Raw genomic sequence first — 115,343 nt, 5'->3', positions numbered from 1 at the left:
AGGCAAGCACCCGTCTCCAGCCGTTTACCTTGAGATCCGCGACACCGGAAATTTGTGCATTGACCTCGACGATAAAAATTTTCGGTTTGGGGGCCGGCTCCAGCACACGCATACCTCTTTTGGAGGGGATAAAACCTGCGGCCAAGATCATGGCCTCATCCCCCGCTGCCTGACGTTCTACATAAAGTGACATACGGTATACCTCCGCTTTCAATGTGGCATAAGCCTGATTTTTGATGACAACCATCCGCTTATCGCGGTATGCGGCATCGGCCTGCGTCCGTTTGAATTCCGAGAGTAGCTGTTCCAAAACATCCCGTTCTGGTTCTACATCCGGGAATAAAGCTATGTTTTCTGTTAATTTAACCACGATATTTTCAACAAACTTTACATATGCTGCTTCGCTGTTGCCCGTCGCGCCGGTTTTTAATGTTGTTTTTGCCATGATGCCTAGTTTTTAAAGATTAAAAAAATAATGTCTATGTTGACCAACAGACGCAAATATAGGAGGGCACGGTACGAAACAGGGGGTCAAATCGTGCCAAAATTTTTCACTTTTTCGGAAAATTTTGTCGCAATTTGACCCCCTAGCTGCTAAAAACCCCTAATTTTATGCCCTCACAGCTCAGAAACAACGTTTTTAAAAGTTTGGCAAATTTACTTTTTCCCCTAAAAAACTTCTTTTTTGCCTACAAAAAGATCCTTTTTGCTTAACAAATAAACATCATGGTTTACAAACAGGTTTATATGCCGGAAATGGAATCCTTATTGTCAAACAAAATATGCTTATTGCCAACAAAATGATTCTTTTGGTTTAACAAATACATCTAATGACATACAAACAACATGTTATTCCAGAAACAGAAACGTAATTGTATAACAAAACTTCTATGCCATACACAAACATATTCTTTTGGTTTAACAGATAATGGTAACGATACAAATTGATTGTCTTTGTATAATTTTATTACTTTTGCTGTAGCATTACGGAATAGACCTGCGTTCTATCCTTTAGAAAAGACAAAAAGAAAATAACAGATGAAAACTCTATTTAAACCACTATTAGTATTAGCATTTGCGGCAGTTGCGTTCAGTTCTTGTATGAAAGACAACAGTGCTGAAAATGAAGCGGAACAACGCCAACAAGAAGAAGCTATTGCAGCTTCTTTAGCTACGGATAAAACCAAGATTGAAACCTATTTAGCTGCAAATCCATCGGAAGCACCGGAAGGCTGGCAGGAAGATAAGACAGAAGTTACCTTGACACTGATAGGGAAAAAACCTTTAAGAGGATTTTGGTTTGAAGTATTAGAAACACCCACGGAAGAAGATGATGAGGCTTATAAATATGAATTTTCCGGACAAGGTTATAAGGCGCCAAAAGTAAAATTAACGTATACGGCTTCCTTACTAAACGGCACCGAAGTACAGTCGGAAGTAAATGGTGATTTTGATTTTGCCACACTTTCCAACAACAATAAGATATATAATGAAACTTGGTTCTATTCTTTTTTTCCAAAATCAATCCGCCTAGATGGTCGAGACATCGAGGTAGGTGGTTTAACGGCTAAAGGTTTGAAAAAAGGCAGTAAAATTCGCGTGGTAGCTCCTTCGATTTGGGCATTTCGGAGTCAAGCGGTAGAAGACATCCCTGCTAACTCACCATTAGTCTACGAGTTTGAAGTATTAAGCATCGAATAATAAAACAATCACAAATACACGTATACAGTGGGCGTGTTCAAAAAAGCTTTTGGACACGCTCTTTTTTAATCAAAACAATGAATAACCTATCAAAATTTCTTTTTTTCTTTACGCTGGTAATGGTCGGCGTCACATCTTGTAGCAAATCCGACGATAATGGACCCGATTGGGCAGAAGAACAACGAATTAGAGATTCCATTAACAATGCCCGTATAGAAGCCTTACTAAAAGAACAAGCGCCGAGGCTGAAAGATTTTGCAGAAGAACATATCCCGGGAGCAGTATTAGATGATTCTACCGGCATTTGGTTCAAAATCCATGAACCGGGAGAAGAGGGATCATATATCTATCGAGTAGTTCCTAGTTCCATGGGAGGCTTAACACTTGCTAGACCGACAGTAGAAGTAAAATATGTTGGTAGATTATTGAACGGAGATATATTTGACGAAACGTCTGCCGACGATCCCGAAGATAAAACCCGTTCTTTCCAACTTGGCGGGCTTATCCGGGCATGGAACCTTGCTTTCTATCCAACAAAAATACGCCAAGATTCTCGAGATTTTGAGATCGGCGGTCTTACCGAAAAGGGGCTACAGAAAGGTGCAATCATCGAATTCGTTGCGCCATCACCTTACTGTTACGACAATGCGACCTCGGATGATATTCCGGCAAATTCGCCGTTGCATTTCCGTATAGAGGTCGTGGATATAAAATAATTTATTCGCTATACGAAACCGAAGCCCGCTGATTCAAATCGCGGGCTTTTTGCTTGCCGTTCAAAAACCTCAATAGATTTTACGCTATAGCCCATTCAGAAAATCTTCCGCATCACGGGCTTGTTTTTTACCCGCCCGGATAAGTTTCATCTCCTCGACAGCTTCCCGAATCTCACTCATAAGCTGCGCCTTTGAATCAGTAAGCTGCTTGGTTTTCACATAAGGCAACTCTTTAAGCACTTCTAATAAGTGCAATGCTTTGCTATCTTTTATGTCCAATAGTACTTTCATAATCATTCCAAATCTTGTTGCAAGAGCTTAAATATTTAGCATATATCACTAAAATTTAGTCTTACGCAAATATAACGAAAAGAGTTCTGCAAAAAAAGCTTCTTCCCATTCTACAGCCTTCCACCTTTTCGCTAAGAGATTTCGTGTATCCGGTCGGTTTTCTTATTTTTACTTCCAACAAATCCATGCACAATGAAGATAGCGCTTGCTCAACTAAACTATCATATCGGGAATTTTGCCGCCAATAACGAAAAAATTATCCGTCATATTACGCGCGCCAAAGCAGATGGTGCTGATTTAATTGTTTTCGCTGAACTCGCCGTAGGTGGTTACCCTGCAAAGGATCTGTTGCGAAACACCCAATTTATTCAACAGTGCACCGATAGCTTGCAGGAAATTGCACAAGCATGCCAAGGCATTCATTGCGTCATTGGCTCGCCTGTGGCAAATATGGATCCAGAGGGCAAACCACTTTACAATGCCGCCATCGTACTGGCGGATGGCCAAATTCAACACATCTGTAAGAAAAGCTTATTACCGGATTACGATGTGTTTGATGAATACCGATACTTCGAACCTAACCGTTCTGCCTCTTGTATTGAAATCGCAGGAGAAAAGGTGGCACTAACGGTCTGCGAAGACTTGTGGGACGACGAGGTATCAAACTCCTATGTGGGCGACTTAATGGCGGAATTACGGAAGGAAAATCCCTCGCTTATTATCAATATTGCCGCCTCCCCTTTTTCGTATACCCATTTCGACAATCGGATCAATGTATTAAAACGCAATGTCATTAAAGCAGGATGTCCATTGGTGTATGTCAACCAAATCGGTGCACATACCGATATTATTTTTGATGGACGTTCGTTGGCGCTGGATAGAAATGGTAACATACTGTCCGCGTTAGAAGGCTTTTCGGAAGATTACACCATAGTGGACATGTATGCCCAATCGCAAGCTACTTCTAAAGGCTTACCGGTAGAAAAACACGATAAACCGTCGGAAATAGCGTTAATCCACCAGGCGCTCCTTTTAGGAATTCGAGATTACTTTCAGAAGTCTGGTTTCAAAAAGGCTGTCCTGGGCCTATCAGGAGGGTTAGACTCGGCAGTTGTGGCTGCTTTGGCCTGCGAAGCACTAGGTGCAGAAAATGTCCTTGCCGTCCTGATGCCATCTGTCTATTCCAGTGACCATTCCCTAAAAGACGCTTTGGATTTGGTCGAAAACACCGGTTGTTCCTACCAAATTATCCCTATAAAAGACGTTGCAGAGGCTTTTGAACAAACGCTCTCCGAGCCGTTCAGGGATCGCGCTCCTGATCTTACGGAAGAAAATATACAAGCCCGTATTCGAGGAACGATCCTTATGGCTCTTTCTAATAAATTTGGTCATATCCTATTAAACACGTCCAATAAGAGCGAAGCAGCCGTTGGATATGGAACATTATACGGCGATATGGCGGGTTCTTTGAGTGTCATTGGTGATGTTTACAAAACCCAAGCCTACACATTGGCCGGTTATATTAACCGTGAACGGGAAATCATTCCGGTGAATACTATTGTTAAACCACCTTCGGCCGAGTTACGTCCAGATCAGAAGGATTCCGATTCCTTGCCTCCTTACGATATATTGGACAGTATATTGTATCAACTTATTGAACTGGAAAAATCAGTGAAGGCAGTCGTTCAATCGGGATTCGAGGAGACCTTGGTAAAACGTATTGCCGCGTTACTAAACAATGCCGAATTTAAGCGATTTCAGGCGCCGCCTATACTTCGGGTAAGTCCCAAAGCTTTCGGTAGCGGACGGGTCATGCCATTGGTAGCGAAGTATTTTTAATCTTTTTTGAGGGAAAAAAGAACATAAAACTCTTTAAACCTTTTATCAATTCACCTGTCTAATAAAATAAAATGGGGTTATTATGAATACGATAAAATATATTTTCCTATTGGGTATTGTGGCCATTCTTGCTTCCTGTGCTTCTGTGAAGTATAATACCACGCGGGTTCAGCACCAAGATTTTGGCCAATACAAAACGTATAGTTGGCTTCCACCGGTGGATTCGCTATCTAAAAATTATTTCAACAATGATATTGCCAAAAGCAATATCCTGAATGCTGCCAATAAGGAATTGGAAGCATTGGGTATGCAATATTCCAAAGACAACCCGGATATTCTTTTTCGCTATGTCACGATTGTGAATAACAAAAGCCGTATGGTATATAGCCCATCTTACGGATGGGGCGGCTGGGGTCCTTGGGGTATGGGTTGGGGCTGGGGAATGGGCTGGGGTGGTTACAGCTATCCTGTAGGTCATGAAAAATACCGTTATGCCCATCTCATTATCGAGGCAGTGGATAGACGAACCAACAGTGTTGTATGGCAAGCTAGGGGTTCATCTGAGGTTAAATCTCCCGAAAAGACCATTAATAAACTTCCACAGATTGTCAACGGAATATTCAAACAGTATCCGATACAGAAATAAAAAAGAGGCGATGCGCAGTAGAGTGCATCGCCTCTTTTGTTATAATCCAAACACCAACACCTGATCCAACACAACACCCTCATCTAACGCGGAGATTCTAATTCTTGCTTTATCTTTTCCTTGCAAAGGGAACCTTATCTTTCGAATAGCTTGATTACGCAGCACATTCATTTTCCACTCTTCGCTACGCCCCACAGTCTTATAGGATATTTCCTGTGTAGCGGTATCACCCAGCGAAATGGCGAAACGGATATCCCCTCCCTCTACGGGATGGCTCGGTAACAATCGTACTTCCACGAGAACAGAATCGCCTTGTATTTCCTTCAAATCATAATATAATTCTTCGCCTTTGGCCACGGAAACTGCTTTCCCCTCATAACCAAGTCCTTCTAGAGAGGTAGACTTGCCGTGTAGATCTGCTCCATTCAACGTCAGGTTTGGTTTAATATGGCTTATCATAGGTTCAGTGGCCTGCTCCTCCTTCACACGCTGAAATACCGGCAAATTTCGAGGTTTATAATCCATCATACGATTCCACTTTCCACCATGCAGGTTATTATATTTATCCGTTAGCGCTATGATACGATCAAAGGCATCATGGCTTTCTTTCCAGTCGACTTTCCCATGACGCGCTAATTGTGCATGTAGCATCTTATGGTTCATTTCCGCTGCCCCTTGAATAGGATACGCTATTAATTGAAAAAAAGCTTCTCTTTTGTTCTGTGGAATAAAATTTTCTATCGCGGATACCGCTGTCGAAAGATCTCTGTAGGATTGTAACCGGTCACGCACTTCTTCTTCACTCCAAGGCAAATCACGCACCGTTCTGTAATACGCACGGTCTGCTTCCTCCTCACGCGTATTGCCCATAAATTCCGGTTTACGGATATGTGCTAATCGGTAGTGTTCTTGCATCATGGGCAGCAGTTTTTCACCAGTCTCACGTCCAAACTCACGTGTCAACCAATCTCGAAGATGTTGGTTAACCCCCTTATTGTTGATTTCCTCTATATTCCACGCCATATCCAGAAACAGCTCTGTTTGATATTCCCCCGGTTTGATATCACCGACATTTACAATCCATATTTTACGAACATCATGTTCATAAGCTGTTTTCATCTGTTGATGGATCAATGCGGGACTCGCGGTGGATAACCATAAATAGTCGTGGGGACGTCCCCAATAGGAAATATGATAATATACACCGTTTCCGCCACTTCGCTGTTTCTCCTCCGCATCAGGGAAATGCGTAATGTATCCATAGTTGTCATCACACCACATCAAGGTGGCGTAGTCAGGCACCTTCATACCTGCTCGGTACACGTCAAGTATTTCCTTATAGGGGATCACAACCTGCGGAATCTGGGACGGATCAGGGTTAATATACGTCTTCAACAATGCCGTTTGATCGACGATAACTTTATCTATAGCATCTCTATATTCTGCAACACCTTTTACCCCTTCCATAGCGCCATCATGCTTACCGCGCATGCCAAGTGTAAATATATTATTTGAGCCACCCAGCTCTTTTAGACGGTCTGTCCAATACGACACGACATTTTCTTTATTGCTGATATAGTTATACCGTCCTTCTCCCACGATATCCCATTCTGTGGCACTGTTTCTGGCTAAGGGTTCGCAATGCGAAGAACCGATATAGATGCCATATTTTTCAGCAGCTTCCCGATTGCCCTGCACAAAATAAAACGGAACCGTTACTTCATGCATGGCCGGCCAGATAGTATTCGCCCGTAACCGCAATAAGAGTTCAAAGATTTTGCTATAGGTCTTCGGACCTATGGTCTGCATTTTTTTTGTTTTGGCAGGATCAATACCCTCTTTTATTTTCGCTTCGGGTTCAAATGTATGGGCGCTCCAAGGCGTTAAACCCCAATCTTCGTCGTTTAGAAAAATCCCTCTGTATTGTACATTAGGATATTGCGTATCTTTAAAATCAGCTGGCAAAATAACATCCGATTTGCGTTCAGGTGCTGCGTCGGCCCACCAGACCCAGGGCGATACACCAATTAATCGGGACAACTCCAACACGCCATAAGCCGCTCCATGTGGATCACTTCCAACCACAAAAAGGGATTGTGTGTTTCCAACTCTTATCGCTTGTATATGGAAAGCTTCCCATTGCCCTTTAATCTCAGATATATCAATTTGATTTGCAGCCAGGAGCTGATCAAATGACTTGCTTTCTCCCGGAATACCAATGATCACTGATCCGCTCGCTGGCTTATCAGTTAATCGGAACGGCTGCTCGGAGACACTTTTCGAATCTTCCACAATCAAGTCAATTGCCGTTTCCACCAAAGATGCTGTACCACTATAATGCAGGGAGGCACCTTGTCCGTCGGCTATTAGTTTAAATCCATCCTGTGCATAATTGCTAAAAGCAATAAACAAAAGGAAGAACGTTCCTATTACTCTTTTCATCATCATTAAAATTATATTTTATAATGGCGGGATGCAACCTGTGCCGCTATGACTGCTAATTTAGCACAAACCCTTCTACATTTTTTGTCTGAATTTCTTCTTCGGAAGCATGACGGAGGGTCACATTTTTTAAGTGGATATGACGTACCGGCAAATCCGCATTTCCGTTTATCTTGCTTACAAACTTGGCCTCCGTTGCTTGTACGTTTTCTAAGTAAATATCCTGAATTGGGGTCAATTTTCGAACTACCGTGGGTACCAAAGTACGCCACTGATATAAAACATCCGTATCAATTCCCAAAATACCTTCCCGGATCGCATTAGCTTCAATATTTTTGAAATATACCTGCTTAACATGACCGCCCATCCGCTCATTTGTTTTGATAAACAACAGGTGCATCAGTTTCTCGTTATCATCTGCCACTTTACAATTTTCGACATAGACATTTTCGATACCTCCCGATAACTCACTGCCTATCGCGACTAATTGATGGCCGTCTTTCACGAGACAATCTCGGATAACGATATTCTTAGATGGCGTTTTCAGTCGCCAGCCTTCCGGATTCCTCCCCGATTTAATGGCAATGGCATCATCTCCCTGATCGAATACGCAGTTCTCAATCAGTACATTTTGACTCATTTCCGGATCAATACCATCGTTGTTATGACCATGTGCGTAAACATCAATACCACGCACGATAATATTCTTAGATAAATAAAGATGTACGGTCCAAAATGGGCTGTTACGGATCTTGATATCTTCTACCAATACATTCTCACAACGGTTAAACTGTATAAACTGCGGACGCATATTCGAGGTGTCGTTGACCATGTTTCTATCTTCTACCGGCACGCGATCTTGTGCCCAGTTATATAAGCGTTTGATACTTTCCATGTGTGCCGATGGACGCGGGAACCATTTACGCCATTGACTAATATCTGCCCTAACCTCGCCTTTTCCCGTAATCGCAACGTTCTTTGCCTCGAAAGCATAGATCAACGGCGAATAGTTGTAGCATTCCAACCCTTCCCAGGTGGTAAATACAGCCGGCAAGTAATCTTGTGGATCGGGAGAGAACAACAATACAGCACCTTCGGAAAGGTGGAGATTCACATTGCTCTTCAAATGGATTTTCTTGGTTTTCCATTCGCCCGCCGGGATAATCACATTACCTCCGGCAACGGTAGCGGCAGCTATAGCTTTTTCGAGGGCTACAGCATTTTTTTCTTTGTCTCCCGGTTCTGCACCGTAATCTGTAATGACAAAATCCGCAACCCGTGTAAAGCTCGGTGTTTTGATCTTCGGCATCTTAAAAGGAGCCTCCACGCTGACTTGTTGTAAGGTTACTTGGCTTTTCTGTGCAGAAAGGTGTTCTGCAGTCAGGAATAGAAACAACAGCACCGTCATCGTATATGTATTCCACATTGTACTCATCATCATTTAAATTTATTATTCGACTACTATTTTGTTCAAAGCAACACTATAGCCTGTACTACCGTAGTTGTTTCTTCTTTTATCCGCCCAGTTTCCACGTTCGCCCATTACGGTAACGATTATAGTATACGTATCTTTCGGTAATGCCGGGCTCACAAATTTGAGCGTTTCGGCAGGATATAAACAATACATATCGACAATAGATTCTACGACCGTGTTACCTTTTGGATCCCGTATGCAAACTTTTGCATACCCACCGTCCGGCCGCGCCAGACCGTATAATTTTAGACCCGTTCCGGTAAACGTGTACGAAAAATGATCGTCTTTATTATCTGACCGATAAACCGCCATGCTGTCTGCTTTCCAATTGCCTTGGAAACTCACCGCATCCATATCTTTCAGTTCGATCTCCGTTCCTTGGGTTTGCACGGACTTATGCTGCCCTGTAAACAAATCGATGGTCCAAGCGTCTCGATAAGCCGGAATAGATAAGTGCTCGCCATTTATCTCCAAGGGTTGCCATACATAAGTAGCCGCCGAATTCTGCTTCGGAAATGACCAACGATCGCCCATATACATAAAAGTAGTATCCTGTGTACCGATAATCGGTAATACAAACGAACACTGGGAATTCCAGGTCAGGCTACCTTCCGGCGCAAACAAACCTTGTTCTGTCCAAGGGCCAGCGATGTTCCGTGCGGTATGATACTGATTATCGTTACGCTCCCAACTGGTTAGGTTTGAACTCAGCAAGAAGTACACCCCATTTTTCTTTAACATCGCGGGGGATTCACCCATACCCGGAACACGGCTAGCGACTTGCTTGTCAATCCCACGGTAATCCGCGGTCAATTGATAAATATCGCCATGGTGAACCAATAGATAACCCGTTCCATCTTCATCCTGAAACACGCCCATATCCCATCTCCGGATCGGCTTTCCTTCGTACAGGATGGGACCTTGGAACGTATAAGGCCCGGTGATATGTTGTGCTGTTGCGTACCCGACGTATTGATCTTTGTAGTTCAAGGAATCGACGTGCATAAACATAACATACTCGCCCGTAGCCGGCGATTTCATTACCTTGGGTCGTTCCCCAACACGGTTCTTGCCTAATTTCCCTTCTTCCTGCAACGGAAGTGCCATGCGCTCAAACGTCCAGTTATAGAGATCCGCCGAGGAATAGCAGGCGAAACCGTTAAACACATTCGCCGAATCAGTCTTAAACTCGCCGAACAAATAATATCGACCATTATCTTTGATGACACCTGCGCCATGTGCACTCACGGTATTCCCATGTTGTTCAAACCAAGGCACGCCCGAATAAATCGCTTCGTAAGCGGGTTGCTCAAAACGAGTTTGCCCGTAGCTACAAACGGCTATACAGGCAAACAAGAAGATTATCGTTAGTATTTTCATGTAATCTATAAATGTATGTAATAATACCACGGGTCGCAACCCGTGGTAACCTGTGACCTCACAGACAATATTTAATACCCGTCATTCTGTGGATATTCTCCCGTATCCCTATCGATTACTGATTGCGGAATTGGTCTCAAATAATATTTGTTATCCACTATTCCTGAAGGATTCGCCATTTTTGTCAATATGTTGTGTTCAAAAGCCCTCTCTAACTTTCGGGTACGTTTTAAATCCAGCCATCTTTTATACTCTCCTGCCATCTCTCTTGCCCGTTCATCTAATATAAAATCCAAATCAACATCTGCAGCAGTGATAGCAAGACTTTGTCCTGCTTTCGCCGCTCTCTCTCTAAGAACATTCAGTTTTTCTACAGCTTTGCCCGTTTCCCCAGCATTATAGTAAGCTTCTGCGGTAATTAAGTATGTTTCTCCCAGTCGAAATAAGAATACATCTTTTGTACTGGCATAAGTAAATTCATTGTTATAGGGAAGACCTGCATCTGGTGCATAAAACTTATTGATCATCGGGAACTTTTCTGCACCTCCCACATTGCTGAATGCCTGCTTCCACCGCTCAAAACGGATTACCTCCACACGAGGATTATTAGCCTTCAAATTTGCTTCATCTGTTGACGTGAATGGTTGGTCAGGAAAAGGAAAATAATATCTTAAATCCCCTTTTCTTATGTTTCCTTCATCTTTTGTTGCATAAAGTTCACTAAGAAACGTCGCTTCATACCGGGCGTCCTTCGCTGTGTTGAACAAGGTGTACAAAAATTGCGTAGGCATGAAATCTGACCTCCTCCTATTATAATCTGTCACGGCACTAACTTCATCAAATCCCTGTTCTCGCCAATAACGCCATCCAAACATAATATTCTGCGCGTTGCCATTATAGCCCGGTTGCGGTCCATACTGCACCGAAAAAATAATTTCCCGATTTTTTTCATTCCCTGGTTCAAAGACTTCCGCAAAAGAAGGCTGTAAACTATAAGCAGAACCATTAATGAGCTCCTCTCCTATCTGTGCTGCCCGAACAAAATCTGCGTCGCTACCGAACGATTTATATCCTTTTGTTAAATAAAGTAAGGCATGCAACTGCTTTGCTGCTCCTTGTGTAACTCTTCCAGCTTCCACTTTGGTCGGATCAGCTTCCAATGATGGTATAATGGCCGATAGCTCATTCGCTAAAAACTCGTATACCGTTTGTTCAGATACGGGTTCAAAATGGGTTACAGGCTCTGTAAATTCTTCTTCGACAATAGGCACCGCACCAAAATTCTCCACCAACAGATAGTAATAATAAGCTCTCAAAAAACGAACTTCAGCTGTTCTTCTCGCTTTCAGCTCCTCTCCTAAATCGGGAATTGCATCTGCTCTGTGAATCGCCGTATTACAGCTCTGAATTCCACTGAAAGCAGCGGAGAAAAAAGTATTAATAGGACCATTATCGGGTGTCAACGTACGGTATTCATTGAGCTGTTCTGCTGGCACATCGTTCGCCGAACCACTTACCAGTTCAATTTCTCCACGTGTACCAATATCTGTTCCCCACTCAAACAAACTGGGGTTGATTCCATAGATATCTCGCAAGGAAGCATAACAAGAGTTAACCAAGGATTCATAACCGGCAACGTCCACGTAGTAGTTCTCTGCCGTTATTCCGCTTATATTCTTTTCTTCCAAGAATTTCGCACAAGAAGAAAAGGCAGCAGACAATATAAAAATGAATATGAAAAGATTCTTTTTCATCGTCGTTTTAAAATTAAAATGAAACATTTACCCCAAAAAGATAACTACTCGTGCTTATAGCCGTCCCATAGGTATTTTGGGCAGCCCATTCGGGATCATATCCTTCATAGTCGGTAAACAAAAACGGATTAGTCGCGGTCGCATAAAACCGCAAACTATTAATCTTATATTTACTAATTAAACTGGTAGGAACCGTATAACCCAATGTTATATTACTGATACGCACAAAATCTGCTTTCCGAAAATAAGCGACGTTTACAAATGTACCGGGTGTGCCGGGTTGAAAATGCGTCTGCGACGGATTATCTGGCGTCCAATAATCAACATTCACCTGATTATAAATCTGATTGTAATTCATAAAACTACTGTTGAACGATGAATTAAATTGTTCTCCCCGACGAGTATAGGCCATTGCATAAAGATCGATATTACCATATCGAAATGTTGTCGCAAAAGAACCTGTCCAAGTGGGCACACGCTTGCCAATAATTTGCCGGTCCTCCGCATTGATGACCCCATTATTATCAAGGTCTTTTACACGCACTTGCCCGGGTAGCTGGTTATATCCCGCCGCGATATCACGTTCCGATTCTTGCCAAACTCCATCAAACACATAATTATAATTTACTTGTACCGGATGCCCAATAAAAAAAGCGTTTCCAATATCATCAGCTTTCCCATTGGCGGTTTCGAGGATTTCATTCTTATTCGCATCGAATACAAAATCCGTCTTCCAAGAAAATTTATCTGTCTGTACGTTCACCGTAGTCAATCCCACTTCTAGACCACGATTTCTGAGTTTTCCCATATTTGCACTTACCGATTCCCAGCCTGATGGTGCTGGTAGATTGCGATTCAGTAATATATCGTGAATTTTGCGATCGTAAAGATCAATCGTTCCGTATATCCGATTCCCTAAAAATCCGAAATCTAAACCTAGGTTAATTTCCTTGGTCGTTTCCCAAGTCAGCAATTTATTTGCAAGCCTATTAGGAGAATATCCCTGAACCAGTGCATTTCCAAAAAAATAAGTCGATGCTCCCAAAGTTGCCTGCGTAATATAGGGGTCTACTCTGTCGTTTCCGGACGCTCCGTAGCTTAATCGAAGTTTCAGATCATTAATCGCACCTATTTGTTGTATAAATTCTGTTTGCGAAATACGCCATGCGGCCGATGCGGAGGGGAAAAAACCCCATTTATTCCCTTCCGCCAGTCTAGAAGAACCGTCCCATGTACCCGATAACGTTAATAGGTACATATCATTGAAACTATAATTCACCCGTCCACGGACAGAAGCCAAGGTGTACTGCACAAAATCTGAGCGAACCGTTGGACCGCGAAAAGTGCCGTTAAAGTCTGTATTTGTTGCAGACCCAAAATTATACCACAGCGAATTATAAGGTAAGTTATAAACATCTATTCCGCTAGATTCGGTCCGGTCTTTTTGCATACTTTGTATAACCGTTGCCGTTAATTTATGACCTCCTTCCAACGTTCGCTCATAAATTGCCTGGTTATCCCAAAGCCAGTTAACCTGTTCACTTGTGCTATTATTTCTTGATGAATTATAACCGCCATTTCCTGCCCCTTCTTTTGATTCCGAACCAAAATACCAAGCAAACCTATCGGTATTAAGACTGGGTGAAAAAGTTGTTTTCAGCGTTAAGTAGGGTAACGGCTTTACCTGTAAGTATATCTGCCCGAATGCCCTGATGCCTCGGCTATCCCGTATATCATTGTCAGCATCAAATAAAGGGTTGGTCACACCGTCGCCTCCAAGAACACGAAAAACAGAGTTGCCATCGCTATCATAAGGTGATACCGTGGGCGGTAGTCGATAGGCTGAACGCAACGTTTCGGAACTTCCTAGATTTTGTAAATTTTGCGCCGCATAAAAACTCATTCCAGCCATCCATTTCTCTCCGATATTCTTGTCTATATTTCCACGAAAGGAATACCGTTTAAAATCCTCTGGACTAACGTTACCGCCCTCTTGTAAAAATCCAAGTCCTAACGAAAAGCGGGTTTGTTCATCTCCGCCACTAGCGGAAACATTATGGTTCATCTGCCTGCCATCTTTAAGAAACATTCCCGGCCAATCGGTAAAACGACCTGCGTCGATATTTGCCCATTGCGCTGGTGTAAAGAAAGCATTGTTACTACGGGAAGTATCCCGTCCTGTTGCCAAAAACTGATCGGTACGATATTTTACATATTGTTCTCCGTTCATCATATCCGGCAAATTTGTAGGTTTTCTCGCTCCGGCATAGCCATCGTATGCAATCGTCGTTTGCCCTTGTTTTCCCCTTTTAGTGGTCACAATCACTACCCCTTTGGCTCCACGGGAGCCATAAATCGCCGTTGCAGAAGCATCTTTCAAAACGTCTATTTTTTCGATATCTGCCGGATTAATATCATTCAGTCCGGACGTGGTCGGTATTCCATCGATTACGAACAAAGGAGAGTTAGAACCTCCGAAAGAACTTATACCACGGATATTAATATTATAACCCGAACCGGGTTTGCCCACATTTTTGACAACGACTGCACCTGGTGTTTGTCCTTGCAATGCTCCTGTTGCGTCGGCTGTTGCAGCTCGGGCAATAGTCGTCGATTCCACGGAACTAATCGCCCCTGTAACATCCGATCTCCGTTGGGTTCCGTAACCTACGACAACGACTTCCTCCAAATCAGCGTTGACGGAACGCAGTTTAACCTGTAATTCCGTTCGCCCATTCAACGGAATCTCCTGCGTTTCATAACCCACCATCGTAAAAATCAACGTGACGTTATTATCGGGTACTTGAACGGTAAAATACCCCTGCTGATTTGTTGTCGTACCATTTGCAGAGCCACCCTTCACCACAACAGACACTCCCTGTATGGGGCCGATGGAATCTGATACCACGCCAATAACCGGTTGCTGTTGTTTACTTTCTTCCGCTATAATTTTAACGGGAACAGGTTTAACGCGTGGTTTCTCCTTCACTACAATTGTTTTCTTACTGACGGTATATACCAGTGGTTGATCTGCAAATACACGTTTCAAAGCATCATCCAATGATGCATTTTTTAGATTTAACGATACACGCTTCGACTTGTCAATCGTCAATGGGTTATAGAGAACGTGATATCCGCTCTGCTTCCCGATAGTTTTTAAGGCTTGCTCCAAAGAAGAATTTTTTAGGTCGAGCGTAACCCGTTGTGCGTAACCTGACGCATGTAAACACATCGTTCCGAGCACCATAAAGAATGCTATCAGTTTCATTATTTTCCAGATTTTTGCACCTCGCCTACGGACATATAGACTTGGAGGCACCTCATAATTTTTGTACATTTGGGTGTTTAGTTTTTAAATGTGATTAAGAACTCGGTTTATTTTTTTAATTGCATTAGCTGAACCACCGGGGGCGCGGCATCGCTCTCGGTATTTGCTTTTTGTTTTTTATCTTGTGTACATGTCTAGCCCATAACCAAAATCCTCCTTCCTTCTATTTTAAATGTTACGGTTCCAGTCAGTTCAAGCATATCCAAAACCTCATCCACTTGCCCAAACCGGGAGACCGTTCCTGAAAAAAGCTTGCCTTTCATATTTCCTTTATATTCCACTTCCACATCATACCATCTAGCAATTTTCCGCATGACGTGTTCGATGCTTTCCTCGTTGAACATAAAATAGCCTTCTTGCCAAGCTAGAATCTCTTCCGGGTCAAAAGTTTCCTTTGTTACCTGTCTCTTCGTCTTATCATACACACTCCGTTCACCCGGTCTAAGCGTATAGCTAGATCCGGCGATATCTACCGCTACCTTCCCTTCGATAAGGGAGGTTTTTACACCCTCTTCATCCGGGTAAGCCATGACGTTAAACTGCGTACCCAAAACGGTTATCTCTTGGTTATCCGATTTCACGACAAAGGGCTTTTCTGTATCCTTTTGTACGTCAAAAAAAACTTCACCCTCTATTTCAACAAGCCGCTCAGTTCCGATAAATGCGGTCGGAAAACGTATAGATGACGACGCATTCAACCATACTTTTGTTCCATCAGCTAATATCACTTGGTATTGTCCGCCGCGTGGTGTGCGGATCGTATGATATCTGATCTCACCTTCCGCCATTTCTCCATAACGTAATTCACCTTCTCCCGCCTTATTTGCCCATACTTTTCCATTAATGGTGACATTACCTAAATGAAGTTCGTTCAGCGAGACTTCTGTTCCATCATCCAATACAAGTATCGCGTTATCACCTCCCGGTGCTATCACAATTGTTTCTGTTTTGTCAACAAATGAAGTATCCTTATCCGCAACGAGCCAATATAATCCTCCGATGACAAGTAAGATAGCCGCCGCAGCGTAGCCCCACCATTTTCGCATAGACTTCCAATAGGTGGCTTGATTGTCATTATCCGTTTGCATTTCTCTGTGCAAACGTGCATAAAGACGAGCCTTGACATCCGCTTTATCACCCATAGCTTCCTCGTCCCATATCGTCTCTTCCAATTGAAATTTATCCTGGTAATCTTGCAATTGGCTCAACTCTTCCGCTGAACAGTGACCGGCTATGTATTTCTCGTATAATTTGATGTACTCCTCTTTGGTTAACATGTTTTTGTGTCCCTTTATATACTAGAGTCTTTTTTTAAGGAACACACACATACATTTTTTAATTTTTCCCATCCTGCTCCGTCCTGTATTAAATAATGAGGTATATTTTATTTTTTATAGTTTTTTTAATCTATATTCGATATTGCTAACAGGAAGCCACAGGCACATAAACGAAGACAAAAAACGTTTTGCTAATCGATGGGAGACAATAAGCTTATAGATTCATCTCGCCTCAAAGACCACGCGTATTGGGAGAAGGTACAACAGAAAAGTTGTTCCCAGTCTTTTTCGTTTCTTTTTGACCGGTATTGGGAGACGCTATACAGCACCGCATTTTCATATTTAAAAGACCGAGAAAAAAGCGAAGAGATTACGCATGACATCTTCCTCAATCTTTGGCAAAAACGGGAAACATTGACTATTCAGTCGTTCTCCGCCTATCTTCGGGCGGCGGCCCGCTATCATGTATACAAAGAACTTAAAAAAAGGAAAGCATCCAACATTGTGTATACGGACGAGCTTACCGAAACGGAGGAAGTCATGACTAACCAGGGTGAAGACCGCCTTATTTATCAAGACGCCGAAAGATACGTTGACAGTAGCTTGCAATCACTACCTGCTCGATGTCAGGAAATATACTTTATGAGTAGAAAAGAAAATTTGACAAACGATGAAATCGCAAACAAATTGGGGATATCGAAACGTACCGTTGAAAATCAACTGACCGCAGCGTTACGTCATATCAGGATACAACTGAAGGTAATAAGTATGCTCTTATTATGGTGGTTAATTCTCTAAATAATAAGGGCGATGATCAATCATCGCCCTTATTATTTTCTTATTTTACAAAAAACCGATATTCTGTTTTTGATGTGTATTGTTCGCCCGGCTTCAAGACCGTAGACGAAAAAGATGGCTGATTAGGTGCATCTGGAAAATGTTGCGTTTCCAAACAAAATGCAGAACGGAACGGATAACCTTTCCCTCCCTTACCTTTCGGATCGCTATCCGTCATAAAATTACCGCTATAAAACTGCAATCCTGGCTCGGTGGTTAATATCTGCATTTCTATCCCTGTTTTAGGGGCATAAACGGTAGCTACTTTACGGAATCCTTCCCCTTTCACCAACTCAAAGTTATGATCATATCCTTTCCCTACCTTTAACTGTTCGTTATCTGTATCGATACGTGATCCGATCGTCTGCGGTTTACGAAAGTCAAACGCCGTACCGGCTACCGTGAGGCTCTTACCTGTCGGAATCAACGCCGCATCGACTTCGGTTATAGCGTCAGCATCTATCTGCAACTCATGATCCAATATCGTCGAATCTCCTTCTCCATTGAGATTAAAATAAGCGTGATTGGTTAAGTTCAGTACCGTTTCTTTGTCCGTAGACCCTTCGTAATCGATAACCAACCCTCCTTCATCCGTTAAGGAATACGTTACTTTCATGGTTACGGTGCCTGGATATCCAGCCTCTCCATCGGGAGACGTATACGCCAAGGTAATGGCCGTATCCGAAGTTTGCTCTACGGTCCATACTTTGTTATACACACCATTTGTACCACCATGTAACGAGTTTTCGCCGTTGTTTTTCTCCAGCTCATAGGTAGTGCCATTCAACGTAAAAGTAGCGTTGCCGATACGATTGCCGTATCGCCCCACAATGGCGCCGTAATAATTGCTGGCGTTTTGCTTAAACTCATCTGCTGTATCGTAACCTAGGATGACATCCGTTTCTTTGCCTTCTTTACCTTTTACATGTAAGCTAACCAACCTCGCCCCGTAATTTGTCAGGGTTACGTGCAGCCTGTCATTCTGTAGCGCGTACAGTTTAACGTCTGTTCCGTCGATAACCGCATCAAAAGATGTCTGTTCGATACTGTCGCTTGTTGTTTCTCCTGCTTCGCCTTTATTGGCTCCCTGTTGACAAGCATACGTCAATGAAGCCGTAGCCAATAATGCCATGAAAACGTTTCTTTTCATATTCTTTATGTTTATAGTTATTGTGTTTATTTATTTATCTACCAAAACCGCACGTAAATAGCTGTTACAAGCAGTAAAGTTATCACAATCATCACAAGAATGGAAGGCTCTACCTTAAACATTTTCCGATCGAGTTCAAATGCTTTCGGATTAACCTTCGGACCAAATAGGCTTATTCCCACCATCACCAACATCGTAAATGCAAAAGCTAATCCCATACAAATTTGAAAAGGAATCTCGTATACGCCAAATTTATTGAGGTAGGCTGTATAGATCCACGTTTCAGGCCCAAAGACGTTCACGGCAAACTCGTTAAAGAAAACAGAAAGCACAAAACCGGTGATAAGCCCCGCAATAGCTGCTGGCCCGGTTGTCCGCTTCCAGAACATCCCTAATAAGAACATAGCAAAAACACCCGGACTGATAAAGCCGGTATATTTCTGGATAAAGGTAAATCCACCCGCACCTCCAATACCTAAGGTATCGTTCCACGTAAAGAGAACAGCAACCACGATAGATGCAATAATCGTTAATTTACCAACCCATACCATTTTGCCTTCGCTGGCATCCTTATTCATATATTTCTTATAGATATCCAGCGTAAAGATAGTCGCTATACTATTCGCTTTACCAGCGAGACCCGCAACGATAGCAGCTGTTAATGCCGCTAATGCTAATCCTTTCATACCATTCGGTAAGTAACCTAAGATCGCTGAATAAGCATTATCCGCATGGAATACCCCTCCCGGTGCCATTTCTTCCTGCAAAGCGCCATTCTTATACAATACATAAGCTGCAATACCCGGTAACATCACGATGATCGGCATGAAAAGCTTAAGGAAACCCGCAAAAAGAATACCCTTACGTGCCGTATTAAGATCTGCTCCCAATGCACGCTGCGTGATATACTGATTACAACCCCAATAGTTTAGGTTCACGATCCATATCCCGGCAAGGTACATTCCTATACCCGGCAACATCAAATATTTGTTGATCTCCTCCTGCGTTGCTCCTGGACCCGGTTTCTCAACGATCATATTGAAATGCTCCGGCGCATCGGTCATCAACGCATTGAAACCGGCAAGCACATCCTTACCTAATCCGAAGTGTTCGCTAACCAATGTCAGCGCCACATAGGTTGTAGCGATACCCCCAATGATAAGTACAACCACTTGGATAACGTCGGTAAAACCAATAACACGCATACCACCAAGCGTAATGATAACGGCAAATACCGCCAACGCAACCATAATTAAGTGGAAGGTATCCCCTCCGCCCGCAAGGCTGGAGATGGCTATTGCGCCCAGATAAAGGATAGACGTCAGGTTCACGAATACATATAAGAACAACCAGAACACGGCCATAATCAAGCTCGTCGTTTCATTATAACGGTTGTTCAAGAACTGCGGCATCGTGAAGATCTTGTTTTTCAGATAAACCGGAATAAACCAGACCGCAACGATGATCAGTGCCAAGGCGGCAATAATTTCGTAGGCCGCCACAGCGATACCTACTTCGAAACCGTTCCCACTCATTCCGATGAATTGCTCTGCCGAAATATTCGACGCAATTAAGGACGCACCGATAGCCCACCAGGTTAGTGAACCTTCCGCAAGAAAATAATCTTTACTGGTGTTTTGTGCCGCCGTCTTCTTACGGTAGATCCAATAGCCATATCCGGCTACCACAAAAAAGTAGATTACAAAGATAATGTAGTCTACTGTTGCAAATTTTTCCATTTATTATACAGCTTTATTGATACAAAAAGGCTTCCCGTTACATCATCATGTGGTGGGAAGCCTTGGTTAGGTTATTTTTTTAACAGGTAATATAGTTCATTCCATTTGAGTTGATTTTCCAGGCCTGTCAATGTCGTATTTTCATCAATAGCGACATATTCCAGTCCGGCAATTCTGGCAAAGTCTTCCAAATATTCTGGCGTCAAACTTAGACTATAAGCCGTGTGGTGTGCACCTCCGGCGTATATCCAGGCACTACAGCCTGTTTTCATATCCGGTAGCGGTCTCCATAACACCCGTGCAACAGGCAGCTTTGGGAGTTTCTCGACTACGGGTACACCTTCTACTTTATTCACAATTAAACGGAACCGTGTTCCCATATCGACGATAGAGGCATTTAGCGCCGGACCGCTGATACCGTTAAATACCAGACGCGCCGGATCAGCCTTTCCGCCGATACCCAAGGGATGTACTTCTATCCTCGGCTTATGTGCCGCCAGTGCCGCATCTACCTCCAACATATGCGATCCCAACACCATCGCATTTTCGGGGTCAAAATGATAGGTATAATCCTCCATAAAGGCCGTAGTTCCCGGTAATCCTGCACCCATAACTTTACAAGCACGAACCAATGCCGGTGTTTTCCAATCACCTTCACCCGCGAATCCATATCCATCGGCCATTAAACGCTGAACAGGCAAGCCCGGTAATTGCACCATACCGTGCAAGTCTTCGAAAGTATCTGTAAACCCTTTAAAGTTTCCCGCTTCCAAGAATTTACGAAGACCGATTTCAATTTTAGCTGCTTCGACCAAACTTTTGCGGTCTGCACCACCTTCAACTACATTCTCCGCCAGCTCATACGTTTCTTCATATTCCTGTAGTAAAGCCTGCAGCTCTTCGTCGGTTGTTTCGTTGATTACGGCCACTAGGTCACCGATAGCATAGGTATTCACGGAGAAGCCGAATTTGGTTTCCGCTTCTACCTTATCCCCGTCGGTAACCGCCACAAAACGCATATTATCGCCGAAACGTGCAAATTTAGCACCTTGCCAATCCTGCCATGCAGCAGCAGCCCGTGTCCACACGTTAATACGGTCGATTACCTCCTCATCTTGCCAGTGACCAGTCACGACCTTACGTCCAATATTTAAACGCGTTACAATGTGCCCGAACTCCCGATCACCATGCGCACTCTGATTTAGGTTCATGAAATCCATATCCATCGTTTCCCATGGAATGTCTCTATTGTATTGCGTATGCAAATGCAATAAGGGCTTTTGCAATGCTTTCAACCCTCTTATCCACATTTTTGCCGGAGAGAAGGTATGCATCCACGTCACCAATCCAATACATTCGCGGCTAGCGTTAGCTGCCACAATAGTGTCATATATCTCGTCGCTGTTCTTTACAATTGGCTTATAAATAACCTCAACCGGTATTTTTTCGTGCGCGGAAAGATAGCCTGCAATTTCTGCAGCATGCACAGCTACTTCCCGTAGTGTTTCCTCTCCATATAAATCCTGGCTTCCCGTCAGGAACCAGACTTGTAATTTGTTTAATGCGATATTCATTAGTCGTTATTTAATTTTTTATAGCTCGTCAGGCTCTCTTTACTCATCACTCCTTTACTTCTGTCCATAATATGCATCCGCACCATGTTTGCGGTCATAATGCTTATTGATCAACGCATCTTTAAGCCGTGGAGCTTTTGGGTTGATTTGTTCCGTTAAATAAGCCATTTGCGCTACCGTTTCCAATACCGCACTGTTATAGACCGATTTGATACCTGTCTTTCCCCACGCAAATGGTGCATGATTTCCAACCAATACCATTTCCACTTCTTTATAATCCAGCTGTTGTGCTTCAAAGTGATTCATGATCTGGAAACCTGTTTCGTATTCATAGTTTCCCACGATCATCTTATCGCTCATTGGTGGTGCGCAGGGGATATCTACCGTTAGATGGTCTGCATGGGTTGTCCCGAAAATAGGGATATCCCGTTGGCTTTGCGCCCATGCGGTGCCATAGGTAGAATGCGTATGGGTAATCCCACCGATACCGTCCCAGTGCTTATAAAGCACGGCATGCGTCCTTGTATCCGACGACGGACGTAAATCGCCTTCTACGGTATTTCCATCGAAATCCACGATAACCATATGATCCGGTGTTAATTCTTCATAGGGCACACCGCTCGGTTTAATAGCAAAAACGCCTTTTTCCCGGTCTGCCACGCTGACATTACCAAAAGTAAACAAAACCAGCCCCAATTTGGGTAACTGCATGTTGCAATGGTATGCCTCTTCTTTTATTGCTGTATACATTGTTGTAATATTATTATTCCTTTATATTTTCCACGAAAATGCCTAATTTTCTATACTGCAGATATCGTTCTGCATAAATGGCCACCATTTCCGGACGAGGTTCGTAGGTATGCTCAAAACCTTGCCCCATAGCTTGCATGGCATCTTCCACTTTATCGTAAATACCTGCTGCTGTCGCCGCAAACATGGCTGCCCCCAGTGCACAAGTTTGTTCCGACTTGTGTACACGTATCGGCATATTAATCACATCGGCCATGGTCTGCATAATATACGGTGATTTTTTTGCGACTCCGCCCAGCCCAATAATTCCTTTAACAGGAATGCCTTCGTTTTTAAAACGATCGACAATACTTTTGGCACCAAAACAAGTTGCTTCTACGATGGCACGGAAAATACGGGGCGCATCCGTTCCCAGATTCAAGCCCTGCAAAGCTGCTTTCAAGGTTTGGTCGGCATCCGGTGTACGACGTCCATTGAACCAATCCAATGCCAATTCCGACGTTGCCGTTACGGGCAAAGCTTCGGCCTGTCTGCCAAGCTGAGGAATGACCTGATCATCCACAAAATCAAGTACTTTCTTTAAATCCCCATCGGGCAATATCCCACTATCTGCCAATAAATTCTTCACAGGCCATAGCAATATTTGTTTGAACCAGGCATAAGCATCCCCAAAAGCCGACTGACCGGCTTCCATACCGATCATACCCGGGATAACCGAACCATCTACTTGTCCACAAATACCCTTTACCAGTGTATTGGCGATTTCTTCTTTCGGTGCGACTAAAATATCACAGGTGGAGGTACCGATTACTTTACTTACATAATAAGGTTCAATCTCTCCACCTACAGCCCCCATGTGGCAATCAAAAGCCCCGACACCCACCACCACTTCCGTGGTTAGCCCCAGTCTTTCCGCCCATTCGGTTGATAATGTACCGGCAGACTGATCGGAAGTATACGTATCTGTAAACAGTCGATCTGTCACGCCATCCAGTAGCGGATCCAATGCACTAAAAAATGTATTAGGAGGTAGACCGCCAAATTCCGCAGCCCACAAAGATTTATGTCCTGCTGCACAAACACTGCGCTTGATATCCACAGCGCGCGTTCCGCCTGTCAGCAAAAAAGGGATATAATCACAATGCTCCACCCAGGTATACATGGCTTTACGAACGCTTTCATCTACCCGCAATGTACGTAGTAATTTTGCCCAAAACCATTCAGAAGAATAAACACCGCCTACATATTGTAGATAATTGATATCGAATTTCTCCGCATGATCATTAATTTGCTGCGCTTCTTCTACAGCCGTATGGTCTTTCCACAAAACAAACATAGCGTTGGGATTATTCGCAAATTCATCCAGCAACGCCAACGGCACACCACGTTCATCTACGGCTACGGGTGTAGAGCCGGTCGTATCTACCGAAATAGCTTTTACCTGCTGTGGGGTAAGCACACCTTCCGTTTTTTTCAAGCAATCTTTTACAGTCGCTTCCAATCCTTCTATATAATCCATTGGATGCTGGCGGAACTGACTAGCCGATGCATTACAAAATTCGCCTTTTTTCCATCTAGGATAATAGAACACGGACGAAGTCATCTCGTTTCCATTACTTGCATCAACCAATACGGCCCGAACTGAGTCGCTACCGTAATCCAATCCAATTACATACGATTTTTCCATTTATTGAACACCTTTTCTGGTTTATAACACCTTTTTTCTGTCCTTTCAACATATCACCTACGGTATAGATTCAAGAACTTCCCTTTCAAAATTAATGTCAAATTAACACTTAATTTTAGAAAAGTGAAAATTTTATTTTATTTTCATGAGAATAAATATAATTGTCCATATATTGACCGGACAAATCAATAATTTGTTAACGTGGGAAGACCTTTCAAGCAACATATGGATTTTTACAAAAATGAACCCCAGACATTACTAGCCGTGGATTGTGTTATTCTAGGTTTTAACGGCGAATCACTGGAAATATTATTAGTTAAAAGAGGAATTGCGCCAGAACGTAATAAATGGAGTTTGATGGGTGGTTTTGTATATGAAGATGAAAGTCCCGAAAAAGCGGCATCACGTGTACTCAAAAAGCTCACCAATCTAGAGGATCTCTATATGGAGAATTGTGGCATATTTGGCGAACCAGGTCGCGAGGAGCGCCGTGTAGTGAGTATTGTTTATTTTGCACTCATCGACGCTACACAGTACAGGCATATTCTGAGCGAAGAGTACGAAGCAAAATGGTTTCCGCTGGATAAGCATCCCAAACTTATCTTCGACCACGAAGATATGATTTCTACCGCCAAGCATACCCTACGCACAAAGGCAGCACTGTATCCTATTCTGTTCGAGTTATTGCCGGAAAAGTTTACGATTCCACAAATCGCTTCGCTATATGAATGTGTATACAATATCGATTTGGATAAGCGGAATTTCAGCCGTAAGCTTCTTTCTTCTGGCCTTCTCATCAAGCTAAATGAAAAAGACAAAGAGAATTCGAGAAAGGGTGCGTTTTTTTACCGCTTAAATATGGATATTTATAAGGAGAAAATCATGTCGTTCCTGCGTTATCTACCCAGCTGGTCTGTGGATGAGTGATGAAGACTAACCACTGACTTACAACGATGGTCGGATATTAACATAGAATGGATTTTCCTTCTGTTCCTTTTTTTGTTGCTTGATGATTTGTGCAGCATATTTCCCCATCAGCTCAAAATCTGTGGAGATCGTTGCTATCCCGTTGAGGATAAATTTTTTAAGGGGTGTTTCATTATAAGAAATTACGCCTATATCTTTGCCAATTTGATAGTCTTTTGCAATCGATTTTTCGAGCATATGAACCAAATCATCTTCGGCCAGCATAATGTAGCATTCTCCTCTTTTTAATGGCTCTGTAGAAAGATTGCCTACGAGCAGATGATCAAATGCATATTGTTGACAAAACCTGTAAAAACCTTTGATAATTGCTTTCGGATAGTCACTATGGTCAGGAAAAACAAGTTTCAACGTACGGTACCGCGAAAGAGCAGACAGCATCTTTTCCAACGCTTCATAAATATCCTTTTCATAATTTTCATAGACCGCATCAAAATTTCCGCTCAATCCGTCGATCAGCTTCCCTAACAACATCAACTTGTCGATCGGTATAAGTCCGAGTACCTCCGGAGCTTGATCACTCCCCTCTTTGAAATGTGGAAACACCACATAATGGTCATATTGCTTTGTCAGATTCAACAAGAGGCTTCGCAGGTGTGAGATATCACTGTTATACACAAATAGATCCAAAGAAGCTTCGTCACCCAGCTCGCGGGCAAAGGCGTCGTAAATGATTTTTTTATGTGCGCTCAGTTTATTCAGAAATAGGGCTATCTTCTGCTTGCTAACCACATCGGATTTAGCAACAAAATACCCTTTCCCCGGTGTAGAGGAAATAATATCCAAGCTTTTAAGATGGCGGTAACCCTTTTCTACCGTATCTCTGGAAATATCAAAATACACGCTTACTTCGTTAATGGAGGGTAGGATATCGCCTTGCTTCAATTGATTTTTCCGTACACCTTCGATGACCGCATCTGCTAATTGCAGATACTTCGGCGTAGACGAAAATTCACTGATCTGAATGCTTTTGATAAAATCAATGTCGCTCATGTTGTTCGTGATAGCTATAGAGGGTTAAAGAAACGCTTTTTTTTGAAAAAACGCAAGTTTTTGCTACTGTAGCATTACAAAGAAGAGATCACCTAAAAGAGGTACACCAATTTTGCCATACACCGAATCTTTGATCCATATATCCAGATCCCCGATAAATCTTTGAAAGCCGTGTAAATTTGTAGCATAACCTCCTATAGTGCAATTTCAGCTTCACTGAGCGCCGGGGAGATATGTTCTTTTTTTCCACGCATGATATAATCTAAGACTAGTATAACCAGATTCTACTTATAAAGATACGAGTTTTAATCTGAAACAAAGGAAGCAGAGAACACAAAGCTGATTTCATTAGATATGATGTTGTAAAGATTTGGATTGTGTAGCCATTTTCAAGCATATGATTCTTCGTATGTATCGCGCATGCATCCCTTCGAATTGCTTCTTCATAATTGAGCATGGTTTAGGGCTATCCAATGGAACAGATCGCCCGGTGGTTAATACCCGTCATTTATTCCGTAACTGGCTTACAACACAATCATCCCGCTATCCCGAAGGATAAACCGGTTCATAATTTTAATTTAACGTCATTATTTAATATCATGTAATTGCTTATTCAGTTTATACAAGTTATTTGGTCAGCTCCCACAGGGGAGAAGCTATCAGTTTATTGACTAAATATAGGAATAATTTAAAAAAAGGTAAAACAAAATTATTTTATAATATTAACTATGTGTAACGTTATGACATAATCATACGTTTCTTCAATATCAATTATCAAAACAGAAATTCCAACTAACATGAAAAAAAACACCTTTTTATTGCTCACTACATTACTACTCTTACTGTCTTGCAAAAGTGACAAAGAATATCCTTATGAATATTGGTCGCGATTGGTCGATGAAAAGCATAAAGAAATAGTAGCTCTAACCGAATCGGTAACCTGTACAGATATAGAAGAATTCGAAATTATTCCTTTTGGTGCATACATGGCTCCGCAATATTATTTACGACATTTCTCGATTCAACTAGCGTTTGATAAGCTGTTAGCCGAGTTAGATCACTTACAAAATGAGAGGATACGGGCCGCAGCTAGAGAGGGAATTTATTCTGGTATATGGATGCCTAACCCACCCTTACACAAAGCATGTAAGGACGGCAAGGCAAAACTCATTTTCGCCCAGGATTTGTCTCTGGAGAAGATAAACGAAGAGCTGCCTATTCGTTATGAGGAAATCAAAAATTTCTATAACGATGTATCCTGCACCGATTCTGAAGAATGGAGTGTTGGTTTGTTACTACGTTCAGAATGTTGCTATGAACCCATCGCTAAACATAAAACAATCGATTCAATCGAGATAAATGAAAAAATAGATATCTACAATCGATTAATGGAACGGAAGCATCAGCTTGAAAATACATCGTGTATTCAAATTAACTGTGAAGCCACAACAAACACCCTCTCCTGTATGAATGGCAAGCCGACCATAAAAATAGCACATCAATAGATATAAGCCATATAAAACGAGAAATCCCAGGCATATGCCTGGGATTTCTTTTATAAATCAGATAGTGAATCTACTAATAAGTAATTTTAATTAGCGGGTTCCGCCTGCCCACCATACATTTTCAGTATAAACATACGCACCGTTTCCGTATGCTGCTTGGACATTCGGGTTAGTTGTTGTTTCTGAAGAACCATAAGGTAACCGTAACGGGAACTGACTCGCATTATTTGGATTCTTCAATTCGATCAAATCATCTTCTCCCAACGCTTTCCATCTGCGGATATCGTTATACATCTCTGTAGATTCACCGGATGCGCCGAAAAATGCTAGGTATTTCTGCACCGCAATTTCCTTTAACGAGTTTTCTTGGAACAATGGCTTTACTTCATCTTCGAAATAGGTATCGATATCGGCATCAGTAATATCCGGAGAAGTCTCCGAAATACCACCGTATTGAGCAGGCGCCGGTGCAATAAAAGCAGTTTCGATTGATTTTTCAGAATTAATGATTGCCGCTGTTACAGCTGCTTTTAAAACAGGCTCTATGACTGCAGTAGACCTACCTAAACGTTGCATAGCTTCTGCTTTTAAAAACAACAACTCATGATAGCTTAACAATTGTGTTGACGCAGTTTGTGAATAAACGAAAGTAGAGGTTAGCGGGGGAGCTTGTATTTGAGCATTCCCTCCGTTGGTCGCTAATAATTCATACGAATCACTACCTGTTTCCATGTTGTCCACTTGCACCCAATCCCCACCTGTAAAATTCCGGTTGCGACGAGGGTCGTTGCGTTCGATCATTTTATCGGCAATACTTTTACTTGCTGCTAAAGCATCTCTTGACCATTGAAAATCAAACAATGGATTCAGATTCTGAGCATCGTAGACATTAAATGCAGCTTCCTCGGATGCACTAGCAAAAGAATTATCTACAAACTCGATTACATCCTCTAATGCCTGCGTTTTATTGGATGTGATGTTCAACAGACGCATCGTGTACCGTGCTTTAAGACCGTAAGCCAATTTTATCCATCGATCGTTACGGACATCAAAAGTACCACTAAACAACAAGTCATGACTCGTATAATTACCTGTAACATGCGTATCTCCTTTAGGAATATTGTCGATAGCAGCATCCAACAATGCCAAAATTTGTGAATACAGTTCTTCTTGCTTGTCGATTTTAGGGGTCTTGTTGCCTAATGGATCAAAAGCCTCTGAAAAAGGAACATCACCATACATATCGGTCAAAATAGCCATGTTATACGCTAACATAATTTGTCCAACTCCTAATGTAGAGAAGTTTCCTTCCTGAGAACCACCTTCCGAACATTTCTCTACAATAATACGTGCATTTTTTATCGTCTCGTAAATGCTGTTCCAACTGTTATTGAAAGTAGACGCTCTCTGCGGTTCACCTTCACGATGTTCAGCGTTCCACAATTGATTATGCGATCCTGCTTCGTGCTCAACATACGCAGAAAGATAGGTATTCAAGTCACCTCCAACACTTCTTACCGCCGTCGACACAATAACATCTGCTAAAATAAATTTAGCTTCGACATCTAGCGGATTGTTAGGATTGAAGTTAATCTCATCCATCCTGTCCTCTGAACAAGAGTTAAACGCGATAGGCGCTATAAGTAGTCCTAAAGCTAAAAGTCTATATATATTATTTCTGAATTTCATTGTCTTAAAATTTAATATTCACCCCTAAACCATAGCTCGATGCTCCCGGTAAAGAGAATCGCTCAAAAGCTCCCGACATATTCGTGTTACCCTGAGAAGCTTCCGGATCAAAACCTTTCAATTCTGACCACAAAATTAGGTTACGTGCAAATGCATTTACGTCCACTGTAAACCGTGTATTGGAATACACAGGATATCCTACTGTTATCTCTCTTAACTTTACAAAAGAAGTTCCTCTAATCGAACTTTCAGAAATGTTGTTCAATCTATTAAAATAGTCAAATGCCCTACTTGGATCAATTGATATATCATTTTCAACATATTCGCCAGAACCAGGTGATGTTTCTTTCACCGCTGCTTTTTCAAATAAAAACGAATCACCTCCTCTAAAATCAGCCGATTTTTGCGATGTGCCATAGAAATCCAAGAGAGATGAAGTTGCATTCAGCATCTGTCCACCTTGTTTCCAATCCAAAACAGCACCAAGTCTTACTTTTTTATACTCCAATCTAGTATTGAACCCTAAGATAAAATCGGGTGCTACAGATCCAATGACTCTCTCTTCACCAATTTGAGGTAATCCACGAGCATCTACCACAATTTGTCCGGCATCGTTTCTCAAGTAAGAATTACCATAAATCACTGGAAATTTCTCGCCAATACCAGCACGCACTTGCGGTTCCACAAAACCTCCCAGAAATATGCTTTCTACGCCTTCCGCCAACTCATCTACATAGTTGTCTATTTTTGTGAAATTAAAAGCAAAATCCCAACGGAAATCTCCCTCACGGAAAGGTGCAATGCTCAATGTCGTTTCATGCGCATTAGTGTGGATTTTTCCGCCATTCGTTACCACACTTTGGAAACCACTTGACCCCCCTAACGGTACTTCAAAAATCTGGTTTTTCACGTCTTGACGGGAGAAAGTATAGCTTAGATCAAAAAGACCGTTTAAGAAGGTTAAATCTGTACCAATCTCATACGACCTAGTATTTTGAGGTACTAATTCCGGATCATACAAAATAGGGTAGGGTGTAAATGCCACCGTTGAGCCTAATGGATAAATGATCGGGAAACCAGTAGAAAAACCTCCGCTATAAGTTGGTGTAGAATAATAAGACTCATAGTAGTTACCAGCCTGTCCTACTTCCGCATATGATGCTCTCAACTTACCGAAATTCAACACCTCACTCTGAAGACCTTCCAATTCGGTGAAAACAAAGGATGCCGATACAGATGGATAAAAGAATGAACGGCTATCACGAGGCATATTGGATACTACGTCGTTACGTCCTGTAACGTTCAAATACAACATGTTTTTATATGCCAAATTTAAGTTTCCGAACAGACCAAAGGTACGTGTATGCCGTAAATTTTGCTCAGCAGTGTAGGTAGTTGCATTGTTCATATGGTTCCAACCTGCAAAGTTAAATCCGCCGCCATAACCATAGTCATATCTCCTGTTTCTATCCACAATCTCATTACCAATCATGGCATCGAAAACTAAATCCTCGTTTATCTCCCAGTTATAGACAGCTGTAGCTAATGAGTTTAACTCAGTAACCGAATAGTGATAATTTTCCACTTGTCCTCTAGTCAATCCTGCTTTACCATACCCCCAAAGATCAGTATAATTAGCCGTATAAGAATCTACTCCCAGTTGATATTTTAATGTTAATTTTTGGTTATCTGCTAATTGCGTAGCAAACTGAGCAAAACCGTTTCCGAAGAAGCGTTGTGTCTTTTCTGTAAAACTATTGTGCTGTGTCGCCCAGTAAGGGTTATCGAAAGCACCGCCTCTATAATTAACTTGCGAATACGGATTGTCAGCTACGTGGTTCGGAATACCTTTCAGATCGTAGGACGCAGGTGCGCCGAAAATCGTCGCGATAATACCATCGTTCGCGCTCGTCTGCTTAGAAACGCTAGAGTTCACATAGTTTCCTGAAAAACCAGTTGTCCACTGATCCGACAAGCTAAGCTGTGTCGCTAGTTTAGCATTGTAACGATCTAAGCCTGTTGATGGCACGATACCTTGTGAATTAGTCGATCCTAAACTCATGGAATAATGCCCTTTATCAAAACCTTGCATTATATTTAATGAGTTGTTATACGTATTACCTACATCAAAAAATTCTTTCGCATTATCATAAGCCTGTGGCGTCGCCCAAGGATCTAATCCTGCTGTTGCACGCTGTGGAACGTAGTATTTTCCTGGTTGTCTGCCATCCCGTTGTGTATATTGATTGTCCGTTTCACCTCCGTACGAAGGATTAAGGTGCAACTGATCAATACGAGGCCCCCAAACCGTAGAAGTTGTCGGATTAAAAGTGGGTACATAATTTGTATTTACATCCTGTGAACCCTGTGCATACGTTGTCTGAAAATCGGGCAATACCGAGATCCTGTCAAAAGACACATTGGAGTTAAACGAAATCTGCGCTCTCCCTTTCGGAGCATTCTTCCCGCTTTTCGTGGTAATGATGATCGCACCATTGGATGCGCGCATACCGTACAAAGCAGATGCTGCTTGTCCTTTCAGAATGTTAATACTCTCAATATCATTTGGATCAATATCCAATCCTCTAGCCGAATAATCTGACCCGGTAACAGAGTTCCCGGTAGAGACATCCGAAACAGACGTAATAGGCATACCATCGACCACATATAAAGGTGTATTGTCACCCGTAAACGATCTGGCACCGCGAATAGTAATTTTCGCAGACGCACCCGGCATACCTGATGAAGGTGTCACTTCCACACCGGAAACTTTACCTTGAATGGCAGTTGCTAAATTGCTATTTGCAGCTTGAGTCAAGGCTTCTCCTTTTACCTCTTGCGTTGCAGTAGCCAACGCACGTTTTTCTCTCGTGATCCCCATTGCGGTTACCACCACCTCTTCTAGTGCCTCACCGCCGCCTGCTAGTTGTACATTCACTACAGCACGACTACCTACCGCCACGCGTTGGCTATCATAGCCGATGTAGGAAAATGCTAAAGTGGCATCGTTCCCGGGAACTTGAATGGAATAATTTCCGGAGCCGTCTGTTTGAGTAGCGTTTGACGTTCCGACAACAGCTACAGATACCCCTGCAATCGGAGTTCCATCGCCGGCCGAAGTCACGCGACCACTCACTTGTCGATTTTGTGCGACCGACACCCCTACTAGGCAGGTCAGCACAAAAATTAAACTGAGTAATTTTTGTTTCATGTTTGTGTTGTTTAGTTATTAATTTGTTGATTGTTTGTGTTGTTACGGACATTAACTAACATCTGCACACTTTTGTTTGGACACCGCACACTATCACAAAACTATTACATTAATGAACGATCAAATTAATACAAACCGAAGTTCAAGCAACTTGAAAGTCGAAATCCTGAACAGCCGTATGAAAACGGTGCTGTATCTAACAAAGAAAATGCGATGGAGTAGTTAATAAATTCCGTTTCATTTGTGTTGTTGTTTGTTTAGTTAATCATTTTTTCTATCTCTCCCGCTATCGGAAAAAGCGTCAACAGCGCTCTCTATACTGTTAAAAATTGTTAAACTATGCAAACATAAAAAAATAACTTTGTTCTTGCAACTTTTCAAAAAAACTTACACAATCACTGACACCGTATCAACAAACTAACGGAAAGAATGTAAAATCACAAACAAAACATCACAAAATAATAGAACACCACAAACAAATTAAAACAAAATTATATTCTAACAAAACAATCAAAACAAGAATATAAAAACAGCATACCGAAGACCAAAACTGGATATAATCTCTCCAAACCGTATATAGAAATGTTTGCTTTGTAGAAAAAAAGCGACATGACATGTTTTTTTAAAGCTATCTTTGCATTATGCGTTTTGATATCATTACCGTATTACCCGGCTTATTGGAGAGTCCTTTTGCACATTCTATCCTGCAACGTGCCCAGCACAAAGGTCTGGTGGAAATCCACGTACACAATCTGCGGGATTATGCAACAAACAAACACAAGTCTGTTGACGACTATCCTTATGGAGGCGGCTCGGGCATGGTCATGCAAATAGAACCTTTTGCGGCCTGCATCGAAAAATTACAGGCAGAACGATCCTATGACGAGGTAATTTATATGACACCGGATGGTGAAACCCTCAACCAAGAAATCGCCAATACACTGTCTTCCGTAGAGAACGTCATTATACTATGTGGACATTACAAGGGGATTGACCAACGTATCCGCGATATATTTGTGACTAAAGAAATTTCCATTGGGGATTATGTACTGTCTGGTGGTGAACTACCCGCCGCGATATTGGTAGATGCCGTGGCTCGTGTGATACCCGGTGTATTGTCCGACGAGACTTCTGCCTTATCAGATTCTTTTCAAGACGGATTGCTGGATGCACCTATATATACACGGCCGGCAGAATGGCGAGGGCATCGTGTTCCAGAGGTACTACTTAGCGGTCACGAAGCAAAAATTACCACCTGGCGCTACGAGCAACAGCTTAAACGTACCGAAGAACGTCGCCCAGATTTGCTAAATGACTAAGATTAATCGATATTTTTTATTTTTTTATCAAAAAAAGTTTGCCAAATAAAAAATATTCATAAATTTGCGCTACACAAATGATCATGAAAAAATTACATACAAACTGGTGGTGGCTCGAAGCAAGTAGCGTCGGGAATGCGTTTGGTATGTAACTAAATATTCATAATCAACCAAAACCATTTTGAAAGTAAGCCCGGCGATTAAACGTCGGGCTTTTTTAGTTAAATTACGACGCTTGAAAAGAAGTAAAAAGATAAAATCAGGGAAATAATGAAATATAAACTGAAAACGAATTACAGAAAGATACTGGCCGACACAACGACGCCAGTAAGCATCTATCTCCGCCTGCGGGATACATTCCCAAACAGTTTGCTGTTGGAGAGTTCGGAATACCACAGTCGCGATAACAATATCAGCTATATTTGCTGTGAACCGATTGCGGGCATTACCCTCGACAAGGAACATCTTCGCATTATAGAACCTAGCGCAAAACCCGTTTATAAGAGCGCCAATGAAATTAATCTCCGAGAAGAGGTATCAGCATTCCGTAAACAGTTCTCTCAATCGGACATAGAAGGCGTGAACGTTATTTCCTCCGGGTTATTCGGGTATTTCACCTTCGATGCCGTCGAGCACTTTGAAGATATTGCGCTAACAGCAGGCACACATTCTGCGCGCGAAATCCCTTATATGCAATACCATGTATATCGCTATGTCATCGCGATCGACCATTTCAGAAACCAACTCTATATTTTCGAAAATCTATTAACCGACGAATCTTCTGATCTAGATAGACTGGAATATTTAATACAGAATAAAAATTTCCCCGAATATAATTTTAAACGTCAGGGTGAAGAGGCTTCTAATATGGCAGACGAGGACTTCAGAAGCTTGGTCGAAAAGATGAAACAACATATACAGCGCGGAGATGTTTTCCAAATTGTCCCATCGCGCGCATTTTCCACGCCGTTTGCGGGAGATGAATTTAACGTATACCGCGCATTGCGGTCGGTTAACCCCTCACCTTATCTTTTCTATTTTGATTATGGCGACTTCAAGTTATTTGGTTCCTCGCCAGAGGCGCAGCTGACCATCAAAAAAGGAGAAGCCACGATATATCCCATTGCCGGAACGTTCAAACGTACGGGCGACATGGAAAAGGATGAAATGATCGCAGAAGAGTTGAAAAATGATCCGAAGGAATCTGCAGAGCATGTGATGCTCGTTGATTTGGCACGAAATGATTTGAGCCGCCACTGTACCCACGTAAAGGTGAAATCATATAAAGAGGCACAATATTATTCGCATATTATCCATCTGGTATCCAAGGTTTCAGGAAAACTAAACCCCACCTCTAACCCTTTTGATGTCGTAGGCGACACCTTCCCCGCGGGAACATTATCGGGTGCTCCCAAACATAAAGCACTCACGCTGATAGACCGTTACGAAGGTTTGCAACGATCTTTCTATTCTGGTGCTATTGGCTATATGGGGTTTAATGGTGATTTCAATCATGCTATCATGATCCGCTCCTTTCTGAGCAAACAGAATGTACTGCACTACCAAGCAGGGGCAGGGATCGTGCTGGACTCTGACCCTGAAAAAGAGCTACAGGAAGTTAACAACAAAATTGCGGCTTTACGTCGCGCTTTAGAAATTGCAGAAACGCTATAATAAGAAATGAGTAACAATAAAATATTAGTAATCGACAATTACGATTCATTTACCTACAACCTTGTCCACTTATTACAGGAATTAGGACAAGATTATACGGTATGGAGAAATGACAAGTTCGAACTTGACGATGTAGAACCATTCAACAGCATATTACTGTCACCCGGACCAGGAATACCGGAAGAAGCAGGGCTTTTAATGGATGTTATCCGTCGATATGCTCCTACTAAACGTATCTTAGGCATCTGCTTGGGGCAGCAGGCTATTGCCGAGGTATTCGGAGGCTCACTATACAACATGCCGAAGCCCTTACATGGTGTAGCTACTGATATCGTCATTACCGACGAAACGGAGAAACTCTTTCAAGGTTTTCCTAAGGATTCTAAAATCGGACGATATCATTCATGGGCGGTATCCAAAGAAAATATGCCGGATTGCCTACAGGTAACGGCGCTGGATCCAGACGGCATTATCATGGCGTTACGCCATAGGGAATACGACGTGCGCAGTGTGCAGTTTCATCCAGAATCCGTATTGACAACAAATGGAAAAAAGTTAATAGCGAATTGGTTATTTTAGTGTTAATTGGGGGGACATCATCAATAAATATATGGCTCCGAATAAATAGAATATTATGACGATACTAGATAAAATAATAGCGCGGAAAAGAATCGAAGTAGCGGAAGCTAAAGAACAGGCTTCCTTAAGCGAGCTGGAGGGATACCCACTTTTTAATAGAACTTGCTATTCGCTGAAAGACTCGATATTGCACCCGCAGCGGACAGGCATTATTGCGGAGTTTAAACGGGCCTCTCCATCGAAAGGACTCATTAACGGTACATCGGGTGTAGCGGACGTTGTTCGAGGTTACCAAGATGCTGGAGCGTCTGCGGTATCGGTACTGACAGACTCGGATTTTTTCCAAGGTTCTCTTGCGGATATCCGTGCGGCACGGGAGGTATTGACCATTCCCTTGCTACGCAAAGAGTTTATTGTCGACAAGTACCAAATAGCCGAGGCCAAAGCCTATGGTGCTGATATTATCCTATTGATTGCGGCTTGCCTCAATAGCAAGGAAATTGAAACACTTGCGGATTATGCAAAATCGCTAGGGTTAAATGTGCTTTTGGAGGTACATAACCAAGAAGAACTTCAACGTAGCCTTTTTGATAGCATCGATGCTATCGGCGTGAACAATCGTAACCTAAAGGATTTTGTAGTAGATTTAAATCATTCTTATGATTTGGTCGATAAAATTCCCGACAGATTCATCAAGGTATCGGAAAGTGGTATATCTGACCCCAATACCATCAATACATTGCGAAAAACAGGTTTCCAGGGATTTCTGATCGGCGAAAATTTTATGAAGACCGAAGCCCCAAGCAAAGCGATAAAGGATTTTGTAAAAGAAATGAAAAGAGGGGCATATTAAACGCCCCTCTTTTCATTTCTTTTCTCGTTTCCGTATGCCACGATTGGCACGTTTCTGTGCAACCTTTATTTTGTATGACAGCCATTTATCCTTAAATATCTTCCGCATTGTATCATCAAAATGACGTGTGACAAATAGGTTTCTGGCTCCTTTTATTTTTTCGCTAAGAGAATTCGCCAATGCACGCACAGAAATGGAATATCCTTCTGTTTCATATTGTATATAGTGCCACCATCCCGCTGGCATATATAGCGTATCACCGGCGTGGATAACCGCTTCATAACCATCCAACAATTTTAAAGCGGGATACTCCGCATGGCTGCTTGTTTTTAAATTAGCAATGCTATGAAAGTTATACGGCAGCTTGTACATCAAATCGGATTGATTATTTGGGAAGAGCCAAATCCGCTTGGCGCCTTGAAACTGCGAAATAAAGACATGGGACATATCGATATCGAAATGGTTACGGGTTGCCGAACCTTCTCCACCGAAAAACATATACGGCAACCATTGCAGAACTTTGCCCCCCGTAACATCATTATAAATGACGTCTTTTTTCAACTCCGGTTGAATCTTCATTAAATTGAAAAGAAACAAACGAAGCTCTGTTGGTTCGGCACTTATTTTATCCAAATATTCACCGAAACTCATCCTTCCTACCGGCGGGCTGGCAGCATGGTTCTGCGACTCTTCTTCACGTCCGTATATATCTACTTGTTCATTACCCGCTATTTCCTTGAAATAGTCGTAACTCCATTTTTGCCAGCAAGGACTATCTTTGCTGATAAAATCTTTGATGATTACCGGCTGTCCTTTGTTGAGATAATCCCGAACAAAATCCTTTGGAGCAATCCCTGATATACTATTTACTGGTTTTAGTTTCACAAGTTCTTACGCTTAACAACTACTATTTACAAACTTAAAAAAATATTCCTCTTAAATGATGATACGTTAATTTTAATTTCACCTCATCTTTACGTAAGCACAAATTAAATAGAAATATTCTAAATAAGAAATGATAAGCGTCATTATTCTCGCTATTTATTCGCTTGCTTGATGTATTGTTCAACCGCCATGGTCATGCTTGGTGCTTCTGGTGTAGGAGCTGGTATATCCAAAATTAAATTATGGTTGAGTAACTCTTGCTGCGTCGTCGCGCCAAATGCCGCAATTCGAGTATCTTTTTGCTTAAAATCCGGGAAATTCTCGAACAATGACTGCACGCTAGACGGACTAAAGAAAACGATGACATCATAAAATACATTTTCCAGATCCTTAATATCGCTAATCACTGTACGGAACAGTACAGCTGGCGTAAAGTCGTATCCGTTATCCTGCAACCATTTTTGTGTTTCTTCATTAGCAACATCCGAGCACGGGAATAGGAACTTTTCTTTACTATGTTTTGTAAGCACTTCTTCTAGATCTTTTGCTGTTTGCTTACCGAAGAAAATTTTACGTTTACGATATTGGATATACTTTTGCAAGTAAAGCGCAATAGCCTCCGAGATACAGAAATATTTCATGTCTGCCGGTACATCATACCGCATTTCCTCACATACACGGAAGAAGTGGTCCACTGCATTTTTACTGGTAAAGATAACCGCCGTAAAATCTGCAAAATTAATCTTATCCTTACGCACATCCTTCGCCGGAACGCCCTCTACATGAATGAACCCTCTAAAGTCCAATTTTAAGTTATATTTTTCTGCTAACGCAAAATACGGAGACTTATCATTTTCAGGTTTAGGCAAGGTAACTAAAATACTTTTTACCTTCTTGGCTCTTGCTTCATCTACTTGCATATTCAATTTTTTTAATTGCTCAATGTTCTAACCAATATCAGAATCGGCGCTACTTCAAGTGCGCAAAGATACAGAATTAAATAAAAAATTGAAAACTTTAGATTTCCGAACAAACGGAATGCCGTCCTTAAAAACCTATATATAAACAAGATAGATACAGATACACTGAACAAAATTAACAGAATCTTAAAATACGTAGTGGGAACAAGTGTAGCCGTCAACAGAAAAGGCATCAAAAAAAGCATGCTGTTAAAGTAAACCAAGTAGAGTACCGTTACGTACTCTCTTACTAGACGGTCGATTTCAAATACAAACGAAATAAACCTGATTAAGAGTATTTTGAAAATAAACAATAGCGCAACAAGGAAGGACGTTCGTACGTAATTTTCCCAACTTAATACATCCAAACGCTCAAAAGAAGATTCCATGAGCACAATAAAAAGCCCCAGCGCCAGACTAAAAACAAGATACAGAAATACATACGGCCAGGATGTTAACATATTGTCTTCTTTGCTTACTTGTTGTAGGGTCCGCTCGTCGTAATAGGCTTGTACGATCATACTAAAATCACCCGGAAAGGCTAAGCGTACAAGTGCTACAGCGAGGAACAATAGAAAAACAACCAGCAGCACCCATACAGGGCGTTCTGCTTTTGTTTCCCCTTGCTTATGCTGCAGTTCATGGACGGATTCCTTTCTGGATCCCATATACTCCAAAGAGGCCATCGGATTTATACTGCGCTGCGCAATATCAAACAAAAATTGCTCTAGGAGTTTGTTTGGACGATCTTCTGACGGGAACACATAGTTAAATGTATCAACATGCGACACTTCCACGCTGTCGATTGCTACAGGCAAACGGGTCGTTTCCTCTTGCCCCCACACTATGCTGGTCATTAGACACAGTATGCTACTCAAAAAGATACGCTTCATTAGATGCATCCGAAAAATTCTTACTTTGGGAGGTAAAGTTAACATAATATTGCCTCTTTTACATCAAGAAAATGGGGTAGAAGAATTTTTCCGTAACTTTGCAAAAAATTAACAAGATGGCTGTTAAGATCGGCGAGCATATTGATTTAGGTAAATTTCCGTTACTACTGGCTCCAATGGAGGATGTCAGCGATCCACCATTTCGTTATGTGTGCAAACAAAACGGGGTGGATATGATGTATACCGAATTCATCTCTTCGGAAGGACTGATTCGTGATGCAGCGAAGTCTAAACAAAAGCTTGACATCTTTGAATACGAGCGACCTATCGGCATACAGATATTTGGCTCTGACATTGAAAGCATGCGTCAATCGGCGGAGATATGTACCTTAGCTCATCCAGATTTAATCGATATCAATTATGGCTGCCCAGTGAAGAACGTCGCCTGTCGTGGCGCAGGCGCCAGTCTGCTACAAGATATCGACAAAATGGTTGCTATGACCAAAGCTGTTGTGGATGCCACCACTCTTCCTGTGACCGTAAAAACACGTCTAGGTTGGGATGATAACACCAAAAATGTATATGAAGTCGCGGAACGTCTGCAAGACGTAGGTATCAAAGCACTATCTATTCACGGTCGCACAAGGGCCCAGATGTATAAAGGGCAGGCCGACTGGCGTATGATACGGGATGTAAAACGTAATCCCCGCATCCAGATTCCTATTTTTGGAAACGGCGATGTCGACTCGGTGGAAAAAGCTGCCGCATGGCGTATGGAATATGAAGTTGATGGCATAATGATTGGACGTGCATCCATCGGATATCCTTGGATATTTCGGGAAATCAAACATTTTTTTGAAACGGGCGAACACCTAGAAGGTCCGACAATAGACGAGCGCGTGGAGGTATGCAAAACTCATTTGATCAAATCCATTGAGTGGAAAGGGGATAAAACCGGCATTTTCGAAATGCGCCGCCATTACGCTAATTATTTTAAAGGTATACCGAATTTTAAGGAATACCGCACAAAATTAGTGGGATTGGGAGACCATAATGAAATTCTGGAAGTATTAGAAGAAATAAAGGAGAGGTTTAAAATGCATACCCGAACCCGATCATCCATTTACCGGTAATAGATTCTGTGTTGTCGGTCGTATTGATAAACTTACGAGCAATACCACCACCGACTTCCAACATTAGGTTTCTTTTAAAAAGCCACTTACCTCCTAAACCTACTCCCAGTCCTGCTGATGTCCGTCGTTCCGTAACCTCTGTATAGTTGGCGTGGGCATCACTATATTTCTGAAACGTTTCCTCCATATTGGTAATCGGCACAAAAGCTTCCATAAAAAAACCTGCCCCATGCGAGCCGCCAACATACAGTCGTCCGAAAGGGGAGAATTGTATCATTTCATCCATTGCCCCTAATCCTAAAAGACTATGTAGTCCCAGCCCTACGTCCTCATTGATAGCACGCTCATAGGAGAAATTAAGCACCGGCCCTGCAATTAAAGAAATTGGGTCTAGCATAATGTGGTTAGGACGTGCAACCGCTCGCTCCCTTCTCGATTCCTGGGCATGGCCAACGAATACAAAGGCCAGTAAGCTAAATAAAAGTAAAGTTGATTTCATAAAAGAATATTAATGTTAATAACTAAAATTAGGTAAACGATACACGCGTGTTGAATGCTACATTATTTCAAACTGTTTTTACCTTTTGACAGCAATTGTGCTATATTCTTCCGTTCCAAAAAGATAATTGTTATACAAAACAATAATAGTAAGCCATTGCCTATCCAAAAGTTACTACCAAAGATAAAGAAGCTCATAAGCGAAAGTGCCAAACCACTCACAAGGTAAAGCACTATTTTTAGGAAGTGATAGGGTATTGGATAGTATTTCTGCCCCCAATAAAGCGACAGTCCAATCATCACGAAATAGGCTATAGTAGTCGTTGCCACAGCTCCGGAATAGGAATAAACGGGAATCAACAGAAAATTCAAGGCAATTGTCACCAACGCACCGATCAACGATATATATAAGGCAAACCGTGTCTGGTCGGTCAGTTTGTACCACACGGATAGGTTCATATAGATACCTAATAATACAAAGTTTAAAAGTATGAACGGCACGACTTTTAGTCCGGTCCAGTAGATGTCTGGCTGGAGTTCATTTCCCCTTATAAAATCTTTAAGCCAATCCAGGTTTACGGTGATACCCACCATGACCAATACCATGACCATCACGAAGTACTCCATAATCTTGGCATACGTACGGGAGGCATTTTCATGTTTAGCGTATGAAAAAAAGAAAGGCTCTGCGCCTAGGCGAAAAGCGGTGATAAATAAGTTTAGAAAAATAGCAATTTTGCTCACAGCGCCGTATATACCAAGTTCTGTTCTTCCGTATTCCCCAGGTAGTAATTTTGGAAAAAACATTTTGTCCAGATTCTCATTGATAATAAACGATATATTGGCGATCAAAATCGGGAAGCTGTAAGCTAACATATTTTTCATGAGCGGCCTATCGATACGCAGCCTTAATGTCAACATCTCCGGCACCAACAAAAGTAATGTTATGATACTGGCTAGCAAATTGGAAATAAAAACATAACCAATCCATCCCTCCTGAAACCATTCCGCTGCAAAATTCGCCCAAAAGGCAGACGATTTCGTCCAGTTAGATAAGTAAACTATAAAAAATAAGTTTGAAAGAACAGTGATGAAAATATTGATAAACTTCAGATAGCTATATCGGATGGGACGTCCCTGTGCGCGAAGTTTGGCAAAGGGTACAACTGCCAACGCATCAGCTACCAAAATAAATGCAAAATATTGGATATATTTTGCATATTCGTCGACATTCTCATCTCCCGCAAACCAAGTTGCTATTGGATCAATAAAAGTAAAAATAGAGACTAGCAACAGCAGGGAGGTAATCAAGGTGACAACAAAGCTGTTGTTAAAAACCCTATCCTTATCTTTGGAATCAACTTTTTGCAAGAATCGGAAATACGTAGTTTCCATTCCGAATGCCAAAATAGCATTCAACATGGAAACCCAAGAGTAGAGATAGTTATATAGTCCATATACCGCGGCATTCTCAAATTTACGGAGATATATGGGCGTCATCAAAAAACCGATCATACGGGGAACAATGGTCGTAAAACCATATATCACCGTATCACTCACAAATTTTTTGACGGAAGACACAACGGCTATTTTTTCTTTTTTACGACTTCAAAATTCTTAAAGCCCTGCAGCGGACTTTCGCTAGAACTTACTTCTGCAACTTCTGCGTGGTCAGGTCCCTCTTGGCAAAATTCCAACAATGTATCCAATGCAAAAACATCTCCTTCGGCCTCTATATAGACCGAACCGTCGGGTTGATTCATCACAAATCCCTTTACCCCGAGTTGGTCGGCAACAGCCTTACATGTTGCTCGATAATATACGCCCTGTACTTTGCCTGTAACCGTAATATTCAGATGTTTCATTGTTATAGGCAAATGTAAGAAGAAAAAGGAAAGAAACTAAGCTATTCTTTTCAACGTAACCCGTTCCGTCAGACGCAGATTATTCATTCCCTCCAACAAGACTAGCCCCGGGGTTTTACCTACTTCGATAGATCCCAGCTGATCGGCCAGCCCCAGTACCTCCGCGCCATTAATTGTCGCCCACGGTAAGATTTGTAAAAAATCTAATTGGCTAAAATGCGCGGAAATCACCTTCAGTTCCTCTAGTATATCCAGCGTATCATTAGACGCCAAACTATCTGTACCCACCACCATTCTGCTGTGGTTCGGAACAAAATTGAGTATCTTAGGCAATTTACCTTCAATGTATAGATTTGCTTTTGGACATACACAGAAATACACATCCCTGCCTAAGCGTTCGATAAAATCAATATCCTTTAACGACATATAAGTGTTATGAACCAAGATAAGCGGGTTATTCTTTGGCAAATGCGCCAGGTAGGACTGAATAGAATTTCTTGCCTGTGCTTTAAACGAATCCGCATTCAGCCCCATTTCTTTATAAAAATCGAGAAATTCTCCTTGTTTATAGCGATAAAGCTTATTCTCTTCATCGCTTTCTTGGTTATGAACACTTAAGATATTATCTTCATTCACCAACTTGCGAAATGCCTTAAACAGCTCTTTTGAGCATGAATATGGTGCGTGCGGGGTAATGGAAGCGTGATTGGCATCAAAATAAAATTCAATATCACGTGCCTTATCCACACGGACTTGTATATCTTCCTTGGTCATTGCCATCACTTCGACAAAGGTATGGTACTTTATTCGGCTATCAGTTTTCGTCTTTGCAGATAATTCGGTATTGACATGATCTCCTACCGCTTGGATACCGTTATTATACATCATTTCGTCAGCCGATTCTATTTTCGCTAAAATATCTTTTTCTTTTGCGTCCCGATTTTTCATAACATCGGCCAGAAAACGTGGCAGTCCGGTTCCTTTTTTTGTTTTACCAAACATGTGAGACAATTCGATGTGACAATGCGCATTCACAAAACCGGGTATTAAAACACCGTCATAAAATTCTATTTTCACATCCGATACGGCCGGATCAGTTTCCTCATAGACACCTTTAATCGTGCCGGTTTCATCAATAGCAACGACACCTTTTCTCATGAAACTCCCCTTTACAGGAATCACAATGCTTGCTGAAATATACCTCATTTAACTAATTGAAATAATTTGTTATTCTTATATATACGCAAAAATGACGCCATAATTTGAAAATACCGAATTAATCTTTACTTTTGCCTCTATCGAAAGGGGTGCCTTGTTTGTTTGAACACAAAGACGGGCTGAGATTATACCCAAGTTTCGCATAAAAGCGAGACGCACCTGATCCAGATAATGCTGGCGTAGGGAAGGTTAGTTAAATAATAAGCTGTTGCTAACCCCTGGTAATAGTATGTTTAACGAAGTTTAATTATTTTTTATGTTAAAACATGGATTGATGACCATGGTCATGCTTCTAGGAGCATTCATCGCTTATGCACAAAAGCCGGACACCGCTCGTGTGCTCGACGAAGTACAGGTTATGGCTACCCGAGCGGGAGATAATGCCGCTACGACGTATAAAAACCTATCGAAAGAAGATATTAAACAGGGTAACCTGGCACAGGATGTTCCCTATCTCCTCGATCAAACACCGTCCGTCGTTATCGGTTCGGATGCCGGCGCGGGAATCGGCTACACCAATATGACGATCCGCGGATCGGATAATCAGCGCATCAATGTTACCTTGAATGGTATTCCATTGAACGATGCCGAGAGTATGGGATCTTTTTTTGTCAACCTACCAGATTTCGCATCAAGTACGGAAAGCATCCAGATTCAACGCGGTATAGGCACTTCGACCAACGGTTCCGGAGCTTTTGGCGCCTCTCTTAATATCCAATCGGATGCATTGCAACCAAACCCATACGCCGAACTCAATAACAGTGTAGGTTCTTATAATACGTGGAAAAACACCGTTAAAGTCGGTTCAGGGTTAATCAAGGATAAATTTGCCTTTAATGCACGATTGTCCAAGATTAGCTCCGATGGCTATATCGAACGCGCTTCCTCTGATTTAAAATCTTTCTATGTCGACGCAGGATATTATGGTAAAAAACATCATTTAAAAGCTACTGTGTTCTCTGGCAAGGAGAAAACCTACCAAGCCTGGGATGGTGTTCCAGAAGAAATGTTGGCCAAAAATCGTCGCTATAATGGATTTACGTATGAAAATCAAACGGATAACTATACGCAGACACACCACCATCTTCACTATAATTATTTTGCGTCTGAACGGACAACACTCAATATGGCTTTGCATTATACACGAGGTGCGGGATATTATGAAGAATATAAAGAAGACCAGTCTTTTAGTGGATATAATTTTGTACCCATTGAAATTGGTGGCACAACCATCGATAGCACGGATCTCGTCCGCCGACGTTGGTTAGACAACTATTTTTACGGAACCGTATTTTCCATACATCATACAGTGAATGAAAACCACAATTTGATTTTTGGTGGAGGTGCTAATCAATACCGTGGCGATCATTATGGTGAAGTAATTTGGGCGCAGTATGCTTCGAGCAGTCAATTAGGCGACAAATATTATTTCAACGACGCAGAGAAAAATGATGTCAATGTGTACGGTAAATGGAATGCTACTTTTGGTGCCATGCGTCTGTATACAGATTTACAGTATCGAATGGTGGATTACACGTTCGAGGGTTACAACCACAATCTGGAATTGGCAGATGTGAATGTAAAACATCATTTCTTCAACCCCAAAATAGGTGCAACCTATATTCTTTCACCAACCACAAGCATCTATACTTCGTATGCCTTTGGCAATAAGGAACCTGTACGAGATGACTTTGTCGAGTCGTCTCCAAATGCACGTCCGAAGCCAGAAAAAATGCACAATATCGAAGCAGGATATCGATTAAGGAAGGAGTCTTTAAACATCGGAGCCAACATATATGGTATGTTCTATAAAGATCAGCTCATACGGACAGGGGAGATCAACAATGTGGGCGGATCAATACGAGAAAATGTGCCCGACAGTTACCGCATTGGATTGGAGTTGGACGGTGCTTGGCAAATATCGGAACAGTTTAGATGGAAAGCTACTGCCGGCCTTAGCGAAAACAAAATCAAGAACTACACGGAATATCTTACGGTTATGGACGAGGACTGGAATGAACTGAGCGAACCGCAGGTAGCACAACATTACCGCTCAACAACCATCTCGTTCTCACCATCGGTTATCCTGTCCAACGAACTTTCTTATTCACCCATACAGCCACTGGAATTCAGTATAGCCAGCAAATACGTATCGAGACAGTACTTAGACAACACTCAGTCTGCAGACCGTAGCGTGGATCCTTTCTTTGTAAATAATCTGCGCCTACGCTATAATTTCTCCTTGTTGGGCATAGACAATATAGATGCAAATTTAGCCATCAACAATATTTTCAATGAAAAATATGAGTCGCACGGCTATACCTACGGTGGTATTACGCCTAATGGAACGCGCCTCTACGGTAACGCGTATTATCCGCAAGCAGAGACAAACTTCTTGTTCGGTTTAAATATCCGGTTTTAAGAAGATATATTTTCTTTTATTTTGTTGATGAGAGCTGGAGTAAAGCTTTTTATTTCTAATTTGCAGGATGCGAGCAGTTATACAACGGGTTACACACGCCGCGTGTACGGTAGATAGCGTCTGTACTGGTGCCATCAAAGAGGGATTATTGGTATTATTGGGTGTAGAAGAAAATGATACTGAGAAAGAGCTGGAATGGTTGGCGCAAAAACTAGCTAGTCTTCGTATTTTTTCAGACGATGCTGGTTTGATGAACAGGTCTGTTCGAGATATCGACGGCAATATCCTTCTTATATCGCAATTCACGTTGATTGCCCAGACGAAGAAAGGTAATCGTCCTTCTTTTATCCGTGCAGCAAAGCCGGACAAAGCAAAACCTTTGTATCTCCACATGGGGAAACGCCTATCAGCATTATTAAATAAACAGGTACAAATGGGTATTTTTGGAGCGGACATGAAAATCGACTTACGCAACGATGGTCCAGTGACGATCGTTATGGATAGTAATGAGTAAAAAGAAAAATATGACAATAAAAGAAGCGCAAGAAATCGTTGACAAATGGATAAACAGTACGGGTGTACGTTATTTCAACGAATTAACGAATACAGCCATGTTGATGGAAGAGGTAGGTGAAGTGGCGCGAATTATGGCCCGGCAATATGGGGAGCAATCGTTTAAAAAATCGGATAAAGAGGTCAATTTAGGAGATGAAATGGCAGACGTGTTATTTGTCCTTATTTGTCTCGCCAATCAAACGGGCATAGACCTTACCGATGCCTTGCAAAAAAACTTGGAAAAGAAATCCATCCGGGACGCTGACCGACATCAGCAAAACGAGAAATTACGGTAGGGTTAGTTCTATCTCTGCAAATAATACGGGCAAATGATCGGATGCATACCATCTAATATAGAAAATTTAGGACGAAAAATATTTCGGATCAATCTGTTTATTTGCTTTTGCGCCGAGTTGCTTCAGGTTTTCTACTTTCTTAATCACATTTCCGGTACCGGAAGAAAGCTTTCGCATAGCCTCCTGATGTTTTTCAGATGCGCGCAATAAATGGTTTTCTAACTGCTGCATATCGTTCAAAAAGCCGACGAACTTATCATAAAGCATCCCAGCCTCTTTGGCGATTTCCAGCACGTTACGGTTTTGGCGTTCCTGCACCCACACACTGGCAATCGTGCGTAATGTTGCCAGTAGCGTAGAAGGCGCTACAATAACTACTCTCCTATCCCACGCGTCGGAAAACAAATCTGGTTTTTCTTTAATCGCTATGCTCAAAGCGGATTCTATCGGCATAAACAGCAAAACAAAATCGGGAGAATCGATACCATAGAGGTCGTGGTAATTTTTCGCGGATAGTTGACGGACATGCGATTCAATGGATTGGACATGTTGCCTTAGGTGCTGCGCTTGCTCTGTTTCATTTTCCTCGTTCACCCAACGTTCGTAGGCGGTCAATGACACTTTGGCATCAATGACCAAATGTTTATTTTCAGGGAGCAAGACAATGGCATCGGGAATCTTCCGGCTATTGTCATCGCCAAATACCACCTGCAACCGGTATTCTTGATCCTTCACCAAACCCGAACGCTCTAACACCCGCTCCAAAATAATCTCGCCCCAAGACCCTTGCTTTTTGCTATCGCCTTTCAATGCTTTGGTGAGGTTATTCGCCTCATTTTTTATCAGCATACTTTGCTGCATGAGCTGCTCTACCACGCCTTTCAATACGTTACGTTCCGCAGCTTCCTGTTGGTAGGTTCGCTCGACCTTCTCCTCGAACGTTGTAATTTTTTCCTTTAATGGGGTAAGTATCTGATCGAGGTGCTGTTGGTTAACTGCTGTAAATTTCTGGGTCTTTTCTTCGAGAATAGCATTCGCCATCTGTTGAAATTCTAAATGAAATTGCTTTCGCAATTGCTGCATTTCTTCTTGTTGGGTTTGATATTTCTCTTGTTGTGCCTGCAGATATGCATGGGTACTTTCGAGTGTTCGCTCCACGGCCGACCGTTCACGACGTTCGTTTTCAAGTGCCTGTTCAACACGTTCTTTTCCTTGCTGTAGCAGCCGCTCTCTTTCTTGCACTTTAGCCAGCTCTATAGCGGCCGCGTTCTTCTCCTCTTCGACTTGCCGTAAGACACTTTTTGGCACCTTATGGACCTGCAGCCAGAGTACACCGATAAGAATACCGAACAAGACGATGATGAGGAAAAGTGACAATGTATCCATAAGACCTACTCTATTGTAGTTTTTGATGGGTTTTCCACCAAAGGTCAGGCATATCCCCCCCGACCGCTTGTTGGTAGTCTTCATAACGACAAGGCACCCAATAATACCGTTCGTTTACCGACCTTGATCCAAAATACGGCACTTGCATCCACCATCGATCGGATTTTTTACTTTTAACAAAAATCAATTCGTAATCATCATTTTCTAAAGTCGTACGATAAATAATATAAGCTGATTTTGGAATTACCGGCGTATCGTTTTTGCGGTTATAAAATCCGTCAATAAAACACCATATCATCTGTGCGACCAAGCTACCTGTATGCCCCATGGGGTCAAAGATTGGATTATATTCGTAAAAGCCAATCGACGAACACTTATCGGACATTCCCGCGTAGCGCGCTAACTGGCAAGCTTCGTCTCCATATAATCCGTTCGGATTGGCGTTCGCATTGCCCGGCGCTTCGGAAGCTCGTATAGCACCTACATCAAAGCTGACCATATCCGCAGCACGAATCAGCGGCTCGGCCTGATCGAGCTTGCCTGCCATCATGCCAATTCGCATGGTACTAAAAAACAGCTTATCATACATATTAATGGATTCCTTGCTTACTAAATAGGTTTGATAAGCAAGATTGCTCAGATTAAAGAGATAGTCGGGTTGATGCAGTATAATGTGGTTGAGATACGTATTGGAGTTTAGTGGTGTGTTCTCCACATGATCTTGATCCAAATCAAATCGGGCATCGATGATGGCTACTTCAACACGTTGCTCCAATCCTTCATAGCCTGTATATTGGGCATAGGTAAGATCTTGCCCCCCACCTATAATAATGGGCAATATATCTTGCTTAACCAATTCTTCTACCACTGTTTTTAACGCGATGTATGTATCTTGTATGGTTGCTCCGGCTTGAATATTACCTAAATCTGCAATACGCACATCATAATCGCCTTGATAGAGGTTATAGAAATGTTTCCGCACCGCATTTGGCGATTTTTTCACTCCCCCATTATTACTAGATGCTCGCTCCTCTTCGACCCCCACTAAGGCTATATGTGGTTTTTTTTCGACATCTTCCAGATCTGGGAAAGAAACTTCATATGCCTGTATAATTTTTCCGAATTGTGAGTTATAAAAATCGGTACCCGAACAAAAGTCCTGTGTTAGGATAGGTGTAAAGAAATCAGCTAAAGACATGTTAACAAAGTAAAAGCTAATATTTAAAAACTCAAAAGCGAAAGTTTCCACAAATTGTGAAAAGAAAAAAAATATAGGCTATCTTTGGTCGGTGATATTAGTAACAGGAGGAACAGGCTTTTTAGGATCTACATTGATTAAGCTGTTAATCGATGAGGGAAACGCTGTTCTGGCCATCAAGCGTGAACAGTCAGAAATCCCGGAGCTATTACGTTCCTCTTCCCTAGTCGAATGGTTTTCGGCTGATATCACGGATTATTTTGCCTTAGCTGATGTTTTTGACGGTGTAACACAGGTATATCATTGTGCTGCCAAAATATCTTATCAAAAAGAAGACTGGGCAAGTATGTTGCACACCAATATCGAAGGTACTAAACACATTGTCAATCTCTGTCTGGAACACGGTGCTCGCTTGGTACACGTTAGCTCCATCGCGGCTTTGGGCACACCAAAGATCGGCGAGTTGATTTCTGAACAAAGTAAATGGGATGATGGTGAAGACCATTCCAAATACGGACGCTCTAAATATGAGAGCGAAATGGAGGTGTGGAGAGGCGTTATGGAGGGTTTGGACGCTGTTATCGTCAACCCATCGGTCATTATGGGTATAGGTTCCGGCAAAAAGGGTTCGGGCGCAATTTTCAACTTAATTCAAAAGGGAATCAAAGTATATCCGCCGGGAACAGTAGGCATTGTAGATGTGGAAGATGTGGCTAAAATCATGATACTGCTGATGAATAATCGTACTATCCAGGGTGAACGCTTTGTACTTAATAGTGAGAACCTAAGCAATAAGAATTTACTGGAGCGTATCGCCAAACTGCTTGGCAAACCGGCTCCAACGATTAAAGCACACCCTTTTATGCTGAGTATAGCCTGGAGAATAGCGAAAATGGTAGCTTATGTCAAAGGAAGCCGTCCGGCGTTAACGCGTGAAACCGCAAAAGCTTCGGCTGCTTACCTGGCTTATTCGAACAAGAAATTGATCGACGCAACGGGATACTGTTTTAAGCCGGTTGATGTAACGTTGGAAGAAATGAGTATTGAATTTAAAACTTATAAATGAAGAATTATTACATCATCGATTTCGATAGCACGTTTACGCAAGTCGAAGCTTTGGATGAATTAGCAAGAATATCCTTACAAGATCATCCTGACAAGGATAAAATCTATCAACAAATAGAGGATTATACCAACCTCGCCATGGAGGGAAAGATTTCCTTCCGGGAGAGTCTAACAGGTCGTGTCCAGCTCTTAAATGCTAACAGAAGCCATTTGGATAAACTCGTAACCCATTTGAAAAAAAAGGTATCCCGGTCGTTTGGTCGAAATAAAGAATTTTTCAAAAAACATAAAGATACGGCCCTGATTGTATCCGGCGGTTTCAAGGAGTTCATAACACCAGTTGTAACACCGTACCATATTCAGAAAGAAAATATATATGCCAATACATTCAAATTTGACAGCGATGGCAATATTACCGGATATGACGAGAACAACCCGCTTTCCGATGAAGGAGGTAAAGTCAAACTGCTTAACGAGCTTAAATTGGACGGAAGAATATTCGGTATTGGCGACGGTTATTCAGACTTCCAGCTAAAGGAATCGGGTCTAATTGAAAAGTTCTTCGCTTTTACAGAAAATATTTCCCGTAAAAGTGTAACGGACAAAGCGGATCACATTACGCCTAGCTTTGATGAGTTTTTATATGTGAACGATCTCCCGCGTGCGATTTCGTATCCTAAAAACCGTATTCTATGCCTTATTGTGGGTGAAGTACCGGAAATTGCTGTCCATATTCTAAAACGGGACGGTTTTTCTGTCCGGGTAAAAGAGACCTTCGAAGAAAAGTATACGAAAGATGTAGGTCTACTTTTATTGGCTGATAGTATACGTGTTGACGACGAACAGCTCGCACAAGCGGACAAATTAAAGACCATTGGTTATCTGGGTGATGCAAAGGGACATGTAAATAAAAATATCTGTACGGAAAAAGGCATTGTCGTTTTTGACGATAAAAAATACAGAAAGCGGAATGCCGAGTTTATTCCGAAACGTATGGCAGACTTCATCAATAACGGAGATACCTATATGAGCCGCAATTTCCCTAACCTGACCTTGCCCCGACTTACGCAAGCACACCGGCTATTGCATATCCATAAGAATGTACCGGGCGTCATGGCACAGATAAATAAGGTGTACGCAGAAAACGACATCAATATTATCTCCCAATTTCTAATGACTAGAGGGGAATTGGGTTATGCGGTTACCGATATTCATACGGCATATGACAAAAATGTTCTAAAGCAATTAAAACAGATTGACAACACGATAAAATTCAGGATATTGTATAAATAAGATTGGGCGTTATCAGGGTGTCCAACGGCACATCCAAGGGATCTACGTCATCGATTTTTTCAACGGGTTCAAAGAGTGATATACCGATTTTTCGACAATCGGGTCTACACTTGGCTAAAAAACGATCGTAGAATCCCTTCCCGTATCCTACTCTATTACCCGCTTTGTCCGCAATCAATAACGGAACCAATACGACGTCTAAAGCGGTCTCGGCTACCACTTCACCCGCAATAGGTTCTACTATTCCCCAAACATTTTCGGCTAGCAAGATATTTTCTTCTAGGAGAAAATGTTTCATAGAATGGTCTTTCGGTTCAGAACGGCTAACAACAAGATGTATATCCGGATAATGCACGCGGACATCCGTTATAAACGACCACATATCCGGTTCATTTTGTTTCGCAATCGGTAAAAACGTATGGAGGTAACGAATGCCTCCCCAATCAAATTGTGAAAGCTGTTGCCATATCCCACTATTCAAAGCGCTGAACTGTGCCGCCGTTAACTGCGAACGCCTTTGTTTATATTTTATCCGTAATTCCGCTTTCGTCATGCGCGATTATAAAAAACGGCCTTGCGCCAGAGAGGCTAACAAGACCGCATAATCAACCTAAACCTTATATTTTTATTTTATGCGCTCGATATAATCTCCTGTACGCGTATCTACTTTCACCTTATCTCCCTGATTGATAAACAACGGCACACGAATCTCGACCCCTGTTTCCACTGTCGCATTTTTCAAGGCGTTCGTAGATGTGTCCCCTTTTACAGCAGGCTCTGTATACGTTATCTCTAACTCGACAGAAGCCGGTAAGCTCGCCATTATAGGCTCCTCGCTTTCAAACGCTACCAACACATTCATACCTTCTTTCAAGAATCGAGCCGCATCACCGAACAGCGCCTTTGGAATATTGAATTGCTCGTATGTATTATTATCCATAACGACGAAGAAGTCAGCATCGTCGTATAAATATTGATAGTCGTTTGTTTCTACACGGGCAATCTCTACCTCTTCGTCTGTTCTAAAACGGTATTCCACTAACTTACCGGTACGCACATTCCGCATCCTAGCTTGATAAAATGCACGCAAATTTCCGGGGGTACGGTGAATATATTCCTCTACTGTAACGAGTTCTCCATTAAAACGAAGTATATTTCCTGACTTTACTTCAGATGCTTTTGACATAACAACCTATTTGAGTTTAGTATAACAAAAATACGAAATATCTGCTTCTTATAAAAGTGATAATTTTCGTTACTTATAAGACATTATATTTATTTGTTCATCACAAAAGCCATATTCTTTTTGCTGATTGGAGCCTATAATCAACACGCGGTTGGCTTGCATCGTGTGTCCTATTAAAGAAAGATACCAATCCTCTCCTGCAACATCTAAATTACTCATAGGTTCATCAAGCAAAACGATGCTACTGGATGAGCAACAAGCCAACGCGAGCTTCACCCGCTGTTTCATGCCCGACGAAAAAAACCGGATTTCTTTGTCTACGGCTTTTTCCAGTTGCAATGTCCGAACGACTTCGTTTAAATCAAAGCCGGGCAGATAGGATTTAAATTTAAAATGAAATGCAATCAACTCCCGCAAAGTAAACTCTTCAATCAGCTCCATATAAGGCGCTGCTATCGTCAATTGTTGAAAAACATCTTCGGGGAGAATGGGTTGAATATCTTTATCCTCGTAGGCAATTTTTCCTTCACTCGGCGCAAGACTCCCGGACAGCACCTTCAACAGCGTAGATTTGCCTGAACCGTTCGACCCTAGTACAGCGTATTTTTTACCGAGTGAAAAAGTGTAATCTAGCCGACGAAAAATCCACTCTCTATTATACCGTCTGCCTAAATTTTGTAAAGTTATACTCAATAATTGCGCTTTTTAAAGTGTAGAGGACCTTCCCTGATTAAAACCTTTAATGACGCCTCGATTGGAATTACGCACAAAGGAAAGGATTTCGTCACGTAATTCTGTCGGCGTAAATTCTGCTTCTACCAAGTCCAATGCTTTGGTCAAGTTACGGTGTTGTACAAATAATACACGGTAGATATCTTGGATTTCTGTAATTTCTTCCGTACTAAATCCTCTGCGGCGCAACCCAACAGAATTAATTCCTGCATAAGCAATAGGTTCTCTAGCGGCCTTGATAAATGGTGGTACATCCTTTCGAACCAATGTTCCTCCCGTTACGAAGGCATGCGAACCGATTTTACAGAATTGATGTACAGCGACCATGCCTGCAAGGACGACATAGTCTCCAACCGTAATATGTCCCGCCAGTGTACTGGAATTGGAGAAGATACAGTTGTCGCCCACGAAACAATCATGTGCAATATGACTATATGCTTGAATAAGGCAATTTTTCCCAATTACGGTCTTGTATCGATCTTTTGTACCCCGATTGATGGTGACACACTCTCGAATTGTTGTGTTGTCTCCGATCTCGGCCGTTGTAATCTCTCCTTCAAACTTTAGATCTTGTGGTTCGCCCGAAATAACGGCTCCCGGAAAGATACGACAGTTCTTCCCGATACGGGCACCATTCATAATAGTAACGTTGGATCCAATCCAAGTACCTTCTCCAATTTCTACATCCCGATGAATAGTGGAGAATGGCTCTACCACCACATTCTGGGCTATTTTAGCTTCCGGATGTATATATGATAACGGTTGTATCATGCTAATTACCTTTTACTTTTACAATTTGAGCCATAAGCTCCGCTTCACTTACTACCTTATCGCCTACCATGCCGACCCCCTTCATTCTGGCAATTCCGCGACGAATCGGTTCGAGCAACTCACAACTGAAAATAATTGTATCTCCAGGAGTCACTTGATTCTTAAAACGTGCATTTTCTATTTTTAGGAACAATGTAAGCCAATTTTCTGGATCAGGAACCGTATTTAAAACTAAAATACCCCCTGTTTGTGCCATAGCTTCGATCTGCAATACACCAGGAAACACGGGTGCTTCGGGGAAATGCCCCATGAAAATATCCTCATTCATGGTGACGTTTTTTAATCCCACCACATGTGTTTCCGACAGTTCCAAAATTTTATCGACCATCAACATGGGTTGACGGTGCGGTAATATTTTCATGATTTGCACCGTATCGTAGACTGGCGTCATATTAGGATCGTAAACTTTTAAATTTTTACGATTTTTATCCTTCTTCATTTGCGCTTTTATTTTCTTCGCAAAAGCAGCATTGGCTGCATGCCCTGGACGGGCAGCCATAATATGTCCCTTTAACGGACGTCCCACTAGCGCCAAGTCACCGATCATATCCAACAATTTGTGGCGTGCAGGCTCATTTTGATAACGCAATTGGATATTATCCAAAATCCCCTCACTAGCTACCTCCACCGTTTTGTTAAATAGCCCAGATAATTTATCCAACTCTTCTTTGCTTACCTCTTTATCGACAATAACAATGGCATTGGATAAATCGCCTCCTTTGATTAAGTTGTGATTGACCAAACTTTCTAGTTCGTGTAAGAAACAGAATGTCCTCGAACTGGAAATTTCCCCTTTAAACTCCGTTATATTACTGATAGAGGCATGTTGACTCCCAAGCACTGGCGAATTAAAATCAATCATACAAGTCAGACGATAGCCATCCAACGGCATGGCTATAATCTCTACTTTACGATCTTTCTCTACATAAACAATGTTGTCTTGAATTTCGTAATAGTCGCGATCAGCTTCCTGATCTATGAAGCCAGCTTCTACTAATTTTTCGACAAAAATACGGGAACTTCCATCTAAAATAGGAACTTCCGGACCATCTATTTCGATGAGAACGTTATCAATCTGAAGTCCAACCAACGCGGCCATCAGATGCTCGATGGTGCTGATTGATGCACCATTTTGAGAAATGGTCGTCCCACGCGATGTATCGGAGACATTATCTGCATCTACAGCCACGACAGGTCCCCCATCTAAATCCACCCTTTTAAATTTATACCAATGAAATTCCGGTGCAGGTTTAATCGTCATGTTCACAGCTTTGCCCGTGTGCAATCCGATGCCTGAAATCGATATTTCAGATTGTATCGTCCTCTGTTTTACATTCATATCTAGCATTCTATTTAGGAAATTTATCGATTTTCGTTATAAAGTTCTTTAAGACGAGCTTCGAGTTCAGCGACACGTCGCTCTAGCGCAGGCAGTTTACTATAAATTACTTGCGAACGCAAATTACTATTATAGGGCATGGCGGGAGTACCACCCCATTTCTTATTTTTCTGGTCTATCGATCTATTAACACCCGATTGTGCTTGAATTTGTGATCCCGTCGCTACTTGAATATGACCGACTACACCTACTTGTCCACCTAAGATGACATTCTCACCGATCTTCGTGCTTCCGGATATGCCTGTTTGCGCCGCAGCAACCGTATTCGCACCGATTTCTACATTATGCGCTATCTGTATCAAATTATCCAGTTTTACGCCTTTGCGAATAGTGGTAGAACCTAGTGTAGCCCGATCGATCACCGTATTTGCCCCTACTTCGACATCGTCTTCGATGATTACATTTCCGATCTGCGGCACTTTATTATAGGTACCATCTTTCTGTGGTGCAAAACCGAATCCATCACTTCCGACGATCACCCCACTATGAAGGATGACATTATCGCCGATTTTACTATCACGATAGATCCGAACACCTGGATAAATCACGGTTTTATTCCCAATGGTAACACCGTCCCCAATATAAACTTGCGGATAGATCTTCACCTGATTACCAATGACAACATCCCGTCCGATATAAGAAAACGCACCTACATATAGATCTTGTCCAACACTTGCCGACTCGTGAATGAAAGAAGGTTCTTCGATTCCGCTCCGCTCGTTACGTAATTGATCGTAAATACGCAAAAGCTCTGAAAAAGCGGAGTACGCATCTTTTACGCGAATTAAACTAACGTTAACAGGCTTCGTTAACTGCAAGTCCTGATTAACGATAACAGCAGACGCTTTCGTTTCATAAAGGAAATGCTCGTATTTTGGATTTGATAGGAAAGCCAATGCCCCCTGTTCGCCTTCTTCAATCTTAGCCAATTGATTTACAAGAACATCGGGGTCGCCTTCAACGTATCCGTTTAATAATGTTGCTATTTGATTTGCAGTAAATTGCATCTTACAAATGTATACTTTTTCTTAATTATTTTTTGAGAAATTATTACCTCCGTCCAATGGATGCCCAATTTCCTTAGGATAGGAAATGGCAAACTTAACCACCCGCTTTGCTAAAGCTTCTAAATTAGAAACATCAGAGGCTTCTGTAATATCCTGAACATAACCTCTGTTATTGATAATTTTAATATTATTGTGTTGTATATCATAGGCACTGTTCTGGATGACTTGTGTATACACGAAGTAATCAATTTCGTGGTCTTCCAAATCAAAATGAGTTTTTACTTTTTCCCGTACCAAAGCTACTTCCGTTTCCAAAAAAGGCGTATTTCTAAGTTCTGTACGCAGCAGATCTCTATTCATCAATTTCCGACAAAGCGTACTTAGAATTTTATCTTCTTCATGTACCCATTCTTTCAAGGCAGACAGGATATCGGTATCATCTAGTCGCGTAAACCATTCTAAATGCCCGGGATCTTCCAAGAAATTATGATGGTTAATTTTATTTTTCAAAAAATGGTTCAACGCCCGTGTAGCAAATAAATTTTTTCCTTGTACCGCCAACTCTTTAGCGCGATACAGAATCTTAATGAGTATTTGTTCGGCACTGATAACAGTCTTATGTAAATAAACCTGCCAATACATCAGGCGGCGAGCAATCAAGAATTTTTCGACAGAATAGATACCTTTGGCCTCTACAACCAGCTCCCCCTGCTCCACATTGAGCATCGTAATGATGCGATCAAAGGAAATAACCCCCTCGGATACGCCTGTAAAAAAACTATCGCGGTTGAGATAATCCATACGATCCATATCCAGTTGACTGGAAACTAATTGATGAAAAAACTTTCGGGGATACTGATCGTTAAAAATAGTAATCGCTAAGGACAGCCTGCCAGCGAACTCGTGATTCAGTTTGTCCATCAACAATGAGGAAAGCATTTCATGCGATACCCCTTCAATAAGCGTATGTTCTAACGAATGCGAAAAAGGCCCGTGACCAATATCGTGCAACAATATCGCAATCAGCACGGCCTCTTCTTCTTTGGAGCTGATGGGTACATTTTTATGACGAAGCGTATCCATGGCTAACGACATGAGATGCATGGCGCCGACAACGTGTTGGAAACGCGTGTGAAGCGCGCCTGGATACACCAAATGTGTCATGCTTACTTGCTTGATGAAACGCAAGCGCTGGAGATAGGGATGTTGAATAAGGTCAAAAATGAAAGCTGACGGAATAGTGACAAATCCGTAGACAGGGTCGTTAATTATCTTTTTCTTATTCAACTTTACGCTATGATGTTAATTATTATCTTTACTTTCGAGATACGGACGAGTGTTTATCAAACAATGAACCCCATCGTAGCCTCAACGAGTTCAAAGGCTCACCCCTCTTTCTTTTTCCGTTGTGCTTAAGCGCTTTCGGATGTCTAAATTAAGGGCAAAGATAAGGAGAATGAAGTTAATTAATGTTAAAAATAAATGATACAAAAGATATACATCCTGTGGGCTGATGACGAAATTGAATTTTTGAGGCCACATATTTTATTATTGGAAGAAAGAGGATATCGGGTCAAAACCGTTAATAATGGTAACGACGCGGTCGAGGCTTTTCAGAATGAACCTTTTGACTTGGTCTTTCTCGATGAGAACATGCCAGGCAAAACGGGATTGGAAACACTGGCGATATTGAAAACGATTAATCCAACCATTCCTACGGTATTGGTAACAAAAAATGAAGAGGAACACTTGATGGAAGATGCAATTGGTTCCAAGATTGATGATTATCTGATAAAGCCCGTCAACCCCAAACAAATCCTCCTCACCATAAAAAAGTTTACCGAAAATAAACGTCTCGTCAGTGAAAAAACCTCCATGGCTTATCAACAGGAGTTCCGAAATCTGGGGATGACCATTAACGACGATCTCAATTATAAAGAGTGGGTAGCGGCCTATCGCAAGCTGATTTACTGGGAACTTTCTTTGCAAAAACTAGAAGATGCAGGCATGCACGAGATTCTTACGATGCAAAAAGCAGATGCCAACACTCTCTTCTCTAAATTTATAGAAAAGAATTATCTAAATTGGATACAAAACAAGGAAGAGGGACCAATCCAATCGCATCAACTTTTTAAGAATAAAGTGTTTCCCCAGCTCGATAAAGAGCGTCCCACGTTCTTCTTCTTGATTGATAATTTGCGGTATGACCAATGGAAAGTCATCAACGAAATCATTACAGACTATTATAGACTGGAAGAGGAAGATGCCTATTATAGCATTTTGCCTACAGCCACTCAATATGCCAGAAATGCAATTTTCAGTGGCTTAACGCCTTTGGAAATGGAAAAAAGATTCCCCAACCTTTGGCAAAATGATGATGAGGAGGGCGGTAAAAACTTACATGAAGATAAATTTTTAGCGGATCAGATCAATCGTATCTATCGTCGTGATTTAAAACACTCCTATCATAAAATATTGACATTAAGTCAAGGTAGAGATATTGTTGAATCGTTAAATAACCTTATGCAAAATGATTTAAACGTTTTGGTCTACAACTTTGTCGATATGCTTTCGCACGCACGAACGGATGTAGCCATGATTAGGGAACTGGCAAACGACGAGCGGGCTTATCGCTCGCTAACATTATCCTGGTTTGAGCACTCTCCACTACTCGATGCCCTCAAGTGGCTCTCCCAACGGAATGTACGTATTATCATTACAACCGATCATGGTACTATACGCGTAAAGAAACCTAGTAAGATTATTGGAGATCGAAACACAAATACGAACTTGCGTTACAAACAAGGACGAAATTTGAATTACAAAAACAAAGAAGTGTTTGTGATTAAAAACCCACATGATGCACAACTTCCCAAGCTTCATGTAAGCTCTGCATTTGTGTTTGCGAAAGATGACTACTTTTTTGTATACCCCAACAACTACAATCATTTTGTCAATTATTACATCGAGACTTTTCAACACGGGGGGATCTCTTTAGAAGAAATGATTATTCCATATGCGGTTTATACACCTAAATAATAGCTTTGAATGACGACCATGAACATCACCGTAAACAATCTTCAAGAACTTGATACTGCCGCCAGGCAAATACTATCCAATTTCCCAAACGATAGGATTTTTTTGCTATATGGCGACATGGGTGCGGGCAAAACAACTTTAGTCAACTCATTTTGCAGGGTGTTAGAGGTCCCCGATAGCACCAGCAGCCCAACATTCTCCATCGTTAATGAATACAGTTCACCGCATGGTCCGATATATCATTTTGATTTCTATCGCTTAAAGCATGAAGAAGAAGCGTTAGATATGGGATATGAAGACTATTTTTATACCGATGCATATTGTTTTGTGGAGTGGCCAGAAAAAATCTCCAATCTTCTTCCAGAAAAATCCCGACGGATAACCCTAACGGTGGTGTCTCCCAGCAGCAGAACCATCCTCGTAAAATAATTTTCTTCTTCGTGCAACCTTTCTGCCATTACCATCGTCTTTTTAACAAAGACTAAACTAGAAATTGGATAACATGAATTTAGATACCTTATGGAATGCCTGTCTAGCGGGAAACCGCAAAGCACAGTTTCAATTGTATCAAACATTATCCGGAAGAATGTTTAGTGTGTGTTTACGTTATGCTCAACATGAATCGGAAGCGGAGGAAATCCTCCAAGCAGGATTCATTAAGGTATTTACAAAAGGACAGTTGTTTGACAATAAGGGCTCGTTAGAAGGGTGGATTCGTAAAATTATGGTCAACACGGCGATCGAATTACACCGAGACAGGAGAAGGCATTTTTTTGAACCCCTTACGCACGATTATCCTATGGCAGATAGTCGTGCGGAAAGCGACGAAAACCTGCGATATAAAGACCTGTTAGCTATAGTGACGGAGCTTCCAATCGGTTACCGGACAGTCTTTAACTTATACGTCGTCGAGGGGTACTCACACAAAGAGATTGCACAAATGCTATCTATCAGCGAAGGCAGCTCCAAATCACAGTTGTCCAGAGCAAGGCAATGGTTAAAAGAAAAATTGTTGAAAATTGAACATATCGGGTAATGAACAATAAAGAACTAGACAAACTATTTAAGGAGCAATTGGAACAGCATACGATTCCACCGAGAAACGACATTTGGCATCAAATTGAAAACCAATTAGATCGCGAAAAAGTAGTACCAGTCAGAAGGCTTGATTGGGTAAAGTATGCGGCAATAGTTGTTGGGTGTTTGGGCTTGATCGCGTTGTTATATCGTATCATGCAACCTACACCTACACTTGACATACCGATTGCCACACAAGAAACATCCAAATCATCTCCCCCGGCAATCCCTATGGAGACAACGCATACGAACGAGCCAAAACAAAAGAAGCCAAAACAACAGGTATTGGCAAAACCCGAAACATTGGCACATCGGATTTCCACCCCCAAACAAAAAAAACCAATTAGCGAAGATTCATCGCGTCAAGAGCGCCATCTAAAACTGGTGAAACTCAAACCTGTTGGTGTCTCACTGGCTTTGACAGACGGCCTTCAAGTAGCGGGTACAATACCGCAGCAATACGTTATCAACGTTCCACCGATAGCTCCACTAATTGATGACCCTGAAACGGAAGAGAGCATGTTAGCTTCCACGCAAAAGCCGGTGGAAGGCATAGTACCCGGTATCTTAAACAAAATTTCCGACGCATTGAACCCGACCGATCATACAACCGTTCAATTCAGCAAAGACGAAGAAGGGTTTCTCCGTCTCGATATCGTTAATAGTTTAGTAAAAAACCGTCATAAAAAAAGAAGATAATTAAAAAAACAATTAGATGAAAACAAACTTATTATACACCGGACTAATGAGCATAGCGATGCTTTTCTCAGCACAGCATGCTTTTACGCAAGAAGATGATAGCAACGATACGATCGCCCGAAAAATTAACATCGAACCAACCATAGGGAAAAAAGACTATGACGACCGTGGAAAGGAAATTAAATATCCGCGTGTATTTGGTGGTCTTACTTTTACTCGGATAGATTGGGGGTTTTCGCGTCTGATAGACGATGGAAGTTTTACGTTAGGCGAGGAAAATCAATTTCTGAAATACAAAAAAGCATCCAATTTTGGATTTGATGTCGCCCAATTTGGTGTACGTTTCAATGAAACTTTCAAAATGTACGTATCTGCAGGTTTCGAGTGGAATTACCTCCGGTTGAAAAATGATATTATTCTAGACACCGAAGCGACTCCACTAACGTATAGCCCGTCTGACATCACGTATAAAAAGAACATTTTTACGTCTACCTATCTTCGCACGCCATTGAGTTTCGAATGGCGTGGCCGCAGAAATCATCAAGGCCACCGTCCGAAAATTGCTTTTGGTGCCATGACGGGGGTGTTACTAAAAGGGACACAACGATTTAAAAGTGAAGAACATGGTAAACAAAAGTTCAAGGACAACTACAATTTGGCAAGTTTTCAATATGGTGCATTCGCACGGGTAGGGTTTGGATCATTGGGTCTTTTTGCGAAATATTACATGAATGACATATTCGAAAATAGCCCGAATCAAGAGAACTTAAATAATTTCACATTTGGATTGACTTTAGGGTTTTAATACTTTTGTGCCTCACAAGGTTCAATATTCTCTATGGCGCAGCAAACCTCTTCCTGTCAATATATCCCAACCGACCAAGAAAAGATAGGCATACCACTTATATATGGTGAAGATCTTTCCCATATCTTTCATGCGAAACAGGATGTTGTAGCAGTTCGTAAAGTTGATTTTGGTATAAAGGAGGGAAAGATTACAGCAATCATTGGAGAATCGGGAAGCGGCAAAACTACATTATTAAAACTTATTTATGGTTTATTAGCGCCCTCTTCGGGAGAGGTGCGCTATCGCGGCTGGTTGATTCCCACTCGAAAAGATAAATTGATTCCCGGACATGATGCGATGAAGTTGGTATCACAGGGATTTGATGATCTCAACTTATATGCTAAAGTGTGGGATAATATAGCCTCCCAATTGCCGAACACCAACCTTGCTCGGAAAGAATCTAAGACTCGTGAAACGTTAGACAGGCTAAAGATTCTTCACCTCGCTCAACAACGGGTTGCCGATTTAAGCGGCGGAGAAAAACAACGCGTGGCTATTGCACGTGCACTGGTAAACGAACCGGAGGCACTGTTGATGGACGAGCCATTCAATCAGGTCGATGCGGCATTTCGAGACGCGCTACAGCAAGATATGCGGCAAATTGTTGAAGACACCGGACTCACGATAGTTTTAGTGTCCCATGATCCGACGGAAGTTTTAGCCATGGCAGATGAATTAATCGTGATGAAAAACGCCCAGATAGTGGAGCAAGGATCTCCGACAAAACTTTACTACGAACCGACTCACAGCTACACGGCCCAACTTCTAGCAAAGAGCAATATACTGTCTCCGGATCAAGCCGCACGTCTAGACATCTTAACCCCGCATACCATTGGTATCCATCAAGAAGATGTGACTTTTGTGGAAAACCCTCAAGGTGTATTTTATGTAAAAGATATACGTTTCCGTGGTTTTTATAAAGAATGGGTACTGCACAACGGAGAATTTTCGTTACATGCTATCATGCACCCATTACCCGCTATTTCCATCGGTAGCAAGGTAACGGTCAGTATAGCAAAATACATCACGTTCCGCTAATACCCTTACGACGCGTTTCTGTTCTTCAATTCAGATTTTCCAGCCACGTAAACATATAGTCCGACCATTTTCTCGCATCGGTCTTGTTATTTAATCCGAAACCATGCCCTCCCGTTGGATAAATGAATATATCATTAACTACACCTACTTTATCCAAAGCTTCTTTGTAACGTAATGCATTCGCAATAAGAACCCCTTTATCATCCTCGGCGTGCACCAAAAACGTAGGTGGGGTTTTCGCAGACACCTGTTTCTCCAATGAAAAATACACCAAATCATCTGTATTAGGTTCTTCTCCTATCAAGTTTTTCTTAGACCCCTTGTGTGTAACCTCATCATCCATTGAAATAACAGGATAGATCAATACCGAAAAATCAGGCGCTAAGTTAATAGCGTTTTTATTGTCAATTTTCACATCATCAAAGTGGTTTGATAAGGATGCTGCCAAATGGCCTCCCGCGGAAAACCCGATTACGCCGACCCGATCGAAATCGTAATGTTCTCTAATATATTGTATACCACGTTGTGCATCTTGTAAAGGGCCTATTTTTCGCACTTTCATATGCTCATCTTTAGGTAGACGATAATATAATACAAACGCACTATAACCTTGTTCATTAAATGCTTCCGCTATTTCATGTCCTTCATGATTAATAGCTACATGGGAGTACCCTCCACCGGGAATCACCAGTATCGCCTGCTTCGCACTTGGCAATTCATATTTATACAGAACAGGAACATTTTCTTCTCCTAGGTCTTCTGCAGATTTTGTTGCATTGGGAATTTCGCTATATAATGCCACTTTTTCTTGTGCCAGCGAATAATAATTTAATAACACCACAAATAGTATAGAATAAATAAATTTCATTTTTTATTGATTAGCTACGATAATTAAATCCAGATCTTTTGATGGTAAGTTAAACTTTTCTGCAATGTCCTTATTCGTCAGCATCCCTTGATAGAGATAAATTGCGCTGCGGATACATTTATCAGACCATATCATGTTATTCATACCTCCGCATTCTCCTATTTGGAGAAGTAAAGGCGTCATTATATTGGTGAGGGCGTAAGTCGCCGTACGCGCAACACGTGATGCGATATTAGGAACACAATAGTGTATCACATCGTATTTTCGGAATACTGGTTTGTCATGTGTGGTTACTTCGGATGTTTCGAAACATCCACCTTGGTCGATACTCACATCGATAAGCACGGCGTTCGGTTTCATATTGGATACCGTATCTTCGGAAATAATGCAGGGAGAACGACCATTCTTCGCTCTTAAGGCGCCTATAACGACATCACAAGATTTAACGGCTTTATTTAATACAATAGGTTGTATCACGGAAGTAAAAACACGGCTACCTACATTGTTTTGCAATCTACGTAATCGGTATACAGAACTATCAAATACTTTGACCTGCGCACCGAGAGCAATAGCGGCACGAGCGGCATATTCTCCCACCGTCCCCGCTCCAATAATGACCATTTCCGTCGGAGGAACACCTGTTATGCCGCCTAGCATCAGACCTTTTCCATCAAATATATTACTAAGATATTCTGCCGCGATAAGCACAGAGGTTGCACCTACAATTTCACTCATGGCGCGCACGACAGTTAAATGCCCACCCTCATCTTGCAAATATTCATAAGAAACGGCTGTGATTTGCTTTCGCATTAATGCTTGTAATACGGGCAGTTTCATCAGCGATGGTTGGTGGGATGATAGTAATACCTGCTTATTTTTCATCATACTCACCTCTTCTATAATGGGACTTGCAATCTTAATAACAATATCACATTGAAACACCTCCTCTTTATCATGACTGATTCTTGCACCTTGTTCACTATAATGGGAATCTAAAAAGTTGGAAGCTTCGCCTGCTCCAGATTCTAGAACGATCTCATGACCATATTCAACGAGTAACGCAACAGATAACGGGGTCAAGGCTATCCGTTTCTCCTGAAAAGATATTTCTTTCGGCACGCCAATTTTTAATGTGTGCCGACTTTTACCCACACTTGCCAATGCTTCTTTCGGCTGAAATATCGCCTTGTGGGCAATTTTTGACATATCGCTCATGCTACAATCTATCTGTTTTATCAACTAGTGAATTTAGATATTATTCTTGATATTTTGGGAATAAGATTCATAAATCCACTTTTTTTCCTATTTTTACATCCTATGTAAAAATATTTCAATGCAAAAGTTTCCCGTTTTTAACCAAATTGGCATTGTTCCTCGATGGACCATTTTTATTTTTGACTTAGCTATTGCAGCGATCGCTTTCGTGTTCGCGTATGGTCTGTTTCATTCCTTCAATATACAGGAGTACGCAAAGCCATATTTTGCTATAGAGTTAATATATTGTTTGGGAATAACTTCTATTTCTTTTCTAATTTTCAAACTCTATTCTGGCATTGTTCGCTATACCAGTGCTGTGGATTCTATCCGGATTCTATCGACATTGCTTTTTAACGTTATCATTCTGTTCGCCATTAAATTGATTATGATTGCGAGCAATATGCCTTCGCTCATCCCGACGAACATCATCATCGTATATAGCCTGTTTGCCTTTACCGGCTTAACAACTTATCGGACGTTAATCAAGATATTTTTCCAGTACAACAAAACTAAAACGTCTGACAAGAAAAACGTCATTGTATATGGTGCCGGTGATCTGGGCATAGCGGTAAAGCGTACCTTCGACCACGACCTTAAATCGAATAAATATATCGTTGCTTATTTGGATGATGATGAAACCAAAATCGGCAAATATATCGATGGTATCAAAATTTTCAGCTCTGGTGATCTGGGACGTTTAATCCATAAACTGGCGATCGATGAATTGATTTTTGCCTCCCATAGAATCAGCTCGGAAAAAAAAAACCAAGTTATTGATATATGTTTGGAGCAAAAGATAAACGTACTTACACTCCCTCCGGTGAGTGAAATCATCAATGGTACCGTCTCCCCCACCCAGATCAAAAAAGTTAAAATTGAAGATTTACTAGAACGAGCTCCTATTAAGCTAAAAAATGATTCGCTTTTAGAACAACTAAGAGGTAAACGTATTTTGGTAACTGGTGCTGCAGGCTCCATTGGAAGTGAGATAGCCAAACAACTCGGTCATTTCGAACCACAATTGATTATCTTATGCGATCAAGCGGAATCTCCGCTACATAACCTTCATCTAGACTTACAAGATCGGTTTAAGAACCAAGCTTACCAATCTTTTATCGCCGATGTAAAAAATGAGGATCGAATGCGTATCTTATTTGAGACATTCAAACCGCAATACGTTTATCATGCCGCAGCATACAAGCATGTGCCTATGATGGAAAACCATCCGATTGAAGGTGTTCGGACAAATGTATTTGGTACTTTTATTTTAACTAATTTAGCGGTTGAATTCGAGGTATCAAAGTTTGTGTTTGTATCGACAGACAAAGCCGTCAATCCTACCAACGTGATGGGAGCGACCAAACGCATCGCTGAAATGTATGTGCAATCCATGAACAATAATTTGGAAGAAAATCATCCAAATGCAAAAACCAGGTTCATAACGACACGTTTCGGAAATGTCCTTGGATCCAACGGATCAGTTATTCCACGCTTTCGGGAGCAAATAGAAAAAGGCGGCCCACTTACGGTGACCCATCCTGAAATCACGCGTTATTTTATGACTATCCCGGAAGCCTGCCAATTGGTTATCGAAGCGGGATGTATGGGCAATGGTGGAGAGATATTCGTGTTCGACATGGGGAAATCCGTCAAAATTGTTGATCTTGCCGAAAAGATGATTAAACTGTCCGGATTTATCCCTTACCAAGATATCGATATCAAGTTTACCGGACTGCGACCCGGCGAAAAACTATATGAGGAATTGCTCAACGATCTGGAAAACACACTCCCTACGCATCACCAAAAAATTATGATTGCGAAGGTGCGAGAAAATAATTTTGCAGAAATCTGTAAACAGATCAATCTCCTTTTGGAGCGTGTTAAAACAAACAATAATATAGAAATCGTTCGTCAAATGAAAGTTATTGTACCGGAATTTAGGAGTCAAAACTCAATTTATGAACAGCTGGATGGTGAGGTTTCTTCTACAACCAGTGGATAATAAACGTAGGCTTTGGAGGGTTCACCACGGCATTCTTGATAAAAGACGCGTAAAATACAGCAGAAAACTTGCATTAAAATTTTAAAAGTGTAATTTTGCGTTCCATATTTATTATACGATAATAACAAATGTCAAATAAAAACGTAAATCAAACCGAACCTAAAAAATCATCGGGTTCATTTTTTCAGGATAATCAAAAAAGCATCACCTTCATCGTGGGTGGTATTATTCTCTTGATTTTACTGTATTTAGGTTATCAACGACTATACCTAGCCCCGCGTGCAGAAAAGGCGGCCAATCAATTATATAAAGCAGAAGAATATGCTGCAATTGACTCTCTACAAGCTAAAGCTATCGAAGGCGACGGATCATTCCTAGGTTTTAAAGAGATTGCGGAAGAATACTCCAATACTAAATCTGCGAATATCGCCAATGCTTACTTAGGGGGCTTATACCTTCGTCAGGGCAATTTTCAAGAAGCTATAAAATACCTTCAAAAATATTCCGATACGGGTAGTGATATTTTAGATCCTTTGGTTACAGGTTTAATTGGAGATGCTTATTCCGAATCTAAAGATTATAAGAGTGCTGCCAATCACTATAAAAAAGCAGCACAAAAAAGTAAAAATACGTATACGACACCTTTATTCCTGAAAAAATTAGGTTTAGTTTACGAAGCATTAGAGGATTTCAAAAATGCAGAACAAACTTATCAAACGATCAAGTCGGACTATCCAAATAGTCCCGAAGCAAATATGATCGATGGTTTTATCGCCCGTACAAAAGCAAAACAATAAATAAGAAATAGCTTATTAAGAGATACAGGCTGCTTATTTTTTATAAGCAGCCTTTTTTATATATCTTTGCACCCATGTCTAGTAGCATGAAGAATTTGTCAGACTTCTCACATATTGAAGTTGGCAACGCGAAGGGTCTAAAATTCGCAATCGTTGTTTCACAGTGGAATGCCCAAGTTACAGGAGCTTTGTTAGATGGTTCTCTGCAAGGTTTACAACAACACGGTGCTGCTGAAAATGATATCGATATTATCCAGGTGCCCGGAAGCTATGAATTAATTTCTGGGGCGGATATAGCGCTTCGCAATGAATCCTTTGACGCAGTGATATGTCTTGGCTGCGTCATTCAAGGTGAAACGCGACATTTTGATTTTATATGTGACGCCGTAGGAAACGGTATCGCCAATGTCGCCATCAAATACAATAAACCCGTTATTTTCGGCGTATTAACCACTGATAATCTGGAACAGGCATTAGATCGAGCAGGTGGAAAACACGGAAACAAGGGAGAAGAAGCGGCCATTACAGCTATCCAAATGGCACTTGTCAGTAAAAGATACAAGTAATTGTTGCTTCATTTTAAAATTAGGGGTCAACTATGAGAACATTCCTAACAGCAATTATCATCGGCATTCTTTCCATTTCATATGTGTCTATATGCGCACAGGAAGGACAGGAGGCAGGTAAAATATTATTAAAGGGAATCGGAGGAAAAGACAAGTGGGACAGCACAAACTATATTCTCTTTACGGCAAGTGGAAACGACATCAAATATTTTCAGAATAGTCGAAAGTTCCTTATCAATATGAAGTCGGGACAAGCACGTTTCGAAGGTAGATCTAACGACGGCAACAATATTGTTTCACTATTTAACTTTAAAACGGGTAAGTTATCCAAATTTTTTGTCAACGGCAATGAAGTAAAACAGATTGATCCTGAAACGCACGAACTTTTCACCAAAATCAACGACCAATTCAAAAAGGACGCTACTTTTCTTTTTCTGCCTGCACTAATTGAGCAACCCGAAACAAAAACAGGAAAAATATCGTCCAAGATTTTCAATGCTGAAAAATTACAATCGCTCCCTTTTCAACTGAAGGAGGGATTGTCGGGTGAAGTATTATTTAATGGGGAAACGGGTTTGATTAAGCAATTTGTAGATAAAGAAGGCCAAACTTATCTTGTAAACGGATATAAGGATATTGGTGGCGGACTATTCCTGCCCACTAATTTTAGGAATTTGGAGAATAACAGCAAAAGTCTTTTATTTTCTACGGTAGCTGCATTTACGGAAATGGAGGAGACAAAGTTTTCGATATTGTAGCTTCTTGAAAAAGAAATTGCTTTTTTTGAATTTTATTTTGCATAGTTAATAATCATTTCTATATTTGCACACCGAAACACAAAAACGGCCCGTTCGTCTAGGGGTTAGGACGCAAGATTTTCATTCTTGAAACAGGGGTTCGATTCCCCTACGGGCTACTTAAGGAGACACCATATACAGGTTGTCTCTTTTTTTATGCCAATAAAAATCTGTGACTCAAACACCAATTGCATCCCACCCCTTTACCTTTCATCGCATTACGTATGCCATTTGTCTTGTCAGATATGCCTTCCGGAGCATCACGTCTATCTTTTGACACAACACGTATGCCCGTTACCGCATCCCTTATATCTTTTCCGTCACCTCATATACCTTTTGTCTCTGCACGTATGTCCGTTAGCGCATCTCTTATATTCTTTGCTTCACCACGTATACCCTTTGGCTTGTCAAGTATGTCTGTTACCACATCCCTTATATCATTTGCTTCACCACGTATACCCTTTGGCTTGTCAAGTATGTCTGTTACCACATCCCTTATATCATTTGCTTCACCACGTATACCTTTTGGGTCATCAGTCATACGTAACGGTAAGTGCTAACTCACCCCAAAAACCTCCTTCAAGCGTATTAAATGAATATTTTATAGTGATTTTCGTCTGAGGTGACTAATACGGCAACAAAAAAACACCCTTGTGCGGAAAAGTTTGCACACACAGACCCTATTTTTTAAAATGGTTCTCATATATTTGGCGGCTTTTTCCTTGTTCGTTCTCTCCCACTCGCGTGAAACGGCATTCTGCCTGGCTGAAAGGAAGTAAAATCATCGCGATGCCCACTATAATACTAAAAAATATGATTTGCAACATATTGCTATTAGCGGATGCCGACTCAAAAATATTCTCCGGAACAATATCGACGAGAGGTTGCAGCGGCCCTCGCATTTCCTCGATAGCCGTAACCTCTTCCACTTTTTCATCAACCACGCCGCCAAATGAGCGAAGCATCTCCTCTCGGGTCTTGTTAGAAAGGAAACCTCCCGGTTGTACCAGGTTCACCAACCCTAACCCGAGTGTAACAGCAATGATGGTGGTGAGGAGATAAAGCCCCAAAGTGCGTAGCCCCAAACCCGACAATTGCGTGGTATCCTTTAAGTCTGAAACGCCCTTAATGAGAGAAACAATGATAAGCGGAATAGCGATTAATTTCAATAGATTTATAAAAATAGTGCCGAACGGCTTAATCCAATCAATTACGAATTCTTTGCCCTCTGCAAATTGAATGCACAAAAAGCCGACTAATATACCGCCTACGATACCTATTAATATCTGCCAATGTAACGCTATTTGTTTCGGGTTTATATATAGATACTTGAGATTCTATATGAAAAACCCTAATATAATATAACCCTACGGATTAGAAAAACTTATTATTTGGTTTTTCTGACTTTTGACTTTTTCGGCTCAAGGGGACGTTCCGTAGGATCATTAGGCATATCGTTCAATTGTTCTGCCTGTGGATCTACTCCAGCTTCGCCATCACCATCTTTGGTACGCTCTGTCTTTTTGATAACCGATCCAAGTTCTTTATAAGTATCCCCTTCTTTCTTTTTCTTTTTTTCGCCAAGACCGCTTTTTTCGTTCTCTACTTTCGTTGCCATAGTTATTATTTTATAAGGTTTCTACTGAATCTACTTCCATAGACGGAGCGGATTCCGATCTTACTTGTAGTGACTTTGCCTGTTCCAAATGGCTCGTTAGCGACGGAATCTTTGCCGCTGCCCAGCTTCTAAGTTCCTGATCATTTAAACTATCAGCAGCATTTTCAAACAACGCAATGGTACTTTCATGCATTTTTATCACGGCGTCTTTAAACGCGTTATCAAAATCCGCGTCCGAAAGCATGGATAATGACTTCAATATTGACGCTTGATTTTCCTCCAGTCCATCCGGCATAATTAATTTTTTGGCAATAGCAGCCTCTTGCAATTCCTCTTGCACTTTTGTATGATCATCTACCAACATTTGGCCATATCGTTTGATCTCCTCATTTTTTGATTGGTTTAAGGCTTGTGTACCCAATGCAATTTCAAATTGATTCAAACGAGCTGCTGTTGTTAAGAAATCTTGATCCTTATTAATTTCCTGTGCAAATACCGGCAAAGACAAGATAACCGTGCTTAGCACGGCAATATAATATTTAAAATATTTTTTCATTTTCATTGCTTTTAATTTCATCCCATTTTCGTTAATCGTGTCTTTGTGTTTTTACAATCTTATTGTAAATACCAAAAAGTAAAAAAGGAGCTACCGCATCGACGTTTTTCTCTAAATTTTCCATGTTGTTTTTTTAATGATTACCATGTATGTCTTTCATAGTAAAAGGATTATATCCCAAAATAGTTGGGTAAAAATTAAATAAGGGTATTTTACTCCCCTCTGACACGTATCTCACACATACATTCGTATTTATTTCAGTTTAGATATTAAATCTATAAACAATCCCGTCCAACCAGTTGTTTATTAGATAGAATGAAGAAAAAATTAAAATAAAAACGATTATACAGATGAAAACTATTATCATTACAACGGATTTTTCAGAATCGGCGTTAAACGCCGCTCGATACGCTGCCAAACTGGCGAAGTCGGTAGATGCAAATCACATTATACTTTACCACGCCTATGATAATTTACCTATCGGCACGGATCTACCCATGACGGACGCTACGCCTTCCCTTGTAGAGGAACAAAGTCTATCTAATTTGAGAACAGTGCAGGCAGAATTGATACGAATACTGGGAGAGAATAACAATGTAAACGTCCAATTAGTAACGAATAATTTCCCATTACTACGTGGAATTGAAGGTATTGCCGACGAATGGCATGCCGATTTAGTTGTCGCAGGAACAACAGGGAGGAGTAACTTAGAGCAAGCACTAATCGGCAGTAATACGGTTAATTTAGCTTCTTCCTTAAAACTACCGTTACTTATCATTCCCGCGGATGCTAATTATGACCCGATCCAAAAGATTGTCTTTGCATGCGATTTGAGAAAAGTATCAGATAGTACGCCTGTAGCCGAAATTGGTCACTGGCTAGAAAGGCTCCGTGCAAAATTATTGGTATTAAACGTTACCCTAGAAGGAAAAAATGTAAGCCCCGACGCAATTATGGAACAATACAAAATGCATGCGTTACTAGATATATTTCAACCGGAATATCATTATAAGACAGGAGATGATATTGCAGTTGAAATTGAGGAGTTTGCAAAAGAACATGACGCAGGATTAATTGTTACGATTCCCAAATCGTATGGTTTTTTTGAGCGGTTATTTCGTCGGAGTATAAGCAAACAATTGATCAAAAAATCTGCTATTCCACTCTTGCTTTTGAGGGACAAAGAATAATAGAGAAACGGAAGCAAATCCGTTGTATGAATATGAATATAATATAAGCGACCCTGTAAGGGTCGTTTTTATTTAACACCCTATTCACTAGGGTATTTATTTTATTTTTCAAGTATTTATCACTGCAACTATATAGCGCAAAAAGTGGTTCAATTAATACATTACATAAGGAAAAATACAATGAACCGAGTTTAAATAATATGAACAATAATTATTTAAATCAAGCTCTGATCGACAACTTAAAAAAAATAATGAGATGAAAACAAAAAACGTTTTTGCTATGAAAGAACAAGGTCCTATCATAGCGTTTGCATTAGTAGATCCAACGTCTGACCCTGCCTCTCCAAATCGTGAAGGACAAGAAAATTTACCTGAAGAGGAAATTGTTCCTGATGATGAAAAAGGCGTGGAAAACGTACCCCCAGAACAGCCTGATGTAGACCCTCTTGAACGCGAGGAACCAGAGCTGGACGAGATCGATGAAAATCAACCTAATGAGCAGCCGGATGTTGATCCATTGGAAGCGCCCAACCCTGATATTGACGAGATTAACCCAGACGTAGAGCCCGAAATCAACGAACTCTCAACGCCTGAGCCCAATATCGATCGGGATCCGACAGTAGAACCGGGAACAGACCCTATGGGATAAGATTTAGCTCGAGGATACTTTAACTCCTCGAGCATCCATATCCTTTTTAAACGATTCCAAAAATCGACTCCGAAAGCGTTCAATATAACGAACGTGCTTAATACCTACCTGAATGCTAAGTTGATAGTTATCGGCTGTAATTTCCTTTGTAAATATCTTCATTGGAATTGATCTATCTATTTCTTCAAAGCTCGCAAGTTTTATTTTCAATTCTTTTCTAATCTCTTCAATGGGTGTAGCACTATTCTCTATCGTTAATTTGAAATTCACGCGAATATCGGCATCTCTAAACGTCCAATTGACTAATCGCCCCGAAAGTAGATCGCCATTGGGTATAATTACACGAGCCCCCTCATCGGTCAGCAGCGTACTGGAACGAATTCCAATCTCCCTCACCTGTCCTTTTTTATCTGCCAATTCCACATAATCACCAATCTTGAAAGGCTTTTCGAAAACCAAAATAATACCTGACACAAAATTATTGATGATATTTTGCAATCCCAACCCAATCCCAACACTCAATGCACCAATGATAACTGTCAATTTATCCATTCCCAGACCCAATATGCTAATACCAATCAAAAAGCCGATAACGATAATAAGTAATCTGAATAAAGGGAATAGTGTCATCCTACGCACCTGCAATTCGTCGGTAGGCGAGGTATCATCCAACAAATTTTTTAGGTTTTTCTGAAACCAATTCGCTAACCAAATAACGACGACGGCAAGCAAAAGATTAGCATAAGCGAACGTAATACCTCCAATTTTATGTTCTGTCATGAACAAACGCTCCAACAAAGCACTGGCTTCACGTACAAGGTGAAAATTGTTCAACAATACCAACACAATCAAGACAGCGGAACAAAAACGAAATAAACGTTCAAAACTCAGTAGCATCCGCTTCAAATCAAAACGCCGAAACAAAGCTTCAGGTTTAGCCTTTTTATATTGATGTTCAATATCGTGAAGTAACATTTCACGCACAGCACGTAATGCGATAACTTGCAACAGTCCAATACCCGTCGCTAGACTCCACATCCGTGCAAAGCTGATATATCCCATTAAATTTAGTACAATAGCAAGAAAATGTCCCATTATAATCAACCAGCGAGCATAACGGTGAATATACCCTATTGGATTATCGACATCTGTTCGACGTCCCATAAACCAAACTAAAGTGATGCTTATAACGTTAGCCAGTATAGCTAAAGCCTTGGTCCACCACAATGCCGATAAAAAAAGATTTGCACTTATCAGTATAATATAGGAAACGAAAATCAGTCCCAGTACTTTACGTTTAAAGATAGAAAGCTCCTGATAGAGAATAATATAAAGAAAAACAAAAACGAAAAAATAACTACTTTCAAGAATAAGGACAGGTACAGAAAAGGAGGCAAACGGCAATAAGACCAAAAAGAATATAGAGGCTTTTAAAAATGGAATCCATAACGGTTGGTTCTGATATAATCGAAATTCTTCTTCCCCCCCTTCTGTTTTTCGCCCCAATTTATACATCCAATAAAAATAAAGGAAGCTTACTAGAATTAAAAAGAGACGACTACTCCACGCGGGGTAATCGAAAAACTCCGAAGAAGAACCATCCTTTCCTAAATTAGTCTGTACCGCCCTCACCATATGCCGCCGAACAGGATTCATCTCCGCAGCGGCAGAATCCACATTGACTATCCCTATTTCTGCTTGTTGGCGACCAATCAATCTTTCCAGATAAACCACGTCACCAATCAACCTTTCATAACCGCGAATAAGTTGCGGCAACGTATCTATCAGGTCTTTCGCTCCTTTTTCTAGAGAATCTGTTCCAAGTAAGCCGGTAACCAAACTGTCTACCTCCAGCAAACTATCCGCTTCAACCTGTATTTGTGCAGGTGTCGATGACCATATCGTTCGAGCGTTCTTTATATCATAAATATATTGTGAAATCCCTTTCTTTGTTGCTCCCAAAAAAACTAATGTACTATCTAGCGCCGTGGAATCGGGTGTCTTGCGTTCAAATAAAAGGCTTTTTTTAATACTGTCTACGGTTGTCGAAAGGGTATCCTGTACCTGCTTCCATTGATGCACTTGTGCTTGTCTCTCCTTCCAAACAAACTGCTGGGAATAAAAAAGCGAATCCTGGGATTGAACCCCAGGATGAATAATACTATATAGCAATAATACAAAAAGCCGAAGCAACCATTGTTGCAACTTTCTATTCTTTTCTATTGTCATCATAATTATAGAACACCGTATACAGCTTAAACGTTTCGAAGTAAACTTGCCACCTTGTTTTCCAACTCATCTAAATCAAATGGCTTAGCGAGATATGCTTCTGCACCAGCCTGTTCTGCAAGGGAGCTTACGTCATTATTCGCTGAGCAATAAATGACCGGAATATGCTTAAAAGCAGATTCACTTTTCAGTATTTGCGTGGCCTTCACCCCTCCGATATTCGGAATCCAATTATCCATAATAATCATATCGGGGTTTACTTCTCTGACCCTCTCTAAAATATTATGAGAGGTTTCGGAGATTTCTACGTCGTATCCCGAAGCTTCGAGGACTATCGTAAAAACATCCAAAATATTGGTGTCATCATCAAATACAAGTATTTTTTTGTTTTTCATAGTATGGTAAATGTTAATATTTTGTACTTAACTGATTGATAAAGGAAGCCATTTCTCTTGGCTTTAGAACCGCATCAACCTGTAAATTAAGAAGGGCCTGTTGTGGCATATAAGCTATTTCAGCCGTATCGGGATCTTGTACAAGTACGTCACCTTGTTGCTGCGCTATACAACGCAAACCTTCCAAACCATCTGCGTTAGCTCCAGATAGCAATAGCGCTGTTGTATGACCCATAAATATCTGAGCGGCAGACTGAAACGTAACATCAATGGAGGGTCTGGAATAGTTTACTTTCTCCGAATAGTCCAAAGACACCATCTGTTTGTCTTCAAATAGAAGATGATAATCTGCCGGCACTAAATAAATACGACTTGCCTTTAGTATCATTTTATCATAGGCTTCCTCCACAGGTAAACGGCTACGAAATGCTAATAATCCTTCCAATATACTTTCGGGATGTGCCTGGCGATGAACAATAACCATGATAGGAAAAGAGAGATGATCATTAAGATGGGGTAAGACCTCCAAAAGGACGCTGATGCTTCCGGCGGAGCCACCTATCAATAAAATCTCTGTAGCCTTTCTATTTTTCATCACACTACGATATTTTTTTCCAAATTCTATCCTCATTCCACTGTTTATAATGATGTTCCACATTGGAAAACCGGAGGGTTTCTTTGGCACCCAAGGCCAAAAAACCAAGAGGTTGAAGACTATCATCAAACAGCTTAAACACCTTGTTTTGAAGGTCTTTATCAAAATAAATAAGGACATTCCGACACAAAATAAGCTGAAATTCGTTAAAGGAAGAATCCGAGACTAGATTATGCGTGGAAAAAATCATTCTACTACTTAAATTAGAATGGAATTTGGCCACATCATACATGGAAACGTAATAAGAAGAGAAATCGTTTTTGCCTCCAGACAGGATATAATTTCTGGAATACTGTTTCATGTGGTTTAACGGAAAAATCCCTTTGGATGCCTTTTCGAGTACACTAGGATTGATATCTGTCGCATAAATCAACGTTTTATCAAATAAATTTGTTTCCTTCAGTAATATCGCCAATGAATATGCTTCCTCTCCTGTAGAACAACCTGCAACCCATATACGGATGAATGGATAAGTGCCTAAAATGGGTAAAATATGATGACGTAACGTTGCGTAAAAATGAGGATCCCTAAACATCTCGGTCACATTAACCGTTATCTCTTCAATAAATCGGGATAAATAAGTGCTATCATGAATAAGTCGATATCTCAATTCTGCAAAACTTGTAAACTTATCGAGCATACAGATCCTATTGAGACGCCGTTTTAAAGATGCCTTACTATATTGTGTAAAATCATAACCATACAAATGCGAAATATCTTTTAATAACATTTCCATATCATCATTCTTCACGATATCTAGCTCTACCATCTATAGTAACTCCTCAATAATCTTCATTAACCGATCTACATCAATAGGCTTCGCAATATAATTATCTGCTCCAGCCGCTAAACATTTCTCTCTATCACCGCTCATGGCATTCGCCGTAACGGCAACAATAGGAACGCGCCCATATTTATCCGAATTCCGGATTTGCCTTATAGCTTCATATCCATCTATTTCGGGCATCATCATATCTAACAAAACCAAACCGATCTCCGGGTTGGACTGCAATAACTGCAGACCTTCCGCGGCATTTTGAGCCGACAAGAACTTATATTTTCGAGCTTTTAATGTTAATTCCAAAGCGAAAATATTCCGGTTATCATCATCGATAAGCAAGATTACCTTTTGCATCTTTATCATCATATTTAGTTCCAACGTTAGTTTTCATATAACCAAACCCTCAACAGAGATAACAGCTGATCCTTATCAACCGGTTTGGAAATGTAGTCCGACGCACCCGCTTTAATGCATTTTTCACGATCACCTGTCATAGCCTTGGCTGTTACCGCAATAATCGGTAGTTTAGCATAATCGCGCATATTCCTAATTTGCCTAATCGTTTCGTAACCGTCCATTTCAGGCATCATCATGTCCATGAGAATAATGGATGTCTCCGGATATTTTTCCAATTGCTGTAATGCTTCTTTTCCATCTATCGCCGACACGATCTTCATTTGATAATGCTCCAATGTTTTCGTCAATGAAAAAATATTCCGCACGTCGTCATCGGCAATCAATACCGTTTTTCCATTGAGTACCTCATTCAGCGATCCTAGCTTGCTGGTCTTCCTTTTTTCAGGTTCCAGATTAATTTCTTCCACTAAATGAAGAAATAACCCAACCTCGTCTAGAATACGTTGAAAAGAATGTGCTGTTTTTATAACAATCGAGTGGGCATACTGTTTTATTTTCAGTTCCTCCGTTTGCGATAGATTTTTTCCGGTAAAAATAATGATGGGTAGGTTCTCCAACCCCTCTTTTTGCTTGATAGCTTCCAACGTTTCATATCCCGTATCATCAGGTACTCCCATATCCAAAATCACACAGTTAACATTATCCGACATTAGTGCACGAATACTATCTTCCACATTGCTTTTAATTTCCGATGCGATGTTGAAATTGCTCAGAAAATAAGACAACGCCGTGGCATGTTTCGGATTTTCTTCGACAATCAATACCTTTTTGGGGTTCCGGGTAAGTGCATCTTCTATTTTACGGAACATTTGTCCAATCTGCTCTATCGCAATAGGCTTATTGATAAAATCTATAGCACCTTTAGATAAACTTTCCCGCTTTACTTCCAAGGATGACATAATGTGTACCGGAATATGTCTGGTTTTCGGATTGCTCTTGATTTCATCCATCACTTGCCACCCATCTTTCACCGGTAACTGTATATCTAACAAAATTGCCAAAGGTTGATATTTTTCAGCCGCCTCTGTTGCCCAATCTCCCCGTACAATGATTACACCTTTATATCCATTTTGATGGGCATATTTAAGCAGTGCTTTAGCAAATGCGGTATCATCTTCAACGATAAGTATGACCTTGTCGCCCGATCTTATCTCATGGCGATCATCTTCAACCTCTTCGGGAATATTCGAAATAGTGAACGGAGATCCCGTATCCGCAACCAAAGCGGTCATCTCCTCCACTTCTTGTGTAATACTCTCTACTAGAACTTCCGATGTAAGGGGCAATGAATCGGATATTTTCCGATTGGGAATCGTCAAACGGAACGTGCTGCCTTCGCCCAACGTACTGCTCACTGTAATTTCGCCTCCTAACAATCGAGCTATTTCCCTGCTGATAGAAAGTCCTAGCCCTGTTCCTCCAAACTTACGTCTTGTAGATCCATCTGCCTGCTGGAAAGCTTCGAATATAATTTTTTGATTTTCGGGACTAATCCCAATTCCTGTATCCTTTACGACAAACTGTAGATAATCCGGATTATCCTGCTTTTGTGATATGGATAGCGCCACGTTGCCTTTCGGTGTAAACTTAATGGCATTGGAGAGCAAATTACGGAGAACCTGCTCCACCCGCAGTTTATCTGTTTCCACATAGCCCGGCATTCCTTCATCTATTTCAACGGTTAATGCCAGTCCTTTTTCATCCACAATTGGCAAAAACAAATTTAACAGGTCGTTTCTCAAATCTGTCAATGCCACATGCTCGTACTCCAGCTCCATCTTTCCGGCTTCTATTTTTGATAGATCCAAAATTTCGTCAATAAGGCTCAATAAACTGGAGCCCGAGCTCTGTATAACTTTAGCGGATTCTATCTGATCATCTGTTAGGTTGTCATCCGCATTTTCGACCATCAACCGGGACAATAACAAAATAGAATTTAGCGGCGTACGAAGCTCATGCGACATATTGGCGAGAAATTCCGATTTATACTTTGTACTCAACGCTAACTCTTCCGCTTTCTTTTGGATTTCTAAATTTCGTTCGGCAACAAGCTGATTCTTTTCTTCCAGTAACTTAGAACGTTCTTCCAACTCCTGATTAGACTGCATCAGTTCCTCCTGTTGAACACGTAACTCTTCCTCAGAAGCTTGTAACTTCTGCGTTTGGGCTTCCAATTCTGTATTCAGGTTTTCCAGTTCTGCATGCTGTGTTTGCAGTTCTTCTGCCTGTGCCTGTGTTTCTTCCAATAAAGTCTGAATCTGCTTTCTTCCTTTAGCCGCCAGTATTTCCAATGTAATACTGTGACACACTTCTTGATAAAGCTCCATATCCAGTTTCTCAAATGGTAGTACGCTTCCCAATTCTATTACCCCAAAGCATTGTCCTTTTACCATTAACGGCAACCAAAGGAGATGTTTTACCTTGATTTGCCCCGACGAAAAACTAACAACAAATTCTTCATCAGTGAGATTCTCCAACGTTTTAATGCGTTTATCTTTAAATACTTGCCCCACAATTCCTTCGCCGGGTCGGTACTCCTTTTTCATATGCTCTTCTAACCCATAGGAGCCCGCGAGCACCAATAATCCCTTATCCCATATATAGAACGCACCGTTCACACATTCCGTATAGGATATCAATAGCTCCAAGGCGTCATTAGCAACACTCTCTTCGGTCTTATTCCCAGCCAAAATATCGTTAATCTTAGCCAATCCAGTTTGTCTCCACTCGTTATTATGGAGCTTCCCGAAGGCTTCCTCCAGCGCTATCGCCATACCATTCAGGGAAGAAGCGATATAGCCCAGTGTATCCTTTTCATCGTCGTCTAACCTAACGGAATAATCCCCATCAGCAATCTGATGTGCCAGATTCCGCACGATATTTAAGCGACGCGTCGTATCTTCGTCCTTTTCACGCAGCAATTGTTGCATTTTCTCTCTTCTTCGAAACTCATTCCGAATCTGCAGATAGAATAAGATCGTGATGATAAGGGAAGCGAAAGCTGCAAAAATGATAAAGAACGAAGTCAACCCTGAATTTCGTTGCATCTTAGCTGTTTGAACGTCGAGCTTACTAGACTCCTCCAACACAAAGCGGCGGATAATATTCCGACAACTGTCCATGTATAGCTTGCCGCGCTCCAATTGTTCAACTGTTCCTGCTCCCCCTTCTTTTTTTAACGCAACAAGCTCATTTAAAAGATCCAGTCTCGTTGTTACCAACGTCTCTATACTGTCTATGCGCCGCGATTGTTCCGGTATATCCTTCGCCAATTCACGCGTTGTGGATAAAGATGACGGCAAGGATGTCCGGCTTTCATAATAAGGCTCTAAAAACTTCACTTCGCCTGTTAGAAGATATCCCCGTTGTCCCGTTTCCACATTCTGCAAATCAATCAAAATCTTATTAACCGAATCGATTGTCCGCTGTGTTTTGATAACCTGACTGCGGTTACTCATCTGTGTTTTTATACTAACGTAAGATGCTGACGAACTTAACAACAACACAAACAACGAAAAACCAAATCCAATTTGTAATTTCCGAATGAGTTTCTTAGGCATATTGATTTAATTAAATGGTATCGTAAAATAAAAGGTAGTTCCTTGATTTGAAGAGCTTGCTATGCCGTATGTACCATTATGTTGCTTAATAATTTCTGCACAGATATATAAACCAATTCCTAGTCCTTGAAATTTTACAGATGACTCTTCCACACGATAGAATTTCGTAAAGATATTGTTTTTTTTGTGTTCGGGAATACCGATACCAAAATCTTGAACGGCAATATAGAGCTGATCTTTGTCAACAACAGTATGTACAACGACCCTATCGCTATCGGGAGAGTACTTTATCGCATTCGTTAGGAAGTTGATAAGCACTTGTTCGATGCGAAAAGCATCTCCATTCACCTCTTTTGTAATCGTTTCTCCCTGTCGTTCAATTTTAACCTGTACATGACTATGGGTATAACCAATGGTCTCGATAGCACTTTCAATAAGCTTCTCCATATCAAACGGCTTTTTATTCACCTTTAGCTTACCGTTCTCTATCTTGGAAATATCCAATAAGTCCGCAATAAGGCTGTCCAGTTTATTAACCTGGTTTTGCGCCCGGCTAATATAAGTTGCAAACTTACTTTCTTTCTGCACATCCGGCATACGTTCTAACAATTGGATATAGGCTTTAATACTCGTCAAAGGGGTTTTGAGCTCATGACTTGCAATACTTAAAAATTCATCTTTTTTCCTTTCCTCTTCTTTCTGCTCATGTATATCTGTAAATGTTCCGACCCAACTCCGTATAGCGGTTTTATCTTTCACCGGAATGATACGCAAGAGGTGAAAACAGAAGTGTCCCGATTTAAGTTCTTTTATACGCACTTCTAGTTCTAACGGTTGGCTCCATTCAATGCAATGCCGCCATACTTTTTTAATACACGTATCATCTGGATGTACTTCTGGAAAGGTCTCGGGACAGCGAGAATAGTTATACCATCTCTTATTGACAAACGTAATATTCCCTCGTGCATCCGCGGTAAAAGCAATTTGCGGTAAACTTTCCAATGTAGTGTGAAGATGTTCTACTTTATCTTTCAGTTCTTGTTGTGCCTTTTTTCTGGTTTCGATTTCGGATTCCAATATTTTTTGAGCGTCATTGAGTGCTAAAGTTTGCTCATATAGTCGATAGAACGTCTTTACTTTCAATATTAAAATATCAGGATCCACCGGTTTGGTAATATAATCTATCCCTCCAGAAGCATATCCTTTGGCTATAAATTTCTTATCTGTATTGACAGCAGACAAAAATATAATGGGTACTTCTTTGGTTTTGCTGTATCCTGATAAAGTTTCCGCTACTTCAAAACCGTCAATACCTGGCATCTGCACATCCAGAATAACCAGAGCATAGTCATTTTTTAACACCTTTTTAAGGGCCTCTTCACCCGAAAGCGCGGAATCCACCTCGAAACCCTTAGATTTTAAGAGCTTTTCTAATGAATAGATATTTTCTATTTGATCGTCAACGATTAAAATCATGTGTTCTTCTTTTGGGAATCTATATCACATTCTTCAAAATGAAATAGGCAAAAATAATAGTCGCTATAGTTTTAATGGCATATTCTCCAAATAGGATTTTACGCCATTTCAATAAATGTTCACCTGGATTTTTCACACATCGGTAGCCAAAGCCAAGGGTCAGGTAGGGAATAAACGGGAACAATAAAGCATTGTAACGAAATGCTCCCTCAAAATCTCCGTGTAATATCGCGTGTACTGCACGTTGAGAGCCACATCCCGGACAATCCAATCCCGTTAATGTTTTGAACGGGCATCGTGGAAACCAGCCATGTGCAGCAGGATCATAGGTATAATAGATATAGGTTGCTACGCCAAGCACGACTATACCTGTTCCTATAAACACCAAACGATACTTTTTCAACATCATGTTAAAAATCTCCGGACATCATTGCACCGAACATCGCGAAACCAAAGATAATAAAATAAAGCACCCATAAACCAATACAAACTCCTACATTGATCCACATCCATTTTTTTGCATTCGCAGAATCTGCCTCTGCCCCCATTAAATCTCCGGCATAAAATTTCTTTTCCACACGTGAGGCGTATATAATCGAAGGGATTCCTAACGGCCAACAACAAAAGATCGTCGTCAAAATGGTTTCCAGCAAATAGGTTTTAGGTGGCTGTTCCATACGCTGGCGGTAAGGGGAAGCCGGTGTATTCGGGAATTGAGGAGGGGTTTGTTCTGCTCCTGTAAAATAAGGTTGTGAGCCATTAGACAATATGCTGCCCAACTCTGGTACACTTTTCGCGAGTACCCAGTTCGGCATACCTTCTGCCCATACATAGGTATCACCTGTAATACCCTTTGTTTTCAACTCTTCTATCGAAAAAGGACCGAATGTATTTGTCCCATCTGTGTAATGATATTTTTGCATGTTTATTTTTGATTATAAACGATAAACCTAAATAATTTTATTTTCATATGCAATATAATCACCTTTGCATATAAATATAGCGGAAATATAATAAATTCTTTATCTGTCTATAAACAAAAAAGGCTTCAGAAAGTTCTCTGAAGCCTTTTTATTTCCATTTATTCCGTGGAAATAGTTCTATTTACATCATGCCTGGCATGCCGCCGCCCATTGGAGGAGCACCAGCGCCTGCTGCTCCGCCTTCTTCTGGTTCATCAGCTAACACACATTCTGTCGTCAATAGCATAGATGCAACAGAAGCTGCATTTTCCAATGCTACACGAGAAACCTTAGTTGGATCGATTACACCTGCACCAATTAAGTTTTCGTATACGTCTGTCCGGGCATTGTAGCCAAAATCAGCTGTACCTTCTTTTACCTTCTGAACAACTACTGCACCTTCGATACCGGCGTTGTTACAGATTTGGCGAAGAGGCTCTTCGATAGCTCGTTTGATAATGTCGATACCGATTGTTTCATCTTCGTTAGCACCTTTAAGATCTGATAATGCTGCTGTAGCGCGGATGAAAGCAACACCACCACCAGCAACGATACCTTCTTCTACTGCTGCACGAGTAGCATGCAATGCATCGTCTACGCGGTCTTTTTTCTCTTTCATCTCTACTTCTGTAGTTGCTCCTACATAAAGTACGGCAACACCACCAGACAATTTTGCTAAACGCTCTTGTAATTTCTCACGGTCGTAATCTGAAGTTGTCGTTTCAATTTGTGAACGGATCTGCGCAACACGAGCTTTGATATCATCTGCATTTCCAGAGCCGTTGATAATCGTTGTATTATCTTTATCAACCGTTACTTTTTCCGCTTGACCTAAATAAGAAAGCTCTGCATTTTCCAATTTATAGCCTCTTTCTTCAGAGATAACGGTACCACCTGTCAAGATAGCGATATCTTCCAACATCGCCTTACGACGGTCGCCAAAACCAGGTGCTTTAACCGCTGCCACTTTTAGTGAACCACGAATTTTGTTTACAACTAAAGTTGCTAATGCTTCCCCATCTAAATCTTCTGCAATAATCAACAAAGGTTTACCTGTTTGTACTTGTTTCTCCAAGATAGGCAACAATTCTTTCATGTTGCTGATTTTCTTGTCGTATATTAAGATATACGGGCTCTCTAAATCAGCTTCCATTTTATCAGAATTCGTTACGAAATAAGGCGACAAATAACCACGGTCAAATTGCATACCTTCCACTGTCTTCACTTCCGTCTCTGTACCTTTTGCTTCTTCTACCGTAATTACACCGTCATTGCCAACTTTCTCCATTGCCTCAGCAATCAGCGAACCGATAACGTCGTCGTTGTTTGCCGATATCGTAGCAACTTGTTTGATTTTATTATTATCAGCACCCACTTCTTGTGACTGTGACTGCAAGTTGGCAACAACTGCAGCAACAGCTTTGTCGATACCACGTTTTAAATCCATAGGATTAGCACCTGCTGCTACAGATTTTAAGCCGGGAGCAACGATAGCTTGCGCAAGTACAGTGGCAGTGGTTGTACCATCACCAGCCTGATCAGCGGTTTTAGAAGCAACCTCTTTCACCATCTGTGCGCCCATATTTTCCAAAGCATCTTTCAATTCGATTTCTTTGGCTACGGTTACACCATCTTTCGTGATTGCAGGAGAACCAAATTTTTTCTCGATAATAACGTTACGTCCTTTAGGACCTAAAGTTACTTTTACTGCGTTTGCTAAAGTATCCACACCTTTTTTCAGTGCGTCACGCGCTTCTACGTTATATCTTACTTGTTTTGCCATTTTTTTAATTAATATTTAGTCGTTAAGTACTAAGTATTTAGATCTTTCTAACTTCTTTTTTAATATTGATTTTACGTTTGATTTATAAAACCGCGTAAATGTCAGATTCACGCATGATTAAATACTCCTTACCTTCGTAAGTAATCTCTGTACCGGCATATTTGCCATATAAAACTTTATCGCCTACTTGGACAGTTAACGGCTCTTCTGGTTTACCAGTCCCTACCGCAACGACAGTACCTTGAGAAGGTTTCTCTTTTGCGGTGTCCGGAATATAGATTCCTGATGCTGTTTTTTCTTCTGCGGGAGCTGCCTCTACGACAACTCTGTCTCCGATAGGTTTAATACTTAATGCCATAGTTACTCTTTTTATTTAATTTTTGATTTTAAATTCTTCTCCTTTTACCTATCACCAACTATGCCAAAGGAAAAAACAGGGAAATTGTTGCCATTTTTTCGCTGACCCTGTGTCATCCTGTCATATTGAACGAGACAGTATTTCAACAAAAAAGACCTTGCAGGGGTAATCTGCAAGGTCTATTCAATACCTATAAATTGATGATATGTTAGTTTGCGCTATCAACAGGTGTTGTCGGCGCAGGGGCTTCTGTTACCGGGGTTGTTTCCTGTTGTGTAGGATTCGGATTAAGGTTCAATGGAGAAGTTTGCGCCGGTGCATCGATTTGATCGCCTAACCCACCTGCTCTTCCTCCAGTTGAAGGTCCCAAAATATTCATGGCCAAACATAACACCATCAATGCAATTGCCAAGCCCCATGTTCCTTTCTCTAAGAAATCTCCGGTACGTTGTACGCCCATCAAATTAGAGCTACCTGCGAATCCTGATGCCAAGCCCCCTCCCTTGGGGTTTTGAATCAATACGATAAATCCTAATAAAGCACTTGCCAATATAATCAGGACAATTAAAAATGTTTGCATTATTTTATTTCGTTAATATAGTTTCTCTTCCAATTCCTTAATTCGGGTCGCAAAATACGATTTTTTTTCTGGAAATCTCAAAATTAATTTTTTATAGACTTCTATCGCCTTTACGTACATCGCTTGGTCAGCGTAAATACTGGCGAGTGTTTCTGTCACCAGATCAAATTGTTCCTCGGAACTCTTTCTAGCTTTGTTTTCCACATTTAGATTCTCCGGTTGCGGAGGCTGTATCTGCGGTTCTTCTCGAATAAAGCGTTCGATGACCTCCGCCACTTTACTAGAGCCATGGGAGGTCGTCTCTCGGTGCTTTACTTCCTCACTAAGCTTATCTTCCGGATGCTGCAAATGAATAATATGTTCCCGAATCTGCTGGTCAAGGATAACGTGATCCAATTCCGCAGGATCAAACGACGATTTATTTGCTAACGGAAGTTCCGGACTCGCAAATGGTTGATAAGTGTCTGCGTGCTCCAATCGGGTTTTGTGCAACCACCAACGGAAGCTATATGGCATTAGCTCGTCATTATACAGGCTAATATTCTCTTCGTTTATTTCCTCTTCCGTTTGCTCCTCTTTTTCAGAATCCTGTTCTTCCGTCTGCTCTACGTATAGATCCTTCGTATGCACTGCAAAATAATCGCCGCCTCCTATTCCTTCTTGCACTAGCGTTTCTATAGCTTGTTCCTCTTCTTGCTTTGAGCTTTCTTCTTCTACAAAAGGCTCCTCCATTCTTTCCGAAGACGCCCCGATATCTTCATAAGGCACATAATCATCATCTTCCACCTCCACTACGGGCACATCTTCTATAGGCAATCGTACATATTCCGCTAACCAATTGGCATTACTTGCTAACAAAATTGTGCGATTTGTGATGTGTTCCGGCTGTTCTCCCTTCAAAAATTTATACCTTTCAAAAGCGAAGTATAGTGGTTGTGAATAAGGATATCGGGCAAGCAATTGCTCAAAATCAGTCAACGCGATATCCTTTGGATTCACCAAAGCCTGATGATATAAATGTGTAAATGATGCCCCTTGATTTCCCATAATATATTACCAGTTAGCAAATGCTCTATTGTAAATATCTTCTGTCAACAAATTGATAATTTCCCTTGTCAGGTTTTCTTCCTGTCCCTGTATTAAACCGGGGAACTCTCTAAATTGCGAAAAGGATTGTTCAAAGTTGCTCTCCCCCGTGTCATCTAAACGGTTTGTGTATTTTACCTTGACCGTAATCGTCAACCGGTTCAAAGCTGCACGGTCTGTATTGGCTTCTACAGCTGCCGGCGCAATATCATAACCGGTGATAACACCTTCAAACATCGCATCTGCTTCACCGTTGACTTGACTCAGTCTCGATTGGTTCCGAATACGCTCCTTTAAGCCTTCCGTAAAGTTCTGACCGAGCGTTTGGTAAACCATCGGCGCTATATTTTCGAAATAGGCTACATGAACTGTTTTCATATTCTGTGGAATAGAACCTCCCGTAAAACCGTATTTTACACCACAACCATTAAATAAGAAACACACCACAATTGCAAGTAAAGGAAATATAAATACATTCCGTTGTTTCATGGTATTCATCAATCTAAATTTAAATCCTTGATTTTCCTATACAAGGTGCGTTCGGAAATACCCAATTCACGAGCAGCTGCCTTACGCTTGCCTTTATGCTTCTTCAACGCCTTTTTGATCAAATCTGATTCTTTTTCAACCAAAGAAAGAGACTCTTCTACCTCCTCGGCATCCTGTGCGTCATACGACATATAATCATTGCCTTTTATACCTTGATTCGGGTTATGAATGGTTAGTGTTGGATGTGCACCTTCCTCGCCTAAATAGCCTCCAGAAGGTTTGACTTCGTTATATAACTGATTGATATAGGGTGAATGTTGCTCATAAGTCCCCGGGGTTACCCCTTCTTTAAGAAGTTCGACCACTAATTTCTTCAAATCCACCATATCCTTTTTCATGTCAAAAAGTACTTTATATAGTAAATCCCGTTCCGAAAAATCTTCTTTCCCCGCATCTTTTACAAAGACGGGCAACGATGACACAGGTTGTTCTATAGGTAAGTATTTAGACAATATAACAGCATCTACTAAACGTTCCTTTTCCAAAACCGCAATTTGCTCCGCAATATTCTTTAGCTGCCGTACATTTCCAGGCCAGCTATAATTCATCAGGGTTTCCTGTGCATCTGGTGTCAATTGCACGCCCGGAGACCGGTATTTATCGGAAAAATCAACAATAAATTTTCTAAAGAGCAGATTGATATCTTCTTTACGTTCCCGTAAAGCAGGAATCCGTAGCGGAACTGTATTCAAACGATAGTACAAATCTTCTCTAAACTTACCTTTTTTTACGGCTTCGTACACATCAACATTCGTTGCCGCTACTACCCGTACATTTGTTTTTTGCACTTTCGATGACCCCACACGAATATATTCGCCCGTCTCTAAAACCCGCAATAATCTAGCTTGGGTACCCAAAGGAAGTTCGCCTACTTCATCCAAAAAAATAGTTCCGCTATCTACAACCTCAAAATATCCCTTTCGCGCCTCGTGTGCGCCTGTAAATGATCCCTTTTCATGGCCAAACAGTTCAGAATCTATTGTTCCTTCGGGAATTGCGCCACAGTTTACAGCGATAAAAGGCCCGTGCTTTCTGGCACTTAATTGGTGGATGATATGTGAAAAAACCTCTTTACCCGCCCCACTTTCACCTTGTATCAATACCGATATATCCGTTGGTGCCACCTGCCAGGCAACATCAATTGCTCGATTTAACAATGGTGAATTACCAATGATTCCAAACCTATTTTTAATATCTTGAATATCCATTTTTTCTTTGTGAATCGTGATCACCTTCGAGGAGCTTGCTAGCTCGGTTTGTAATCCGCAATGTATTTATATTCTTAATCAACAATTCTGCCGATTAACGTTGCTGACGTACAACGTTCAGCCAAAACATAGACATATTGCCCGGGTTTAAAGCGCTCATCAACCGGGAAAACAACCATCGTATTTTGGTCATTCCGGCCGCAATAATCCTGATCCGAACGTTTCGAAAATCCTTCAATGAGTACTTTCTGCACGTTGCCCACAAAATTTTGCAAGCGATAAAGACTATGTTCCTGTTGCTTATTAACCACTTCGGTCAATCGTCTTTTCTTCACTTCCTCCGGTACGTCATCTTCATAACGTTTGGCTGCCAGTGTCCCCGGGCGCTCGGAATAAGCAAACATATAAGCAAAATCGTATTTTACATAATCCATCATAGAAAGCGTTTCTTGATGTTCGTCTTCTGTCTCTGTACAGAATCCTGTAATCACATCGGTCGATATACCACATGACGGAATAATACGACGGATCGCATTAACCCTATCCATATACCACTCACGGTCATACGTACGGTTCATCAATTCCAATACCCGCGAGCTTCCTGATTGCACCGGTAAGTGTATATATTTACAAATGTTTTCGTAGCGTGCCATCGTGTGCAAGACCTCATCCGTAATATCTTTCGGATGCGAAGTAGAGAAACGTACACGAAGTTCGGGACTTACTTCTGCCACCATCGCCAAGAGCTGTGCAAAGTTTACAGCAGGTTCCGGTGTTTGTCCTTCTATTACTGGTCTCGTATATTTATACGAATCGACATTCTGTCCCAACAAAGTCACTTCCCTATAACCGGCGTTAAACAAATCATGTGCTTCTTTCACAACAGAATGACAATCACGGCTTCTTTCACGGCCTCGTGTAAAAGGGACTACACAAAAGGAACACATATTGTCACATCCACGCATAATAGATATAAACGCCGAAATACCATTGGAGTTTAAGCGCACCGGACTGATATCAGCATAGGTTTCTTCTCTGGATAGCAATACATTAACCGCCTTGCTTCCATCGTCGACCTTACCAATCAGGTTTGGCAAATCACGGTAAGCATCCGGTCCGACGACAACATCCACCAATTTTTCCTCTTCGAGGAATTTTGATTTCAATCGCTCGGCCATACAGCCTAAAACGCCGACCACCATACCTGGATTTTTTGCTTTAGCAGATTCAAATTCTTTTAGTCTATTCCGCACCCGCTGTTCTGCATTCTCCCGGATAGAGCACGTATTTATAAATACAACATCAGCTTCCTTATAATCTCTAGTCGTCTCAAAACCATTATCCAGTAAAATAGAAGCAACAATCTCGCTATCAGAGAAATTCATCTGACAGCCATAACTTTCGATATACAGCTTTCTTCCTGTAGATTTCCCGGTAGGGAGCATATCCAAAGCCTCACCCTGACGGGACTCGTCGTGTGTTTTTGTTGTGTGTTGTAATTCGATCATAGCATCAACTAAAAGACTACAAAGTTACGAATAAAAACTTAGATTGATGACAGTTTGGCAGCACTTATAAAAAAACCTTCATGATTACGGGGAATCACCAAGAGGACGAAAGGGTAAAGAAGCAAAAAAGCGCTATCCACATAGAATAGCGCTTTTTCATCGTACGTACACTAAAAAACTAAAGCTTAATTCCTAGCTTCAGCTTGTGCTTCTTTAATCATGTCGTCACCAGCCACAATAACAATTTCCACACGGCGATTTTCTGCACGCCCTTCATTTGTATCATTGGAGGCAATTGGCTCGGAATAGTTTTTACCTTCTGTCTTTATACGCGAACCGCTCAGACCTTGTGAAACCGCATAAGCCTTAACAGATGCGGCTCTGGCGTCCGAAACTTTCTGGTTCGCCGCCAATGTACCAATGTTATCTGTATGGCCAAGCACCAAAATATTCGTTCCCGGCTCCTTGTTCAAGGTCTCCACCAATTTGGAGATGTTCGTTTTTGCAGCAGACTTTAAAGTCGAGCTATTGAAATCAAACAAGATACCTTCATCGAATTTCACAATAATACCTTCATCGGCTTTGATAACTTCTGCACCGGCTACCGTATTTTCTATTTCCTTCGCCTGTTTATCCATCTTTTTACCAATCAGGCCACCTGCTACACCCCCGATGGCAGCGCCCGCAATAGCGCCAACGGCCGTATTACCAGCCTTACCCCCGATCAAAGCACCTAGACCAGCTCCTGCAGCTGTTCCGATAGCAGCGCCTTTTGTTGTGTTACTCGTATTTTGTATCGCAGCACAGCTGGCAAACAACATCGCTGACGTGGCTACTGACAAGCCATATACAGCTATTTTTCTATTGAGTTTCATATGTAATAATTTTCTATATTTACTTAACTACTTGTAAGATAAACAAAGTAAATGCCAAAATACTTGCATTCCCAATATAAACTAAATGAAATTGAAAAGAATTATCGTTCTTGTGGAGGAATATCTAGTTTTGGCAAGCGTTCGGAACGGGGACGTCCATTTTTATCCCAAGCTTCAAACGAACGTTTCACATAATGCATGAAGTCATATTGCCCCCAATTTTTAACCATGCTGTAGGAAGGACGGTACATATCCATAAACGACTGGAGATCATCTCCCTCCAAATCAATCACGGAGCTTACCGAAGTTTTGTTAAAAACACGATCCACCTGGCTTTCTTCCAATTCCCTATCCATCAAATTTGCGAACCGCTTGGCATTTTTTGCATCACGCCCAAACAAATTATACAATGCCGTTGCCGGACTTCCTAAATAAGTACCAACGGTGTTTTTCCCGCCGTTATAGACCCCTTTCTTACGATAATCGTCCAACATGTCCCGCATCTCTGCCTCCTTACTCATCCGGCTTACGACAACGGTCTCGATGGTTAAGCCTGCCTGCATTTCCACAAGGATATCTTCCGTGGTTTGTAAAATCGTCTTTACCGGCCCATAGCCTGTTTTTGTCAAAGAAAGACTATCCCCCACCGATGCTTCTAGAATAAACACCCCGAACGTATTTGTTTGCGCACGTTTTTTCGTGCGCAGGTTCGTTACATTTACATCAGAGAGACGTACACTACCGCCTTTTTCCACCACAATACCCGACACACCACTACCAGTTTGCTGTGCGTACGTACTTGTTGCTCCCAAGAGAAGGGAAAAAAGTAAACTCACGAGTATGCATATATATTTAAAATGTCTGTACATTCATATAAATTTAGTAAATGTTTAGACTAACCAATGTTAAAAAGTTTTAAATCGAACTAAAAGCTAGTTATATGGATAGAAAACAAAGTTTGCGCCTTCTGGTATGATAACAAAGAGGCACATATATTCACGGGTATTTTTGAAATGCTTGATAAAATAATCTTTCCGGTCTTCTTTGATGAGTCCACGATCTACAAACTCCTCAAACGAGCTTACGTTAATCGTCCATTGTGTGTTCAATTCATCTTTATTTAGCAGTAGCTCCCCAATACTGACCTCATGTTGATGCGCTATAAAAATTGGATATAGTGTATACCCTTCTGCCACCATCTCCGTAGCTACTTCTTTTATGGAATCACTATAAAAATCCAGATCAACTTTCAAGCTTTTGAGGGGGCTATTTGCGACCGGACCTTCCGCAGATCCCATTCTTCCCATTAAATCTTCAATGTCCATATTTTTGTCGTTATCAACTCTCCGTTTTCAATTTTAGCAACACCACATTCTCTACGTGTTGTGTATGTGGAAACATGTCCACTGGCTTGATACGTTCTACCTGGTATTTTTCCTGCAATAAAGCGAGATCACGTGCCTGCGTTGCCGCATTGCAACTTACGTACACTACTTTTTCTGCTTCCATCTCCAAAATACGATTCACAACGTCCACGTGCATTCCGGCGCGTGGGGGATCGGTAATCACCACATCCGGCCGACCATGTTCTTGTACAAAATCTGCCGTCAGTACATCTTTCATGTCCCCGGCATAGAATTTCGTATTACCAATCCCATTTATCTGTGAATTGATTTTTGCATCTTCAATAGCGGAAGGTACGTACTCGACACCTACGACTTCCCTTGCCGTACGGGCTACAAAATTAGCAATCGTTCCTGCTCCGGTGTACAAATCATATACCAATTCATCGCCTTTTAAACCGGCGAAGTCGCGTGTTATCTTATACAGCTCGTACGCTTGTGCAGAATTGGTTTGATAAAAAGACTTTGGTCCCACCTTAAACTTCAATCCTTCCATCTCTTCGTATATAAAGTTACGGCCGCTAAATGTATGGATATCCTGATCAAAGATCGTATCGTTACGCTTCTGATTAATGATATATAGTAAAGAGGTAAGTGTAGGAAACTGCTCCTTGATAAAAGTCATCAATGAATCTACCTGACCTTCTTCTGGATAGGCAAAAACGACAATCACCATTATTTCTCCCGTAGAAGATGTCCGGATAATCAAATTACGCAAGGCGCCTTCATGCGCACGCAAATCATAAAAAGAGATATTCTGTGCTACGGCAAAAGCGCGAACCGCATTTCGAATGGCGTTTGACGGATCTTGTTGCAGAAAGCAATGATCTATATCTAAAATTTTGTCAAACCGACCAGGCACGTGAAACCCCAAAGCGTTTAGATCATCTGGTTTAACTTCTTCGTCCACCGACGTCAACCAACGTTTATTGGAAAACGTAAATTCCAGCTTGTTTCTATAATATTCCGTTTCGGCCGAGGCAAGAATAGGTTCCATGGGAGAAATATCCACTTTACCCAAGCGCTTTAGTGCATTCTCCACGTATTGCTGTTTAAACAACAACTGTGCGGGGTATTCCATGTGTTGCCACTTACACCCTCCACAAACGCCAAAATGTGGACAAAAAGGATCTATCCGATACTTCGAAGATTCTTTTAATGCCACTAAACGCCCTTCCGCAAAATTTTTCTTCTTGCGAAACAGCTCCACATCGGCAATATCACCCGGCACTGCCTGCTCAATGAACAGTACTAATTCATCGTGCTTGGCAACGCCTTTGCCCTCTTCCGCTATATCAATAATGTGAACATCAGCTAAAAACCGCTTGTCCTGTGGAATTCGTCTACCCATAGTGGGTGCAAAAGTACACAAAAAACTATGACTCTAATAACGTTGCCTGCACCAAATAAGGCAAGATCTCCTTTTGAAAAGAAATGAAGTTTTTACGTACATCGGCATCCGTTACCGCGGTAAAAGCAAATGAGAAAACAATATTTTTGCTGGACTTGATAAGAAAGGTCAATCTTTCTTCGGGTACGGTTAGCGCTATAGTTTCGTTTTGGATAAACGAGCTAAGCAGCAGAAATTCCAAGTCGTCGGAAAGTGTCTTCAGGTATTCCTGTGCGTTGGCCGATTCCCGAATAAACTCCCAACCTACAAATTCATTACACACGGTATACGTCACTCGGCTTACACGAAGAATTGTATTGGCCAAAAAAGTAGAAAGGTCTCTTTCCCGGATATTTTTATTCAGGATATCTTCTACATTTTCGCGGATATAATCCATCAATACGGCATGGAGAATAAGCTCTTTACTAGCAAAATGTTTGTAAAAAGTTGCTTTTGCTATGCACGCCTGCTTTGCCAGTTCATTTACACTGGTTTTGTTATATCCGTAACGTCTAAAAAGCTCACGTGCGGATTTCTTTATTGATAATATGACCTGGTCGGACTCCATATATTCCCTTGGGAGGTTACACAAGCTCTGTCTCGAACTGAGATAAGAAACGAACGTCGTTCTCGGAGAACAAGCGTAAATCCCGAATTTCGTATTTCAAATTTGTTATCCGTTCGATCCCCATTCCGAATGCAAAACCGGAATATTTTTTACTGTCGATACCACAGTTATCCAGTACGTTAGGATCTACCATACCACATCCTAATATTTCGACCCATCCCGAATATTTACAGAGCTGGCAGCCCTCTCCTTTACATATCGTGCAAGAAATATCCATTTCAGCAGATGGCTCGGTGAATGGGAAATAGGAAGGACGGAAACGTACTTTTGTACCCTCGCCGTATAATTCCTGCACAAAATGAAACAAGGTTTGTTTCAAATCGGCAAACGAAACGTTTTCGTCTACATATAGCCCTTCTACCTGATGAAAAAAGCAGTGTGCGCGCGCCGATATAGCTTCATTTCTATACACACGTCCTGGCATAATAGCACGAAATGGCGGCTTTCCCATTTCCATTAAACGGACTTGAACAGAAGAAGTATGCGTACGTAGCGCAATATCATTGCCCTCTTTCTTTTCAACGAAAAAAGTATCTTGCATATCCCGTGCAGGGTGTTCAGGAGGAAAGTTGAGCGCAGAGAAGTTATGCCAGTCATCTTCGATCTCTGGCCCTTCAGCGACAATAAAGCCTAATTTTTTGAAAATTTCTACGATTTCTTTTCGCACCAACGACAATGGATGTCGAGACCCCAACTGGAAACCTTCTCCCGGAAGTGTTAAATCACCCTCTTCCCGTTGCAGACTCTTTTCGGCACCTACAAACTGGGCTTGAGCGTCGTTATATGTATTTTCAGCGAGTTGTTTAAATTCGTTCAAAACCTTGCCTAGCGTGCGTTTCTCTTCTGCTGACACGGTTCTAAATTCCTCAAACAACGCCTTAACGATACCTTTGGCAACCAAAAACTTTAACCTAAAATTTTCAACATCGACTGCCGATGTGGGGGTAAACCCCTTTATTTCTTCTGTAAACTGCTTAATCTTGTCCTGCAACATAGTGCCAAAGATACGGCAAAATATTAAAATGGCAAACCATCTACATCGTCGTCATTTTCGGAAAAATCCACCTCTACTTCTTTTTCCCCATCACTTTTTTCTCCCTCTTGCGATGTGGCTTTTCCCATTTGTCCGAAATCAGAAGGGCGTCCCAATAGCTTAAAACTCTCGCCTACAATCTCCGTTACATATCGACGCGTCCCCTCTTTATCTTCATAATTCCGGGTTCTCAATCGCCCTTCGATATAAGCCAATTTACCCTTTTGAAGATATTTAACAGCCATTTCTGCCAGATTACGCCACATAACGATGTTATGCCACTCGGTATGTTTAACCCGTACACCATCCTTCGTGTACGTCTCCGAAGTTGCAAAAGGAAAACTGCAAACAGAGACATTGTTGTCTAAATAACGTACTTCGGGATCTTTCCCCAAATGCCCGACTAAAATTACTTTATTAACGCTTGCCATACTTTATAATTTAGGGCTGATCAATTGTATATTGTTTCTATATCCTACATATACACTATGGCTAAAAATAACATCTATGTGACTTCATTCTAATTGCTTAGCCGAGATGAGATGTTCATTTTTTTCCAGAAAAGAGAATATAAGTTTATGTTTAGCTAATTTATCTATTTTTTCGTAATAATGATAATTCCAACTCTTTTTTTTCTTTTTTAAAGCATGGGGGTTCCCAACGACATAGAAACGTGCATAAATATTCTGATGACTCAGCACATGCTTTATTTGCTTGCCTACGATCGTTAAAACAGTATCTTCTTCAAAGTATTCAGTAAAATCAGCCTCTGTCATCAGGTCTAACTTGGACCTATCCTCTGCTGTTTCTATCATCGGAAATTCATATAGATTTGTCCACACATCGCCTAGCCCGCGTTTTGACATTAAGATCTGCTCGTCTTCCATTATGATAAAATAATGAAAATACCGATTACGGCTCCCTTTCCCTTTCAATTTTACAGGCAGCACATCTACAAATCTTTCTTGAAAAGCGACACATTCCATCTGGAAAATGCAATCCGCACATAAGGGGTTCTTGGGTTTGCATTGCAAGGCCCCAAAATCCATAATAGCCTGGTTATATATACCCGGATTCTCACCATCAAGCATTTCTTGTGCAATTTCTGCAAACATTTTTTTGCCGTGGCCGGAATTAATCGGTTCTTTTATTCCAAAATAGCGCGCCAACACGCGGTATACATTTCCATCTACTACCGCCTTTGCCTCATTGGACGCGAAAGAAGCGATAGCTGCCGCCGTATATTCTCCAACGCCAGGAAGGCGAATGGCTTCCTCATAGGTATTCGGAAATATGCCTTGAAAATCATTTACCACCATTTTAGCGGCTTTATGCATATTTCGAGCACGCGAGTAATATCCCAAACCCTGCCATAGCCGCAAGATGTCTTCTTCGTTTGCTTCCGCAAATTTTGTTACCATCGGAAACGCCTCTACAAAGCGATGAAAGTAGGGCATTCCCTGTTCGACTCTCGTCTGTTGAAGAATAATCTCCGAAAGCCATATAATATAGGCGTCATGCGTAGCTCTCCAAGGCAAATCACGCCCTTTTTCACGATACCAACTTATAAGTTTTACAGCGAATGACATGCACAAAGGTGCCTATTTTTTCATCAAATTAATTGTTTTTTTTAAAGGTAATGGAGCTTATATGAGCTGTTACATTTATTTTTTCTAAATAGTATCTCATGGAGGTTCTACAATAAAAAGAGTCTTAAAAAATGTTAAAATTTGTAAAATATTGACCACAAATAGCTTGATACATTACCTTTGTGCATTCGTATCATAAAAGTTTTTATTATTAAGGCTCATGCTAAAGAAAAAAACCGCCGTGCTTTTCGTCGAACCGGATGGTACATCTACCAAGAGAATGCAGGTTCCCACGTTTGTCGTCACGCACTGGAAAAAGGTCCTAAGTTCCTTTGTTGCCCTTACTGTTATAACAATATTATCTGTGGTGTATGTGGTTAAACAACGGACATCCGAAAAATATATTAAGGTTTACGACCAAAAAATAAACAAGCTGAAAGCTGAAAATCGTCTATTGGAACTGGATGAGTTCAACAATCAGCTAACAACGGAAGAAATAAAGAAATCTTTCAACTCTATCGATAGCACTATTGACCGTATCAATCAAAAGATGAAGAAGCGGGGGCTGAAGGAACTCAAGATGAACCCTAATATGGGTGGTCCATTAGAGAAAGGTGAAGATGATTTGGTGGAGCTTTCGGTGTTCTACAAAAAACAATTAGCAGACCTGGAGTCCAAATTAGATGGGGTACCGCTGGGTCGTCCACATCACGGCCGAATCACGTCGTCTTATGGCTATCGTCGTAACCCCTTTACCGGACGGGGTCGTGAAATGCATTCCGGTGTAGACTTAAAAGGAAGAACAGGAGATCCCGTGAAAGTCACCGCGAAGGGCAAGGTTTCTTTTGCAGGCTGGCAAGGAGCTTATGGATATGTGGTCATGGTAAAACACAAGAATGGTTATGAAACGCGATATGCACATCTTACCCGTACACGTGTTAAAAAAGGACAGGCTGTAGAAGCCGGCGATATTGTTGGTCTACTCGGTAGCACCGGAAGAAGCACCGGCCCCCATCTACATTATGAGGTTCTCTTAAATAACAGAAAACTCAACCCATCCACATATTTTTCATTATAGTAGATTATTCTTAACGGCAATGAAGCTGCTACTTCTGCTTGTCTGCCCAACCAAATACCTTTGACAACAAATCCGTTGAACGGGAACCACCGAGATTATTTCGGATTTTAAGCTCCTGATCAGCTACTTTGACAAAAAGACCATCGATTGCTTTTTGGGTAACATAGGCCGTGAGGTTGCTTTCCACCTTACTGGACAATGGCAGTTTGTTGTAAGCAGATGTGAGTTGTGTCCAGTAATCGGAAACATTATTTTCACCCATTGCCGACTCGATTACCGGACTAAACCGCTGGGTCAATTCAGATGTAGTACTTGCCTTAAAATAGGATGTTGCCGCATCTTGCTGTCCGCTTAGCAAAATAGTATATGCATCATTAATAGTCATTTTGGACAAGGAGTTGACGAATACCTCACCTGCTTCATTAACAGCGGTCTCGGCAGCACGATTCATACTGGTGATAAACTGATCACATAGTGAACCCATACCCACCGCACGTAAAGCTTCCTCTACCTTTTGCGCTTCTTGAGGCATCAATATTTTCACAGCAGCATCTCCTAGATAGCCATCTTTTGCCGCCAACATCTTTATGCTCGCTTGCAGTCCGTTGCCTAACGTCTGTTTGACAGCATTGTTAGCTTCTGTTTTGGTTACTTCCTGTGTGTCCGAACTAGCTTGATTGACAGACTTGGAGGTGTCTTCCGAAGTTGTCTCTAACTGCCCTAAAATTCCTTTTAGCTTTGATCCTATTTGCGCTTCTGCACTAGAGAGTGTCCCTAGAAAAAACCCTATTGTACAAATCGTTCTGAAACTTTTCTTCATATCTTATCGTTATTTACGACAATAAAGCTACATAAAATCCTATTTTGGCTATTGCACTACATGGACTTACCAATGTAGCACACTAACTACAGGAAAGTGATCCGAAGGAAATTTACTCATATACGTATCTGTTAAAATGCCATACTTATGCACCTGAAATGGCTTTGTAATAAAAATATGATCGATACGTTGTTTAGGTTTAAGTCCTTTCCCCCACGCATTAAAGGAAGAATTCGGTTCGTACACAATTTTTGCCAATTCATGTGTATCTTGTACTATTCCACTTTTTGCAAGCGTAAAATACGCTTCGTTGGTTTCGTCTACATTAAAGTCACCGGTCAGGATAATGGGTAAACCTTCTGCTAGTTCCTTTGCCTTTTCTAAGATAAGCTTCGCGCTTTCACGACGTGCTTCCACACCTATATGATCAAAATGCGTATTCATAAAGATAAACTGCTTGCCATTTTGATTATCTTCAAATACGCCCCACGTACAAATCCTTGGCAAAGCGGCATCCCAGCCTTTATTAGGGTTCTCCGTATCGGTTGCAGAAAGCCAAAAGGTTCCGTTTTTTATTAATTTGAAGCGTTGTTGATTGAAGAAGATCGCCGAATGCTCTCCTTTTTCTGCACCATCATCGCGTCCCACGCCGATGTATTCAAAACCGGGCAACTGACGCTTCATATCCTGCACCTGTTCGTAAAATCCTTCCTGAATACCGAAGATATCAAATTCATGAAATTGGATAAGGTTTGTGACCGCCTGCTTCCTATCATCCCATAAATTCCCGACATCCGATGTGGTTTTCAATCGTATATTAAAAGAAGCTACAGTCAACTCCTGCGCTGACAAAATATAGGAAAATCCTAGAAGAAGTAATATGGCTAAACAAAATCGTTTCATACTGTATAATTAATATTATCTGACATAAATAATGTTATCTGACATAAATAATGTTGGCGACAGCACGTTCACCTTCATGGTCGAACAGTTTATTATCGGATGGATAGTTTACCACGCCATTCTCAGTCGCTCCTTTTATATACAAAGTCGAACTTCCTCCGCCATCCAGGTTCATTGCCTCTTTCGCTCCCAACCACCGTAAGGTATTGGATAGTTCGTCGAGGTTCATACCATGTGCCAATTTATTCCTTCCATCAACAATAAATAGGAGTAATTTATGATCTCCAGTCAATGCAATAGCTGTACGTGGATGTCTATTGTCGTTGAACGCATTTTTGGTTAACGGATAGGGTTTCCCATCCACAACAAGCAACGGACCAGAAAGCATGACGTTCGGATAATTTTCTGCTTCATACAAGGTATCTGTTGCAGCTTTGACCTTTATTTCTGTTCCCGACAGCAAGAACAGCGCATTACCACGATCCGTTTTTTTTCGCGTACGATTAATAACTTTATGATCTACCTGTATAAAATCAGTTGCACCGCCGTTTTTCATATCAAAGAAACCGCCGTTAACAGCTACCAACGCCTGGTGTTCCAGCGCCAATTGCGACGTAGGTTTTAACGTCGAAGGTTCTGCTGTTACATAAAGCTTTTTTAAGTTCTTTTTTAGGTCGATCTCTACATAATTGATCTCTTGTTCGCTATCAAAAAGATTATCAAAGTGCCCTTGTTTCCAGACGATTCCTTTTTTTACTTTGGTTTTTTTCCAGCTTTTGGTTACAACCGCTATGGAATCTTGGTTATCCTGCGCAAACGCAGCTGTAACGAAAAAGAAAATACAAGCTAAGACAGCTGTTCTTAAATGATACATTGACTATTATTTATTTAGAATACGGTTGAGCAACTCCGGTTCATCCGTCGTGATGTAATCAATCTTTTGGTCAATAAAATAATGCATATCATCCTCCCGATTCACCGTCCATACATTGGTTTTAAGTTGTAATTTCTTTGCATCTCCGATCCACGCTGGATGTTTCTTATAAACCGACAGATGGTAATCCAGCCCGCTCAAACCCGCTGCTTTTATTTCCTGTGGAGATTTATCACCATTGAGATAATGAACTTTTGCTTTCTTATCCAGCTCTTTCAATTTCAAACAAGCGTCATAACTAAATGCGATATATTCCACTTGCTTTTCGGCTTTTAGACTCTTTACCAAAGCCACCGTCAGTTCCGCCGCCTTCAATGTCCTTTCTGTACCAAGCTTATTCGTTTTAAGTTCATAGATCAACTTGGTTTTTTTCTGCTTCAGTCCTTCTTTTAAATATTCCTCTGCGGTAGGGATACTTTCGCCATTGGGATGTTTCTTAGCAAGCAATTCTTGGTAAGTTGAGGTCGCTATGTCTATTCCGTAAAAGTCCTGATCATGGGTCACGACTAATACATCATCTTTTGTTAAATGTACATCAAACTCTGTACCCCAAGCTTTTTGTTCTATGGCTTTATTTAAGGATGCAAATGAATTTTGAGGCACCTTGGTGTTTTTCCAGGATCCGCGATGCGCGATCATTTCTGTTTGGGCCATAGCACCCACGTGCATAACCGTCAATAAGGTAAGGATTACTAATGTTGGTTTCATATCTATATTTAACTTCCACGAATATACCCAATTCCCATTAACATAGTGTTAAATCAGCTTTCCCCGTTCCATTCGCTATAAAATTGTTGCAAAAATGATTCCATAACTAGGTGACGATGTGCGGCGATCTGTTTTGCGGTAGTCGTGTTCATTTTGTCCCGAAGCAGCAACAACTTTTCATAAAAATGATTTATGGTGGGTGCCGTCGTATTTTTATACGCTTCCTTACTCAACTGTTGCTGAGGAGGAATATTGGGGTTATATATTTCTCGGTTTTTGAATCCTCCATATTGAAAGGCACGCGCAATACCAATCGCGCCTATAGCATCCAGACGATCTGCATCTTGTACAATTTCTAATTCTTTGGAATGGAAATCAACTTGTCCCAACGATGCTTTGTAAGACATATTGGATATAATCTGCTGTACGTGTTCTATCCGTCTTTTATCCAATCCTATCCGCTGCAAAAACTCTCCGGCTATACGCGGACCTATCTGTTCGTCTCCATCATGAAACTTGCTATCGGCAATATCATGTAGTAACGCCGTCAATTCACAAACCAATGCATCAGCTTCCTCTGTTTCCAAAATCAACTTCGTATTATTCCATACGCGCTGTATATGCCACCAATCGTGTCCTGCTTCAGCATCTCTCAGTTTTTCCTGTACGAACGCGGCTGTTTGCTGTATGAGATCTAGTTCAGTCATTATTCTAGTCTCGTCTGCGGATAAGTTTGTGTATTTTACGGTCGGTAGGCTTGTCGCTGTCCTTTTCCTCTATGCGTTCGTTATTTCTTTCGTCCGCTCTCCTTTCAGGATATCTTTCTCGTGTTCTCTCTGGAATCTCCTGCAATGTAACGACAGTATCCGGTCGCTCTTTCGACCCTTCATACAGTTCATACTGCAATAAACGACAGTCTAGTTTGCCACTAAAAAACTCGAATCTACGGGATGCCTGCAAGCCAATTTTTTTTGCCAAATCGAGGTTTCCGGTAAAGACGTAACCTCGATATCCTCTGCACTCCTGCTTCATAAAATCGCCTATTCGCTTATATGTTGCTTCTAGCTTACTGTGCGTACCGAGGCGCTCGCCATATTCGGGGTTAAACATAATGACGCCGTTTCCCTCCGGAATGGTTGTTTTTGCAAAATCACCTACTTCAAACGTAATCAAATGCTCTACTCCTGCCGTCTTTGCATTCGATTTTGCGATCTCTATCGCCACATCTGATATATCCGAAGCAACAATATGGGGGAGATTCTTTTTATTCGTCAATTCTTTCAATCGGCGACGTTCCTCAAAAAACACCTCCTCATCGTAACCTATAAGATGCATGAACGCATAGTTCATCCGTTGCAAACCGGGCATACGCTTTTGTGCCATCAGCGCAGCTTCAATCGCCAAGGTTCCCGAACCACACATCGGGTTTACGAAAGGGGATTGACCATCCCACTGGGTAGCCATAATGGTCGCGGAGGCCAGTGCTTCCAACATGGGCGCTTTACCGGGATGTTTCCGATAGCCATGTTTAGCCAGTGTTTCACCGGAAGTATCTAAAAAGATCTCCGCTCTATCATCGATCCAGTGCAGATGAACAACTGCCCCGTTTAGCTCAGGGCCACTATTGGGCCGTAATCCTTTTTTATCTTTGATACGATCTACGATTGCATCTTTTACCTTGACATTCGCAAATAACGGCGTGGTAATCGTTTCATTGTGTACATTCGATGTTACAGAGAAGTATCCATCAAACGGTAGTAGCTCTTCCCAAGCAACGGTCAGCAATGCCTTATAAAGCTCATCGGCATTCCTTGCCCGAAACGATTTTATTTCATAAAGCACCTGACTCGCTACCCGCAAATTCAGGTTTAATCGAATACATTCATTTACAGAGAGATTGACCTCTACGCCTGTGTTAAAAGTACGGACAATAGCGAAGCCCAGCGCTTCCACTTCCTGCGCTAAATAAGGCGATAAACGTCTATTGCAGGTAATAATAACTTTATTGGGGGTGTTGAAAACTTCCATCATCTTTTTGCAAAGTTACTATTCTGCTTAGCAAAAAATGCGTAATTTTACAGTTTAATACGTTTTTGATATGGAAATAAGAGGAAAAGTTCATGAGATAGGCGCTACGCAACAGGTTACGGAATCTTTCAAAAAGAGAGATTTAATTGTTGCTTACGCAGAAAACCCACAATTTGTAGAATACATTCGTTTTGAAGCGACACAAGATCGCGTCAATATATTTGATAACTTGTCTGTTGGCGATGACATAGAGGTTTCTTTTAACCTACGTGGTCGTCCATGGACAAATAAAGAAGGGGTTACTACCTACTTCAATTCCTTAGTTGCTTGGAGAGTGACAAAATTAGCCAATACGCCACAACAGGCTCAGGCACCAGGTCAAATGGACATGCCCCCTGTCGACATATCGTCTTCCGGAGCAGATGATGACGATTTGCCTTTTTAAGTTTTAAAAAGAATAGAATAAAGAAGGTGTCCAAAAAGGTCACCTTCTTCTATTTTATAAGATATTTTTTCTTATTGATCACTCTTATCTACGCACTTGCACTACTCTCAAATTAACGATAAATGTCGCCTTCGGATGTTTGAGGCCTGTAGAAACTCATCCTTAGCACGATCCCATCCTCTCAAATATCCGCAGCGACGAGCTTTTATGGATAAATGTTTATTTTGGTATCCATGAGCTCACTTCGTTCGGTTTGTTTCTTTTTCGCGGAGAAAAAGAAAACGAAACATCACTCCGGAAAGACAATTTCAATATGTCCATTTTTTCCTTTCCACTTAGGTCCCTTTTGTAAGACTTGTATAATCTCTTCATAGATTTGTTGGTTCTTTACGACCCCTGGCTGTATATCGTATGGACGTCCATCGGCAGCTACTTTGAAGCGTACCTCTAATCGCTTTTCCATGTTTACCCCCGAATAATGTTCCGAAACGAATGTAGAAAATGCTTCCCAACCGCCTGCCGGTTGCGCATCGCCAGCAGGTAATGAATGTACAACGGTCTGCGTAAGGGTATCATCCATCAATTCTACTTCGGTCATATTAGTGTGTTGTCTGTTAGGAAGGTGGCGAATCAACAAAAGTGTACACACCGCGATAAACATCACAGCCCCTACCATCCCAATCGCCAAACGCTGCCAGCTAAAATAAAATTTATTCTTGCGTTGGGCATGCTCCGCTATGCGCCGTTCAAGCCGTTGTTGCAATAGACTCAACGATTTTACATCAACTCCCTGCTGCATATTATAGCCGTCAATCGCATCCTGCAAGAAAGGATCTTCCAACGCCTCCCGCTCCAACGCATGCATCTCTTCCCGACTCATTAAGCCGTTTATGTAGTTGTGTATTCTTGACAGTTGATAGTTATTTTCCATGTTTCCCGCTCTCCATACAAATTTTCAAATTTCTTTTCCCATTTTGGATATAGCTCTTCACCTTATTCAAATCGTATGATGTCTCCTCCACAATATCCTTATAGCATTTTTGCTCCAGATAGAACAGGCGCACACAAACTGACTGCTCGACGGATAGAGACGCCAGGCATTCGTGTACTTTATCAAAATCATCTTCCGTCCATTCCACTTCCTCCTCCGTTACGAGTTTCTGCTCGCTTTCAGACATGTTCTCTTCGATATCCACATGCATTTTGCCTTTCTGTTTTCGAAGTTCCATCAAGCAATAATTTCGGGCAAATACATACAGCCAGCTTTTGAAATTATCTACCTCATGCACACGAAGTTTCTGCACCAGTTGCTCAAAGATCTGCATAACCGCATCTTGACTCGCAGCCTGTTCTTGAAAGTACTTAAAACACACCCCGTATAATAAAGACATATAGGGAGCATATAACTGTCCCAGTATCTGCAAATCGCCCGTTTGCTTATAATATACGAGTTGTTCTTTTTCGTCCATACACTATTATCCAATAAGAGGATGCTGAAAGATAGTAAATTCCATAATATTTAGTCGTATATTTTTTCGTTCGGGGTTATTAGTTTTGGTACGATTTATAAAAAAAATTCACAAATATTCCTTCTTCATCATTTCTACAAAATTGGCATAATAGGCGATAGCTTCCGCCGGTTTGTTGCGTTCGATCAGCAAAATGGAAGGGATCACTAATTGGTCGTAAATACAATCCAAAATTTCATATCTATTATCTGCCCGATAAATATTTTTCAGCATAGCGGGGGCGATACGCTCATATTCCGAAATCAGTTCATTATATTCCGGGATCGGCTTCATTGCGGTTTCTCTCAATTGCCTTAACGTTTGCAATTCATAACAATCATCCGCCAGCCCTTTATGGAAGACACAGGCAGACGTCAGAAAACAATCCGAATAATCAGCATCAGTAGTTGTCCCGTTATCCGTTGCTTCCGTATTATCAATGGCCGTTTCAGCCTCCAACTCTATGACAGGCATATCAGACTCATCAAATAGATAAACAGCACTATCTGAAACCCCATTTGAACTATCTATGTCTTCATAAAATCCGAATTTAATCATATTCTCGCCATTTTTTTGCTGAATCATACCGTAGTTGTTGTCTAAATTATTCCCTCCTTTTGCTTCGTAGATATGGAAAAAATATTTTGAATTATCAAAGTCTACATCCTGAGACGTACGTTTAAAAATCTGGAATTTTGTAGATTTAACATCACCATTTAGACCAATACACAGCCCCGCTTCCTCTCGCTGAAAATCACTCATAAATGCGGCAACACTATCGGTATTATAAAGGTGAAGATGGATCGTCAGCTCATCGTCGGGACGGTCTTTTAACGTAAAAACACCCTTAAAATTAATTGAACTGGCGATTTTATCACGTGTCCTTACAAGTTTTGGCAACGTAACCATGAGCGGCAAAGCTGCGACGGCTGTTATGAATTTTCTTCTTTCCATTTTTTTAGATTTAAATGTTAGCCACATTACAATCTTCCTAAGTAAAACCCAGACCGGAGACCGTAATAAAACAATTTTGAGGTTATTCCTGTTCTAAGATACACTATATTTTCTGTGTCGGGGATATCATTCACAACTATTTTCAACAAGTATCTTCCAGGTTGGATTGCCACAGTTAGTTGATCTTGTCCTTGTAGCACATTATAACCTCCCTCAGCCGACTTCATGTACCGAAAAGACCTACAGATGCCTACATCGGTATTATTACTCTCGTAAATCATCCATGAAAAATCCTTTCTTTCTTCAGGTATATATTTAAAGAACCAAAAAATTTGGGAGGATCCTACTGGCCGGTCCACAATAAAGGGAAGCATAGTTTCAAACGTTCCCTCTTCCTCATTAAAGGTATATTTTAGCGCCGAAAGATCAACACTATTCATATTGAACAACAGTATCGTGTCGGCCGGATCGGTCGTAAAAAAATCCAAAGAAGGGTTATTATAGTCTATTCCTTTTATACTTTGTGCCTGCGTATGATAGGTAATACAAAATATTGATAAGATTAACAGACTGATGCTTTTCGTAATTTTCATGGCGTTATTTCAACGTATTTCTTTACAAATAAAACAAATAGCCATTCACTTGCAAATACCCATTATTAGGTATTTTTCAATTTACCCAAACAACAGCAATGCAATCACCAGCGTCACCACAATATTGAATCCCTGTGCGATCAGAAACGCATAAAGCGGTTTCTTGTTGTTATGCGCAAATAATTCTTTAAAATTCGTTTCCAAACCTATCGATGTAAAAGCCAGTGCAAACCACAAACCTTGTATACTTTTCAATTCCGCTTTTACGCCGTCAACTTGCGCAGGATTAATAACAAAAGAAAATAAGAGGGACGCAAAAATGAAACCTATTACAAATTTCGGAAAACGCTCCCAAATGATTTTTAAGGTCGGTTTCTCAGCATGCTCTGCACTTTTGGAATGCGAATATGTCCAATAAATACTGATAGCAAATGCGGCTATGCCAAGCAGGACATTTTGAGAAAATTTCACGATGGTACTGATTTTTAACGCTTCTTCGCCTACCAACGAGCCGGATGCAACAACCGCCCCGGTCGTATCAATACTTCCACCAAGCCAAGCTCCGGTAACCTCTTGCGATAAGCCCATCCAGTCTGCAAGATAGGGCATAAAAATCATCATCGGGATAGCGGTAATCAATACCAGAGAGACCACATAGGATAGCTTTTTAGCATCTCCTTTAATCGCTCCTGACGTAGCAATAGCGGCCGACACCCCACAAATTGAAACAGCCGACGAAAGCATCATTGCCATTTCCTGATCGATCTTTAATTTCTTACAAAGCCAAAACGCAAAATACCAGACCGACAATACAACAACCAAAGCCTGAATCAGCCCTAAAGCTCCCGCTTTTAATATCTCGCTAAAGATAACCGTTGTGCCCAGCAGCACCAAACCGATTTTTACATACAATTCGGTAGAAAGTGCATTTTTAAACCAAGACGGTAACTTAAAAAAATTGCTGATCAGCAAACCGATACCCAAACTAAATATAACAGCTTCCAAGTTATACTCTTGTACGGTACTATTGCCTGCTAAAACCAATGCAAATATGGTTAATACAAAAATGAAAGGAAAAACGACCAAAAGTGGCTTTAACGGTTTTCCCAACAACAAGGCTCCCACGAGAGCTGTAGTGAACACTAATAAAAATTGTGCACCGACAACCAATAGGTTATCGGGGGATAAGACTTTTGCAAAAAGTATCGCTGACGTATCCCACGAAAAACTTGGTTTAGGTACGACGACACCAAACAGGGCTAAAAAAATGATAGCTAATCCGAGGATCACGACCACCCAGTCCTCGCTAATCATTATACTTGATTTAGAAGATGACATTATAATATACAGTTAAGGTTTTTTGTAAATGATGGACAATATAAGTATTATTATTTCACTAGATCGGTCAATGCACATTTAATCTCTCCAAAGTCAAAATCAAATCCATCTTCTACAGTGTATTTGGTTGTCCCCGGAACAGAATGAAGTAGAATACTCGAATCGACGCCTTTTAAAAACGAACCGATATGCGCCATGATCAGGGGAAGAGGCAGCCCAAAAGAAACACCCACACTTTCTCTGAGCACTTTCATAAATGTAACATTAGTGACTGGATTAGGGCTACAGGCATGATAAACCCGCCGTGGTTGCATCCGCTCGATTATCCACTGTACCAATTTCACAAAATCTCGCTCATGAATCCAACTAACGCATTGACGTCCATCAGAAACTTTCCCTCCCAGGCCCCATTTCGCTAGTGGAAGTAGTTCCGCTAACATCCCTTGTTGTTTTGACAACACCGGACTGACGCGAAGTATCACCTTTAACGTATCCGGAAGATCAAATGCTGAAAAAGCAGCTTCCCATCTTCGGGTCAGTTGAGCTAGATAATCGTCGCCGATTGCCATACTTGTCTCATCCTGCAATTCGTTTAATCCAGAAAAAATAGATATACCAGAAAAGTTTATCCAGAGTCTTGGAGGTTTATTACAAGTGGCTATTGCTCTTCCCAAGGCATTAGTTGGTAAAAAGCGAGAATCTTCAAGAAGCGCTTTATTTTTTGGTGTAAAGCGACATTGTATACTTTTACCACTTAAGTTGATCACGGTATCTGCACCATTCAGCACATTGCCCCAAGACCCTACATGCTCACCGTCCCAAAACACATAAGTAACCCCTTCTTCTTTTCTATTCCGCTGCCGGGACAAAATCACTACCTCCCATCCCGAATCCAGAAAAGCCCTCTTTAACAACGTGCCAAGATGACCGGATCCTCCGGCAAGTATAATCTTTCTCATAACATTACATCTATATTAAAATGATCCTTTAAAACGAACCGGGCAGCATGAAATCCGCACATCCCGTGTACGCCCCCTCCCGGAGGTGTAGAGGAAGAAGCTATGTAAACATTTTTATTCGACGTACGATACGGCGTAAGAGATAAAGTGGGTCGGGTATACAACTGGAAGATATCCATTACTCCACCATTAATGTCTCCGCCAATATAGTTTGGATTATAGGCTTCCATCTGTGTGGGATTAAAGGTATGTCGTGCCAAAATAGTGTCTTTAAAACCAGGAGCAAAACGTTCAATCTGATTCTCAATATGTGTCGTAAAGTCAACAATAGAGCCATTGGGAACATGGCAATAGGCCCATCCTATATGTTTACCTTCAGGAGTCCGGCTTTTATCAAATTGACTAGGCTGGGCAAACAAAACAAACGGCTTCTCTACCACCTGACCGCTATGGGAATGAAGTTCATTCCGTATTATTTCATCATAGGTATTACCGAGGTGCACCGTTGCTGCTTGTTGACTGTAAGCGTCTTTAAAAGGTGTGGCATCAGAAAGTGCCCAATCAACCTTAAATACGCCCATGCCATAACGGTACTTTCTCAACTGTTTCCGATAGGAATCGTGCAACTGCAATCCCTCCACTCTCAGTACTTGCTTGGGCGTTAAATCCAATATCAATATCTTATGTTGGGGGAGCTCCCGCGTATCTTTTACCCAGCATCCTGTTTGTATTTCGCCACCGAGCGAAATATAATATGCTGCCAGCGCATCGGCGATAGACTGTGAACCACTTTTGGGGATAGGCCAACCGTAACGGTGTCCTACTGCCATCAGTACCAAGCCAATAGCGGATGTTGCCCAGTTCGATAGCGGTTGTATGCCATGTGCTGCCATTCCTGCCCATAATGCTTTTGCTTTTTCTGTCTTAAACGACGATGCTGTCCACGTCGCCGGTTTTAAAGCATTTAGCCCAAAACTTGCCAAATCCAGCGGATGACGAGGGAAACGCAACGGCCCCATGGTATCTAGGGCCAAGCTTTCCCATCGGTTAATGATCGGTAGAATCAATCTTGTGTAGGTCCGCGCATCAACTCCTAAATGTTGTGCGGTTTCTTCTAAGCTATGGTATAGCACGCCTGCATCACCGCTATCTAAAGGATGTGCCGCGGCATAAGTTGCCTGTGTAAATTCCAATCCGTATTCTTTTAGGGGTATGGAGCGCATAAAAGGGGAAGCCATCGCCATGGGATGTATTGCTGAACAAACATCATGCTTGAAGCCCGGCAAGGTTAATTCTTTTGTACGCATACCTCCTCCTGTAGTATTCGCACCTTCCACGATCAACGTAGAAAGTCCCTGTTGCTGCAACGTAATCGCGGCAGCAAATCCATTCGGACCGGAACCTATGATGATGGCATCGTATTTTTTCATTCTCTCACTAAGTTACTTACTTTCAGCTAACATCAAAAACGATAGGATAACGCAGTCAAAAACGACCTTCCCTCCCTCGGATAGCCTAAAGCCAAATAATAATCTTTGTCTAATAAATTTCGCACACTTAAATCCAACGAAACACCACGATAAACCGGAACAGAGAACTTCGCATGTAATAAGGCAAAATCTGGTGCTTCATCCCCTGTACTTGTCATATATCGCTGCCCATAATACTCGATGCTTGCTAGAAAAGCCGATTGAATCTTTGGAATATCAATTTTAGTATACCCTATAGCTTTGTGATTTGGTACATCTATAAATTTCTCATCATTTCCGGTTTTGTCCTTTAATGCAATAAAACTATAATTAGCACCCACACTTAAAAATGATAAAGGGTCGTATTCAAAAGCGAGTTCATATCCTTGAAACACTGCTTTTCCGATATTGACATTTTGATTAATTGGATTGCCATTGTCCAGTTCACCGACTGTCCGAACTAAGATAGCATCATGGATGTCATTCACAAAACCAGATACCTCGTAATGAAATAAGGATCCTATTTCCCCGGAATAGGTCAGGTCAAATACCCACGCATACTCCGATTTTAGTCCGGGATTAGGCACTTGGCTCCCGAATCGACTTGAATATCGTTCTTTTTGCGAAGCAAAACGGGTTCTTTTTGAAGCAGATAACGTGATTTTATGGTTATCAACAGGTTCGACAACCAAACCTCCCTTGTAGTCAAACGTCTGATTTGAACCTGTCGGAAAATCAAATAGCACGTCGCGCTCACCTGTATTATAATGTGTGCCGTATTCCTGTGCTTTGGTATTCTTTCTGGTATTGTAAGACAATCCCAAAATTCCTTTGATAAAAGAATTGAGCACGATAACATCCTCCACACCTACAAAAAAAGTATGATCATTATATTCTTGAACGGGTTCTCCTGCCTTAAAATTCTGCTCAATCTCCAAACGCTCTGCAATTTCGCGATTATGCTCCCGGTGCACATCAAACTTCTGATTTAAGGACAATGTTATAAAGTTATTTCTAATGGCCTCCGAAGTAAGATTAACTATTCCGCCAAATGCATAATCATCATATACACTTGAGAAAGATGAATTTTTATTTTGCAACACATACTCTTTATCATCGTATTGCTTCATCTCATTAAAATAGGTATCATAATATCCCGTCACGTTTAAAAAAGTCTTTTCTGCAAGCAACGTCTTCGTTTTGAAATAGGCACTTTTTTTATTATAGACAGGGTAATCTCTCCAATTACTGTTTCCAGTCAGCAGCACATTAGGAGAAATATTCTTATTAGCATTTTGATAAATAAAACTCAAGGAATATTCATCTGTTCCATTTGGCGTATAACCAACTTTTCCACTTAATTTTACATCTTGGGAAGCGGCGTGATTTCTTTTTCCTGCATCTTGCAAACTAACATCCGTTGGTTCAAAACTATTAGATAAAACGAAATTTTTTCGATCCAAAATAGAAACCGAGCCGAGTACATAATACTTGTTTTGCCTAGTTCCCACATTGAAAGAAGAAAAATAGCCATTTACGGCATCGCCTTTTGCCGATATCAAACCAGATTGACCATTGATATCTAGTTTTTTTATTGGTTTTTTAGAAATAATATTAACCGCGCCACCCATTGTATTCGGCCCGTACTGAATCGACACCATCCCTTTATCTATCGAAATGCCTTCTATATCAAACGTATTAAATCTACTCAAATCAAAAGTTCCGTCGTAAGGTGTGTAAATAGGAATACCATCATAAAAAACAGGCGTCCGCAGCGAATTGAAGCCTCTTACCAAAATGCTCCCCTCATTTCTTGCGCCTAGCTGTGCAATACTAACCCCAGGCAATAAATTAACAGCTTCAACGACATCCTGCTTATTGAAGTCCTGGATCTGTGTTGCCGAAAGTCGATTGTTCAGTCCCTTGTC

Annotated in this window: 107 protein-coding genes and 1 tRNA gene (2 of these 108 cut by a window edge); 32 read left to right on the top strand and 76 right to left on the bottom strand. The window is 41.2% G+C overall.

Going from position 1 to position 115,343, the window contains the following annotated elements:
• Window positions 1-445: the 5' portion of a fibronectin type III domain-containing protein gene (locus EWE74_RS17760; protein ID WP_130143001.1), read on the bottom strand. The gene continues 179 nt to the left of window position 1, outside the view; the window shows 445 of its 624 coding nt (coding positions 1-445); its start codon is at window positions 443-445; its stop codon lies beyond the left edge, outside the window.
• Between the two features lie 593 nt (window positions 446-1,038).
• Here EWE74_RS17760 and EWE74_RS17755 point away from each other — a divergent pair.
• Both EWE74_RS17755 and EWE74_RS17750 read left to right on the top strand, forming a co-directional pair.
• On the top strand, window positions 1,039-1,701 hold the full coding sequence (locus EWE74_RS17755) for an FKBP-type peptidyl-prolyl cis-trans isomerase (RefSeq protein WP_130143000.1): 663 nt from the start codon (window positions 1,039-1,041) through the stop codon (window positions 1,699-1,701).
• Between the two features lie 77 nt (window positions 1,702-1,778).
• Window positions 1,779-2,417 carry an FKBP-type peptidyl-prolyl cis-trans isomerase gene (locus EWE74_RS17750; RefSeq protein ID WP_130142999.1) on the top strand — a complete coding sequence of 213 codons (639 nt, stop codon included), beginning with the start codon at window positions 1,779-1,781 and terminating at the stop codon, window positions 2,415-2,417.
• A gap of 84 nt (window positions 2,418-2,501) precedes the next feature.
• Here EWE74_RS17750 and EWE74_RS17745 read toward each other — a convergent pair whose 3' ends face one another.
• The gene (locus EWE74_RS17745; RefSeq protein ID WP_130143144.1) at window positions 2,502-2,708 is read right to left on the bottom strand and encodes a hypothetical protein; all 207 of its coding nucleotides are present in this window, start codon (window positions 2,706-2,708) and stop codon (window positions 2,502-2,504) included.
• A 192-nt stretch (window positions 2,709-2,900) separates the two neighbouring features.
• Between EWE74_RS17745 and EWE74_RS17740 the strand changes: the two genes are divergently transcribed.
• Window positions 2,901-4,547 carry an NAD+ synthase gene (locus EWE74_RS17740; RefSeq protein ID WP_130142998.1) on the top strand — a complete coding sequence of 549 codons (1,647 nt, stop codon included), beginning with the start codon at window positions 2,901-2,903 and terminating at the stop codon, window positions 4,545-4,547.
• Window positions 4,548-4,629: 82 nt separating this feature from the next.
• A complete protein-coding gene (locus EWE74_RS17735) occupies window positions 4,630-5,193 on the top strand; it encodes a DUF4136 domain-containing protein (RefSeq protein WP_130142997.1) in 564 nt (187 codons plus the stop codon).
• Window positions 5,194-5,232: 39 nt separating this feature from the next.
• Here the strand turns inward: EWE74_RS17735 and EWE74_RS17730 are convergent, their stop codons facing one another.
• The 6 genes from EWE74_RS17730 to EWE74_RS17705 form a co-directional block, all read right to left on the bottom strand.
• On the bottom strand, window positions 5,233-7,641 hold the full coding sequence (locus tag EWE74_RS17730) for a glycosyl hydrolase 115 family protein (protein ID WP_165384763.1): 2,409 nt from the start codon (window positions 7,639-7,641) through the stop codon (window positions 5,233-5,235).
• Between the two features lie 49 nt (window positions 7,642-7,690).
• Complete coding sequence (locus EWE74_RS17725) at window positions 7,691-9,076, bottom strand: glycoside hydrolase family 28 protein (protein WP_239018705.1); 1,386 nt, start codon at window positions 9,074-9,076, stop codon at window positions 7,691-7,693.
• Window positions 9,077-9,085: 9 nt separating this feature from the next.
• Entirely contained in the window at window positions 9,086-10,489 is a 1,404-nt protein-coding gene (locus EWE74_RS17720) for a family 43 glycosylhydrolase (RefSeq protein ID WP_130142996.1), read from the bottom strand.
• Window positions 10,490-10,560: 71 nt separating this feature from the next.
• Window positions 10,561-12,243, bottom strand: a complete 1,683-nt coding sequence (locus tag EWE74_RS17715) for a RagB/SusD family nutrient uptake outer membrane protein (protein ID WP_130142995.1) — start codon at window positions 12,241-12,243, stop codon at window positions 10,561-10,563.
• A 13-nt stretch (window positions 12,244-12,256) separates the two neighbouring features.
• Window positions 12,257-15,511: a TonB-dependent receptor gene (locus EWE74_RS17710; RefSeq protein ID WP_239018704.1), complete on the bottom strand. Its 3,255-nt coding sequence runs from the start codon at window positions 15,509-15,511 to the stop codon at window positions 12,257-12,259.
• Between the two features lie 194 nt (window positions 15,512-15,705).
• Window positions 15,706-16,848: a FecR family protein gene (locus EWE74_RS17705; protein WP_130142993.1), complete on the bottom strand. Its 1,143-nt coding sequence runs from the start codon at window positions 16,846-16,848 to the stop codon at window positions 15,706-15,708.
• Window positions 16,849-17,046: 198 nt separating this feature from the next.
• Here EWE74_RS17705 and EWE74_RS17700 point away from each other — a divergent pair, with 198 nt between their 5' ends.
• A complete protein-coding gene (locus EWE74_RS17700; protein ID WP_130142992.1) occupies window positions 17,047-17,646 on the top strand; it encodes an RNA polymerase sigma-70 factor in 600 nt (199 codons plus the stop codon).
• Window positions 17,647-17,686: 40 nt separating this feature from the next.
• Here EWE74_RS17700 and EWE74_RS17695 read toward each other — a convergent pair whose 3' ends face one another.
• The 5 genes from EWE74_RS17695 to EWE74_RS17675 form a co-directional block, all read right to left on the bottom strand.
• Complete coding sequence (locus EWE74_RS17695) at window positions 17,687-18,835, bottom strand: aldose epimerase family protein (RefSeq protein WP_130142991.1); 1,149 nt, start codon at window positions 18,833-18,835, stop codon at window positions 17,687-17,689.
• Window positions 18,836-18,873: 38 nt separating this feature from the next.
• Window positions 18,874-20,574: a sodium:solute symporter family transporter gene (locus tag EWE74_RS17690; protein ID WP_130142990.1), complete on the bottom strand. Its 1,701-nt coding sequence runs from the start codon at window positions 20,572-20,574 to the stop codon at window positions 18,874-18,876.
• Between the two features lie 71 nt (window positions 20,575-20,645).
• Entirely contained in the window at window positions 20,646-22,148 is a 1,503-nt protein-coding gene (gene araA / locus EWE74_RS17685) for an L-arabinose isomerase (protein ID WP_130142989.1), read from the bottom strand.
• A gap of 54 nt (window positions 22,149-22,202) precedes the next feature.
• Complete coding sequence (locus EWE74_RS17680; RefSeq protein WP_130142988.1) at window positions 22,203-22,898, bottom strand: L-ribulose-5-phosphate 4-epimerase; 696 nt, start codon at window positions 22,896-22,898, stop codon at window positions 22,203-22,205.
• 13 nt (window positions 22,899-22,911) lie between these two features.
• Window positions 22,912-24,585, bottom strand: coding sequence for a ribulokinase (locus EWE74_RS17675; RefSeq protein ID WP_130142987.1), 1,674 nt, complete (start codon window positions 24,583-24,585; stop codon window positions 22,912-22,914).
• 225 nt (window positions 24,586-24,810) lie between these two features.
• On the opposite strand from EWE74_RS17675, the gene EWE74_RS17670 reads away from it, so the two are divergent.
• Window positions 24,811-25,512 carry an NUDIX hydrolase gene (locus EWE74_RS17670; protein WP_130142986.1) on the top strand — a complete coding sequence of 234 codons (702 nt, stop codon included), beginning with the start codon at window positions 24,811-24,813 and terminating at the stop codon, window positions 25,510-25,512.
• Window positions 25,513-25,530: 18 nt separating this feature from the next.
• Here EWE74_RS17670 and EWE74_RS17665 read toward each other — a convergent pair whose 3' ends face one another.
• Entirely contained in the window at window positions 25,531-26,562 is a 1,032-nt protein-coding gene (locus EWE74_RS17665) for a GntR family transcriptional regulator (RefSeq protein WP_130142985.1), read from the bottom strand.
• A 797-nt stretch (window positions 26,563-27,359) separates the two neighbouring features.
• On the opposite strand from EWE74_RS17665, the gene EWE74_RS17660 reads away from it, so the two are divergent.
• The gene (locus tag EWE74_RS17660) at window positions 27,360-28,067 is read left to right on the top strand and encodes a hypothetical protein (RefSeq protein WP_130142984.1); all 708 of its coding nucleotides are present in this window, start codon (window positions 27,360-27,362) and stop codon (window positions 28,065-28,067) included.
• A 90-nt stretch (window positions 28,068-28,157) separates the two neighbouring features.
• Here EWE74_RS17660 and EWE74_RS17655 read toward each other — a convergent pair whose 3' ends face one another.
• Window positions 28,158-29,756: a SusD/RagB family nutrient-binding outer membrane lipoprotein gene (locus EWE74_RS17655; protein ID WP_130142983.1), complete on the bottom strand. Its 1,599-nt coding sequence runs from the start codon at window positions 29,754-29,756 to the stop codon at window positions 28,158-28,160.
• A 4-nt stretch (window positions 29,757-29,760) separates the two neighbouring features.
• Window positions 29,761-32,967, bottom strand: coding sequence for a SusC/RagA family TonB-linked outer membrane protein (locus tag EWE74_RS17650; protein WP_130142982.1), 3,207 nt, complete (start codon window positions 32,965-32,967; stop codon window positions 29,761-29,763).
• A gap of 641 nt (window positions 32,968-33,608) precedes the next feature.
• Here EWE74_RS17650 and trmD point away from each other — a divergent pair.
• The 4 genes from trmD (at window position 33,609) to trpC (ending at window position 37,392) form a co-directional block, all read left to right on the top strand.
• A complete protein-coding gene (gene trmD, locus EWE74_RS17645; RefSeq protein ID WP_130142981.1) occupies window positions 33,609-34,286 on the top strand; it encodes a tRNA (guanosine(37)-N1)-methyltransferase TrmD in 678 nt (225 codons plus the stop codon).
• Between the two features lie 270 nt (window positions 34,287-34,556).
• On the top strand, window positions 34,557-35,960 hold the full coding sequence (locus EWE74_RS17640; protein WP_130142980.1) for an anthranilate synthase component I family protein: 1,404 nt from the start codon (window positions 34,557-34,559) through the stop codon (window positions 35,958-35,960).
• 6 nt (window positions 35,961-35,966) lie between these two features.
• On the top strand, window positions 35,967-36,539 hold the full coding sequence (locus EWE74_RS17635; protein WP_130142979.1) for an anthranilate synthase component II: 573 nt from the start codon (window positions 35,967-35,969) through the stop codon (window positions 36,537-36,539).
• Window positions 36,540-36,594: 55 nt separating this feature from the next.
• Complete coding sequence (gene trpC / locus EWE74_RS17630; protein ID WP_130142978.1) at window positions 36,595-37,392, top strand: indole-3-glycerol phosphate synthase TrpC; 798 nt, start codon at window positions 36,595-36,597, stop codon at window positions 37,390-37,392.
• Window positions 37,393-37,404: 12 nt separating this feature from the next.
• Here the strand turns inward: trpC and EWE74_RS17625 are convergent, their stop codons facing one another.
• The 3 genes from EWE74_RS17625 to EWE74_RS17615 all read right to left on the bottom strand — a co-directional run bounded on the left by EWE74_RS17625 (window position 37,405) and on the right by EWE74_RS17615 (window position 40,093).
• Window positions 37,405-38,277 carry a cupin-like domain-containing protein gene (locus EWE74_RS17625; protein ID WP_130142977.1) on the bottom strand — a complete coding sequence of 291 codons (873 nt, stop codon included), beginning with the start codon at window positions 38,275-38,277 and terminating at the stop codon, window positions 37,405-37,407.
• A gap of 152 nt (window positions 38,278-38,429) precedes the next feature.
• The gene (locus EWE74_RS17620) at window positions 38,430-39,197 is read right to left on the bottom strand and encodes a uroporphyrinogen-III synthase (RefSeq protein WP_130142976.1); all 768 of its coding nucleotides are present in this window, start codon (window positions 39,195-39,197) and stop codon (window positions 38,430-38,432) included.
• Window positions 39,198-39,208: 11 nt separating this feature from the next.
• Complete coding sequence (locus EWE74_RS17615) at window positions 39,209-40,093, bottom strand: DUF4271 domain-containing protein (protein WP_165384762.1); 885 nt, start codon at window positions 40,091-40,093, stop codon at window positions 39,209-39,211.
• A 152-nt stretch (window positions 40,094-40,245) separates the two neighbouring features.
• Between EWE74_RS17615 and dusB the strand changes: the two genes are divergently transcribed.
• The gene (dusB, locus tag EWE74_RS17610) at window positions 40,246-41,262 is read left to right on the top strand and encodes a tRNA dihydrouridine synthase DusB (RefSeq protein WP_130142974.1); all 1,017 of its coding nucleotides are present in this window, start codon (window positions 40,246-40,248) and stop codon (window positions 41,260-41,262) included.
• Here dusB and EWE74_RS17605 read toward each other — a convergent pair.
• The 4 genes from EWE74_RS17605 to EWE74_RS17590 all read right to left on the bottom strand — a co-directional run bounded on the left by EWE74_RS17605 (window position 41,222) and on the right by EWE74_RS17590 (window position 44,783).
• Window positions 41,222-41,761 (bottom strand): hypothetical protein, encoded by a 540-nt coding sequence (locus tag EWE74_RS17605; protein WP_130142973.1) that lies wholly within the window; start codon window positions 41,759-41,761, stop codon window positions 41,222-41,224. The genes dusB and EWE74_RS17605 overlap by 41 nt on opposite strands.
• A gap of 62 nt (window positions 41,762-41,823) precedes the next feature.
• Complete coding sequence (locus tag EWE74_RS17600) at window positions 41,824-43,341, bottom strand: MATE family efflux transporter (protein ID WP_239018703.1); 1,518 nt, start codon at window positions 43,339-43,341, stop codon at window positions 41,824-41,826.
• A gap of 5 nt (window positions 43,342-43,346) precedes the next feature.
• A complete protein-coding gene (locus tag EWE74_RS17595) occupies window positions 43,347-43,625 on the bottom strand; it encodes an acylphosphatase (protein ID WP_130142972.1) in 279 nt (92 codons plus the stop codon).
• A gap of 36 nt (window positions 43,626-43,661) precedes the next feature.
• Window positions 43,662-44,783 carry an amidohydrolase family protein gene (locus EWE74_RS17590; protein WP_239018702.1) on the bottom strand — a complete coding sequence of 374 codons (1,122 nt, stop codon included), beginning with the start codon at window positions 44,781-44,783 and terminating at the stop codon, window positions 43,662-43,664.
• Window positions 44,784-45,099: 316 nt separating this feature from the next.
• Here EWE74_RS17590 and EWE74_RS17585 point away from each other — a divergent pair, with 316 nt between their 5' ends.
• The 3 genes from EWE74_RS17585 (at window position 45,100) to EWE74_RS17575 (ending at window position 48,116) form a co-directional block, all read left to right on the top strand.
• Window positions 45,100-47,265, top strand: coding sequence for a TonB-dependent receptor (locus tag EWE74_RS17585; RefSeq protein WP_130142970.1), 2,166 nt, complete (start codon window positions 45,100-45,102; stop codon window positions 47,263-47,265).
• Window positions 47,266-47,332: 67 nt separating this feature from the next.
• A complete protein-coding gene (gene dtd, locus EWE74_RS17580; protein WP_130142969.1) occupies window positions 47,333-47,779 on the top strand; it encodes a D-aminoacyl-tRNA deacylase in 447 nt (148 codons plus the stop codon).
• A 10-nt stretch (window positions 47,780-47,789) separates the two neighbouring features.
• On the top strand, window positions 47,790-48,116 hold the full coding sequence (locus EWE74_RS17575; protein ID WP_130142968.1) for a nucleotide pyrophosphohydrolase: 327 nt from the start codon (window positions 47,790-47,792) through the stop codon (window positions 48,114-48,116).
• A 66-nt stretch (window positions 48,117-48,182) separates the two neighbouring features.
• Here EWE74_RS17575 and rmuC read toward each other — a convergent pair whose 3' ends face one another.
• Entirely contained in the window at window positions 48,183-49,586 is a 1,404-nt protein-coding gene (gene rmuC, locus EWE74_RS17570) for a DNA recombination protein RmuC (RefSeq protein ID WP_239018701.1), read from the bottom strand.
• Window positions 49,513-50,700 carry a formimidoylglutamase gene (locus EWE74_RS17565; RefSeq protein WP_130142967.1) on the bottom strand — a complete coding sequence of 396 codons (1,188 nt, stop codon included), beginning with the start codon at window positions 50,698-50,700 and terminating at the stop codon, window positions 49,513-49,515. Before EWE74_RS17565 ends, rmuC begins: the two co-directional genes overlap by 74 nt.
• A gap of 91 nt (window positions 50,701-50,791) precedes the next feature.
• On the opposite strand from EWE74_RS17565, the gene EWE74_RS17560 reads away from it, so the two are divergent.
• Both EWE74_RS17560 and EWE74_RS17555 read left to right on the top strand, forming a co-directional pair.
• The gene (locus tag EWE74_RS17560) at window positions 50,792-51,766 is read left to right on the top strand and encodes an SDR family NAD(P)-dependent oxidoreductase (protein WP_130142966.1); all 975 of its coding nucleotides are present in this window, start codon (window positions 50,792-50,794) and stop codon (window positions 51,764-51,766) included.
• Complete coding sequence (locus EWE74_RS17555; RefSeq protein ID WP_130142965.1) at window positions 51,763-53,058, top strand: HAD-IB family phosphatase; 1,296 nt, start codon at window positions 51,763-51,765, stop codon at window positions 53,056-53,058. The genes EWE74_RS17560 and EWE74_RS17555 overlap by 4 nt, the downstream gene beginning before the upstream one ends.
• On the opposite strand, the gene EWE74_RS17550 is transcribed toward EWE74_RS17555, so the two are convergent.
• The 7 genes from EWE74_RS17550 to EWE74_RS17520 all read right to left on the bottom strand — a co-directional run bounded on the left by EWE74_RS17550 (window position 53,039) and on the right by EWE74_RS17520 (window position 59,500).
• Complete coding sequence (locus EWE74_RS17550; protein WP_130142964.1) at window positions 53,039-53,611, bottom strand: 5-formyltetrahydrofolate cyclo-ligase; 573 nt, start codon at window positions 53,609-53,611, stop codon at window positions 53,039-53,041. The two genes, EWE74_RS17555 and EWE74_RS17550, sit on opposite strands and share 20 nt — an antisense overlap.
• Window positions 53,612-53,683: 72 nt before the next feature.
• Window positions 53,684-54,244, bottom strand: coding sequence for an elongation factor P (gene efp / locus EWE74_RS17545; RefSeq protein WP_130142963.1), 561 nt, complete (start codon window positions 54,242-54,244; stop codon window positions 53,684-53,686).
• Between the two features lie 69 nt (window positions 54,245-54,313).
• Window positions 54,314-54,937: an ABC transporter ATP-binding protein gene (locus EWE74_RS17540; RefSeq protein ID WP_130142962.1), complete on the bottom strand. Its 624-nt coding sequence runs from the start codon at window positions 54,935-54,937 to the stop codon at window positions 54,314-54,316.
• 12 nt (window positions 54,938-54,949) lie between these two features.
• On the bottom strand, window positions 54,950-55,747 hold the full coding sequence (gene lpxA / locus EWE74_RS17535) for an acyl-ACP--UDP-N-acetylglucosamine O-acyltransferase (RefSeq protein WP_130142961.1): 798 nt from the start codon (window positions 55,745-55,747) through the stop codon (window positions 54,950-54,952).
• A gap of 1 nt (window position 55,748) precedes the next feature.
• Window positions 55,749-57,146, bottom strand: coding sequence for a bifunctional UDP-3-O-[3-hydroxymyristoyl] N-acetylglucosamine deacetylase/3-hydroxyacyl-ACP dehydratase (locus EWE74_RS17530; RefSeq protein ID WP_206365292.1), 1,398 nt, complete (start codon window positions 57,144-57,146; stop codon window positions 55,749-55,751).
• 23 nt (window positions 57,147-57,169) lie between these two features.
• The gene (lpxD, locus tag EWE74_RS17525) at window positions 57,170-58,213 is read right to left on the bottom strand and encodes a UDP-3-O-(3-hydroxymyristoyl)glucosamine N-acyltransferase (protein WP_130142959.1); all 1,044 of its coding nucleotides are present in this window, start codon (window positions 58,211-58,213) and stop codon (window positions 57,170-57,172) included.
• Window positions 58,214-58,234: 21 nt separating this feature from the next.
• The gene (locus EWE74_RS17520) at window positions 58,235-59,500 is read right to left on the bottom strand and encodes an HD domain-containing protein (RefSeq protein ID WP_130142958.1); all 1,266 of its coding nucleotides are present in this window, start codon (window positions 59,498-59,500) and stop codon (window positions 58,235-58,237) included.
• 198 nt (window positions 59,501-59,698) lie between these two features.
• Between EWE74_RS17520 and porX the strand changes: the two genes are divergently transcribed.
• The 6 genes from porX (at window position 59,699) to EWE74_RS17490 (ending at window position 64,913) form a co-directional block, all read left to right on the top strand.
• Window positions 59,699-61,252 (top strand): T9SS response regulator signal transducer PorX, encoded by a 1,554-nt coding sequence (gene porX / locus EWE74_RS17515; RefSeq protein ID WP_130143139.1) that lies wholly within the window; start codon window positions 59,699-59,701, stop codon window positions 61,250-61,252.
• Window positions 61,253-61,270: 18 nt separating this feature from the next.
• The gene (gene tsaE, locus EWE74_RS17510; RefSeq protein ID WP_130142957.1) at window positions 61,271-61,681 is read left to right on the top strand and encodes a tRNA (adenosine(37)-N6)-threonylcarbamoyltransferase complex ATPase subunit type 1 TsaE; all 411 of its coding nucleotides are present in this window, start codon (window positions 61,271-61,273) and stop codon (window positions 61,679-61,681) included.
• A gap of 73 nt (window positions 61,682-61,754) precedes the next feature.
• A complete protein-coding gene (locus EWE74_RS17505; RefSeq protein WP_190995495.1) occupies window positions 61,755-62,288 on the top strand; it encodes an RNA polymerase sigma factor in 534 nt (177 codons plus the stop codon).
• Window positions 62,288-63,028, top strand: coding sequence for a hypothetical protein (locus EWE74_RS17500; protein WP_130142955.1), 741 nt, complete (start codon window positions 62,288-62,290; stop codon window positions 63,026-63,028). The genes EWE74_RS17505 and EWE74_RS17500 overlap by 1 nt, the downstream gene beginning before the upstream one ends.
• A 16-nt stretch (window positions 63,029-63,044) precedes the next feature.
• The gene (locus EWE74_RS17495) at window positions 63,045-63,833 is read left to right on the top strand and encodes an outer membrane beta-barrel protein (protein WP_130142954.1); all 789 of its coding nucleotides are present in this window, start codon (window positions 63,045-63,047) and stop codon (window positions 63,831-63,833) included.
• A gap of 33 nt (window positions 63,834-63,866) precedes the next feature.
• Entirely contained in the window at window positions 63,867-64,913 is a 1,047-nt protein-coding gene (locus EWE74_RS17490) for an ABC transporter ATP-binding protein (RefSeq protein ID WP_130142953.1), read from the top strand.
• 25 nt (window positions 64,914-64,938) lie between these two features.
• Here EWE74_RS17490 and EWE74_RS17485 read toward each other — a convergent pair whose 3' ends face one another.
• Entirely contained in the window at window positions 64,939-65,781 is an 843-nt protein-coding gene (locus tag EWE74_RS17485; RefSeq protein WP_130142952.1) for an alpha/beta hydrolase, read from the bottom strand.
• A 3-nt stretch (window positions 65,782-65,784) separates the two neighbouring features.
• Window positions 65,785-66,996: an alanine dehydrogenase gene (locus tag EWE74_RS17480; protein ID WP_130142951.1), complete on the bottom strand. Its 1,212-nt coding sequence runs from the start codon at window positions 66,994-66,996 to the stop codon at window positions 65,785-65,787.
• A 118-nt stretch (window positions 66,997-67,114) separates the two neighbouring features.
• Here EWE74_RS17480 and EWE74_RS17475 point away from each other — a divergent pair, with 118 nt between their 5' ends.
• The 5 genes from EWE74_RS17475 (at window position 67,115) to EWE74_RS17455 (ending at window position 71,319) form a co-directional block, all read left to right on the top strand.
• Complete coding sequence (locus EWE74_RS17475; protein ID WP_130142950.1) at window positions 67,115-69,040, top strand: polysaccharide biosynthesis protein; 1,926 nt, start codon at window positions 67,115-67,117, stop codon at window positions 69,038-69,040.
• Between the two features lie 128 nt (window positions 69,041-69,168).
• Window positions 69,169-69,837: a tetratricopeptide repeat protein gene (locus EWE74_RS17470; protein WP_130142949.1), complete on the top strand. Its 669-nt coding sequence runs from the start codon at window positions 69,169-69,171 to the stop codon at window positions 69,835-69,837.
• 74 nt (window positions 69,838-69,911) lie between these two features.
• Window positions 69,912-70,403 (top strand): 6,7-dimethyl-8-ribityllumazine synthase, encoded by a 492-nt coding sequence (gene ribH / locus EWE74_RS17465; protein WP_130142948.1) that lies wholly within the window; start codon window positions 69,912-69,914, stop codon window positions 70,401-70,403.
• Window positions 70,404-70,435: 32 nt separating this feature from the next.
• A complete protein-coding gene (locus EWE74_RS17460; protein ID WP_130142947.1) occupies window positions 70,436-71,161 on the top strand; it encodes a hypothetical protein in 726 nt (241 codons plus the stop codon).
• 86 nt (window positions 71,162-71,247) lie between these two features.
• Window positions 71,248-71,319 (top strand) — tRNA-Glu (locus EWE74_RS17455).
• Window positions 71,320-71,525: 206 nt separating this feature from the next.
• Here the strand turns inward: EWE74_RS17455 and EWE74_RS17450 are convergent.
• From EWE74_RS17450 to EWE74_RS17435, 4 genes are all read right to left on the bottom strand, one after another.
• The gene (locus tag EWE74_RS17450) at window positions 71,526-71,741 is read right to left on the bottom strand and encodes a hypothetical protein (RefSeq protein ID WP_130142946.1); all 216 of its coding nucleotides are present in this window, start codon (window positions 71,739-71,741) and stop codon (window positions 71,526-71,528) included.
• Between the two features lie 139 nt (window positions 71,742-71,880).
• Window positions 71,881-72,486, bottom strand: coding sequence for a dicarboxylate/amino acid:cation symporter (locus tag EWE74_RS17445; protein ID WP_262708792.1), 606 nt, complete (start codon window positions 72,484-72,486; stop codon window positions 71,881-71,883).
• A 101-nt stretch (window positions 72,487-72,587) separates the two neighbouring features.
• Window positions 72,588-72,818: a hypothetical protein gene (locus EWE74_RS17440; RefSeq protein ID WP_130142944.1), complete on the bottom strand. Its 231-nt coding sequence runs from the start codon at window positions 72,816-72,818 to the stop codon at window positions 72,588-72,590.
• Window positions 72,819-72,828: 10 nt separating this feature from the next.
• Window positions 72,829-73,374, bottom strand: a complete 546-nt coding sequence (locus EWE74_RS17435; protein ID WP_165384761.1) for a DUF4142 domain-containing protein — start codon at window positions 73,372-73,374, stop codon at window positions 72,829-72,831.
• 350 nt (window positions 73,375-73,724) lie between these two features.
• Here EWE74_RS17435 and EWE74_RS17430 point away from each other — a divergent pair, with 350 nt between their 5' ends.
• Together EWE74_RS17430 and EWE74_RS17425 are read left to right on the top strand one after the other, a co-directional pair.
• On the top strand, window positions 73,725-74,564 hold the full coding sequence (locus tag EWE74_RS17430) for a universal stress protein (RefSeq protein WP_130142942.1): 840 nt from the start codon (window positions 73,725-73,727) through the stop codon (window positions 74,562-74,564).
• Window positions 74,565-74,820: 256 nt separating this feature from the next.
• Window positions 74,821-75,213 carry a hypothetical protein gene (locus EWE74_RS17425; protein WP_130142941.1) on the top strand — a complete coding sequence of 131 codons (393 nt, stop codon included), beginning with the start codon at window positions 74,821-74,823 and terminating at the stop codon, window positions 75,211-75,213.
• Between the two features lie 3 nt (window positions 75,214-75,216).
• Here EWE74_RS17425 and EWE74_RS17420 read toward each other — a convergent pair whose 3' ends face one another.
• From EWE74_RS17420 to mutY, 24 genes are all read right to left on the bottom strand, one after another.
• On the bottom strand, window positions 75,217-77,445 hold the full coding sequence (locus EWE74_RS17420; protein WP_130142940.1) for a mechanosensitive ion channel family protein: 2,229 nt from the start codon (window positions 77,443-77,445) through the stop codon (window positions 75,217-75,219).
• A 23-nt stretch (window positions 77,446-77,468) separates the two neighbouring features.
• Window positions 77,469-77,837 carry a response regulator gene (locus tag EWE74_RS17415; protein ID WP_130142939.1) on the bottom strand — a complete coding sequence of 123 codons (369 nt, stop codon included), beginning with the start codon at window positions 77,835-77,837 and terminating at the stop codon, window positions 77,469-77,471.
• Between the two features lie 13 nt (window positions 77,838-77,850).
• Window positions 77,851-78,432 carry a chemotaxis protein CheB gene (locus tag EWE74_RS17410; protein WP_130142938.1) on the bottom strand — a complete coding sequence of 194 codons (582 nt, stop codon included), beginning with the start codon at window positions 78,430-78,432 and terminating at the stop codon, window positions 77,851-77,853.
• A gap of 4 nt (window positions 78,433-78,436) precedes the next feature.
• Entirely contained in the window at window positions 78,437-79,261 is an 825-nt protein-coding gene (locus EWE74_RS17405) for a CheR family methyltransferase (RefSeq protein WP_130142937.1), read from the bottom strand.
• On the bottom strand, window positions 79,262-79,627 hold the full coding sequence (locus tag EWE74_RS17400; protein ID WP_239018699.1) for a response regulator: 366 nt from the start codon (window positions 79,625-79,627) through the stop codon (window positions 79,262-79,264). It lies immediately after the preceding gene.
• A 26-nt stretch (window positions 79,628-79,653) separates the two neighbouring features.
• Window positions 79,654-83,250 (bottom strand): response regulator, encoded by a 3,597-nt coding sequence (locus EWE74_RS17395; RefSeq protein WP_130142936.1) that lies wholly within the window; start codon window positions 83,248-83,250, stop codon window positions 79,654-79,656.
• Between the two features lie 6 nt (window positions 83,251-83,256).
• Window positions 83,257-84,726, bottom strand: coding sequence for a sensor histidine kinase (locus EWE74_RS17390; protein ID WP_130142935.1), 1,470 nt, complete (start codon window positions 84,724-84,726; stop codon window positions 83,257-83,259).
• Between the two features lie 19 nt (window positions 84,727-84,745).
• On the bottom strand, window positions 84,746-85,135 hold the full coding sequence (locus EWE74_RS17385) for a DUF2752 domain-containing protein (protein WP_239018698.1): 390 nt from the start codon (window positions 85,133-85,135) through the stop codon (window positions 84,746-84,748).
• A 1-nt stretch (window position 85,136) separates the two neighbouring features.
• Window positions 85,137-85,649: a CD225/dispanin family protein gene (locus EWE74_RS17380; protein ID WP_130142934.1), complete on the bottom strand. Its 513-nt coding sequence runs from the start codon at window positions 85,647-85,649 to the stop codon at window positions 85,137-85,139.
• A gap of 181 nt (window positions 85,650-85,830) precedes the next feature.
• Window positions 85,831-87,471: a chaperonin GroEL gene (gene groL, locus EWE74_RS17375; RefSeq protein ID WP_130142933.1), complete on the bottom strand. Its 1,641-nt coding sequence runs from the start codon at window positions 87,469-87,471 to the stop codon at window positions 85,831-85,833.
• 82 nt (window positions 87,472-87,553) lie between these two features.
• Window positions 87,554-87,829 carry a co-chaperone GroES gene (locus EWE74_RS17370; protein ID WP_130142932.1) on the bottom strand — a complete coding sequence of 92 codons (276 nt, stop codon included), beginning with the start codon at window positions 87,827-87,829 and terminating at the stop codon, window positions 87,554-87,556.
• Window positions 87,830-88,037: 208 nt separating this feature from the next.
• A complete protein-coding gene (secG, locus tag EWE74_RS17365; protein ID WP_130142931.1) occupies window positions 88,038-88,409 on the bottom strand; it encodes a preprotein translocase subunit SecG in 372 nt (123 codons plus the stop codon).
• Window positions 88,410-88,421: 12 nt separating this feature from the next.
• Window positions 88,422-89,456, bottom strand: coding sequence for a hypothetical protein (locus EWE74_RS17360; protein WP_130142930.1), 1,035 nt, complete (start codon window positions 89,454-89,456; stop codon window positions 88,422-88,424).
• A 6-nt stretch (window positions 89,457-89,462) separates the two neighbouring features.
• Complete coding sequence (locus tag EWE74_RS17355) at window positions 89,463-89,993, bottom strand: LptE family protein (protein ID WP_130142929.1); 531 nt, start codon at window positions 89,991-89,993, stop codon at window positions 89,463-89,465.
• Window positions 89,993-91,252: a sigma-54 interaction domain-containing protein gene (locus EWE74_RS17350; protein ID WP_130142928.1), complete on the bottom strand. Its 1,260-nt coding sequence runs from the start codon at window positions 91,250-91,252 to the stop codon at window positions 89,993-89,995. The genes EWE74_RS17355 and EWE74_RS17350 overlap by 1 nt, the downstream gene beginning before the upstream one ends.
• A 74-nt stretch (window positions 91,253-91,326) precedes the next feature.
• Complete coding sequence (miaB, locus tag EWE74_RS17345) at window positions 91,327-92,760, bottom strand: tRNA (N6-isopentenyl adenosine(37)-C2)-methylthiotransferase MiaB (RefSeq protein WP_130142927.1); 1,434 nt, start codon at window positions 92,758-92,760, stop codon at window positions 91,327-91,329.
• 185 nt (window positions 92,761-92,945) lie between these two features.
• The gene (locus EWE74_RS17340; RefSeq protein ID WP_130142926.1) at window positions 92,946-93,635 is read right to left on the bottom strand and encodes an OmpA family protein; all 690 of its coding nucleotides are present in this window, start codon (window positions 93,633-93,635) and stop codon (window positions 92,946-92,948) included.
• A gap of 101 nt (window positions 93,636-93,736) precedes the next feature.
• Window positions 93,737-94,471, bottom strand: coding sequence for a hypothetical protein (locus EWE74_RS17335; RefSeq protein ID WP_130142925.1), 735 nt, complete (start codon window positions 94,469-94,471; stop codon window positions 93,737-93,739).
• 96 nt (window positions 94,472-94,567) lie between these two features.
• Window positions 94,568-94,960, bottom strand: coding sequence for a hypothetical protein (locus EWE74_RS17330; protein ID WP_130142924.1), 393 nt, complete (start codon window positions 94,958-94,960; stop codon window positions 94,568-94,570).
• A gap of 13 nt (window positions 94,961-94,973) precedes the next feature.
• Window positions 94,974-96,389, bottom strand: a complete 1,416-nt coding sequence (gene rlmD, locus EWE74_RS17325; RefSeq protein WP_130142923.1) for a 23S rRNA (uracil(1939)-C(5))-methyltransferase RlmD — start codon at window positions 96,387-96,389, stop codon at window positions 94,974-94,976.
• A 25-nt stretch (window positions 96,390-96,414) separates the two neighbouring features.
• On the bottom strand, window positions 96,415-96,996 hold the full coding sequence (locus EWE74_RS17320; RefSeq protein WP_130142922.1) for a TetR/AcrR family transcriptional regulator: 582 nt from the start codon (window positions 96,994-96,996) through the stop codon (window positions 96,415-96,417).
• Window positions 96,997-97,012: 16 nt separating this feature from the next.
• Complete coding sequence (pheS, locus tag EWE74_RS17315) at window positions 97,013-98,050, bottom strand: phenylalanine--tRNA ligase subunit alpha (RefSeq protein WP_130142921.1); 1,038 nt, start codon at window positions 98,048-98,050, stop codon at window positions 97,013-97,015.
• 23 nt (window positions 98,051-98,073) lie between these two features.
• The gene (locus tag EWE74_RS17310; protein ID WP_130142920.1) at window positions 98,074-98,520 is read right to left on the bottom strand and encodes a single-stranded DNA-binding protein; all 447 of its coding nucleotides are present in this window, start codon (window positions 98,518-98,520) and stop codon (window positions 98,074-98,076) included.
• Window positions 98,521-98,604: 84 nt separating this feature from the next.
• Window positions 98,605-99,678 (bottom strand): A/G-specific adenine glycosylase, encoded by a 1,074-nt coding sequence (gene mutY / locus EWE74_RS17305; RefSeq protein WP_130142919.1) that lies wholly within the window; start codon window positions 99,676-99,678, stop codon window positions 98,605-98,607.
• 220 nt (window positions 99,679-99,898) lie between these two features.
• Between mutY and EWE74_RS17300 the strand changes: the two genes are divergently transcribed.
• Complete coding sequence (locus EWE74_RS17300) at window positions 99,899-100,756, top strand: M23 family metallopeptidase (protein WP_130142918.1); 858 nt, start codon at window positions 99,899-99,901, stop codon at window positions 100,754-100,756.
• 28 nt (window positions 100,757-100,784) lie between these two features.
• On the opposite strand, the gene EWE74_RS17295 is transcribed toward EWE74_RS17300, so the two are convergent.
• The 6 genes from EWE74_RS17295 to EWE74_RS17270 all read right to left on the bottom strand — a co-directional run bounded on the left by EWE74_RS17295 (window position 100,785) and on the right by EWE74_RS17270 (window position 106,149).
• Window positions 100,785-101,576 (bottom strand): DUF4197 domain-containing protein, encoded by a 792-nt coding sequence (locus tag EWE74_RS17295; RefSeq protein WP_130142917.1) that lies wholly within the window; start codon window positions 101,574-101,576, stop codon window positions 100,785-100,787.
• Window positions 101,577-101,642: 66 nt separating this feature from the next.
• Window positions 101,643-102,479, bottom strand: coding sequence for an endonuclease/exonuclease/phosphatase family protein (locus tag EWE74_RS17290; RefSeq protein WP_130142916.1), 837 nt, complete (start codon window positions 102,477-102,479; stop codon window positions 101,643-101,645).
• Window positions 102,480-102,513: 34 nt separating this feature from the next.
• On the bottom strand, window positions 102,514-103,353 hold the full coding sequence (locus EWE74_RS17285; RefSeq protein ID WP_130142915.1) for a phosphodiester glycosidase family protein: 840 nt from the start codon (window positions 103,351-103,353) through the stop codon (window positions 102,514-102,516).
• 6 nt (window positions 103,354-103,359) lie between these two features.
• Window positions 103,360-104,121, bottom strand: a complete 762-nt coding sequence (locus EWE74_RS17280) for a glycerophosphodiester phosphodiesterase family protein (RefSeq protein ID WP_130142914.1) — start codon at window positions 104,119-104,121, stop codon at window positions 103,360-103,362.
• Window positions 104,122-104,174: 53 nt separating this feature from the next.
• Window positions 104,175-104,828, bottom strand: coding sequence for an HD domain-containing protein (locus tag EWE74_RS17275; RefSeq protein ID WP_130142913.1), 654 nt, complete (start codon window positions 104,826-104,828; stop codon window positions 104,175-104,177).
• Between the two features lie 4 nt (window positions 104,829-104,832).
• Window positions 104,833-106,149, bottom strand: a complete 1,317-nt coding sequence (locus EWE74_RS17270; protein ID WP_130143136.1) for a THUMP domain-containing class I SAM-dependent RNA methyltransferase — start codon at window positions 106,147-106,149, stop codon at window positions 104,833-104,835.
• A 70-nt stretch (window positions 106,150-106,219) separates the two neighbouring features.
• Between EWE74_RS17270 and EWE74_RS17265 the strand changes: the two genes are divergently transcribed.
• Window positions 106,220-106,594: a DUF3127 domain-containing protein gene (locus tag EWE74_RS17265; protein WP_130142912.1), complete on the top strand. Its 375-nt coding sequence runs from the start codon at window positions 106,220-106,222 to the stop codon at window positions 106,592-106,594.
• Between the two features lie 289 nt (window positions 106,595-106,883).
• Here EWE74_RS17265 and EWE74_RS17260 read toward each other — a convergent pair whose 3' ends face one another.
• The 8 genes from EWE74_RS17260 to EWE74_RS17225 form a co-directional block, all read right to left on the bottom strand.
• Window positions 106,884-107,525, bottom strand: a complete 642-nt coding sequence (locus EWE74_RS17260; protein WP_130142911.1) for a hypothetical protein — start codon at window positions 107,523-107,525, stop codon at window positions 106,884-106,886.
• Entirely contained in the window at window positions 107,515-108,063 is a 549-nt protein-coding gene (locus EWE74_RS17255) for an RNA polymerase sigma factor (protein ID WP_130142910.1), read from the bottom strand. The genes EWE74_RS17260 and EWE74_RS17255 overlap by 11 nt, the downstream gene beginning before the upstream one ends.
• 108 nt (window positions 108,064-108,171) lie before the next feature.
• Window positions 108,172-109,056, bottom strand: a complete 885-nt coding sequence (locus tag EWE74_RS17250; RefSeq protein ID WP_130142909.1) for a hypothetical protein — start codon at window positions 109,054-109,056, stop codon at window positions 108,172-108,174.
• 26 nt (window positions 109,057-109,082) lie between these two features.
• Complete coding sequence (locus EWE74_RS17245) at window positions 109,083-109,649, bottom strand: hypothetical protein (protein ID WP_130142908.1); 567 nt, start codon at window positions 109,647-109,649, stop codon at window positions 109,083-109,085.
• Between the two features lie 81 nt (window positions 109,650-109,730).
• On the bottom strand, window positions 109,731-110,963 hold the full coding sequence (locus EWE74_RS17240) for a YeiH family protein (protein ID WP_239018697.1): 1,233 nt from the start codon (window positions 110,961-110,963) through the stop codon (window positions 109,731-109,733).
• A gap of 74 nt (window positions 110,964-111,037) precedes the next feature.
• On the bottom strand, window positions 111,038-111,946 hold the full coding sequence (locus EWE74_RS17235; RefSeq protein ID WP_130142906.1) for an epimerase: 909 nt from the start codon (window positions 111,944-111,946) through the stop codon (window positions 111,038-111,040).
• Window positions 111,943-113,376, bottom strand: a complete 1,434-nt coding sequence (locus EWE74_RS17230; RefSeq protein ID WP_130142905.1) for a phytoene desaturase family protein — start codon at window positions 113,374-113,376, stop codon at window positions 111,943-111,945. The genes EWE74_RS17235 and EWE74_RS17230 overlap by 4 nt, the downstream gene beginning before the upstream one ends.
• 32 nt (window positions 113,377-113,408) lie before the next feature.
• Window positions 113,409-115,343, bottom strand: the 3' portion of a protein-coding gene (locus tag EWE74_RS17225; RefSeq protein WP_130142904.1) for a TonB-dependent receptor plug domain-containing protein. It continues 138 nt past the right edge of the window; the window shows 1,935 of its 2,073 coding nt (coding positions 139-2,073); the start codon falls outside the window, past its right edge; the stop codon is at window positions 113,409-113,411.

It is taken from the genome of Sphingobacterium corticibacterium, from assembly GCF_004208525.1.
Taxonomy (GTDB): domain Bacteria; phylum Bacteroidota; class Bacteroidia; order Sphingobacteriales; family Sphingobacteriaceae; genus Sphingobacterium; species Sphingobacterium corticibacterium.
The sequence above is the reverse complement of the archived record's forward strand: the minus strand, read 5'-3'. Positions and strand labels throughout refer to the sequence as shown.

Bases quoted from the DNA above. Each gene is read 5' to 3' on its own strand.
- EWE74_RS17755 (WP_130143000.1), top strand. From the start codon at position 1,039: ATGAAAACTCTATTTAAACCACTATTAGTATTAGCATTTGCGGCAGTT.
- EWE74_RS17750 (WP_130142999.1), top strand. From the start codon at position 1,779: ATGAATAACCTATCAAAATTTCTTTTTTTCTTTACGCTGGTAATGGTC.
- EWE74_RS17745 (WP_130143144.1), bottom strand. From the start codon at position 2,708: ATGAAAGTACTATTGGACATAAAAGATAGCAAAGCATTGCACTTATTA.
- EWE74_RS17740 (WP_130142998.1), top strand. From the start codon at position 2,901: ATGAAGATAGCGCTTGCTCAACTAAACTATCATATCGGGAATTTTGCC.
- EWE74_RS17735 (WP_130142997.1), top strand. From the start codon at position 4,630: ATGAATACGATAAAATATATTTTCCTATTGGGTATTGTGGCCATTCTT.
- EWE74_RS17730 (WP_165384763.1), bottom strand. From the start codon at position 7,641: ATGATGATGAAAAGAGTAATAGGAACGTTCTTCCTTTTGTTTATTGCT.
- EWE74_RS17725 (WP_239018705.1), bottom strand. From the start codon at position 9,076: ATGATGATGAGTACAATGTGGAATACATATACGATGACGGTGCTGTTG.
- EWE74_RS17720 (WP_130142996.1), bottom strand. From the start codon at position 10,489: ATGAAAATACTAACGATAATCTTCTTGTTTGCCTGTATAGCCGTTTGT.
- EWE74_RS17715 (WP_130142995.1), bottom strand. From the start codon at position 12,243: ATGAAAAAGAATCTTTTCATATTCATTTTTATATTGTCTGCTGCCTTT.
- EWE74_RS17710 (WP_239018704.1), bottom strand. From the start codon at position 15,511: ATGAAACTGATAGCATTCTTTATGGTGCTCGGAACGATGTGTTTACAT.
- EWE74_RS17705 (WP_130142993.1), bottom strand. From the start codon at position 16,848: ATGTTAACCAAAGAGGAGTACATCAAATTATACGAGAAATACATAGCC.
- EWE74_RS17700 (WP_130142992.1), top strand. From the start codon at position 17,047: ATGGGAGACAATAAGCTTATAGATTCATCTCGCCTCAAAGACCACGCG.
- EWE74_RS17695 (WP_130142991.1), bottom strand. From the start codon at position 18,835: ATGAAAAGAAACGTTTTCATGGCATTATTGGCTACGGCTTCATTGACG.
- EWE74_RS17690 (WP_130142990.1), bottom strand. From the start codon at position 20,574: ATGGAAAAATTTGCAACAGTAGACTACATTATCTTTGTAATCTACTTT.
- araA (WP_130142989.1), bottom strand. From the start codon at position 22,148: ATGAATATCGCATTAAACAAATTACAAGTCTGGTTCCTGACGGGAAGC.
- EWE74_RS17680 (WP_130142988.1), bottom strand. From the start codon at position 22,898: ATGTATACAGCAATAAAAGAAGAGGCATACCATTGCAACATGCAGTTA.
- EWE74_RS17675 (WP_130142987.1), bottom strand. From the start codon at position 24,585: ATGGAAAAATCGTATGTAATTGGATTGGATTACGGTAGCGACTCAGTT.
- EWE74_RS17670 (WP_130142986.1), top strand. From the start codon at position 24,811: ATGGATTTTTACAAAAATGAACCCCAGACATTACTAGCCGTGGATTGT.
- EWE74_RS17665 (WP_130142985.1), bottom strand. From the start codon at position 26,562: ATGAGCGACATTGATTTTATCAAAAGCATTCAGATCAGTGAATTTTCG.
- EWE74_RS17660 (WP_130142984.1), top strand. From the start codon at position 27,360: ATGAAAAAAAACACCTTTTTATTGCTCACTACATTACTACTCTTACTG.
- EWE74_RS17655 (WP_130142983.1), bottom strand. From the start codon at position 29,756: ATGAAATTCAGAAATAATATATATAGACTTTTAGCTTTAGGACTACTT.
- EWE74_RS17650 (WP_130142982.1), bottom strand. From the start codon at position 32,967: ATGAAACAAAAATTACTCAGTTTAATTTTTGTGCTGACCTGCCTAGTA.
- trmD (WP_130142981.1), top strand. From the start codon at position 33,609: ATGCGTTTTGATATCATTACCGTATTACCCGGCTTATTGGAGAGTCCT.
- EWE74_RS17640 (WP_130142980.1), top strand. From the start codon at position 34,557: ATGAAATATAAACTGAAAACGAATTACAGAAAGATACTGGCCGACACA.
- EWE74_RS17635 (WP_130142979.1), top strand. From the start codon at position 35,967: ATGAGTAACAATAAAATATTAGTAATCGACAATTACGATTCATTTACC.
- trpC (WP_130142978.1), top strand. From the start codon at position 36,595: ATGACGATACTAGATAAAATAATAGCGCGGAAAAGAATCGAAGTAGCG.
- EWE74_RS17620 (WP_130142976.1), bottom strand. From the start codon at position 39,197: ATGCAAGTAGATGAAGCAAGAGCCAAGAAGGTAAAAAGTATTTTAGTT.
- EWE74_RS17615 (WP_165384762.1), bottom strand. From the start codon at position 40,093: ATGACCAGCATAGTGTGGGGGCAAGAGGAAACGACCCGTTTGCCTGTA.
- dusB (WP_130142974.1), top strand. From the start codon at position 40,246: ATGGCTGTTAAGATCGGCGAGCATATTGATTTAGGTAAATTTCCGTTA.
- EWE74_RS17605 (WP_130142973.1), bottom strand. From the start codon at position 41,761: ATGAAATCAACTTTACTTTTATTTAGCTTACTGGCCTTTGTATTCGTT.
- EWE74_RS17595 (WP_130142972.1), bottom strand. From the start codon at position 43,625: ATGAAACATCTGAATATTACGGTTACAGGCAAAGTACAGGGCGTATAT.
- EWE74_RS17590 (WP_239018702.1), bottom strand. From the start codon at position 44,783: ATGAGAAAAGGTGTCGTTGCTATTGATGAAACCGGCACGATTAAAGGT.
- EWE74_RS17585 (WP_130142970.1), top strand. From the start codon at position 45,100: ATGTTAAAACATGGATTGATGACCATGGTCATGCTTCTAGGAGCATTC.
- dtd (WP_130142969.1), top strand. From the start codon at position 47,333: ATGCGAGCAGTTATACAACGGGTTACACACGCCGCGTGTACGGTAGAT.
- EWE74_RS17575 (WP_130142968.1), top strand. From the start codon at position 47,790: ATGACAATAAAAGAAGCGCAAGAAATCGTTGACAAATGGATAAACAGT.
- rmuC (WP_239018701.1), bottom strand. From the start codon at position 49,586: ATGAAGACTACCAACAAGCGGTCGGGGGGGATATGCCTGACCTTTGGT.
- EWE74_RS17565 (WP_130142967.1), bottom strand. From the start codon at position 50,700: ATGTCTTTAGCTGATTTCTTTACACCTATCCTAACACAGGACTTTTGT.
- EWE74_RS17555 (WP_130142965.1), top strand. From the start codon at position 51,763: ATGAAGAATTATTACATCATCGATTTCGATAGCACGTTTACGCAAGTC.
- EWE74_RS17550 (WP_130142964.1), bottom strand. From the start codon at position 53,611: ATGACGAAAGCGGAATTACGGATAAAATATAAACAAAGGCGTTCGCAG.
- efp (WP_130142963.1), bottom strand. From the start codon at position 54,244: ATGTCAAAAGCATCTGAAGTAAAGTCAGGAAATATACTTCGTTTTAAT.
- lpxA (WP_130142961.1), bottom strand. From the start codon at position 55,747: ATGATACAACCGTTATCATATATACATCCGGAAGCTAAAATAGCCCAG.
- EWE74_RS17530 (WP_206365292.1), bottom strand. From the start codon at position 57,146: ATGAATGTAAAACAGAGGACGATACAATCTGAAATATCGATTTCAGGC.
- lpxD (WP_130142959.1), bottom strand. From the start codon at position 58,213: ATGCAATTTACTGCAAATCAAATAGCAACATTATTAAACGGATACGTT.
- tsaE (WP_130142957.1), top strand. From the start codon at position 61,271: ATGAACATCACCGTAAACAATCTTCAAGAACTTGATACTGCCGCCAGG.
- EWE74_RS17505 (WP_190995495.1), top strand. From the start codon at position 61,755: ATGAATTTAGATACCTTATGGAATGCCTGTCTAGCGGGAAACCGCAAA.
- EWE74_RS17500 (WP_130142955.1), top strand. From the start codon at position 62,288: ATGAACAATAAAGAACTAGACAAACTATTTAAGGAGCAATTGGAACAG.
- EWE74_RS17495 (WP_130142954.1), top strand. From the start codon at position 63,045: ATGAAAACAAACTTATTATACACCGGACTAATGAGCATAGCGATGCTT.
- EWE74_RS17490 (WP_130142953.1), top strand. From the start codon at position 63,867: ATGGCGCAGCAAACCTCTTCCTGTCAATATATCCCAACCGACCAAGAA.
- EWE74_RS17485 (WP_130142952.1), bottom strand. From the start codon at position 65,781: ATGAAATTTATTTATTCTATACTATTTGTGGTGTTATTAAATTATTAT.
- EWE74_RS17480 (WP_130142951.1), bottom strand. From the start codon at position 66,996: ATGAGCGATATGTCAAAAATTGCCCACAAGGCGATATTTCAGCCGAAA.
- EWE74_RS17475 (WP_130142950.1), top strand. From the start codon at position 67,115: ATGCAAAAGTTTCCCGTTTTTAACCAAATTGGCATTGTTCCTCGATGG.
- EWE74_RS17470 (WP_130142949.1), top strand. From the start codon at position 69,169: ATGTCAAATAAAAACGTAAATCAAACCGAACCTAAAAAATCATCGGGT.
- ribH (WP_130142948.1), top strand. From the start codon at position 69,912: ATGTCTAGTAGCATGAAGAATTTGTCAGACTTCTCACATATTGAAGTT.
- EWE74_RS17460 (WP_130142947.1), top strand. From the start codon at position 70,436: ATGAGAACATTCCTAACAGCAATTATCATCGGCATTCTTTCCATTTCA.
- EWE74_RS17450 (WP_130142946.1), bottom strand. From the start codon at position 71,741: ATGACTGATGACCCAAAAGGTATACGTGGTGAAGCAAATGATATAAGG.
- EWE74_RS17440 (WP_130142944.1), bottom strand. From the start codon at position 72,818: ATGGCAACGAAAGTAGAGAACGAAAAAAGCGGTCTTGGCGAAAAAAAG.
- EWE74_RS17435 (WP_165384761.1), bottom strand. From the start codon at position 73,374: ATGAAAAAATATTTTAAATATTATATTGCCGTGCTAAGCACGGTTATC.
- EWE74_RS17430 (WP_130142942.1), top strand. From the start codon at position 73,725: ATGAAAACTATTATCATTACAACGGATTTTTCAGAATCGGCGTTAAAC.
- EWE74_RS17425 (WP_130142941.1), top strand. From the start codon at position 74,821: ATGAAAACAAAAAACGTTTTTGCTATGAAAGAACAAGGTCCTATCATA.
- EWE74_RS17420 (WP_130142940.1), bottom strand. From the start codon at position 77,445: ATGATGACAATAGAAAAGAATAGAAAGTTGCAACAATGGTTGCTTCGG.
- EWE74_RS17415 (WP_130142939.1), bottom strand. From the start codon at position 77,837: ATGAAAAACAAAAAAATACTTGTATTTGATGATGACACCAATATTTTG.
- EWE74_RS17410 (WP_130142938.1), bottom strand. From the start codon at position 78,432: ATGAAAAATAGAAAGGCTACAGAGATTTTATTGATAGGTGGCTCCGCC.
- EWE74_RS17405 (WP_130142937.1), bottom strand. From the start codon at position 79,261: ATGGTAGAGCTAGATATCGTGAAGAATGATGATATGGAAATGTTATTA.
- EWE74_RS17400 (WP_239018699.1), bottom strand. From the start codon at position 79,627: ATGCAAAAGGTAATCTTGCTTATCGATGATGATAACCGGAATATTTTC.
- EWE74_RS17395 (WP_130142936.1), bottom strand. From the start codon at position 83,250: ATGCCTAAGAAACTCATTCGGAAATTACAAATTGGATTTGGTTTTTCG.
- EWE74_RS17390 (WP_130142935.1), bottom strand. From the start codon at position 84,726: ATGATTTTAATCGTTGACGATCAAATAGAAAATATCTATTCATTAGAA.
- EWE74_RS17385 (WP_239018698.1), bottom strand. From the start codon at position 85,135: ATGATGTTGAAAAAGTATCGTTTGGTGTTTATAGGAACAGGTATAGTC.
- EWE74_RS17380 (WP_130142934.1), bottom strand. From the start codon at position 85,649: ATGCAAAAATATCATTACACAGATGGGACAAATACATTCGGTCCTTTT.
- groL (WP_130142933.1), bottom strand. From the start codon at position 87,471: ATGGCAAAACAAGTAAGATATAACGTAGAAGCGCGTGACGCACTGAAA.
- EWE74_RS17370 (WP_130142932.1), bottom strand. From the start codon at position 87,829: ATGGCATTAAGTATTAAACCTATCGGAGACAGAGTTGTCGTAGAGGCA.
- secG (WP_130142931.1), bottom strand. From the start codon at position 88,409: ATGCAAACATTTTTAATTGTCCTGATTATATTGGCAAGTGCTTTATTA.
- EWE74_RS17360 (WP_130142930.1), bottom strand. From the start codon at position 89,456: ATGGGAAATCAAGGGGCATCATTTACACATTTATATCATCAGGCTTTG.
- EWE74_RS17355 (WP_130142929.1), bottom strand. From the start codon at position 89,993: ATGAATACCATGAAACAACGGAATGTATTTATATTTCCTTTACTTGCA.
- EWE74_RS17350 (WP_130142928.1), bottom strand. From the start codon at position 91,252: ATGGATATTCAAGATATTAAAAATAGGTTTGGAATCATTGGTAATTCA.
- miaB (WP_130142927.1), bottom strand. From the start codon at position 92,760: ATGATCGAATTACAACACACAACAAAAACACACGACGAGTCCCGTCAG.
- EWE74_RS17340 (WP_130142926.1), bottom strand. From the start codon at position 93,635: ATGAAACTCAATAGAAAAATAGCTGTATATGGCTTGTCAGTAGCCACG.
- EWE74_RS17330 (WP_130142924.1), bottom strand. From the start codon at position 94,960: ATGGACATTGAAGATTTAATGGGAAGAATGGGATCTGCGGAAGGTCCG.
- rlmD (WP_130142923.1), bottom strand. From the start codon at position 96,389: ATGGGTAGACGAATTCCACAGGACAAGCGGTTTTTAGCTGATGTTCAC.
- EWE74_RS17320 (WP_130142922.1), bottom strand. From the start codon at position 96,996: ATGGAGTCCGACCAGGTCATATTATCAATAAAGAAATCCGCACGTGAG.
- pheS (WP_130142921.1), bottom strand. From the start codon at position 98,050: ATGTTGCAGGACAAGATTAAGCAGTTTACAGAAGAAATAAAGGGGTTT.
- EWE74_RS17310 (WP_130142920.1), bottom strand. From the start codon at position 98,520: ATGGCAAGCGTTAATAAAGTAATTTTAGTCGGGCATTTGGGGAAAGAT.
- mutY (WP_130142919.1), bottom strand. From the start codon at position 99,678: ATGTCATTCGCTGTAAAACTTATAAGTTGGTATCGTGAAAAAGGGCGT.
- EWE74_RS17300 (WP_130142918.1), top strand. From the start codon at position 99,899: ATGCTAAAGAAAAAAACCGCCGTGCTTTTCGTCGAACCGGATGGTACA.
- EWE74_RS17295 (WP_130142917.1), bottom strand. From the start codon at position 101,576: ATGAAGAAAAGTTTCAGAACGATTTGTACAATAGGGTTTTTTCTAGGG.
- EWE74_RS17290 (WP_130142916.1), bottom strand. From the start codon at position 102,479: ATGAAACGATTTTGTTTAGCCATATTACTTCTTCTAGGATTTTCCTAT.
- EWE74_RS17285 (WP_130142915.1), bottom strand. From the start codon at position 103,353: ATGTATCATTTAAGAACAGCTGTCTTAGCTTGTATTTTCTTTTTCGTT.
- EWE74_RS17280 (WP_130142914.1), bottom strand. From the start codon at position 104,121: ATGAAACCAACATTAGTAATCCTTACCTTATTGACGGTTATGCACGTG.
- EWE74_RS17275 (WP_130142913.1), bottom strand. From the start codon at position 104,828: ATGACTGAACTAGATCTCATACAGCAAACAGCCGCGTTCGTACAGGAA.
- EWE74_RS17270 (WP_130143136.1), bottom strand. From the start codon at position 106,149: ATGGAAGTTTTCAACACCCCCAATAAAGTTATTATTACCTGCAATAGA.
- EWE74_RS17265 (WP_130142912.1), top strand. From the start codon at position 106,220: ATGGAAATAAGAGGAAAAGTTCATGAGATAGGCGCTACGCAACAGGTT.
- EWE74_RS17260 (WP_130142911.1), bottom strand. From the start codon at position 107,525: ATGGAAAATAACTATCAACTGTCAAGAATACACAACTACATAAACGGC.
- EWE74_RS17255 (WP_130142910.1), bottom strand. From the start codon at position 108,063: ATGGACGAAAAAGAACAACTCGTATATTATAAGCAAACGGGCGATTTG.
- EWE74_RS17250 (WP_130142909.1), bottom strand. From the start codon at position 109,056: ATGGAAAGAAGAAAATTCATAACAGCCGTCGCAGCTTTGCCGCTCATG.
- EWE74_RS17245 (WP_130142908.1), bottom strand. From the start codon at position 109,649: ATGAAAATTACGAAAAGCATCAGTCTGTTAATCTTATCAATATTTTGT.
- EWE74_RS17240 (WP_239018697.1), bottom strand. From the start codon at position 110,963: ATGATTAGCGAGGACTGGGTGGTCGTGATCCTCGGATTAGCTATCATT.
- EWE74_RS17235 (WP_130142906.1), bottom strand. From the start codon at position 111,946: ATGAGAAAGATTATACTTGCCGGAGGATCCGGTCATCTTGGCACGTTG.
- EWE74_RS17230 (WP_130142905.1), bottom strand. From the start codon at position 113,376: ATGAAAAAATACGATGCCATCATCATAGGTTCCGGTCCGAATGGATTT.